The sequence below is a fragment of the Corynebacterium sp. MSK195 genome, assembly GCF_030228885.1.
In the GTDB taxonomy this organism is placed as follows: Bacteria; Actinomycetota; Actinomycetes; order Mycobacteriales; family Mycobacteriaceae; genus Corynebacterium.
The window spans coordinates 1-111,175 of record NZ_JASPGT010000004.1; the positions used below are offsets into that span (position 1 = coordinate 1).

Consider the following 111,175-nt stretch of genomic DNA (forward strand, 5'->3'; position numbering starts at 1 on the left):
GTTTTGGGAAACCAACCCGGCCCAAGAAATAATGGAAATCAAGGCAAATGCCTAGGAACAAAACCCGGGACACTTCATTTTTAAGCGCGCCTGCTCGTACCTGTTCAACTTGGTTGCGGGCGGTGTCTAGCTGCTTAGCGGTGTTGTAGTGCTGAATGCGGTTCAGGTATGCCTTTTGCGCGCCCTCTACGGTGTAGTCACCGCGTTCAGAATTAACGATTTCGCGGGCGTTCGCCAGGTCACCTTGGACACGCTGTAGTTCGGTATGGATAGCAGATAGTGAAGTCTTGGGCATAATGGTTCTTTCCTTGAATTGTTGGGGGTGTGGGGGTTAGCAGGCCGGAATCCCTACGGCCCGCGCCCCCACGTGCGTATGGTGCTCATTTCTTTACCGTCTTCTTTTTCTTGCCCGGCTTCCAGTCCGGTAACAGATGTTCGGGAACGTAGGCGCGGTGGCGGATATGTGCCGCCGGGTGCTCTGTGACAGTGGGAGTGCGATAGTTGGCGGTGCGGCATCGTTTCGTTCCACGAAAGCGTGAACATTCCCGAATAGCGCCTTTGATGATTGTCACCTGCTCATGCAGGATTGCTTCAACCTCTGCAGCTGCGCTTTTACTCGCTGTTTGGTGCATGTCCGCCCACTGCTCTGCAGCTTCTTCCAGCGTGTCGATTAATTCCAGCGTGTCACCAGATTGGAGGAAAATCATGCGGGCATATTGCCGTGGCTTGTAGCTGCCTTTGTTGAAGTACGTTTCCTTGGTCAACGCCAGAAAGCGGGAGTAGACGAAACGTAGGGCGGTTTCAATCTGTACAGGCGTTACAGGGGTCTTAGGTTTAACAGGCGTGCTGTTCTTATTCTCTGCCACTGTTAAGCCCCCAGGGTGTTAAGTTCACGGTTTACCCAGTTGAGCAATTGGGCGGTTTCTTCTTGGTCTTGGTCTTCAACATCTACGCGGGCAATCTTTGCCAGCTGACATACCTTTGATGCGGCGGTAGCTGCTGTTTCGATGCAGTTGCGGCGCTCTACGAAATCGTCCGTCACCTCTGCGCGGTCTAATTCGTCGTGGGCAATATCCACAAACCGGGCCATAAGGTCTACGCGTTCCCGGCGGGCATGAACGGATGCGGTCTTAATAGCGTCCGCGATACCGTCTGTGCTCCATTCAAGGCCTTGGCGTTCCGCGCTTTTGCGTACCTGCCAGCGGGTTACGCCTAAGCGGCGTGCGATACCGGCTTGGGAAGTGCCTTGGCTGTGTAGATGCTTTACGTCTGCATCTATTTTTTCGGCTGCGCCAGGGCGGGACTTTCGGCTCATGGGGACTCCTATTGTTGGGCTGTGTGTAGTTGTTGGGCTAGGTTTTCTACTTCTGTGCGGTGGTATAGGGTGCGGCGGCGGTCGCCGGGGTCTTTGAGTGGTGTTAGGTGTCCGCATCGTGTGCGGTAGCTGATTGCGTCGGTGGTGATGCCTGCGAGGGCTGCGGCTTGGGTTCGGGTTAGGTATTCGCTTTGTTTGCTCACACGGCCATTACACGCAATTACATGCGTTGTTCTTAGGGATGTGGGCTGTTTGGCGTTCTGAAGTTGGTTGGAACATGTTCTTGGCGTTCTTGCTGGTCAGGGCGTTATGTGGTTTGTTCCAGAACAAAGATTGTGTGTTCCTGTGTTCCGGCGTTGATTATTGGTTTGTTCCGGAACACGGTTGGAACACGCTAAAAATAGGGTGTGACCTGTTGGAACACATGGAACATGTTCCTAGGCACTTTGCTGGTGAGATTCTTTAGCTAGGGCTAGGGGAATACCTTTGACACCAAACACATACCGGCTTTTCTTAGTGTTCGTGTTGGGTTTAGTGTTCTTGACTTCAATGTCAGGCGAAACTGAATCTAGCTGTTGGGCAAAGTTCTGTTGATTCATGTTTGAGCGCCCTACAGTTTCACACCAAACTTTGTAGGCGGCATAGACCGCTTTAAGTTCTACGTAGTCGTTGGGGTTGCCAGTAACTCTGTAGGTGGGTTCTTCGTCCAGGAAGTTCGCCACGGGGCTGTTAAGGTCACTCATCATCGATTGAATATCGCCCATTGTGTCCGGCTCCGTGAAGTGGTGCTGGTGTTCCAAACGCTGCAGCCCTGCTAATGCCCAGTTAAAGATGCCAGGTAGTTCCGCCTTTAGCTTCGCTCCTAGCTTTTCGTCTCGTTTTCCCTCTGGTACGGACTTGGTTAGCTTCACGGAGACGAACCGCCTAATCATCGCGCCGGATGCGTCTGGAAATCGGGGGACTTCATTGGATACCAGCATGAAGCGGGTGGGTAGGGTGCCGTTCCAGTAGGACTGGTTCTTTCGGTTAATGGACACTGCATCTTCTCCGATGATGGATAGCAGGCGTTCCACGGTGGTGCCGCTGGTGTGGCTATAGTCGCTACGTGCGTCTTCAATGACGGCTAAGGGTTTGCCGATTAAATCCGATAATCCAAACTCACTGCCTAGTTTCGTTAAGGATGGGGAGACTACGTTTTCTACCCCTACCAGCTGTTGAATAGTGCGGCTTAAAGTTCCTTTACCACCACCCGGTGGCCCTACTAGCACTAGCGCCTTTTGTAGGTCTGTGCGTCCGCTAATGGCGTATCCTGCGAACTCTTGAATTGCTGCACGCCCTGCAGGGTCGTGGGCGAAAGTATCGTCTAGAAACTTTTCAAAGGTTGGGCACGTGGCGGCGGCATCGTAGGAAAAAGGAAGCGACCAAGTATTAAACAGCTCCATGTGGTCGCCCTGCATGAAGTTACCTGTGCGGAAGTTGAGCACACCATTTTGCAGAACGATTAGGTTATTCGGGTTCATGGTGTTGTCTTGCCCAATCCAGAATGGTGCATCCTTTTTGTCTTTGAGCATAAGGGCAATCTTTAGCGGCTCCATGAGATTAGAGACACTGGCTGTTGTGGGCGACCAGGGCTCCGGGCCTTTGGCTTTGGATAGCATGACTTCGCCTAGGCGTGTCCAGATGGGACGTTTGATTTCTAGCTCATTTTCTTCCTGCTCCCAGTGGGTGCCGTTGAACAGCCACCACTGTCCACGCCAGTACACGGTGTTACGATTCCCCTCCGTACTGAATACGTCACCTACCAGCCTTTTCGCCACGTGCATGGCGTTGGAAATTGGCGGGTAGAACTCGGGTTCTTCGGCCATAGTGTTATCGGTCTCCTTGGGTTAGGCGGCGTTTACGGCGTTCATGGGGCGGATGCGCATCCGGGCGGCGCGTACTTGGTCTATGCCCTTTAGAATCGCGTCCAGCTCTTCTAGTGCGCTGTTATCGGCGTTAGCGACTAGACGTTCGCCGTAGGCTTTAACTTCGCGTCGGTAGGCTTCATCGATCACTTGGGATACGAATCGCGGTAGCTGTTCGGGGTGTCCGCGTGCTTCGAGTAGGGCGTTTAGCTCTGCGCGTAGTCCGTTATCCGTGTCTTTAAGCTCCCCAGCTTCAAGAAGTACGGCGTGCAGTTGGATGATTACACTTCCGGGTTCTTGGTGGTTGGCGAACTCTACGGTGTCCAGGGCGTGAAAGATGCGCTGGTGTATCCAGTTAGGGAAGTCTGAAGCCTGTAGGCGGGCCATAGCGGCGTTAGCTTGTGCGGCGGGTGCTGCTATGACTGATGCCAGTACTTCGCGGCTTAGCGTGGCTTCTAGGGCACTCATAGTTACCGCCCCCTGTTTCGGTATGACGTGTGGCCGGGTAGCGGTTCAGAACGTGCAGCGGCTTCTTTGCGGCGTTCGTATTGGCGGCGGCGTTCGGCGTTCTCTGCAAGTTGTTGGGCGCTTGGCTTGTAGCGTTCTTGGGCGGCTTTGAGTGCAGCAATCATTTGGGGCGTTAAGCTGCTCTTACGGGCTTCGGGATTAGGTTCGCTTGGTGTATAATCAACCATTGGATTTCCTTTTGACCCGGTAGTTTTGGTGTGACTACCGGGTCTTTTAATGTGGGTGGACTAGGGGGTTAGCAGGGCTTCGACTTCTGCTCTGCGATAGAGGTTCATGCGGGTATCGCGGGTGGACTTGATGGGATGAAGTAGGCCATCGTTGGCACGCTTTGTAATGGTGTTGGCAGACAGCCCTGTTAGCTCCACCACCTGCGCTTTGGTTAGGTATTCCATTGGTACTTGGGACATGTGTGTATGAATACGCACAGTGTTGCGTTGTCCGACTAAGTTAGGGTGTAGCCAACGGGGGTAAAGTTCTCTACCGCGTAATCCCTAGCGCCCTGCAGCTGGTAAATGAACTCGTTGATTTCTTCCACCGTGAACGGATCTGAATGCGATGGTTCAAACAGTGGGGATACCCAGATTCGAGATTCACCCGTGCGTTTATCCAGGACTGCTTGCACAAAGTAGTTTCCAGATTGGCGGCATTCCTCGATGGGCTGTTCGATGATAGAATCGGTGTTACTCATTACAACTCCTTGGTTGGGGGTTAGTGATGGATGTGTGAACGTGGACTAAAAGCCCCTGTTCGTTGCCCTGTAGATGCGGCTACATCTACGGGGCTTTTTCTTATGGGTTCATGCAGCCATTGCCAGGGGGCCGGTGGAACGTGCCGGATTGGTGGCGGTGGCTCCACCGTCGATAACAAAGAAGCGGCGGTGACCTACAGCGGCGGCTTCACGCTTGATGCTGCGCGGGATAGCGAGGATGGAAGTTACTTGGGGTTCACCGTCGATGAAGTGAATGAAGCCGATAGTCCAGGTGCCGTTCGTGTCCTGCGGGGTGGTGTTGCCGTATGCGTTCCAATCGCGGATGACGTGGGCGGCTTCTTCCTTGGTGAGGTAGCCGGATGGGGTGAGGGTCTTTGCTTGGGGTGTGACAGTTAGGTCAATACGCATTATGTGTGTCCTTGGTTGGGGGGTGGTGTGATTACGCGGCTACCTGTTCGGCAATCCATGCTTCAACGTCTGCACGCATGTAGTGAATGCGTCCTGCGATTCGCACAAAGCGGGGGCCTTTATTCCGGCACCGCCAGGTGGCGAGGGTGGACTCTGTTACACCGATTTGTTCTGCCAGTTCAGTCGGTTTGATGCTGTCGATTAGCTGCATGTCTTGGTGCTCCTGTGCGAGTGAAGATTTTGATTTGAGGTTCAATTTGTTGACCCTCATGGATTGAACTATAGTCGCTTTTGAGTGGTTGTCAATTGAAGCTCACTCGCAAACTGGAAAACTCAACAGCGATCAACAACACTTGAAGCGTGGATCAGTGGGAACTAAGGGACTTTGAAGACAATCCAGACGGCACGTTTACCGTGTTTGCAGCACCTAAAGATGCAGATGCGCTGCCTTATCTATCGGCAGATGTGACCGTCCGATTGAATGACGGAAAGATTGAATTACTAGCCCTCACCCTCCATAAGCAGGGAATGCGCAACAGTGACCTCTACCCCGTTACACCTAAAGAAGTCCGGGAGTTCCCGTTAGTTCAATTGCTTAACCAAGCTGAAATTGCTTTATCCGGCGATTCCCAAAATGGGGCAGATGACGGTCTCGTTAACTACGCGGCGCTTCGCAAAGAATGGCCCAAAGGCGACGTGGACAAAGTATGTAGAGCAGTTGCCGACCTGTATCACCATGCGGCGACAATCAACATTGGCAGGCAAGAAGTCATTGAAGCGGCGTTTGGGGTTTCAAAGGCTACCGCCGGGCGGATGATAGCCAAGGCAAGGGAACTAGGCTACATTCACGTTTCAAGTGCTGTTGGTCGCCCGAAGAAGCAAGGGAAACAACATGGCACGCCGGAAACTAGAAGTTAATGAACTAGGCGAAATTTCCATTAAGGAAGTTGCAAGGAAGAATATCGACGGGCGGGTTCGCACCATCTACCGCGCCCGCGTCCGGGTGGGCTGCATCGACGGCACCATTCGCCAGGTACAGGCAGACGCACCAGGAAAAGCAAACGCCCGTGAAAAAGTAAAGGCCGCTGCACGCTTAAAGGCTTATGGCGTTAAGGCTGAACAAACACATTTCCTCGACATAACTAAAGATTCGACCGTACTGGAACTAGTGGAATTTTCCCTAGATAACCGGGAAATCATTCGGGACTTTTCTAAAGACGTTCGCCAGCAAAAGGGACAGGTCAAAGAACAGACCGTCAAGAAGTATCGGGAAACGTTAAGCACAATCCGTGGCGAACATGGAGACATGAACCTTGGGGCAATTCCCCTCGGCAACGTCACAGGCCTATTGGTCACAGGGTGGTTGGAAAGCGTTTCTAAACGTGTCCCCACTACCGCCCGACTATGCAAGATTGTTCTGTCCAGGGCATTCAACATTGCTATGCGAAAAGGCATTGTGGACTGGAAAGAAAACCCAACCGCCGGAACCGAAATGAACAAAGGTGTTCATCGTGAGCCAAAGGCGTTAACCCCCACGGAAGAAGCAAAAGCGATTGAGCTAGTACGCCGGTGGCAAACACCACGAAAGTTCACAGACCTACGGGGCATTGTGGAATTACTATCAGGCACAGGCCTGCGTCCTAGTGAAGCGTTAGCACTACGTTGGGAAGATATAGACCTATCGGCAACACCCGCCCAGCTCACTGTTAATGGCACGGTGGTGGAACTTGAGGGTGGAAAGAAAAAGGGTAAAGGAATCATCCGCCAGGACGTGACAAAGACAATGCACGGTTGGCGGACAATCTTCCTAAGTGAAGCCACTACAAACATGCTCATGGAACGTTGGATTAATCGTGAGCATGATTATGTGTTCCCCAACCGTGAGGGCGGTCTACTCAATCCCCACAACGTTAACCGCGCTTGGCGTGAAGCCCGTGGGGAAGAATTGCCGGAAGTAAAGTTGAAAGACTTCCGCCCTACCGTGGCAACCAAGATTGAACGGAAGCACGGCGCGAAAGCCGCTCAACGGCACTTGGGGCACGGCTCGACCACAATCACGGAGAATTACTACATTGAAGCCGCCCCGGCGGGTGACTACACGGATGCGCTTTAGAACGGCGCGATTCGCGTAGAAAACCAAAGCGCGGGATAACCGTGGGAAAGTTTGAACCCCCAAGGTTTCCCACGACTAAACCCCCTAACTGTTTGTGCAGCTAGGGGGCTTTTTGTTTGTGCGCCCGGAGGGATTCGAACCCCCAACCTTCTGATCCGTAGTCAGATGCTCTATCCGTTGAGCTACGGGCGCAGACCGTTGGCGAGCAGTGCGTGTGCTCTGCTGTGCAACGAGAATTTACTATACCCACGGTCCGGAAAACTAACAAATCGCCTGTTCACCCGGCGTTCACCTGATGGAAATGGAGGCAATTAGGGGGCGATGAGGGCGGCAACTTCGGCGTCGGAAAGCAGAGCACCCTGAAGCGCCCTGAGGGTGGACCGGTGATCGAAGTCGATACCGATAAGGACAATTTCGGTACCGGGCGTCACGTCATTTGCAGCCCAGAGCGAAGCTGGCACGATTTGAAGGTTAGGCCCAGCCTGCTGCCAAGCGTGGGCGAGTTGAAGATCGGTATCGAGCCAGCAATACCCCTTAGAACGCACCAGGCCGGTACTGGCACGAAGGGCGGCGAGCAGACGATCGCGGTTAAAGGGGCGGTCGGCGCGGAAAACGACGGAGGAAATGCCATATTCCTCGGTTTCGGGCGTGTGCGGCTTAGCCAGCTCCTCGGCGTAGCCATGGTAAGTCGCGGCAGTGGCGGCGTCGTACAGGTGGGCATCGAGGACCAGCCGTGGGTCAATGGCACCATCAGTGACCATTACGACTCGGGCACGGGGGTTCATAGCGCGAACGGTTGCGATGACGCGCTCGGTTTCGGCAGCATCAACCAAATCGGTCTTGGTAACAAGGATGAGGTCAGCAAACTCGACTTGGTCCACGAGTAGGTCTGCCACGGTACGATCATCGCTGGGTGTGGCCTCAATATTCTCAGACGCGAGGCTCTTGCCGCGACGCAGGTAATCAAGAAAGGTGGAAGCATCCACGAGAGAGACCATGGTGTCGATAGGGGCGACGTCGGCAAGCGTGGTGCCGTCCGCAAACTCCCATTCAAAAGTGGCGGCCACGGGCATAGGCTCGGAAATGCCAGTGGACTCGATGACGATCTGATCGAAGCGGCCGGAGCGGGCCAGCTTACCTACGGATTCGATGAGATCCTCGCGCAGGGTGCAGCAGATACAGCCATTGGATAGCTCGACAAAGCGATCCTCACCGCGCTCGAGGTGCCCCTCACCAGCAACGAGGGTGGCATCGATATTGACCTCGGAGAAGTCGTTGACGATGACGGCAAGCTTACGCCCTTCGCGGTTGGCAAGAAGGTGGTTCAAGAGCGTGGTTTTTCCGCTGCCCAAAAATCCGGACAGTACAGTAACGGGTGTAGCCATTCCCTAATGATAACGTTTTTCATTAGGGAATGGCTACGAAGCCCCAACCTTAAATGGACAGGCCGAAGATTGGCACTGCCAGCAAGTACACCGTCAGGGTGATGAGGAAAATGCCGATGATATTGAGGCCAAGGCCACCCTTGATCATCTCGCCGATCTTGACGTAGCCAGAGCCATAGGCAATGGCGTTCGGCGGGGTGGCAACTGGGAGCATGAATGCACAGGTTGCCGCCAGGGCCACCGGGATGGTGAGGAGAAGGACGTTGATATCGCCATCGGCAGTAAGCCCCACGCCCACGGCGACGCCGCCCATAATCGGAATGAACGTGGCTGCCGTCGCGGTATTGGAGGTGATCTCCGTCAGGAAGAGCACCAGCGCAGCCACGGCAGAGACGATGAGGACAACCGGCAGGACGCTAAGCCCCTTGGCCATCTCACCAATCCACAGGGACAGGCCGGAGGCATTAAAGACCGAGGACAGCGACAAGCCGCCGCCGAAGAGCAGGAGGACGTCCCACGGCATTTCATTGGCCGTCTTCCAGTCCAGCAAGCGGATACGGCGCTGGTTGTCCGCGGGCAGGATAAAGAGCAAGATGCCGGCGGCGATGCCCACGATGGCATCGTCATAGTTCTCAAATTCCTTGAGGACCAGCGGCAGGGTAACCCAGGCTGCGGCAGCGAGGACGAAGATGATGCCCGTCATGATCTGGGGGCGGGTCCAGGGGCCGAGTGCCTTAATTTCGTCATTAATGAGCTCGCGCCCGCCTGGAATATCCTTCATTTCCGGCTTGAAAACGGTAATGAGCAGGGCCCAGGCAATCAGCAAGAAGGTCACGGCGAGCGGCACACCAACCGCCATCCACCGACCAAAGCCGAGGGTTACGTCCCAGGTATCGGCCATATATGCATTGAGGAAGGCATTCGGCGGGGTGCCGATGAGCGTACCCAGCGAACCGATGGAAGCGGAGTAGGCAATACCCAGCATCAGCGCCGTGGCAAACTTCTTTTGCTTTTCCCAGCCACCTACGGTTTCCGCGGTCAGCGCGAGCACCGAGGTACCGATAGGCAGCATCACCACTGCCGTAGCGGTATTAGATACCCACATGGACAAAAAGCCGGTGGCCAGCATGAATCCCAAGATCAGGCGCTTGGGCGAGGTGCCGATGATTTTCACCACGTATAGCGCTAGGCGGCGGTGCAGGTTCCAGCGCTGCAGGGCAAGCGCAATCAGGAAGCCACCCATGAACAAGAAAATGGTGGCGGACGCGTATGGGGCACCTACTTCCTTAATCGTGCCCACACCGGCGAGCGGGAAGATGATCAGCGGCAGCAGCGCGGTGGCGGCGAGCGGAATGGCCTCGGTCATCCACCACACGCCCATCAAGATGGTTACTGCGGCGACGGTACGGATGGCACTGAGCGTGTACTCGGCTTCCGGATCTGCACCCGCGGAGCCCTGTACGGTCTCGATCGCATTCGAGGGGAAGATAAAGAAGACTAGTACGGCCAAACCCAAGCCGATGAAAAGGCCGATGAACTGACGGCGCCACTCGCTGCGCGGCGCTCCGGGGGCCTCGTCACCTTCGGTGTGGGCGGTAGATTCGTGAGTATGCGGGGTGGTCATACCGCGCGCTCCTTCACATAGAGGGGATTGTGCTGTGGGTTATGCTCCGTATTTCCCAGTTTATTAGCTAGGCCGAGGCAGCAGACCGAAAGTTATCCAGTTCACTGCGAAGCATGCACTGACCATACAAAACATGTGACGCAGAAACCATATCCCGCCACACGCAAGCACCCCCGCACCCCCATAGAGCACACATCGCACCTGCCCGAAACCGGAAATGTCCCCACCACTTCCCCACCCCCGAACCGCAGGGAGGCGTGCTAGATGCCCAGCACGGTTTTGGCAATCAGGAAGTAGATAATCAGGCCCGTGGCATCGCAGAAGGTAGAGATGAAGGGGTTGGAAAAGACCGCCGGATCGGCGCCGATGGTCTTAGCCACGATGGGCATAAGCCCGCCGACGGTCGCGGAAATGGAACAGATCAAAAACAGCGTCGAGCCGATGACGAGGCCGATGCTTAGGCCATAGACCAGGGTGGCCAGCGCCAGGCCAGCTAGTCCCAGCACGGCGCCGAGTAGCATGCCGACGCGCAGCTCGCGCCACATGACGGCGAGGAGATCGCGCGTGCGGACGTCGCCCAGCGCCAAGGCACGCGTCACCGTGGTAGCCGCCTGGTTGCCGGTATTTCCACCGGTACCGGTCAGCAGCGGAATAAAGAGCGACAGGACCACGGCCTTGGCCAGTGTGTCTTCAAAGGAATCGAGTACCTGCACCGTTAGCAGCGCAGAGACGGCCAGCACGAGCAGCCACACGATGCGCGAACGCACCAGCTTGAGCAACGGAGTGGACAGGTACGGCTGCTGGAGGGCCTCGGTACCGCCGGCGCGAGCAGAGTCCTCGCTATCTTCTTCCTCCACGATGTCGGTAGCGTCATCCCACGTCAGCAGGCCGACAAGGCGGTGCGACTCATCCACAATGGGCAGCGCGAGCATATCCAGTGGCAGGAACCACCGCGCGGTTTCCTCGGCATCAGCACCGGCACGAGCAAAGATGGGATCGTGCATAATATCGGCCATGGTCAAAGCGGCATCGGCGGTAAAGATTTCACGCAGGCTCACCACGCCCACTAGGCGCCGATCTTCGCGCGTGATGGGCACGGTATAGATGGTTTCTAGCTCATTCGCCGTCTCCCGCAGTTTGAATAGCGCGTCCTTAACGCTCATTTCTGGGTGGATGACGGGCACCTCGGGCGACATGCGGCGTCCCACCGAGCCCTTGTCGTAGCCCAGCACCACGCCCGTGACATCGCGCTTGGATTGAGTCAGCGAGCGCAGCAGGCGATCGGCGATTTCCGCGGGAAGCTCGTCCAACAAGGCCACCCGGTCTTCCGGATCGAGCTCATCAAAGAACTCATAGACATCGGAATTGCCCAGCTCATCGATGATATCCGCCTGGTGCTTGGCATCGAGGGCATCAAAGACGGCGATCGATTTTTGGCGCGGCAGCAGGCGCAGGGCCAGCGCCGCGCGGATGGCATTTTGCCGCTCGACGACGGCGATGAGATCCTGCAGCGGCACCCTATCCAAAAGTTCTTGCAGGCGCGGGGCCTTTTGTGGATCGATGGCGTCTTCTTGTTTCAGCCACGCTTCGACGATATCGCTAGCCTGCTCGGTGGTCTCCGCCATCGCGCTGCCCTGCCTTTCTTGCCTCTGGGATTTAGCTCCCTGAGTATTAATTACAGCCCATTTAGACTACGCCATGCTGCAGGGAATGCCGCTAGCCGGCAACCTGCCGGTGACCGGTTACCGCAAGGTGCGGCGTATCCCCGTCCAACGTGAGGTTTCCGGTGAATTCTTGGGTAGCGCAGCAGGCCGGGTCATCGTCAGCATAGGCACGCCAGGTAACGGTGACCGTGTCTTTGGTCCACTGCAGCTGCTGGATATGCCCACGCGCTGGGGGCATTCCCTCGCGCTCCCAATCATCCACCTTGGTGATGTAATTCAGGTCGTTGTCATAGATGAGCAGGTTATCCGGCCATCCCGTGCCGCCCTTATTACAGACGTAGGTAATAACGGCTTCGTCCCTGCCATCACCGTTGATATCCGCGTAGGCGCCCATTGGCGTATCGTCCTGATTCAACTTCAGACCGGCCATCGCATGGGGGTAGCCAGCCTTCAGGCTTTCCGGCAAATTGCCGCCTTCTAGGTTGCCAGCTTGGTTCTCACATAGTGCCGGCACCCACAAACTGTCTAAGGCTTCTACCGGGATGATTTTGTTTTCCCCGCCAGCCTCGGTGTCTTTGCCTTTGCCGGCATCGGCTACGGTTTCTGTGTCATCTGCGGAACCATCAGCGGAGTCTTCCTCGGCTTCGGTCGCGGTATCGGACGCGGCCGCCGCAGAGGAGCTCGGGGCAGTGCCGGTGAAATTCGGCTTATCCGCGGACTCGGTGGAGTCAGTGGAATTGGAACAGCCGCTCAAGGCGGCAGCGGCGGTCGCCGCGACGACGGCAAGAGGGAGAGATAGGGATTTAGGCATAGGCATAATATACAGCGCCACGGCTCCCCGAGCCGGGTGAAAACCTAGAAGAAGAGCCCCCACAGTGCGAAGGCAGCCAGCAGCGACACGAGCCCCGCAGTGCTCGCAAGGATGACCGCGTGGGGAAGGGAACGGTGGGTGGATAAGGCGGCGTCGACAAGCGCGGCACGCTGCCACACCGCCAAGGCCAACGCCACAACACCGGCGGCTAGGAAGACTAGTGGCAAGAAGACGTGCACGCTCACCGCCCGCATTACCCCCAGCACCACCAAGGACAACGCCAAAAGGGTGCGCTGCCACGATAGGCGGGTGCGTTCGGGCTGCAGGCCGGGATCAAATAGTGGGCTAGCCAAGAAACTCGCCCACTACTAGCGCGCCCGCTACCACCATGATCGCCACGACGAGCACCGGGATGGCAAAGCTAAAGGGCAAGGGGCGTTCCTCGCGCATCGCACGTTCGGACTGCTTCCAATGCACCCACGCCACCAGCGGCAGAATAATGGCGACGACCAGCATGAATACCGACACCGCCGAGCGCAATTCGGCCGGCAGGGGAACGTCAAAGGCCTCGAGCGCCACGCCACCAGCAATCAACGCCAGGGAGGTGCGGATCCAAGCCAAGAACGTGCGCTCATTAGCGAGCGTGAAACGCGGATCAGGGTCGGTGCCAACCGCGAACACCGAGCGGGGAAACCTCGAGTCACTCATGGGTACCACTTTATATTCATTCGCCATCCGCGTCGTGATAAGCCCGCGCAACGCACAGCCTTTCCGTAGCCTCAAAGGCGCAGGCCAGCCTCTGAGTAATGGAGCATTCACACCCTATGTACCCACCTGAATCGATGAGGTCAGATGGCGCCGCTAGAGCAAACCCCACGGCCTGCGTGTGGGCGCGAGTGGGTACCAGGCTTTCTGAATTAACCCGCTGTAGCGAGTTATAGTCGGGCCCATGATTGAAGTTGCCGCCGTAGTTTTCCGTAATTCCTTTGGCCATGTCCTCACCGTGCGCAAGAAGTCTTCCACCAAGTTCCAGCTGCCTGGCGGCAAGCTGGAGACCGGCGAAACCCCAGTACAGGCCGCGGCCCGCGAGGTCGCAGAAGAAATCGGCGTTGATGTCCGCCTCCCTGAGCTATCCCTGCTCGGGACCTTCGATGCCCCGGCCGCCAACGAACCCGGCGAAACCGTGCGCGGACGCATTTTTACCTATCCGCGCCCCGTCCTTGCCCGCGCTGCCGCAGAAATTGCCGAGATCGCGTGGGTAGACCCCACCAACCCGGATCGCGAGCTCGCCCACCTCTTGCGTGACAAGGTCTTTCCCGCCCTGCGCTCCTAAAACCCCGACCGGCTCCAAGGCGCTTTCTCGCTTCCTATTGCGCCTTCTGGGAGGACAACTTAGAGTTATTTTCATCAGGATCGATTGATGAAAGGACGTCCCTCCATGCCGCAACCATCCACACCTGGTCCTATCACAACGATTTGTTTCCTCGTCCTCGGAGTTATTAGCTCTGTGATCGCCATTCTCCTGGTGCCCGCCCTCTTCCACGAGGTCACTTCTTTGCGTGCTGCGGCATTTACCGGAAGCTTTATCTTCGGCACCGGCATGCTCGTGCTCTTCCGCCGCTGCGCCGCGTACCAGCGCTAATAGCAGAATTTCAGCCCCTCAACCCGAGCTTTGCGCCGCCACCTGAAATGAGAAAATCCCGAGCTCGCACGCTCGGGATTAGATGGCGGAGATGAGAGGATTCGAACCTCCGGACCCCAGAAGGGTCAACTCCTTAGCAGGGAGCCCCATTCGGCCGCTCTGGCACATCTCCACGGTTCGCAAGGAACCTCGTTTGAGAATACCTGCCTGCCCCGCCGCTGCCAAACTAGCCCCCTGCTTTCACGCCCGCAGCAAAGACGCAGGCCCTAAAGTGGGAGGCATGATTCGCCCAGACCTGAAAGCCATCCCCGCCTACGTCGCCGGTGCGCGCAACGATGACGCGCTCAAGCTCTCCTCTAATGAGGCCGCGCACCCGCCGCTGCCGGAGGCGGCCGCGGCCATGGCGGAGGCCGTGACGAAGGCCAACCGTTACCCGGATATTGCGGCCACCGCGCTGCGCGAGGACCTCGCCGCGCACCTGGGTGTGGAGTATGGACAGGTTGCGGTGGGCACCGGATCGTCCGCGCTGTGCCAACAGCTGGTGGAAATTGCCGCTACCCCTGGTGAAGAGGTCCTCTTCCCGTGGCGCTCCTTCGAGGCCTACCCCATCTTCGCCCAGGTAGTCGGCGCCCACCCCATCCCGGTTCCGCTAGGTGCAGACCAGCGCGTGGATCTGCCGGCCATGGCGGACAAGATTACGGACAAGACCCGGCTTATCTTCGTGTGCAATCCCAATAACCCGTCCGGCACCACAGTGACCAAGGAGGAGTTCGCCGCCTTCATGGATGCCGTTCCTGCCGACGTCCTCGTTGCCCTCGACGAGGCCTATATCGAATACAACCGTGCCACCAACATTCCGTTGGGTACGGAGCTGGTGGGCACCTATCCGAATCTGGTATGCCTGCGCACCTTCTCAAAGGCTTATGGCCTGGCCGGGGTGCGCATCGGTTATGCCTTTGGCCCAGAAAATATTATTGAGGCCCTCAATAAGGTGGCCATCCCCTTCTCCGCCAGCACCGTGGCACAGGTTGGTGCGCGCGCGGCACTGGCGGCGCAGGATTCGCTACGGGAGCGCACCGATGAGGCCGTCGCCCAGCGCGAGCGCCTAGAAGAAGCCTTGCAGGACTGGGGAGTGCCGCATTCCGAGGCAAACCATGTCTGGCTGCCGGCCGCGAATCTGGCCCGCCTTGGTACCCCGCAGGAGGTGGCCGCTCGCCTGGCCGAACACGGCGTGCTCGTGCGCGCGTTTAGCGAAGGCATACGCATTACCGTGACCACCGAGGAAGAAACCGACACCCTGTTGCAGGCGTGGAACGCAACCATAGGAGGCTAAATGCGCTCGCTCATCAACTTCGCCCTGAACGTCTTTGCCATCGCGGTGGCGCTGTGGGCGGTGGTCACCGTCATTCCCGGCATCACCATCACCCCGGCTGAGACTGGCAATTTCATTGCCATCGCCATCGTTTTCATCATTATTAATGCCGTGGTCATGCCGGTTCTGCGCGTCCTCGGCGCGCCGCTGACCTGCCTGACGCTCGGACTTTTCTCCCTCGTCATCAACGGCGCCGCGCTTATCATCGTGGAGTGGGCGCTCAATTCCCTGGACCTGGGAATCGGCCACCTCGTCATCGACTCCTGGGGCGCCGCAATCATCGGCGCCATCGTGCTGTCCATCGTCAGCAGCGTCATCAACTTCTTTACTAGCCCGCTGCGGCAGCGCGATTAGCCTCCCGCAAACGGCGGCAGGACGTCCACCCGGGTAACACCAGCCAGTGGGGAATCCTTGGCGGTGTTCCCGGCGCCGTCGATAAGAAAGCTACAGCGCCCCAAGACCTCTTTCAGGCTCATGCCGGCCTCGGTGGTGCCGGTATGTTCCCTGCCCAGCTGCGCCACCAGAGCACCCAAGGTGGCGGGGGCTTCTACCTGCTCAGAAGCCACGCCCGCAGCGGCACGGGCGGCGGCGAAATAGTGAACGGTCAACATGCCCTCCACTATGCCCCGCACGCCCATGCCCTGTCGAGACCGCGGGTAAACTAGCCGCCATGCGCACACCCGAGACTCACGCGCGCGAGGTCGCCGCGGCCCTGCCCGCACGCCAAACCACCACCGTGCCCCTCACCCAGGCTCAGGATATGGTGCTAGCTGCGGATATCCACGCCGGCTTCCCCTCCCCTCGCTTTGATAACTCCCAGATGGATGGCTACGCCCTCCCGCAGTGTGCGGCCGGGACCTACCCGGTGGGCCCCACCATCGCGGCCGGCACTGAGCCCTCCCAGGTACTCGACGGCCCGCTTGCCGGCGCCTGCCCCATCATGACCGGCGCCAAGGTCCCGGAAGGAACTGCAGCCATCGTGCCCATCGAGCGCTGCGAACCACAAGAATTCCTCTCCCCGGGTGACCGCATTACCGCGCCAGAGGCCTCGCCAGGCCAATTCATCCGCCACACCGGCTCCGACCTGGAAGAAGGCGCCCTCCTCGCCGCCCGCGGCGATAAGCTCACGCCGGTGCGCTTGGCCGCCCTCGCGTCCCAAGGAATCGACGAGGTAGAGGTCTACCGCCCCGCCCGCATCCTTATCTGCACCGGCGGCGCTGAAATCGGTCACGGCAGCGCCGCCATTCCGGATGCCAATGCGCCACTTTTGACGGCAATGGCCGGCCGCGCCGGCATCGACGTCGCGGGCTATATCACTACCGACGATGACCCGCAGTCCCTAGAGCGCGCTTTCGCGGAGGCCATCGCGCAACACCACCCGGATGCCATCATTACCTCAGGCGGAATTTCCGCCGGGAAATTTGAAGTAGTCCGCCAGGTGCTCGATGGCTGGTTCGGCCATGTGGACCAGCAGCCCGGCGGCCCGCAGGGCATCGCCGCATTCGGCGGAACGCCGGTCATCTGCCTGCCCGGAAACCCCATTTCCACCTTGGTAAGTTTCCGCCTCTTTGTCGCCCCTGCGCTCGGTTGGGCTCCGCAGCCTTTCCTCGTCCCCCTTGCCGCGGGCGTCGAGGGCCTCCCGCACAAGGACCAATTTCGCCGCGGGCGCGTCGATTCCCACGCCCATATCCTCGGTGGTGCCAGCTCCCACCTGCTCGCCCAAGCGGCAGACGCCACCCATCTCATCCGCATCCCTGCCGGTCAACGCCTTGAAGAAGGCCAAGAAGTGGAGGTTTACCCACTATGAGCCCACAGCGCACCGCCATCGTCATCGTCGCCTCTACTCGCGCCGCCGCGGGCATCTACGACGATCGCTCCGGCCCCATCGCGGTGGATTTCTTGCGCCGCAAGGGCTTTGACTGTCCCGACGCACGCATCGTCCCCGATGCCGAAATCGCCGCCGCCGTTGCCGCCGCCTTCGCCGAAAAGCCCGCGGTCATCCTGACTTCTGGCGGCACTGGGCTGACACACGATGACCGCACGGTCGAGGCCGTCGCCCCACATATCACCCGCGAGCTGCCCGGCATCGCGGTGGCCTTCTGGCAGAAGGGATTGGAAAGCGTGCCCACCGCGGTGGCCTCTCGCGCCATTGCCGGCGTCAATGACTCCACCTTTGCCATGACGCTTCCCGGTTCTACCGGCGGGGTAAAAGATGGCTGCGCGGTTTTGGAAGAATTGATCGTTCCGATCGTCGATATGTTAGAAGGAAAACATGAGCACTGATCCCTCCTATGTGGCCGAGCAAACCGGCCGCACCATTGGCACGCTGCTGAGTGATCAACCCCTTGAATCCCTCCTTGCCGCTGCCAAGGAAGAGGCCGCCACGGCCGCCATGGGTGCCGTCGTCACCTTTGAGGGCATTGTCCGCGATCACGATGGCGGCCGGCCGAATGTCACCCTTCTTTCCTATAGCGCCCACCCATCCGCGCCAGAGAAGCTACAAGAAGTCGCCGATTCCGTTGCAGCCAACCACCCCGTGCGCCTGTGGGCCGCCCACCGCACGGGGGATCTCAAGATCGGCGACCTCGCCTTTGCCGTAGTAGCGGCCGCCGCGCACCGCGGCGATGCCTTCCGGGCCGCCGAGGAATGCGCCGATCGCGTCAAGGCGGAAGTCCCCATCTGGAAGGAGCAAAGCCACGGCGATGGCTCCACCAATTGGGTGGGCCTGGAATGAGCATCCGCTATGCCCGCCAGGAAGCGCTCTGGGGCGAGGAGGGTCAGCGCAAGCTCAGCGACGCCCACGTAGCGGTCATTGGCGCCGGCGGCCTGGGCTCCCCGGCCCTGCTTTACCTCGCCGGCGCGGGTGTGGGCCGCATTTCGCTTTTCGACGACGACGTAGTCTCCCCCTCCAACCTGCACCGCCAAGTCATCCACACCACCGCCGCCATCGGCACACCGAAGACGGATTCCGCCGCGGCCGCCGTCCGCGCGCTCAATCCAGAGGTGGACATCACCTGCCACGGCCGCCTCGAATCAGCGTCAGCGCTGAAACAATTGCGCGGCTGCGATCTCATCCTCGACGGCACCGATAACTTCGACGCCCGCTACCTCAGCTCCTGGGCCGCCCACGAGCTCGGCATCCCACACGTATGGGCCTCCATCCTCGGCTTCGACGCACAGCTCAGCGTGTTTTGGTCCGGCCACGGCCCCGTCTACGAGGATGTCTTCCCTACAGCTCCCGCACCCGGCGAGGTTCCTTCCTGCTCCCAGGCCGGAGTTCTGGGCCCGGTGGTCGGAGTCGTCGGATCCGCCATGGCCCTCGAAGCCCTCAAACTCATCACCGGCGTAGGCACTCCACTCACCGGCACGCTCGGCTACTTCGATGCCCTTTCCGGTACCTGGGAATACATCCCGCTCCAGTCCACCGGCGCGCAACCAACCCAACCTGCCGACGCCCCCGAAGTCCGCGAGGTTCCCCCGCACGCTCCGCTTATCGACGTCCGTACCTCCCCCGAGCGTGCCCAATCCGCCATCCCCAATTCCACTCACTTTGAGCTCGACCGCATCCTCGCCGGCGAAGATCCCGACATCGAACCAGATGCTGCGGCCGTAATCTACTGCGCCAGTGGCATCCGCTCCGCCCAAGCCGTCGATATCCTCCGCAAACGCGGCTTCCCCCACGTCGTCTCCTTGCGCGGCGGCATCAATTCCTGGCTCGAGCAGCAGTAACCGAATGTCCCTTGACAAGACCGCAGCCTAACGGTCGATTTTGGTTTTATGCTCCTTATTTCGCGCAAAAAGGAACCAGACAAGTGGCCCGAGGAACGGGTAGGCAAATGCCGCCATCACCAGCAATACCTTGACGCCTCCGCTATATCCCGAACGGATGATGGAAATGAGGGAGGCCACCCAAAAGACCAACAGACCAATGACGATGACGGCTCCTAGCCCGCTCCATAGCCAGTCATACGATGCCGGTATCTGCTCCTCGGCCAAGTAGGAAATGTAATTTGTCATAGTCGCCTCAACGTTAACGGTGTTTGAAAGTCCGTACCTCAAGGTAGAAGCTCAATGTAAACGCTGTCTGACCGTGGACTTAATTTTCACTGTCGCCCAGCGAAACCGTCCCACAACGTGAGTAGGCACCCTACCGAATCGGTAGGGTGCCTTAATACTGCACTCCCTCGCTCAGAAGCTATAAGCTTCTATGCTCCTTTAATTTAGAAAGGAAGCTTAGGCAGCTGCGGAGACGGCGGGATTTGAACCCGCGGAGGTATTACCTCGCCGGTTTTCAAGACCGGTGCATTCGGCCGCTCTGCCACGTCTCCACGTTGTATTTCGTAAACGCTCTTCGCGCCTACGAAGCAACTTAGTCAGTGTACTAAATTGATAGCCCGGTTTCCCAAAAAGCCACCTGCAGCACTGAATGTCACCGCAGGATACTCCGAATTTCGTGGCACAGGACACACAAGGTTCGTTAGATTGGGCCCATGACTACAACACACATGAAGGCTATCGTTCAGACCGACCCGCAGGATCGTCGGTCCTTAGAGCTCCGCGAAGTCGATGTCCCGCAGCTGCGCCCCGGCGAAGTGCTCGTCAAGGTGCAGGCAGCCGGCGTTAACCGGGGCGATATCCTGCAGACGATGGGTGCCTATCCGCCGCCACCGGGGGCGTCGGAAATCTTGGGCTTAGAAGCAGCAGGCACCATCGCCGATGCCGGGGATACGAACTGGGAGGTAGGCACCGAGGTGGGCTGCCTGCTTGCCGGTGGTGGCTACGCCGAATACGTTGCGGTTCCGCAGGGCCAGCTGCTTCCCGTGCCCAAGGGGTTGAGCATTGAGGAAACTGCAGCGGTAGTTGAGGTCGGATGCACCGTGTGGTCCAACCTGGGCATTGAGGCGGGCCTTCACGAGGGCCAGCGCGTCCTCATCCATGGCGGGGGTGGCGGCATTGGCACTTTTGCCATTCAGGTAGCCAAGGCGCTCGGCGCAGAGGTGGCGGTTACGGCTGGCTCGCAGGAGAAGTTGGAGCGTTGCCGCGAGCTGGGCGCCGATATTCTCATCAACTATAAGGAGCACGACTTCGTAGAAGAGTTGAAGGGAAGCTGCGATGTCATTTTGGACATCATCGGCGCGAAATATCTGGAAAAGAATATGAAGTGCCTGGCTAAGGACGGCAAGCTCATTATCATTGGCATGCAGGGCGGCACCAAGGCGGAAATCAACTTGGGCGCCATGCTGCCCAAGCGCCTGACCGTCCAGGGCACGACGTTGCGCGCCCGCGACTTAGAAGACAAGGCGCAGATTGTTGCGGGCACGGTAGAAAATGTATGGCCCATGCTGGAAGACGGCCGAGTAAAGCACGCGCTGCATGCTACTTACCCGCTTGCCGACGCCGCCCAAGCCCACACCGCCCTAGACAGCGGCGAGGTCACCGGCACCTTGGTGCTTAACGTTTAGGCCAGCGAGGCTACGACGCGGATGAGATGCTCAACGTCGTGATAGGTGTTGAAGGGGCCGAGCGCAACGGTAACGGCGCCGCCAATTTCTTCCACGCCCATCTCCGTGAGCAACGGGGTCTGCGGGGCAAGCGTGGTAACAAGGCCGTTATCGAAAAGGCGCTTGTACACGGTCTCGGCCGGAACACCCTTTACTGCGAAGGTGAGGCGCGGCAGGCGATCGTCGGAGGCGCCCGCGGCCGCTTCCCCGGTCACGCCAAGAATATGCACGGCGGGCAGGGTGCTCAAGAAGGAATAGAGGTCAGCGCGCAGATCCTCCAAGTAGATGCTGAGCGCATCCATAGAAGTGCGCAGGCGCTTGCGGCGCGAGCCGCTCTCCCCACCGGCGAGGGCGGCAAGATGGTCTACAAGCGGTCCGACACCGCCGGCCAGACCAGAGGAAATGGGCGTTTCCAGCTTGCGGGCGCCCTTGCCGGTATGCACCGGATCGAGGGAGTCGAGGCGGCGGAACATGCGGGTATCGCGGAAGACCAAAGCTGCTAGCTGCGGTCCGCCCAGCAGTCCCAGGTCAAGGCCCAAGATATCGGCGCCGAGATCATCAAAGTTGATGGGGCGGTAGGGGGCGATCGCAGAGACGTCGAGAAGCGTCCAGGCGCGGGAGCGCTCATGGACGGTGTCAATGATCTCGGCGGCCGGGGATACCGTGCCCAAAAGCTCGTGCGCGGCGGAGAAGGCAACGAGTCGCGTGGAGCCATCGACAAGCTCGGCAAATTGGAAACCTGGCAGCTCACCCGTGCCCAAATCTGGCTGGGCCCACCGGGTTTCTGCCTTGACCTCAGAAAACGCCGAGTACAAAGACGGCGGATCCAGTTTGGAGAGCACCACCGAGGAATTGCTGCCCAACAGCGGGCGGGCCGCGTGCGCCAAGGACTGGTACAACACGGGCAAGGACGGGCCAAGCACCACGCGGTCTGCCTTGGATCCGGTCAGATCCGCTACAGCCATGCGTGCGGCGGTGTAATTACCATCGCCTTCCAAACGGCCCGGCGCGGGCGTAGCAGAGTGGGCGCCGCCTGGCCCCTCCTGGGGGGCCACTGCAGTAGACATCCGGAAGGAGCGCGCCACGCCGGAGGCGACGCGCTCAGAGATTTGGGGCACCGCGTGCGCGTTGAGGTAGGTCCAACCATCAGATAGCCCGGTGTATAAACCGCGCACACTGAATACGTCGTAGTGTGCCGAAGCTCCTGCTGGCATTACGGTCCCCTTCTTTATCGCACTAGGCATCGCCACACAGTGGCGGTCGGTTTCCTACTGTATACGCGTTTGTCCCAAGTTTCCCAAATCTGAATTTTCGCTGGATACCGCTGTTTTCGCAGGCTGGCGGCGTGTAGTTCCCGTTTGCCCAGCCCGCGCGCTAGGGTGTTGAGCGTGCAAGATAACAATCAACTGCGCGCTGATATCGCCCGCATGACCTCCCAGCCAGACGGCGAGGCCACCCCAGCGTCCCAGTCCGAGACCCTCAAGGCCGCCTTCGCGGACCTGGTGCAGGGTGCACAGCAGCGCGAGCTGTGGTTCAAACTGGGCATTCAAGATATTAAGCAGCGCTACCGCCGCTCTGTCCTGGGCCCGTTTTGGATCACCATCGCCACCGGCGTGATGGCCCTTGCCTTGGGCCTGTTGTATTCCATGCTCTTCCAGATTCCTGTCGCGGAGTTCCTCCCCCACGTCACCGTGGGCCTTATTATGTGGACCTTCATTTCGGGTTGCATCAAGGAAGGTTCCACCGTCTTCATTGACAACGAGGGCTTGATTAAACAGCTCCCCGCCCCGCTGTCGGTGCACGTTTACCGCTTGGTGTGGCGCCAGACGTTGTTTTTGGGCCATAACCTCATCATCTGGTTACTGCTTATCCTTATCTTCCCGCGCAGCCTAGGCTGGGAGTTCTTCCTCTTCCTCCCCGGCTTGGCCTTGTTGCTGGTCAACGGCGTGTGGGTCACGATGTTCTTTGGCATCATCGCTACCCGCTTCCGTGACGTCGCTCCGCTGCTAGAAGCACTGACCCAGCTGCTGTTCTACGTCACCCCGATTGTGTGGATGACCAATACCTTGAAGGACCAGGGCGGTGCGGTGGCCAGCCGCGCCCGCATCGCGGAAATCAACCCGCTCTACCACTACCTGGAAATCGTCCGTGCGCCCATGATCGGTGAACCGGTGGCCGCCTACCACTGGTGGATCGTCATCGGTTGCACCGTACTCGGCCTGCTCATCGCCGGCTTGGTCATGCGCAAGTGGCGCTTCCGCGTCAGCTACTGGGTTTAAGCCCACGCCCTGCACTTCCTGAGATTCCTGGAAAGGATACAGACTGATGGTCTCGATTGATACGTATAACGCGTGCGTGGACTTTCCCATCTTTGATGCCAAATCCCGCTCGCTAAAGAAGGCCATGCTTTCTTCCGCTGGCGGCGCCATTGGCAAAAACGCCCAGAATACCGTCGTGGTGGAGGCACTAAAGGATATTAACCTGCACCTGCGCGAGGGCGACCGTGTGGGTTTGGTGGGCCATAACGGCGCCGGCAAGTCCACCCTGCTGCGCCTTTTGTCTGGCATTTACGAGCCCACCCGCGGTTCTGCCGATGTACGCGGCCGCGTGGCCCCCGTCTTTGATTTGGGCGTGGGCATGGACCCAGAGGTCTCTGGCTACGACAACATCATTATCCGTGGCCTCTTTTTGGGCCAGTCCATCAAGCAAATGAAGAAAAAGATGGATGAGATTGCGGAGTTTTCTGAACTCGGCGATTATCTCTCCATGCCGCTGCGCACCTATTCCACCGGTATGCGCGTGCGCTTGGCGCTCGGCGTGGTGACGTCCATTGAGCCGGAAATCCTGCTGTTGGATGAGGGCATCGGCGCCGTCGACGCTGCTTTCATGGCCAAGGCCCGTGTACGCCTACAAGAGCTGGTGAAGCGCTCCGGCATCCTGGTCTTTGCCTCCCACTCCAATGACTTCTTGGCGCAGCTGTGTAATACCGCGCTGTGGATCGACCACGGCGAGATCCGCTCGGTGGGCGAGGTTTCCGAGGTCGTCGGGGAATACGAAGGCCCTGAGGTGGGTGAGTACGTGCGCGACCTGCGCGAGCGTTTTGAAAATGAGGACACCAGCGGCAACTAGCTGAGCATACGCAGCAACTGGTCCCCCACACCTTTCACGTCCACCCGCAGCCCTTCCGGCCAGTGATAGTCCGTGGCGCTAAGTCGCGCGCTAACCACCGGCCGGTTAATTTTTTCTGGGCCGGCAGGCTCTTCCTTTTTCTCGGTACTTATGCGGTAGCCCATCTTTTCACTCACCCGGGCTGAGGCAAGGTTGGTCTCTATCCAACTGGTGCGCAGCGAATGCGCATCGAGGTGGGAGAAGGAAAACTCGGCCACCGCTTGGCGGATAAGCGTGCCATAGCCTTGGCTTTGGAAGCGGTGTAATACCCATGATGCGGTTTCCACCTCCCGCGCGGCCGCAAAGTTTTCTGCCACCAAGTCCACCACACCCACCATTTCTTGGGTTTCTACGTCGCGGGCGATGAAATCCAGGGTCCACTTTTGGGGACATAGCTTTGCACGATGCTCCCACCGGTGCTGCGTCATGGCGGCGGGGGTATTCATCTTCTTATCAAAGAGCCAAGGAAAGGCGTGCTCTGGGATATTCGCGCCATAGATATCTGCCGCACCGACTTGGGCCACGCACGCGATGTCTTCATCGCGCATGACGCGCAGGTCGACTCCACGGCCAGTATCATCGCTGGCCCGTATGGTCACCGCAAAAGGCGGCCAGATAATTTCCATACGCTTCACAGTATCCACAAAGCTGCGGTCATATCTACTTTTCGCTTCATCCACGCGGAGTGTTTCTACGCTGGTCCCCTACCCCGGTGGCAAGATGGAACCCATGACTGCCACCCTGACTTCCACCGGTTCCACCGCCGCCGTCATTGTTACCCATCAGCGCGCCGAGCTACTGCGGGCCTCGCTTGAACAGGTAGTCCACCAAACCCACCCCGTGCAGTGGGTAGTCGTGGTGGATAATGGCGCGGAAGATGCGGTGCGCGAACTCGTCGAATCCATGGCGGGTGACCGGGGCGTCTACGTGCCTTCGGAAACCAACCTGGGCGGCGCCGGGGGCTTTGCACTGGGCTTTCTTACCGCTCTTTCTTTGGGCGCCGATGCCGTGTGGTGCGCCGATGATGACGGCCGCCCTGCCGATCACGCGGTACTAGCAGAGCTGTATCGGGTGGCGGAAGCCAACCGCCTACATGAGGTCTCCCCGGCGGTATGCAATATTGACGATCCCGGCCGCCTCGCCTTCCCCCTGCGCCAGGGGCTGGTATGGCGCCGCCGGATGGACGAACTGGAGGGCGATTTCCTGCCCGGCATCGCCTCACTTTTTAACGGCGCGCTGATTTCCGCCGCGGCCATGGAGATCATTGGCGTGCCGGACTACCGGCTGTTTATCCGCGGCGATGAGGTGGAATACCACCGCCGGCTGGTTAATTCCGGTCTCTCCTTCGGCACGGCGCTGACCACCAGCTACCTGCACCCGGACGGATCGGATGAGTTCAAGCCCATCCTGGGCGGCAAGATGCATACCCAGTACCCAGAAGGTGAGTTCAAGCGCTTTTTCACCTACCGCAATCGCGGCTACCTGCTGTGGCAGCGCGGCATGCGCAAGCTACTACCCCAGGAATTTGCCCGCTTTGGCTGGTTCTTCTTGGTCCAGCGCCACGATCCGGCCGGCTTTATCGAATGGCTCAAGCTCCACAACCGCGGGCGCCAAGAAGATTTCCGCCGACCTCACCAGGGCTAGGACGGATCCTGCTTGGCGACGCCCCGGACCCCCGCCTTCCTAAAAATCCAGCGTTGCACCGCAAAATTCACCGCGGTGGCTTTGGCTTGGAAGGTCCAGCGGCGATTGAGCAGATAGGCCGCCCAGGTACCGACGATAAAGCCCACCGCCCGCGCCGCGCCACGTCCGTGAGGAGGCTGCTGCCATCTATTTTTCCTTAAAGATAAAGGCCCTTTGAATGGCAAAATTGGTCACGGTGGCCACGCCTTGGGCGATGACGAAGGCGATGGTGTCTTTCACCGCCCCCTCAAAGCCGAGGGCCATAAGCGGCTCATTGAGCACCCAATACAGAAAGTTTTGGACCGCAAAGGTAGAGGCGTACAAGATGCCCACGGTCGCGGCCGTGCGGCCAGACACCTTGGCCCCAAAGGTCCACCGCGCATTGGCTAGGTAGGCGGCGATGGTGCCAAAGACCCAACCGATGGCCTTGGCGGCGGAACGGTGCAGCCCCAAATAGGTCAATAGCAGCGTGAGACCATAGTCAATGGCGGCGGTAAATACGCCCACGGAAATAAAACGCACCAGCTGGGTGTGCAGCGAGGTGGACGAGGGCTTTACTTCTACGGCGTCGTCAGCGGAATTAGTCACGAGTGAGTAGCCTACCCGCGCAAGAGCGCTCGGTACATGTCCAACCGATCCACCGGCGCGGCGGATTCGGCGCCATAAGCGCCTATCCCGGCCAATTGCTGCAACGACGCCGCACACAGCTCCCGCACGTCGGCGCCGGAGAGCGCCGTGCCATCGTCATTGACCCAGCCGAGCGCATCCATGGTGGTCTCCACGACGGAATCGGTCAGCTCCGCGCCACCCATGCAGGATAGGGCCAGCGCCATGGACCAAAAGGCGTCTTTGCCTTCATGGGTCACCTCGCGCGGCAGGCTGGCGAGCACGCGGGCGGTATGCGGCGTGAGGTCGGTTTCCCTGCCTAGGTCCATCGCTTGCAGCAGCGGGACAAAATCATAGAGTTTGGTGCGCTCAATCAAATTGCGCACGGGGGACGATACCGCGGAAAAGACTTCATCGGTAACTTCCTGCCCGGTCAATTCGCGGTTGACGCTGGTCAGCTCAAAAGGCTGAAAGAGCGATCCGGAGCCACCCACACACAACGCCTCTGGGGTGCCATTATCGCGGGGATAAATCTCGGCTACTACTAGCTCGAAGTCCCACAGTCCCCAGGCGAAGTCGATTTGATCGCCCTCGCGCCACAGGAATTCGGAGGCCTGGCGCTCCGGATCGATGCGCGGGCCACGGGCCTCGGTGTGTTCATAAAAGTGCCAGGGGGATTCCTCCTCCGGCAGGCCAAAGCAGATGCGCAGCACGCGGTGCAGCTCGGTGAAGGTCAGGGCATCGCTAAAACCTATCTGGCGGTGCACCTCGCCATCGGCGCGAATATTCGCGGCTTGGCAAATGATGGTGAGGGGCTCGCGCTTGAGGGATACCACGCCATCGGCGCGTTTGGCCCGCGCCTGTGCGATATCGGTGACCCCTGCGTTCATGAGCCCCACCATACGCAAGTTTTAGGAAGCTAGTTTTGCAATATCCCGTGCTTCTAGCTCACTAATGAGGAACGTCAGCGCCGCACCAATGGCACCCAAGAGGGTCCACGGCCGCTTGGCACCGCGCTTGCGCAGGAACTTCACCATGCGGCGGGAAAGGGCAACGTTCATCCAGCCGCCCAGGATGAGCAGCAGCACCACTGCGGCAAAAATAGCCCACAGCTTGAGGCCTTGATCGGCACTATCCTGCGGCGAGCGCGGCTCATCACCATCCTGCTCAGCGTGCGCGTTGGTGTAGGCCACCAGGGCGCCAAAGCCAAAGAAAGACAAGGTATACGCGGTGATCAAACCGCCCTTGGACGTGATCCAATCCGGATAGGAGGTCGCAATGCCCACGGCGGCAGCCTGGGTGATGCGGCCAGCCAGGGTGTCATCGAGGGCGTAGTTGTCTTGGCGCTGATCGTGCATCTCACGGTTGTTGGTCATAGCGACTACTTTAAGCGGCGGTAAGCTAATGCGCATGTACTCGGAAAAGACAGAGCATATGACGCCGGCGCAACAGGCGGCACAGGATGTGCGCGCGGAGGACGATAAGCGCAACGGCCACTTCGAGGCCACGGAGCATACCGATGTGCCGTTGAGCCCTTTCATGACTCGCCTGATGGCAGAGGAATTGCCCATGCTGGATTCCTCCTCACGGGCTCGCGTCTATGAACTTTTGCGGGAGTATGATGGACCGATTATTGAATCCCAGGAGGAGCTGCCGGAGGAGATCCGCACACTCATGGATCTGTAAACGGGCACATTCGGGCAGTACAAACGTCCGTTTTGTACCGAATATCACTCGGGTCACTCCAACCACCCTCGTGTGAGCTAGGTAGGCTAGAGAAGCGACATAAATCCGTCGAGCAAAGAGTAAGAGATGGAATTACATACCACTGAAAAGTCCCTGCACGGCTGGGGCCGCACCGCCCCGACGACCGCCCACGTTCTCGCCACCGAAGACGTGGACGTCATTAAGAAGGCCGTGGCCCAGGTTGCAGAAGATAACTCGGATAAGCCCGCCCACCTGCGCCGTGGCGTCATCGCCCGCGGTATGGGCCGCTCCTACGGTGACCCCGCCCAAAATGGCGGTGGCCTGGTCATCGACATGCAAAAGCTCAATAAGATCCACTCCATCGACCCGGAGTCCGCTCTGGTGGACGTCGATGGCGGCGTCACCTTGGATCAGCTGATGAAGGCCGCCCTGCCATATGGCCTGTGGGTTCCGGTTCTACCGGGCACCCGCCAGGTCACCATCGGTGGTGCTATCGGCCCGGATATTCACGGCAAGAACCACCACTCCGCCGGTTCCTTTGGTAACCACGTGGTCTCCATGGAGCTGCTCGTGGCCGATGGACGCGTGCTGCACCTGACCCCGGAGGGATCCGAGGATGACCCGAGCGGCGACCTCTTCTGGGCCACCGTCGGCGGCATGGGCCTGACCGGCATCATCCTGCGCGCCACCATCCGCATGACCAAGACGGAAACCGCCTACTTCATCGCGGATACAGACCGCACCGATAACTTGGATGAGACCATCGCCTTCCACTCCGATGGTTCCGAGCACAACTACACCTATTCTTCCGCCTGGTTCGATGTCATTTCACCAGAACCAAAGCTGGGCCGCTCCACCATTTCCCGCGGCTCGCTGGCCACCCTGGCACAGCTGGAAGAGCTCGCCCCGAAGCTGGCCAAGGACCCACTGAAGTTCAATGCGCCGCAGCTGATGACGGTGCCGGATATCTTCCCGTCCTGGACCATGAATAAGCTCTCCCTCTCCGCTGTGGGTCTGGCGTACTACACCATGGGCGCACCGGCGAAGAACCAGGTCAAGAACCTGACGCAGTTCTACCAGCCGCTGGATCTCATCGGCGAGTGGAACCGCGGCTACGGTTCCAAGGGCTTCCTGCAGTACCAGTTCGTGGTACCGACCGAGGCCGTGGAGCCGTTCAAGGAGATCATCCGCGATATGCAGCGCTCCGGCCACTACTCCGCCCTCAACGTGTTCAAACTCTTCGGTGAAGGCAACCGCGCGCCGCTGTCCTACCCGATGCCGGGCTGGAATGTCTGCGTGGACTTCCCCATCCGTCCGGGCCTGGGCAAGTTCCTGGATGACCTGGACCGCCGCGTGATGGAATTCGGCGGCCGCCTCTACCTAGCCAAGGAATCCCGCACCTCCGCGGAGAACTTCCACAAGATGTACCCGGGCATGGAAGGCTGGCTGAAGACCCGCAACGAGATCGACCCGACCGGCGTCTTTGCCTCCGATATGTCCCGCCGCCTCGAGCTGCACTAATCACTGGAAATAACACCTTTAAGGAGATTTACTGACCATGCTTAATGCAGTAGGCCAAGCACAACACATCCTGCTTCTGGGCGGCACCTCTGAGATCGGCCTCGGCGTCGTCTCCGAGTTCCTGCAGCGCGGCCCGGCCAAGGTCACCCTGGCCGCCCGCCCGGAGTCCCCGCGCATCGCCCAGGCCAAGGCTGACCTAGAATCCCGTGGCGCTGACGTAGAGGTCTTGGACTTCGATGCCACCGACTTCGACTCCCACCCAGACGTTATTAATAAAGCCTGGGCCCGCGGCGACGTCGACGTGGCCATCGTCGCCTTCGGCACCCTGGGTGACCAGGAAGAGCTGTGGCAAAACCACGACAAGGCCGTCGCCTCCGCACAGACCAACTACACCGCACCGGTGTCCGTAGGCGTGCTCTTGGGCGAGAAGTTCAAGCACCAGGGCCACGGCACCATCATCGCTATGTCCTCCGTGGCAGGCATGCGCGTGCGCCGGTCCAACTTTGTCTACGGCGCCTCCAAGGCCGGCGTGGACGGCTTCTACATCAACCTGGGCGAGGCCCTGCGCGGCACGGGCGCCAACGTGCTGGTCGTCCGCCCGGGCCAGGTGCGCACCAAGATGTCCGCCGAGGCTGGCGACGCCCCACTGACCGTCAACGTCTCCGACGTTGCCGAGGCCACCGTCAAGGCCGTGCTCGAGGGCAAGCAGTCCATCTTCGTACACCCACTGTTTGAGTACGTGTCTTTGGCATTCAAGTTCATCCCGCAGGCCATCTTCCGCAAGCTGCCGTTCTAAAACGCCGCATCTTTCCGCGCTGGCGCTAGCCGGTCGGCTCGCCTCCGCCCCGCCCCCGCTCTTTCGCCTCGCCGCACACCCCGCGGCGAGGGAAGTGACGGGGGCGGTGGTGTATCAGGAGGACGTCGGCAGGCAAGTACTGTCCTGCCCGCGCCAAATCTGGGTTGTGGGGCTTGGGTATGCGAAACTAATGGGCATGACAAGCACCGCTGTACCCGCCCAGTCAACGCCCGTGAGCGAGGATAACCGCACCGAGGCCTACCGCGCCGATGCGCTGACCCCTCGCGCGACCTTGCTGGGTATTGTGCTGGCCGCCCTGGCCGGTGGCGTGGTAACGCTGCTGGGCTGGTTTGCCTTCAAGACGGTCTCGCTACCGTCCTTTAATACCTCCATGGTCACCCGCGCGTTGACCACGGTGGGTGTGGTGCTCACGCTGGCCCTGGCCGGCGGGCTGTGCGTGTGGTGGCTCTATGACCACTACAAAGATTCCTTTGCCCGGCCGCGCTGGCGGGCCTGGCTGACCTACGCAGTCACCTACCTCTCCCCGGCCCTGTTGACCCTGGCTGCCGTGGGCCTGCCGCTGTCCGCCTCCCGCTTGTGGCTCGATGGCGTGCAGGTGGACCAGGCCTTCCGCACCCAGTTCCTCACCCGTTCGGTGGATGAGATGGGCTATGCGGACATGAACTACCAGGACATGCCGTCCTTTTACCCCATTGGCTGGTTCTGGTTGGGCGGCCGCTTGGGTGCGCTCATGGGAATTCCGGGCTGGGAGGTCTACCAGCCCTGGGCGCTCATCTCCATTGCCGTGGCCGGCTGTATTTTGGTGCCCATCTGGCAGCGCCTGACCAGTTCCCTGCCGGTCGCCACCGCCATCGCCCTGGTGACCACCGCGATTACGCTCACCATCGCAGCCGAGGAGCCCTATTCCGCGGTCATTGCCATGGGGCTGCCCGCCATTGCGGTACTTAGCGCCCGCGCCTTCCGCGGCTCCTGGCTGGCCACCCTGGGAGTAACGCTCTACCTGGGCATTTCCGCTACGTTCTATACCCTTTTCACCGGTGCGGCCGCACTTACCGTAGTCAGCCTCATCGCGCTGTTTACCGCGCTCTATGAACATACGTGGCGCCCCATCCTGCGCCTGGTGATCATGGCGGTAGGCTCCATTGCCATCGCGCTTATCGCCTGGGGGCCCTACCTATGGGCGGTCATGCACTCACCGGCGCCGCTGCAAACCACCGCGCAGCACTACCTGCCGGAGGAAGGCACACAAATTCCAGTGCCTTTCCTGTCTTTCAGCATTGTGGGCTTCCTCTGCCTCATGGGGCTTATTTACATCGTCATCCGCCTCAATGACGTGGAGGTACGCGCGCTGGGCATCTCCCTCCTTGGCACCTACCTGTGGACCGTGGTGTCTATGGTGGCAACCCTGGCCGGTACCACGCTGCTCAGCTTCCGCCTCGAGGTCATCGTGGTGCTCCTCTTTGCCACCGCCGGCATCCTGGCCCTGGCAGAGATTCGTCTACTCGGCGTGCACCGCCTCTACCCGGCGCGTTTCTCCCACACCACCAATAAGCAGATCACCGCGGTCTTTGGCATCATCTTGGCCCTGGCCGGCGTCTTCTATGCGCAGCAGATCCCAGAGGCCAACGAGGACGCCATCGATCACGCCTATAGCGATACCGATGGCTACGGCGAACGCGCGGACCGCTTCACCAGCGATTCCGCCCACTACTACCTAGATATCCACAACTTCATTCAAGACCAGGGCTATACGCCGGATGAAACGGTGGTGCTCACGGATGAGAAGACCTTCATGTCTTATTACCCCTACTGGGGCTTTAACGCCTTTACCAGCCACTACGCCAATCCCTTGGGCGAGTTCAGCACCCGCAACGAGCAGATTGAAACTTGGGCTAATGACTCCTGGGATATGCAGCCGGAGGAGTTCCGCAAGGCCTTGGATTCTGCCGCCTGGCGCGGCCCGGATGTCATGATGTTCCGCGGCGACCTGGAAAATAAGGACGATGGCTTCAAGTTCCACCTGGCAGAGGATATCTATCCCAACCAGCCGAATATTCGCTACCGCGCGGTCTTCTTCAACGCCGACGTTTTTGATGAAGGCTGGAAGTTGCAGCAAACCGGCCCCTTTGTAACAGCCGTTCGCACCAAGTAAGTTCACCCACACTTCCCGCCCGTGGCAGGGTGTGCCCGCGGGCCGAGGGGGTTATCTGACGTAAACTAATCGCCGTGTCAGATAGCCTCACTACGAATACCACCCAAGCGCGACCTGCCGCTGCCGGCTCCCGCTTCACCGCCGCCCCCGCGGGCCTGCGGTGGACCGCAATCATTGCCGGGCTGATTGGTTTCCTGTGTTTTGTAGCGACCCCGCTACTGCCGGTGACCCAAACCCAGTCCTCTTATGATTGGCCGCAGCATGATTCCGTGCAGTCCATCAACGCGCCGCTCATTTCCGTCGCCCCAGAGGACCTGAAGGCCACCATCCCCATCTCCGCAGTCGATGAACTGCGCGAGGGCCAGTCCATGGTCTACGGCACCGTCCCGCCGGAGTCCAAGAAGGCCTCCAACCGCGGCCTTTTCGTCCGCGCGAATGACGAGGGCCTGTCCGTTGTGTCCTTGGATGAGGTGCTGCTTACCCTCAACGCCAAAGAGGTAGCCAAGCTCCCCAAGGACGCCAAAATTGAAATTTCCGCTACGGGCGATGGCACCTCCGTGAGCGTGGGCGATCATGAAAAGACCACCGAGGAGGATCTGCGCCCGCAGGTCACCGGTGTCTATACCGAAATAGACGATAAAGCGGACGTGCAGGCCCTGCTTGACGACGGCCTCAATGTGCACGTCGATATCAACTCCCGCTTCACCTCCTCCCCGACGGTGCTCAAGACCATCGCCATGTGGCTGGGCACCGCTATGATGGTTGTGTCACTGTTCTGCCTATGGCGCATCGACCGCCTCGATGGCCGCCGCTTTGGCTTCATGCCTAAGACGTGGAAGAAGGTGCGCCCGCTCGATGGCGTGGTGGCCGCCGTCTTGGGATTTTGGTATATCTTCGGCGCCAATACCTCCGATGATGGCTTCATCTTCTCCATGAGCCGCGTCTTCGATCACGCGACCTACATGGCCAACTACTACCGCTGGTACGGCGTGCCAGAGGCGCCCTTCGGCGCCCCCTATTATGACCTGGTTGCCGTTCTCTCCCAGATTTCCACCGCCTCGGTCTTCGTGCGCTTGCCCGGCCTGATTTCTGGGCTCATCATCTGGTTTATCCTCTCCCGCGAGATACTCCCGCGCTTTGGCCAGCTTGTCGACGGCCGCCGGGTCGCCCACTGGACCGCGGCGCTTATGTTCTTGGCCTTCTGGCTGCCCTATAACAACGGCACCCGCCCCGAGCCCATCGTGGCGCTTGGCGTGATGTTTACCTGGGCCTCCTTTGAGCGTGCCATTTCCACCCACCGCCTGCTCCCAGCGGCCGTGGGCACCATCGCCGCAACCATCACCTTGGCCGCCGGCCCCACCGGCCTTTTTGCCGTGGGCGTATTCCTCGTCAGCCTGCCGCACCTCTTCCGCACCATGGCCGAGCGCGTGCCTTCCATGGGCGGTGGCGCCCTCGGCTGGCTTTCGCTCATTGCGCCATTCCTGAGCGCTGGCACCGCCATCATGGTCGCCGCCTTTGGTGACCAGACGCTGTCTACCGTGCTGGAATCCACTCGCGTGCGCTCCGAGGTCGGCCCCTCCCTGCCGTGGTACGCCGAGTACGCGCGCTACTCCACCCTTTTCCAGGAATCCGTGGATGGCTCGCTGACCCGCCGCTTCGCGGTCTTCACCATGCTCTTCTGCCTAGTGCTCATCGTGGCGGCCTTTATCAAGGACCGCCGCGTCGTTGGTGCTGCCGTCGGCCCGACCCAGCGCCTGCTCATCATCGTGGCGCTGTCCATGTTCTTCCTCATGTTCACCCCCACCAAGTGGACCCACCACTTTGGCATCTACGCCGGCGTGGCCGGTGTCATCGCCGCCCTCGGTGCTGTGGTGCTCTCTCAGTTTGCGCTGCGTTCGCCGCGCGCTCGCACCTTCGCCATCGCCGCGGTGGTCTTCTTGCTCGCCATCTCCTTCGCCGGCTGGAACGCCTGGTGGTACGTATCCTCCTTTGGCATTCCGTGGTGGGATCGCACGGTGCAGCTCAAGGCCATCGAGGCCAATAAGGTGCTGCTCGCCATCGCCCTTATCATCTTCGCCATCGGCGTGGTGCAGTCCCTGCGCCATAGCTACCGCAAGTCCCAGGCAGAAGAGGCTGGCGCACTCGCTGAGTTTGAAAAGAATGCCGCCGCCAAGGTCTCACGTTCGGCCGGCATCATGTCCGCGCCCATCGCCCTGGCCTGCGCCATCGTGGTAGCCCTTTCTTGTGCTTCCTTTGCCAAGGCCACCGTCTCCCAGGCGGATTCCTACTCCGTGGGCAAGGGCAACCTGGCTTCTCTGCGCGGCAATACCTGCGCGCTGGCGGATCAGACCATGGTGGAGACCAATACCAATGACTCCTTCCTGACCCCGGTGGACGGCGACTTGGGCGATTCCCTGGTGGATGAGGACGAAACCCACACCGGTTTCGATCCGAACTTCATCCCCGAATCCATCGAGCCGGAAAACCAGAACTCCGCCTCCGTGGGTGCCATCGCAGATGGCTCCAGCAATTCCTCCTCCGATAGCGCGGATACTGCCACCTCGGGCGCGGATACCGAATCCGGCGGCGCGAGCGAGTCTTCCGATTCCCAGGAGTCGAAGGATAAGAAGGACAAGAAGTCCAAGGAAACCACCAATACCTCTGAGGGCGGCGTGCGCGGCACCCAGGGCGTCAATGGTTCCACCATGCACCTGCCGTTCAACCTGGACTACACCAAGGTGCCGGTGCTCGGTTCCTATAACGAAGACCAAGACTCCACCTCTGAGGTGACCACTAAGTGGTATAACCTGCCAGAGGCCAAGGACAATACCCCGGTTCTCGCCGTGTCCGCAGCCGGCAATATCTACCACCACGATGTCAACGGGGTGGAGCAAGAAGGCATGGAGCTTCGCCTCGAGTACGGCACCATCGATGACTCCGGCAAGGTCACCAATACCGGCGAGGAAGAACTCTCCGCCGTCGGCGCCACGCCGAAGTGGCGCAACCTGCGCCTGCCGCTGGATAAGCTGCCGCAGGACGCCAACGTGGTGCGCCTGGTAGCCACGGATGATTCCACCGATGAGGAAGATTGGCTGGCCTTTACCCCGCCGCGCGTACCGGAGCTGGATACCATCAATAACCAGTTCTCCAAGGACACCCCGGCGCTGCTGGACTGGGCCGTAGCCCTGCAGTTCCCATGTCAGCGCACCTTCGACCACTTTGCCGGTGTCACGGAAATCCCGGAGTACCGCGTCCTGCCGGATTCCTCGGCGCAGACCTCGCTAACGGACTTCCAGTCCTTCTCCGGTGGTGGCGCCATGTCCACCGCGGAGGCGGTCAACTACTCCTATGAGATCCCGAGCTACCTCAATAATGACTGGGCCCGCGATTGGGGTGCCATTGAAAAGTACGAGCTGCGTACCGATTCACAGGGCAATGCCCCAGTCCCCGCCGAGATCGATTATGAGGACGTTACCCGTTCCGGTCTGTGGAAAGACTCCGAGATGAAGATTCGCCCCGAGGGCGAGGAGTAGTCTCACCTGCGGCAGCGCCTCGGCCCCGCTGCGGGGCGCGCAACCGCCGCACAACCCAATCGCCTAGGAAAAAGATCACAAGCGAGGCGCCAAAGAGCGGCGCGATGATCGAATAGGCCATCACCCCCGCCAGCACGGCGGGGGTAATTTTTAGCTCGGGCAGGCTGCGTCGCGGTTTCTTCCACCACATCCACAGGCCCGCAATGCTCACCACGAGCAGGCCGAGGGCGAGCACCGCCAATGCAACCTGGCTATAGATTCCAAAAAGCGTACCCATGTGCAGCTGGATGAGCCACGAGGTTAGCTGTGCCGCAAGCGGCCAGTCGGCCGAATTGATGCGGTCGATGACCTCCCCGTTCGGAGTAACCGCCACGGCGTCGCTGCGTAACTTGAAGGCCGCACGAGCCTCCCGCACGCCCCACGCATCGCCGGGCTTTTCCGGTGGGGTCATTTCCAGCACTCCGGTCAAACCCTGGCTACGGGCGGTCGATTCTGCAGTTTGGGCTCCGGCGAGTTCTGCGGCACCGTGGTGTCCCGTATGCCCGGCGTGACCCGCGTGCCCGGCGTGGTTGGCATGCTCCCCCGCCCCAGTACTAGCCCCCGCTTCTGCAACGGAGGTCGCCACGGACGGTTCCTTCCAATTAAGTTCCTCCCGCACCTTGCCAATACCTGTGCCCGCCACCAGCGACCATGTCAGGCCGGTAACGGTAAGAAAGAGGAAGCCCGGCAACAACCAGGCACCCACGCGGGCGTGCAGCGCCAGTACCGTGGAGCGCTTCTTCTTATTCCTTTGTTTACGCTTGAGCCACAGGTAGAGACCGAGGATGCTCAGCGCGCCGAGCCACGAGGCCGCAAGTTCGGCATAGAGACGGCCAGGCTCGCCCAACCATAGGGTGCGGTGGCCATTAGAGGCCCACGTACGGAAAGGCAGCGCCCGCGAGCCGCCATATTGTTGTAGTTCGCCAGTGATGTGCAGGTCCACCGGGTCTACAAAGACAGCGTGGGTATAGCTGGAATTGGGGGCGGTGGGGTCGTCGAAAAGCACGCGGGTGGTCTCTTGCGGGTCTTCGGAAGGCTCAACCCGAACCACCGTCCCATCCGGGTGCTGGCGCTGGGCGGCGGCAATCTGTTCATCAAGGCTGCGCGGGCTGCCTTGCGCGGTGGCTGTCACCTCATCGTGGTAAATCCACGGTTCAAAGGTGGGCGCCAAGGCATAGAGAAACCCGCTTAACGCTGCGACAATGAGAAAGGGCGCAATGATTACGCCGGCGAATTTATGCAGGCGCGATAGCGCGCCATGAGTGGATATGGTCATGCGGAACTAGTCGCAATCCTATTGAAACTAGTTCCCTTTTAGCATGGAACCTCCAGGCAATTGTTATTTTTCTAGCTCTCTTGCCAGGAACGCGGCCGCATCCCGCACGCGCTGACGGGCAACCGCCGGGGTAGACACGCGGTGGGTGGAAACATAATCGCGCGCCACGGCGCTGGGCACAGAAACACGCGCAGCAATCTCATCCTCGGTCGCGGTCTGGACGAAAATATCCGGGCAGAGCTTAGAAAGGTCCGCCGGGATTGCATAGCCGGCACGGAGATCCTTAGGCAGATTTGCCAGGGCACCGAAGTCGGGGAAGGTGAGTAGGAGGGCGTCGGCAGGCGCCAGCGCCGCCAGCGCCCCGCCGGAGGAATAACCCCAGGTAGTAACGCTAGAAGCACCCTGCACGCGGGCATAGTCGATGGCTTGCTGCACGGCAGTGACCATCTCCGCCACGGTGTGCTCGGGGGCAAGCGGATAATCCACGTCAATGATGGTGGTGCCGGATAGCTGCGCGGCAGCGGCTACCTCGGGGCGCCACTGCATCTCCAGCGCTTGGCCATCGCCGCGCCACCAGCCGCCCGAATGCAGCGACACCGCCCACCGGCTGGTGGGGGTGCTGGGCCGGAAAATGGCACCCACCTCGGATTCTTCTACGCTAATGTCCTCCGTGTACGCAGTACCTGGCAGCGCATGATCCACCGCAGTACCGAGCACCATCATTGCCGCGTGGGTGATTCGGTCCGGCAAGAGCGCGCAATATTGGTCCGCCTCAGGGGAGCCGCCCCCGGCCCACGGCGGGCGAAAATCCGGGGTGTCATAGTGGGCATCGATATAGGCAACAAGCTGCTCGAGCTGTTCCTTCTCCTCCATCTGGCGGTCTTGGCCGCCGATGTGCCATTCCTGGCCGGGCTCCAGCGGGCGGTGCGGGTCCTGGTTAGCATCTGCGTTAGTCATGCCACCGAGCCTACGCGCACCGCCTACCGGCTAAAAGGGCTACCAGATGGTGACGCGGTCCTCTGGCGCAATGTACATGGCGGAATCCTCCGCTACGTCAAAGGCCTCGTAGAACTCCGCGATATTGGCAGCGATAAGGTTGCAGCGGAACTCCGCCGGCGAGTGCGGATCAATGGCCAGGTACTGGGTGGCCATCTCCGGGCGGATGGCGGTGCGCCACACGCGGGCCCAGGATAGGAAGAAGCGCTGCAGGCCGGTGTAGGTGTGCTCGGCCAACTCCGGCTCGGCGCCGTCTACCTCGAACTTCTCCTCCTTGCCCTGCAGGTCAATGCCCTTATCGGCGCAGTAGTTCTTGAAAGCCACCACGGCGATGCCCAGACCGCCGAGGTCACCGATATTCTCGCCCAGGGTGAAGCTGCCGTTGACACCGGTGGAGTCGATGCCAGCCTCCTTGAGCACCGTCGGTACCTGACCATTGAACTGCTCCACCAGCTTGGCGGTGAGCTTGTCAAAGGCCGTGCGGTCCTCCTCGGACCACCAGGAGTTCAGGTTGCCCTGGCCATCAAATTGCGAGCCCTGGTCATCAAAGCCATGTCCGATCTCATGGCCGATGACGGCACCGATGGCGCCGAAGTTTTCTGCGGCATCGGCCTCCGGGTTATAAAACGGCGGGCGCAGGATGGCGGCCGGGAAGGTGATGTCATTGACCACCGGGTTATAGAAGGCATTGACCGTCTGCGGGGTGGTCACCCATTCATCGCGGTCGGCCGGCTTGCCAATCTTGGCCAGCTCAAAGTCATGGGAGAACGCGGAGCCGGCGCGGGCATTAGCCAGCAGGTCCGCGCCCTTGCCAGAGACCTCGAGCCCGGAGTAATCGCGCCAGGAATCCGGGAAGCCAATCTTGGCCTTGAACTGGGAAAGCTTTTCCAGCGCGCGCTCGCGGGTGGCCGGCGTCATCCACTCCAGCTGGGAAATGCGCTCACGGTAGGCGGCGATGAGGTAGTCCACCAGCTCATCCATCTCGCGCTTGGAAGAGGCCGGGAAGTGCTTATCCACGAATACCTGGCCAATCTCTTCGCCCACGAGGGACTCGGCTAAGCCCACGGCGCGCTTCCAGCGGTCGCGCTGCTGGGTAGCGCCGGAGAGCTTGGTGCCATAGAACTCGAAGTTCTTCGCGCCTACTTCCTCCGGCAACATGGCCGCGCGGGAGCGCAGGATGTGCCAGGTGGCCCACAGCTGCCAATCGGCCATGCGAGCGGTGGTAAAGAGGCTCTCGAAGTGCTCGAGGTAGGACGGCATCATATTGACCACGCGGTGCTCTGGCAGGTTGCCGCCAGAGAGCAAAGCGCGGGTCATGGTGGGCAGCTCGCTAAATTCGCAGGGGTTATAGGTCTTGACCGCATCGCGGGTGGAGACCACGTCCCAATGGCCAGCGGCCAGCTCCTTTTCCAAGCTGACGATGCGTTGGGCGGCTACCTCGGCGCCCAGGCCAAAGAGGCGGGCTGGGTCGAGGAATTCCAGCATCTCGGCCACGTGCTTTTCATAAGCGCTCAGCGTTTCCGCGTGGGCTTCCTCGCGGTAATAAGCTTCATCCGGCAGGCCCAGGCCGGATTGAATGACATAAGCAATGGCGTCCTCGGAACCGGAGTCCTTGGACACCCAGAAGGTCACCGGGGAGCCAACGCCGGTGCGCTCAAGCTCACCCAGGCGCTGCGCCAGTTCTTCCGGGTCGGCCGCGCTCAGGCGGTCCAGATCCGCGTCCAATGGAGCCATGCCGGCCGCGTTGACTCCCTCGGTATCCATAAAGGAGGCATAGAGCTTGCCCGGGCGGCCGGTGTCCTGGTCCACGATCTCGTGCACGAGTTCCTCCGCCTCATCGCGCAGCGCGTGGAAGGTGCCATCCACGCCGCGATCATCGGGAATGACGTGGCTTTCCAGCCAGGGTCCATTGACTAGTTGATAAAGATCTTTCATGCTTGCCACTCTAGGTCAAAGCAGCAAGATAAGGTGTGGGCTATGGAATTTTATCGCTTTCCTCCAGCGCATCCGCGGCGCCTTTTCCTCGCCGTTATTGCGTTCGTGGCGGTGGTTCTCGCTCTGCCCACAATTGTGCAGGCGGCGCTGGCGGATTCCTCCGCGGACGTCGAGCAAGTCACCCTGACCGAGCCCAGCCAGGACTGGGAGATTGACGTTCCCGATCTCTACTGCGAGCGAGATTATGAATCCCTCGCCAGCATCGGCTGGATCTGCGGCGATGTCAGCGTGCAGGCCACCCTCACCGAGGATGCCAAGGACGATGCCACCACCTTGCGCCGCATGGTCCGCGCCCTCGCCATGGCTTCCCTGCCGGCCGACGCCCCCACCTTTGACGGCACGAATGGAGCGCTCCTGCTTGCCGACGCCCCCTCCTCCACCGCTGCCCTCTCCCTCGACGGCACCGGCGAGGATGAAAACAAGGATTGGGTGGTCACCGTGACCGGAAAGGGCGATCAGGCCCGGGCCACCACCTCGCGCATCTGGCATGCCTTCGGCCAAGAGGAATTACCCGCCGATGCTGATGCAGAATTCGCTGACTTCTCCGGGGAGTTGATGTACTAGATGTCCAAGCTCTTTCGCACCACGCTGTGGATCCTCTCCGGTGTTGGCCTCATTGCATTCTTGGTCCAGACGTTGAGCACATTCTTAATCTCTCCCCTGATGGGCCTGCTCAGCCTGCTCATCGCCGCCGTGCTCGCAGCGCTGGTCATCTACCTGCTGCAACGCAGCCCCATGTGGGCACGCCCGGCGCGCCTGTGGGCCCTACTGGCTTTCCTTTGGGGCGGCGGTGTGGCCGTAGCCTTAGCGCTTATCAGCTCCGGTCCTGTCATGCAGCTCGCCATCGGCACCGGCTGGGTCGATGCCATGATGTCCTGGAGCGGCGCCTACCCAGAGGAAATTTCTAAGGCCACCGGCGTTATCTTCGTGCTCATGTCCTTCCGCCAACTCAACCGCCCGTGGCATGGCTGGATGGTGGGCGCAGTGGTGGGCCTGGGCTTCGAGGCCTGCGAAAACATCCTCTACGGCGCCATGGGTGCCACCATGCATCCCGATAGCGATATCCAGGGCTTATTTGAGATGTGGGGCCTGCGGCTCATCGCCGGCCCTGGCCTGCACGTCTTGCTCACCGCGCTGGCCGGCTGGGGCATCGGCTGGGCGCTCTATGCCGCGGCCAAGCCGCTGTGGTGGCGCATCGGTGTCTTTCTCGGCTGCCTCGCCGCCGCGTTCCTCCTCCACTTTTGCTGGAACTACCTGCACGATTCCGAGGTCGCCGCCATCATCCAGGCCGTCACGGTAGCGCTTATCCTCTACCCGCTGAGCATATGGCTGGTGCTGCGCGGCAATAAGCTCGCCAGGTCCGATGAGAGCTATAGCCACAGCACTGCCGACGACGCCCTCGCCTACATCCGCTAAATCTCGCCGCCTTCATACAAAACAAGCACGTTTCGCCCTTTTCATGCTCCGTGAGAGACGAAACGTGCTTGTTTTGTCAGTGCTATGCCCCGGCTTCTACGAGCAGGACTCCCCCGACAATGAGCACCACGCCGAGGGATTTCAGCCAGGTAAATGGCTCCTTGAATAGGAGGTAGGAGGCAATGGCGGTCAGGGCAACACCGGTGGCTGCCCAGATGCCGTAGGCCACACCCAGATCCATGCCGGCCTTGAGCACAAGCGCCAAGAAGCCGTAGGCAGAGACATAGCACAGGGCAACGAGCGCCACCCAGAAGCGGCGGCCGGTTACCGCGGACATGCGCAGGCACAGCGTGCCTGTGACCTCAATGGCGGTGGCGAGGAAAAGGAGGAACCAGATCATTGCGGCGCCACCTCCACGGTGCGGTCGTGGTCCTTGTCCGACTTAGCGCCCATTTCTACGCAGAAAACGCCGCCCATGATGAGCGCAATGCCGGTGAATTTTACTGCGCCAAGCGGCTCGCCAAATAGCGCGGCGGAAAGTAGAGCAGTGGAAATGACTCCACCAGATGCCCAGAGACCGTAGGCCACGCCCACGTTGACGCCTTCTTGCATCACGCGGTGCAGCAGCACGAAGGCAAGGATGAAGCAAAAAGCGGCCACGCCGTAGATCCAGAAATGGTCCACGGCGTACTTCAGCGCGACGGTGCCCACGACCTCGCTGGCAATCGCGAGAAAAAGAATGACCCAGGCCCTCACTCCATCAACTCCTGTAATTCGCGGGCGTCGATTCCGTGCTCGTGCATTTTAACGCGGCCGTTGGCGTGCGCGATGGCCTCGCGATCCCAGAACTCCGCGGCGCGGGCGGGATCGTGGGAGGCGCCATCGGCGCGGACAACGCGCCACCAAGCGGTATTGGCACCGCCGCCGTGGCGTTTTAACACGGTACCGACGTTGCGCGCACCGCAGTCGGCCACCTTGGCCACCTCACCATAGGAGGTGACGTTGCCGGGCGGAATCACGGCAACGACCGCCAATACACGTTTGACCAGTGGCGATTCACTCATCGCAATTATTGCGGGTCGAGGCCCAGCACATCATCCGACTCGGTGGGCTCTTCTTCGGGGGCGTCTTCGACCTCGGTGAGGGTGATGGTTGCACCGGTGGAATCGGCCAAAAGGCACATGCGGCCGAAGGGCGAATCCCACGGTTCGCGGATGACCTCGCCGCCTAGTTCCACGGCCTTCTTCGCAGCGGCGTCGATATCGCGCACGCCCAGGTAGGTCTGCCAGAAGCTCGGGACCTGCGCCGGGAACTGCCCCTCGGCGTTCCACAGGCCGGCAAACGGCGCACCGTCTTCTTCCGCGGTAGCGTAGATAAAGTTCTCATCCTCGGACTGCATGGCGCGGATTTCCCAGTTGAATAGCTCGCCATAAAAATCCATTGCGCGCTGGAAGCCCGAGGTTGTGGTGAGCTCGTGCCAGACCGGGGTGCCGGGCTCGCCGGCGGCCACGAAGTGCTCCGGGCCGGCCGGTTGGATGAGGCCAAACATGCCCCCGGCGGCGTCGACAAGCAGGGCCATGTGCCCCAGCTGCACCTGCTGCGGCTCCACAAGGATGCGCCCGCCGAGGTTCTGCGCGCGCTGGCAATCGCCCGCGATGTCCTTGGACAGGAAGTAGGTCACCCACGTATCCGGCATGGGGGCCTCCTCCGGCTGCGGGATCAGCCCAGCGATGGGCAGGCCCTGCAGGCGCGCCATCTGGTACGGATTATCTTCGCCGGACTCGGCGGAAATTTCCCAGCCCAGCACCTGCTCGTAAAAGTGTGCGGACTTGCGCGGGTCCGAGGTGGTCAGGTCGATCCAGTAGGGCATGCCCACTTCAGCTTCGAATGCTGGCATCTACATATTCCTCCACTTTTCTGGATCAAAGTCATCGTCGGCCGTGGCCTCATCGAAGTAATCATCGTCATCGTCCGGCTCGCCCACGCGCGCGCAGGCGTCCTCGATGCACACTTCATCGCCTGGGTGGAGCATGGCGCCCCGGCGCGTCTCGGGCTCGCCATTGACCGTAACTACGCCTTCTGCGATGAGCTCTTTAGCTTCGCCACCGGTAGCCACCAAGCTGGCCAGCTTGATGAACTGGCCCAATTTGATGGAGTCGCCATTGATAGGAATGTCTAGCATGCCGCCCAGCTTACCCAGCCCGCGCGCGGCTATGGCTACGGGTGGGCGATATGGAAGAAGTCCAGCACCGTATCGGTGGTCCACTCCGCTTTCACCAAACCGGAATGGTCCGTAGCCCCGCCGTTCCACGTGTGCGTGCCACCGTGGATGGTGTACTGCTCGGTGCGCGCATCACATACCCGCCAGGTAAAGTGCTCCACCGCTTCTTTCCGACGCCTCTTTGGAAACGGATTGCAGCCATTCTCCCTGGCAATCCCGCGCAGCGATTGCTTCACCGAGCGGTAGTGCGCGCCGTGCTGGTGCCCGCCATCGTAATTCATGAGCACATCCTCGGTGCCGTGAATATCCAGGTAATCGGTGGGTTCGCTGGCGCAGTCTTTTTCCACGCGGTCATACTTGGCCGCCGAAACCGTGGCCACCGCGTCGAATAGACCCGGCCGCTTGCACGTCACCGCGCGGGCAAATCCGCCGCCATTGGAAAAGCCCACGCCATAGGTGGTGTCCGTGGCGGGATAGTGGCGGCGAACGAAATCAATCGTGTCATCGACGTATTTAAGGTCATCCTCCAAGCTGGTTACCGCATACGGTGCCGGCGCCCACGCCTTCCCCGCGCCTTGGACGAAGACGGTGATGGCATCGCCCTGGGAGAGGTCGGTGCCTTTGAACATATTGCCGGCGTCCATCTCATAGCCGTGCATCGCCACGACCACGGGCAAGCGGTGGCGCTTATCCGCATTAAACGGCACGTGCACCACAAAACTGCGATGATTTTGCAGGTTAATTATCTGGTACTGGCCATTGGCCGTTGTGCCTTGGTCCGGCAGCGTGGTGATATAGCCATCGGCCGCGCCTTGCGACTCATTTGGCACGCTGCCCGGCTGCGGCAGTTCTTCCTCGCACCCTGCCATTAGCCCGGCGGCCGCGCATAACCCAGCGCATAGGGCCAGTGCTTTCTTGCCTACCTTAATCACGGGCGCGCAGCTTCACCGCAGTGCCGGTCGCTGTAACCATCAACATGTCATTCGAGGTGCCCATGGGCGAATAATCAAAGGCGATGCCCACCACACCATCGGCCCCGAGCTCCTGCCCGCGGCGCCACAATTCATCGAGCGCTGCCTCGCGTGCCTTGATGGCCTCGCTCTCGTACCCGGCGGAGCGCCCACCGGTGATATTGCGGATGGATGCCCCGAAATCCTTCAGCATATTAATACCGATGACGGTTTCCCCGGCGATGATGCGGATATAGTCCGTAATCTCATAGCCATCAACGGTATTGGTAGTGGTAAAAATCATGGCCCCAGATTACATGGCTATAAGACCACGCACTCCCTCGAAAAGGATGATGACACCCAGCAGCAGGAAGACCACGCCGCTGACAATATCCACCCAGGCGGAGTTCTTAGCCATCCACTTTGAGACCGCACGGGTACTTAAAGCCACGCCGACAAAAAGCACGAGGCTTTCCAGAATCAATACGGCACCCACCATGAGATTGGCGCCGATGCCCATGCCGGGATCAATGAAATTGGCAAAGATGGCGCCAAAGAAGATGACCACCTTGGGGTTCGAAAGATCGCAGATAAATCCCATGCGATAGGCAGTGCCCGCCTTGATGATGCCGTCCGGTGTAAACCCGCGCGGCTGCGGGGCGCGGGTTTCGGTGCCCACGACGGTTGCGGGCGCGCGGCGCTCCTTGATGCCACCGGTAATGGCGGTATAGGCCATCCACAGCAGGTAACAGCCACCGAGAACTTGCAGCGCCACGAGGATCCCAGGGTGCGCAGAAATCAGCGCGGACAGCCCCGCCAAGGAGGCCACGGTCCAAATGGTAAGGCCGGTGGTACTACCCAGCGCCGCCCATACGGCTGCGCGCGTAGAGCGCGCACCTAAGCGAATGATTTGCACTACGTCTGGGCCCGGCGAGGCCATCGCCGCGAACCACACGCCCATCAGGGTCACGAGGGCGCTAATAGCCACCTAACACCTCCATACTCGCATGCCATTGGATCAACGCATGCCACTATAAGGACGCTCTCACCTGCAGCGAAACAGGTAAGTCCTGTGATTTAGGTAGCTCCTATATCAACTCTTTTATAGAAATCCGCCACCTGCACTAACCAAAGAGCTCGATGATGCCCTCCACCGCCATAACGAGTCCCAGCACCGCAAAGATAAGACCCGAAACGATATCGATGGCCGCGGAATGATGCGCAATCCAACGCGATGCCGCGCGCACAATGAAAGCGATGGTAGAAAACCACGTCAAGGACATCGCCAAGAGGATCACCGCCACCGCAACGGTCCACGTGGGCGACATATCGGGGCGAATAAACTGCGCGAAAACCGCACCAAAGAATACCAGCGCTTTCGGATTGGACAGGTTGGTAACCACCCCGAGCTTATAGGCGAGCCAGCCAGTCAAGTCATTAATGCTGCCGGCCGCGATGGCCTGTTCCGTGTAATTCTCGGTGTCCGCCACCACGGTAGGTACGCGGCGGACTTAAAACCGGAACGAATCGAAGACACGCTCATATGGACAAAAGCCCGCCAATGAGTTGCAGCGCACCCAACACACTAGGCCGTGCAGTGATCACCGCGGAGCGCCAGCCAAGGATGCTGTCACCCAAAACTCTGTGCCGCTGCACACCCCAACGCACACATCAACCCGGCGCGGGGGCCTGACCCCCGGAAAGTAGACACGTCGGGGGTTAGCTATGCTGCTTGAGTCAGTGTAGCTGATGTGAGTGCTTCGAAGTCATCGGGGGCTAAGAGGCTGCACCAGGAGTGCCGTCTGCGCGTGTTGTAGCGCATGCACCATCGAAAGACTTCTTGGCGGCAGATGACGGGATTGTCAAAGACTTTCTGAAGCGTCCTGGGTTTAGTTCCGCTTCTTTTACGGCCCTGTGTTGATGGGCTGGGTGAGATAGTACTCGGTTTCTACTTCTTGTGGGGTGGCGTAGTCCAATGCTTCGTGAAGCCGCTTGGTGTTCCACCAATGCACCCACCGCAAGGTGGCCAGTTCGACTTCTCCGACCGACGTCCACGGGCCTTGGGCATGAATCAGTTCCGCCTTGTAGAGACCATTGACTGTCTCAGCTAGAGCATTGTCATAAGAATCGCCGACTGTCCCCACACTCGGGCGTATTCCTGCTTCCGCGAGAGCGGTGGAATACTTCAGTGACACGTACTGGCTGCCCCGATCACTGTGGTGAATCAGCTGGTTTCCATGGATTCTCCCTGCAGTCGTTAACGCATGCTCCAAGGCCTCCATGGGCAGCGCATCGGTACGCATCGTTGAGCGTGTAGCAACACCAACAATCTTTCGACTGTAGACATCCACGACAAACGCGGTGTAGGCGAATCCTGACAGGGTGCGAACGTAAGTAATGTCGGCAACCCACAACCTTCCTGGTGCTTGTGCTCGAAAGTTTCGCTGCACTAGGTCTGGGCGATGATCCGGTTTCTTCGGGCTAGTCGTTGTCACGGGGGTTCGTCCACGTCTGCGGCCGGAAACACCAGCTAGCTTCATCAGTCGTGCAGTCTTGTCGCGGCCGATATGAAAGCCTTCACGGTTCATCGCGTGCCACATTTTGCGGATGCCGTAAACCGAGAAATTCTGCGCATGCACACGTTGTATCTCTGGGATGAGAAGGCTATCGCTTAAGGCTCTTGCGCTGGGAACACGTGTAGTGGCTTTGCGGTAGCCGCGTGAAGTGATGAATCCACGATCTGCTTGTTTGAGGACTCGGCAGATGGCCTCGACCCCAAACTGATCCTTATACGCGTCGATGTAAGAGATCATTTGGTCGTGGGTCGGTCGAGTTCCGCTGCGAAAAAAGCCGAAGCAGTCTTAAGAATCCCGTTTGCTCGCTTCAGCTCACGGTTTTCGCGGCGCAAACGCTTGAGTTCTTCTTCCATTGTTTCGCCGCCAGACGCGTCAGAGTCATCACGTGCTGAAGCGCTGTCACGGTACCAAGCCCGCAACGTGTGGTGAGATACTCCAAGCAGCTCACCGACCTCCGTGTAGGCGCGTTGCAGTGAGCAGGACTCCAAGCGGACCATTTCGATGATCTGATGGACCGCCTTCTCCTTGAACTCGACGGAATACTTTCTAGGCATAGTTCAATCCTTCCTTAGCTGAGGTAGGAACTAAACCCAGGACGCTTCAATGTTCTGAAGAGCAAACTTTTTCATTGCATCTTCGCTACACTTATCCACTCACTAGTTTGGGAGGAAGCTCATGTGGTTCGATGGCTATCATCGGCAATTTGGAAGACGCCTGGAAGAGTTTCAAGCGGTTGCGATTCCTGAGACGCTCGCGGAGCTATCGCCGGTGCAGGTAGAACAAGTCACCCAGGGGTCCAAAGAATTTCCGTTCGACGCGGTGCTAGGCGTCTTAAACTCCAAGCACAGCTACGAAGACAAGGTTTCCCGAATACTGGCTATCAGCGGTACATGGATGAATGCTGCTTCCGGTAGGCAGTGGGCTCTAGGCCCATTGAGCAGCACAGCATACTCCGAACGGGTAGGCATAGGCGTTAGATGGGGTGAGATTGCATTCTCACCACTATTGAATGTCGCAGAGAACCTTATTGATGCTTACCCGACTTGGCCAGGCGTGCTCAGGGAATTCGCTGAGAACCAAGAGTTTAACCGTGATTATTTTTCGCAGCGGCTTAAGGAGATTTAGCGGTGGCTGACTTTTCTTCTGAAAGACCGCTAGTTGCTTCTGGATTTAGGGTCTTTTTCGGTATCGGCACTGCGCTGCCGGGCTCTTTGCTCTTGTCTATTTCGTGTGAAGGTGGCAGTGAGGGCTGGTGGGATGCTGCGACTGGTGCGGTCTTGATTCTGCTCGCAGTGATTCTTCTCGGTTGGGCTGCATTGAGGAATGGGGTGCGTCGTCAAGCGCTGTGGGGCCTGCTATTTGTTGTCTACGGTATTTTAGGCGCGCTGCTTGTTCCTGGTGGTAGCATCCGTTTCGTAACGGTGTGCGTCTGGGTTAATCTGATGAATTTCGTTTGGGTAACGCTGCGGCAGCCCGTCAGGATCTAAATTCCGGCTTTTCGTTTGCGGGTTGTAGAATAGGGCCGGTATTTCTGTGCTAGTTCCAACCAAGAAAGGGTAGGGCTGAATGTCGGAGCGCAATCACAATGGGCGCGGCGGACGTGACCGCAAGCCACGCAATAACAAGGGCCGTGATTTTAAGGGCGATTCCCGGAAGAAGAAGTCTTTTTCGCCGCAGCGCTCCGGTTACCGTGAGGAACGCATTAACCGTCGCATGAGTGACCCAGACATCCCGGCAGAGGTAGATGTCAACGACCTGGACCCGATGGTGCTGCAGGACCTGAAGTCGCTATCGAAGGAGAATTCCGAGGCCGTCGCTAAGCATATGATCATGGCTGCGACCTGGATGGAGGATGATCCTAAGCTGGCCCTGCGCCACGCACGCGCTGCCAAGGATCGTGCAGGCCGAGTTGCTATCGCCCGTGAAGTCAACGGAATCGCTGCGTATCGCGCCGGCGAGTGGAAGGAAGCACTCGCTGAGCTGCGTGCCGCGCGCCGCATTTCCGGTGGCCCCGGGATGCTTGCAGTCATGGCTGATTGCGAGCGCGGTTTGGGCCGCCCGGAAAAGGCGCTCGAGCTAGGCCGTGCGGAGGAAGCATCAGAACTTGATGAAGAGTCCACGATTGAGCTGGCAATTGTTTTGGCCGGCGCCCGTCTAGACATGGGTCAAGCTGAGTCCGCGGTTGTCACCATTCAGCGCGCACATCCTGACCGCGATGCCCGCGGGGTAAGCGCATGCCGTCTCGCTTATGCCTACGGTAATGCTCTGCTTGAAGCAGGTCGGAAGGACGAGGCTCGGGACTGGTTTGAGCACGCAGTTTCTATTGATGAAGGCGACTGGACTGATGCTGCCGAGCGCCTAGAGGAGTGCAAGTAGTGACGGTCCTCAGCAAGCACGATGCTCTTCTCCTTGATCTCGATGGCACCGTGTGGGAAGGCGGCCGTCCACTCTCAAACGTAGTGGACGTCATCAACACCTGCGGAGTGCCGGCAGTGTATGTGACCAACAATGCTTCGCGCAGCCCGCAGGCAGTGGCGAAGATGCTCGCGGACATCGGGCTCACTGCGGGTACAGAACAGATCGTTACCTCTGCGCAAGCGGTTCTCCAACTAGCAGCAGAAGAGGTCCCAGCTGGGGCGAAGCTCCTTATCATCGGTGCCGATTCCCTCCGTGACTTGGCCCGAGAGATGGGCTTCAAGGTAGTCTCCAGCGCCGATGACAAGCCTGCTGCTGTAGTGCAAGGCTTTGATCGCTCGGTTGGCTGGGAACACTTGACTGAAGGTGCCTTGGCCATTCGCCAGGGAGCCAAGTTCTTTGCTTCGAATCTCGATACCTCTCTGCCAATTGAGAGAGGCCTTGCTGTGGGTAATGGTTCTCTGGTTGCCGCCATCCAGTCAGCCACCGGGGTAGAGCCGGTATCTGCTGGCAAGCCTGAGCCGGCCATGTTTACTTTTGCGGCAAAGCAAATCGGCGCGAAAAAGCCACTTGCTGTGGGCGACCGCCTGGATACTGATATTGCAGGTGGTAACTCTGCTGCAATGGATACCTTCCATGTGCTCACCGGCGTTTCTGGTGAGTTGGAGCTGATTGAGGCTCCTGTGGAGGCACGCCCTAACTTTATTGGCGCAGGAATGCACGAGTTGGCCCTTCCTGTCTCCGTCGCTCGTCCCGGAGCACAGGGTGGATTTACGGCGCGGTGCGATGGCCATGACCTTCTGCTCGAGGGCGGAGACGAAAAGTCTACCTCCGTGCAGGCATTGCGCACCGTGTTGGAAGTTGCATGGGCCATGCCGTCGCCGCCGCGCTATATTCAGCCGCGTAGCGAGCGTGCGGAAAAGGTTGTTGCGCAATGGCGGTAAAGCCGCACGACTTTCGAGCAGTCAAGGAGCCAGCAGAGATCGATGCGGAAGTAGCAGAGATCCTTGGAGAAGACGCAGCGGATTTGGCCGCTGAAGTAGATCAGCTTGATCGCGCTCACAATGTGTTGCGCGATGCATTGCAGGAGAATTGATGCCCCCACAACGTCGTAGGTTAGATGCGGAGCTGGTGCGCCGAAAGATTGCGCGGTCACGTGAGCAGGCGCGGGAGATGATTAAGTCCGGCCGTGTCACAGTTGGTGGCTTCAAGGCGCAGAAGCCGGCGTCGATTGTAGAGCCCGAGGTTTCCATCAAGGTAGAGGAAGCCGAAGAAGATAAGTGGGCTTCACGTGGCGCTCACAAGCTTTTGGGCGCCTTGGCGGCGTTTGACGTCGACATGAACGGCCGTATCCTCGATGCCGGCGCTTCTACCGGTGGCTTTACGGACGTGTGCTTAGAACACGGTGCGCAGGAAGTGCTGTCTGTCGACGTGGGCTATGGGCAGCTGCTCTGGCGCCTGCAAAACGATGATCGCGTAACCGTTTTGGACCGCACCAATATCCGGAACTTGACGCTGGAGCTTACCGACGGCCCCTGCGACGGCATGGTAGGCGACTTGTCCTTCATTTCCCTCCGCTTGGTATTGCCGGCCATTGTGGATTGTCTGAAAGACGGTGCTTGGTTGTTGCCTATGGTTAAGCCCCAATTTGAAGTGGGCAAGGAGCGCCTCGGAAGCGGTGGCGTGGTTCGTTCTCCGGAGTTACGCAAAGAAGTAACCAAGGAAGTCGCTGAATTTGCGTTGTCGCTGGGGCTTAGTATGCATGGGGCTGTTGCATCACCGCTGCCTGGGCCAAGCGGCAATGTGGAGTACTTCCTGTGGCTGAAGAAGGACGGTCAGCCCACAGATCTGGCTAAAGTGGAAGAAATGATTGACCGCGCAGTCGAGGAAGGCCCGCAATGACACGTGAGATCCTGTTGGTACCTCATGCCAACCGCCAGCAGAACCTGGAGGCGACGTCGCGTGCAGCGGAGCTTTTGCAAGATGCGGGCATTACTGTTCGAGTGTGCGCGGACGAAAAGGTACTGCCGGGATTAAAGCATGTACCTCACACTGAAGATGCGGCCGCAGGGTGCGAATTGGTATTGGTTTTAGGCGGCGATGGAACCTTCCTCCGTGCCGCCGACATGGCGCGAGCCGTAGATATTCCAGTGCTGGGCATCAACCTAGGCCACGTGGGATTTCTGGCCGAGTGGGAGGTTGAATCCCTCGACCAGGCCTTGGTGCGGGTCATTGAAAAGCGCTACCGCATTGAAGACCGCCTCACCATTGATGTGTCCATCTTTGATGAGGAGGGAACCCTTCTTAGCCGCAGCTGGGCTTTGAACGAGGCTTCGGTAGAAAACCAAAACCGCTCCGGCGTCCTGGATGCAATCTTGGAAGTTGACCGCCGGCCGGTGTCGTCCTTCGGCTGCGATGGCGTGCTTATTTCCACGCCTACCGGATCCACCGCCTATGCATTTTCCGCAGGTGGTCCTGTGTTGTGGCCCTCTCTGGATGCAATTTTGGTGGTACCTAATAATGCGCATGCGCTGTTTACCAAGCCATTGGTTGTATCGCCCAATTCTTTAGTGGCTGTCGAATCGACGATGCGCACGACTCCAGCCACCGTGATACTAGATGGCTTCCGCGAATTTGCGATGCCACCAGGGGCACGAGTGGAAGTAGTGCGAGGCGAGCGTCCGGTGCGGTGGGTACGCTTGGATGACCAACCTTTTACTGACCGTTTAGTCTCGAAGCTGCGCCTGCCCGTGGAAGGGTGGCGCGGGCCGAAGGAGAAATAGTGCTCGTCGATATTTCCATCAATGATCTGGGCGTTATTAGCCAGAGCTCCGCGGAACTATCCGCGGGCCTTACCGTGCTTACCGGTGAAACCGGTGCGGGTAAGACCATGGTGGTTACTGGTTTAAGGCTCTTAGCAGGTGGTCGCGCGGATGCCTCCCGGGTGCGCGATGGCGCGAAAAAGGCTGCAGTGGAGGGACATTTTTCCTCTGCAAAGGACTCGATCCGTGAGCTGGTAGATTCGGTAGGCGGAGAGCCCGACGAAAATGGCGAGTATATTGTTTCACGCACAGTCTCTGCCGCGGGAAGATCGCGGGCCTATTTAGGCGGCCGGGCGGTACCGGCTGCAACTCTGGGCGAGTTCGCGCGCGAGCTTATAACGGTCCACGGACAAAATGATCAGCTGCGTCTGCTCGCGCCCGAGGAACAACTGGGTGCGGTAGATCGTGCGGACCCGGAATTGGCGCGTGTGCGGGAGCGCTATACCGAGGCCTTCAAAGAGTGGCGCAGCCTCGCCAAAGACTATAAGAGGCGCACGGAGCAGCGCCGCGAATTGGCGCAGGAAGTCGACCGCCTGCAATTCGCCGTCGATGAGATCGATGGTATTGCCCCAGAACCTGGCGAGGATGAGGAACTGGTGCAGCTGGTTCGCAAGCTGCAAGATGTTGACGGGTTGCGGGAGTCCGCGGAAATCGCGTTGGCTTCCATCGATGGTACCGAGGAACTGGAAGAGGCCGCCTCGGCACTGCTAGGCCGAGCGGTTTCTGCCTTGGCGGGATCCACCGATAAGGAACTAGCGGCCTTGGGCGAACGGCTCAGCGAGATCTCGACGCAGTTGGGCGATATCTCCGGTGAGCTCGGTGGGTATCTAGCCGGACTGCCGGCGGATCCACACCTATTGGAAAAGTCCCTCCAGCGGCAGCAGGAATTGCGCACGTTGACTAGGAAATACGCAGGGGATATTGATGGAGTCGTAGCTTGGCGCAATGAGGCAGCGGCAAAACTGGAGTCCATGGATACCTCCACAGAAGCCCTGGAGGAGCTGAAAAAGCAGGTCAAAGACGCTGAATCGGTGATGATTGAGCGGGCAGGGGAGCTGACAAGGGGGCGTCGGAAAGCGGCGAAAGCTTTGGGGGAGCAGGTAACGCAGGAGCTCCACGGCTTGGCCATGCCAAATTCGACCTTGACGGTCGAGCTTACGCAGGCGAAATTTTCTAAGTCCGGCACAGACGCAGCCGAGCTGCAGTTGAACGGTAAGCCGATCGCCTCTGCTGCCTCGGGCGGCGAACTCTCCCGTGTCATGCTGGCCTTGGAGGTCGTGCTGGCAGACGAAGACGGCGCCACCTTAGTCTTCGATGAGGTAGATGCCGGCGTGGGCGGGCGCGCAGCGGTAGAGATCGGCCGCCGCCTGGCGCGCTTGGCGGTGCATAACCAAGTGATTGTGGTAACGCACCTGCCACAGGTCGCAGCGTACGCGGATGCGCACCTGCATGTATCGAAGGAGAAATTTACCTCTGGCGTGGCCGAGCTATCACAGGAGGAACGCGTGGAGGAGTTGGCCCGCATGCTGGCGGGGTTGGACGATACCGAGACCGGCCGAGCGCACGCGCAGGAGCTTTTTGACCGCGCACAGGAAGAAGCTTCCGCGCGCCTCGCCCACTTGAAAACATAATCACGCCACAATAGGGTCCATGGCTCTGTTTTCCCGTAACCCCGAGCAGCCTGGTGCACTGCGCGACTGCACTCCAGGCGCTAAAGGGATGAAAAAGTTTAGTGAAGGCGATGTCGCCGTAATTGATGCGGCCAATATCTCTCGCCACGAGGCTCAAACTCTCGTAGACCTTAAGCCCTCCGCCGTCATTAATGTGGCGGAATTTTCTACCGGCACTGTCCCAAATTATGGCCCGCACATGTTGCTTGACGCCGATATTACCCTCCTTGAAGGCGTGGGGCAGTCCTTTGTTTCCGAGTTCAAAGAGGGCAAAAAGGCGCGCATCGGGGAGGACGGCACCGTCTTTAGCGGCGATAAGGCGCTCGGCACCGGCCGCGTGGTAACTCGTGAGCGAGCAGAAAAGAACTTCACCGCGGCGCAGGGCGCGCTGATTGACCACATGGAATCCTTCTTTGGCAATTCCATCGATTTTATTAACTCGGAGGGCCCGCTGCTTATCGACGGCCTCGGTGTCCCCGCCTCCGGCTCCGAAATCGCCGGCCGCAAGGTTGTCCTCTTTTCGCCTACCGATAGGCACCGTGAACAGCTCAAGCAGCTGCGCAACTTCATTCGCGAGTATGAGCCGCTGCTGATCGCAGTGGGCACGGCGGCAGATTCGTTGCTGGCCCAAGGGTATAAGCCAGATTTCATTATTGGGGATCCCAATGGCGTGAGCGATGAAGCTCTGCGTTGCGGTGCCCGCGTAATCGTTCCTGCGGACCCGGAAGGCGAGGTAGAAGGCCTCGACCGCATCCAGGACCTCGGCATCGGTGCGATGACTTTCCCCGCAGCAACACACTCAGGTACCGACCTAGGCCTGCTTTTTGCTGATTATCACGGCGCGGATCTCATCGTTCAGGCAGGCGGTGGGGTAGACCTCGATGATATCTTTGCTGACCGCACCAACCCCTCGGCCGTGCTGTCCCGCCTCAAGGCCGGTACCAAGGTGGTTGACGCTGATGCGGTAATCAATCTCTACAGTGCGCCTTCCTCCAACCTCGGCTGGCTGTGGGCAGTGCTGGGAATCCTCGTTGCCATTGCGGCGGTCATCCTCATCGTCGGCTTTGGCGGCAGCCAGGACTTTGCTAGCAACCTTAGCGAAACCTGGTCTAGTCTCTTTGGGGGCGCATAAGGCATGGCAAAGACTGAGCTTGTAGCAGGCTTGGGCTTCGGCGCCGCGGTAGGCGTAGCCTTGGGCGCCCTAGTGATTGCGCCGAACTTGACCACCAGCATGGCGGACGACGATCCGATTCGCGAGGAGCACCGCAAGGTGGTCCAAGACAATAAGATTCTGCAGACCCAGAATGAGGCTAGCGACAAGCTCGTGGCAGATTCTGGTGCGGAAATGGTTGACGGGACATTGTCGCAGCGCCCAGTGCTCATTGTGACCACCGATGACGCCAATGGCGGAGACGTGGACGCGATTCGGAAGCTCTTGGAGTCTTCCGATGCCACGGAGGCCGGCGAGATTAAGCTGACCAAGGACTTCTTGCGCCCCGAAACTAAGGACAAGCTGCTTCCCATCTTGAAAGATACTGCGCCCAAGAAGGCAGATATCAAGGACTTGGATTCTGCAGGAGCCCTCAGCGGTGAGGTCCTGGGTACTGCGCTGTCTATGGATCCTGAGAGCACGAAGCCTTTGGCCTCGGTAGACGAGCGTGCAGACGTGCTCCAGAAGCTGCGCGACGAGGGCTTTATTGATTACGAGGACGGCACCATCGTGCCTGCCCAAGCCATCATCGTGGTCTCTGGAAATGGCCTGCGAGGTTACCCGTCCAGCGCGCTGGCTGAATTTGCCACCGGGTTGGATGATGTCAATGGGTCCGTGGTGTTGAGCGGGCGCACCAAGCAGACCCAGGATGATAAGGCACTAGCCCAAGTGCGTGATCAGGACGCGGAGCTGTCTACGGTCGATAGCACCGAACGGGCAGTGGAGCGCATTGCGGTCATTCTGGCCACCCAGGAACAACTTGATGGTGGCCAGGGCGACTATGGTGCCACCGAAACTGCTGACTCCGCCTTGCCGGGAAAGGAATAGCCCATGGCGCATGATTTTAAGGTGCTTGATTCGCAGCTGCTTGTCGAAGCCCCCATTCTCGCCCTCCGCCGCGACGAGGTAGTCATGCCCGGTGGCGTTTCTGCCTCCCGGGAAGTAGTCGAGCACCTAGGTGCTGTGGCCGTCGTGGCAGTGGACTCAGACGAGCGTATTGCGATGGTGTATCAGTACCGCCACAGCGTGGGAAAGCGCCTGTGGGAACTGCCAGCGGGATTGCTCGACGTACGCGGTGAGGATGAGCTGACCGGCGCCCAGCGTGAGTTGCAGGAGGAGGCCGGCCTAAGCGCGCAGACGTGGTCCGTGCTGACGGACCTTGTGACCTCTCCGGGTTTCTGCGAGGAAGCAGTCCGAGTATTCCTCGCCTCGGGGCTTTCCGACGTCCCCCGGATGGAGGCTACCGGGGATGAAGAGGCCGATATGGAAGTCGCCTGGGTGGGCCTCGACGAGGCCGTCGACAAGGTACTGCGCGGTGACATCGTCAATTCCATCGCCTGCAGCGGTATCTTGGCGGCCTACGCGGTGCTGCGCGGCGGCAAGCAGACCCGCAGCGTGGAGGAGCCGTTCGACCTTCGACCTACCTCAATGAGCTCCCGCCGCACGGGCGCGGACCTAAAGCAGCTGTGAGTGCGCTCGAAAACATAGCGCAGACGTGGCTTAATCATCTAGTAGTCGAGCGCGGCGTTTCTGCCAATACGTTGAGCAACTATCGCCGCGATGTCCGCCGCTACCTTGCCTGGCTGAGGGATAACGGGGTAGAGGATCTGCAGTCGGTGACGCGACCGATGGTGGAGGCTTATCTCAAAGACCTGCGCTCACACATGGCGGTGTCCTCAGCCAACCGAGCGCTCATCGTTGCTCGCGGACTGCATAAATTTGCCGTGTCAGAAGGCGTAGTGGACGTCGATGTCGCGGTTGAGGTAACCCCTCCGTCAACTGGGCAGCATTTGCCTGAGACACTATCGGTTGACGAGGTCACCGCCCTCATTGAAGCGACCCCTACTGAGACCCCAGTAGATGTGCGCGACCGTGCCCTGCTGGAGATGCTCTATGGCACCGGCGCGCGAATCTCAGAAATTATCTCCCTTACCGTTGATGACGTCTCCTCCGTGCAGGAGGTAATACGCCTTCGGGGCAAGGGAGACAAAGAGCGGGTTGTGCCCGTGGGCTCGCATGCCCGCCAGGCTCTCGATGCCTACTTGGTGCGAGCTCGTCCAGCGCTGAGCAAAGGTAAGACGCCGGCGCTGTTTCTCAATACCCGCGGTGGGGCTTTATCGCGGCAAAGTGCATGGACTGTGTTGAAGACGGCAGCGCAGCGGGCGCAAGTGGGGAAGTCCATTTCTCCGCATACCTTGCGGCATTCTTTTGCGACGCACCTGCTTGAAGGCGGCGCTGATGTGCGCACCGTGCAAGAATTGCTGGGACATTCCTCGGTGACGACAACGCAAATATATACTCACGTCACTGCCGATTCCTTGCGCGAGGTTTGGCGCACTGCTCATCCTCGTGCTTAAGAAAGGACCACTATGTTTTCAACTCGTATAGCTGGTGCGGTGCTATCTTCCGCATTGCTTTTCCCAGCGGTGGCACACGCGCAGCTGCCGCCGGAAGTAGAAGCTGCTATTGCTGCTCCCATTTCGGTTCCTGCCGGTCAGACCACGACTGTAAGCTTGCCCGTGCCGGCCGAAGCTAGCTACTCCGGCGACGGGTGGAATGTATCTGCCTCTGGTACCTCCGCTACCATCACCGCCCCAGCTGAAGGCGGCCAAGTCTCGGTTCCTGTTTCTGCCCAAGGTATGAATGCGACCCTGACGCTGGTAGCCGATGGGTCGGTCGCTCAGGAAGACATTCAGGAAGAAATTGACGGCGCGGAAGGTGGCCCGAACCCAGCGCCAGCGCCGGATCCGGGCTCTGATAAGCCGGCTCAAGGTGGCAAGGCGCCAGCCGGAAAAGATGCCGAGGGTGGAGCTGACAAGCCCGCGCCGTCGAAAGAAAATAGCAACTTGCCGGTTATTCCAGGTAAAAAGCCGGAGCGTAAGCCTGCCGGGGAAGCCAATCTTGAAGGTGCGGAATACGTCAACCTTGAATCCAAAATCGAAGGCAATACTATTACCGCGAAGATGGGCCTCAAGCAGGCCTATGACCTTTACCAGCAGTTCAAGGACACGCAAGAAAACGACGTCACGCTGCGCTACCTTGATGGCGAGGGCAATATCATCCAAGGCGTAGAGCGTGACGTGGATGCCTCTTCTCGAACCCTCACGCTGACCTATCCGGAAGGCGAAGCGCCTGATAATCCCTTTATTATGCAGTTGCTGCGCAATGACGGTTCTGGGGCCGCACTCATCGTCACCCTACAGGACCCCAACTATCAATCCGTCGCGGAAAACCTCGATGAGCGCCAGCAAAAGGAACCCAAAGAAGAAGACGGCGGCTCATATCTAGGGTGGATTATAGGAGGGGCAGCCGCAGCGGTGCTCATCGCACTCATAGCTCTAGTGGCAATCCTCAAACGCCGTTCTAGTCAACGCTAAACGCTTGATATAAACTAAGTCTCGGTACTTTTGGACTGTAGCGGGTACGCTTTAATGACAACGTTGTAATCAACCCTAAGCCAAGTGTCATGGTCCGGAACTTGGCGTCAAGGAAGCAGGTGTGACTGTGAGCGAAGAGGGTCTCTTTTCTGCCTCTGACGTAGAGGTGGGGCTGACCGGTCGTCCTATCCGTGAGCTACCGGAACCCGCACCCTTGGAGAAGCATGGGCCGGCCACCATTATTTCGATGTGTAACCAAAAGGGTGGCGTCGGTAAAACCACCTCTACCATCAATATGGGCGCCTGCTTGGCGGAGTATGGCCGTAAAGTCCTCTTGGTTGACCTTGACCCCCAGGGAGCGCTGTCGGCAGGCCTTGGTCTCACGCATGATGATATCGAGGACACCATTTATGACGTGATGCTCGATAGTCACACCTCTATTCATTCCGCTATCCAGCACACCGGTGTACCGGGCTTGGATCTGGTGCCGGCAAATATCGACCTTTCCGCCGCAGAAATTCAGATGGTCAATGAAGTCGGTCGCGAGCACACCCTTGCCCGGGCTCTGCGTCCGGTGCGCCGCGATTATGATTTCATCATTATTGATTGCCAGCCTTCCTTGGGCTTGCTTACCGTCAACGCCCTTGCTTGCTCACAGGGTGTGATCATCCCTATGGAGTGTGAGTTCTTCTCCCTGCGCGGTTTGGCGCTGTTGACCGATACCGTGGAAAAGGTTTCTGATCGCATTAACTTTGACCTCGAGGTCATGGGAATCCTAGTGACCATGTTTGACCGCCGGACCAAGCACGCCCGGGAAGTTATGTCCCGAGTGGTGGATTACTTCGGCGATAAGGTCTTTGACACCGTCATTACCCGGACCGTTCGATTCCCAGAGACTTCGGTAGCCGGCGAGCCGATTACTACCTGGGCACCAAACTCCCCGGCCACACAGCAGTACCGGAACTTGGCCAAAGAGGTCATCGAGCGCTCGACCGTTTAAGGTATCGTGACCCAGCCGGAGATTACGGGCTTTCGCATTGCACTGCGGAATTTTGAAGGCCCATTTGACCTGCTATTGCAGCTCATTCAGTCCAAGAAGATGGACGTGACTGACGTTGCGCTGTCAGAAGTGACGGACGAATTCGTGGCGTATACACGCCAGCTGGGAGAGTCCGCTGATCTGGATGAGACCACTGATTTTTTGCTAGTGGCAGCTACGCTCTTGGATTTGAAGGCGGCGCGGCTACTGCCGCGCGGTGACGTCGACGATATTGAAGACTTAGAACTGCTGGAGTCGCGCGACCTCCTTTTTGCCCGTCTGTTGCAGTACAAGGCTTATAAGCAAGCAGCGGACCAATTCGCCGTGTGGCAGCGCGAGGCGCAGCGCAGCTATCCGCGCGCGGTTTCCATCGAGGAGAAGTTTGCTGAACTTTTGCCTCCAGTTTCGCTCGGCCATACGCCGGCCAGCTTTGCCGAGTTAGCTGCGGGCGTGTTCCGTCCCAAGCCACCGGAGGAGGTGGCAACCGGTCACGTGCACGCCGTAGCAGTATCGGTACCAGAGCAGGCCGGCAAGATCTTGGAAACACTCAAGCTACTCGGCGCAGGTCAATGGACCAGCTTCGGTGCGCTAACCCGCGACTGTACGGTTTCTATGCAGGTAGTGGGGCGTTTCTTGGCCCTGTTGGAGTTGTACAAAGCCAAGGCGGTCGACGCGCAACAAGAAGAAGCGCTGGGTCAGCTGGACCTCTCGTGGACAGGCCTGGATGTTGACCCAGCGGTAGTTGCCGCAGCGAACTGGGACTAAGGGCGCTGCTGGATGAATTCCAGCGTCTCGGGGGAGAGCTCGCGGTCGGAGTAGACGCGTACATCAGGTTCCTCGGGGTGGTCCTCGGTGCCTATGCGGCGCCCTTCCCATACCTGTTGGAGCCCTTGCTTTTCGATGACTCGGATGGCCGCCGGGTGATTTGTGGTTACGCGGGCCGTGATCGGTGAGTCAGGGTCCACTTGACGGATGCATTTAACTGCTGCCGTGGTGATCTCTGTGGCAAAACCTGCACCCCAATGGGCGGGGCGCAGGCGGTATTTGATGTCCCAGAAGTTTGCCTCGTCGACGAAGATGGCACCACCGACGCCGACGAATTCCGAAGGGTTGTGGCGCATATACGCGGCCCAAGGCCCGAAGTGGTGGGCGTCCCACGACTCGGAGGATGCTTGTGCGAGTGCACGCGTGGTGCGGATGTCAGCAAAACGCCCATTGGGACGGTGGTTCCAGATACGTCCGTCGCTGTAGACCTTGTGGGTCTCTTCGGTATTAGCGGCGGACAGCGGGATGAGGATGAGTCTGTCAGTGCGAGTAATAGTTTCCATGACAGTATGTTAGCCGAGTCACAGTAGGGAGCGAAAGTGATTTGGAGAATTTTCAGCGACTTTTTCTTCTCCAGTAAACTCGGGCGCTATGGATCTTCCCCTCATCTCGCAGTTGCGTTCCCGTCTTGAGTCCATATTGCTCGTGCTCGACTCTCCAGCCTCTGTGGAGTCATTGGCGCGTGCGCTGGGGGCGGAAACGGACGTCGTTAGTGATTGCTTGCGTTCTATTCAGCGCGAGTTGGATAGTCGCGGTTCCGGTATTGACCTGCGCGAGACCCAAGAGGGGTGGCGCTTTTATACGCGCACCGAAAATGCCGGTGCGGTAGAAGAATTTCTCTTGGATGGTGCCCAAACCAAGCTCTCCCGCGCTGCTCTGGAGACTTTGGCGGTAGTGGCTTATCGCCAGCCCGTTACTCGCCAGCAGGTGGCGGCGGTTCGTGGCGTCAACGTTGATGGCGTGATGCGTACCCTTAACCTGCGCGGATTGGTCCGGGAGTTGCCGCAGGATGATTTTGAGGGCGCCGCGCACCGGTACGAGACGACAGAATTGTTCCTCGAGTTATTGGGGATCGATTCTTTGGAGCGCCTGCCAGACTTGGCACCGCTGTTGCCTGACGTAGAGGCGATCGACGAAGAGTACTAGCGTGGGGTAGGATTGCCCAGGTAATTTCATATCTTCGAGAGAAAAGGACACGTACGTGACTCCTCCCGCTCGCCGTGACGGCACACCGGATAAGAAGCAGCGAGACAGTGACATCATTGTCTCCAATGCCAAGCCGGCCCGTCACCAGCATGTGTCAAAGAAAAAGCAGAAGGCTACCGCAGAATCCGTAGCCCGCGAATTGGGCGCCGATTGGCTGGTCGATGAAGACAAGCCCAAGGGAGAGCGCCTCCAAAAGGTTCTCGCCAAGGCGGGCGTCGCTTCCCGCCGCCACGCAGAAATCCTCATCGATGCCGGCCGAGTTGAGGTCAACGGCAAGATCATCGTCAAGCAAGGCGTCAAGGTAAACCCCTCCGTTGACGTCATCCGAGTAGACGGCGTGCGCGTCAACGTCAATGAGGAGCACGAATACTTTGTGCTCAATAAGCCGCGCGGAATGCAGTCCACCATGTCTGATGACCTAGGGCGCCCGTGTGTGGGTGACGTGGTGTCAGAAAGGGTCGCAGCTGGCCAGCGCCTCTTTCACGTTGGCCGCCTCGACGCCGATACGGAAGGCCTGCTCATCCTCACCAATGATGGCGAGTTGGCCAACCGCTTGATGCACCCTAAGTACGAGGTAACCAAGACCTACCTCGCGACAGTATTGGGCGAGGCAGATAGGAAGCTTGTGCGCCAACTCAAGGCAGGTATCGAGCTGGAGGACGGACTGGCAAAGGCCGACTTTGCACAGGTAGTAGATACCAACCAGGGGTATTCTCTGGTGCGTCTTGAGCTGCATGAAGGCCGCAAGCATATCGTGCGCCGCATGTTGAAGGAAGCGGGCTTCCCCGTGCAGCGCCTGGTGCGCACCAAGCTACATACGGTTCAGCTGGGTGATATGAAGCCTGGCGGTCTGCGTGCCCTTAATTCCAGCGAGCTGACTAGCCTATACAAGGCGGTGGAGATGTAATGATTTCTAATATGCCGAATGAGGGTCTCATCCTCGCCGTGGATGGCCCATCTGGAACTGGAAAGTCGACCACGTGCCGCGCTTTGGCCAAGCAATTGGACGCGAAGTATGTCGATACCGGTGCTATGTATCGTGTGGCAACTCTTGCCGTGTTGCGCAATGGCATCGACCCTGCTGATACCGCCGCGGTTATTGCGGCTACGGCTAATCTGCCCTTGGGGGTATCCGATGACCCGGACTCCACCGAGGTTCTCCTCGGCGGTGAGGACGTCTCGCGCGTCATTCGAGAAGACGAAGTCACCCGTAACGTTTCCGCCGTATCTGCCATTCCGGAGGTGCGCGAGAATCTGGTTGCGCTGCAGCGCAAGCTTGCCCGCGAGGCTCACCGCGCGATTGTAGAAGGCCGCGACATTGGCACTGTGGTGCTTGCCGACGCCCCCGCAAAGGCATTCATGACTGCCTCTGCCGAGGTCCGCGCTCAGCGCCGCCAAGCCCAGAATGAAAAGGCGGGCATCGCTTCGGATTACGAGACGGTACTTGCGGATGTCCAGCGCCGGGACGCTGCGGATTCTTCCCGCAAGACCTCACCACTGCGCCCAGCGGAAGACGCAACCCTAGTCGATACTTCCAATATGAGCCCAGAGGATGTTCTGCAAGCTCTAATTAACGTGGTAAAGGAGTCTGTCAATGACTAATCACGATCCCCAGGAAGAGTCGGAGACTCAGTTTCATTACCCAGCCGGTAAGTTCGATGATGAGGTGGTAGAAGCCTCTCCTGGTTGGGCCGCCGATGATTTCAATACCGAGGAATTCGACTATGACTTCGATGACTCGGAATTTGGTGAGGCCGATTATGGCGACGATGCGCACGCAGAAGAGCCTCTGAGTGAAGAGGAGTGGGAAGAACTCTCCCGCGCCTTCGGCGTGGAGTCCGATGATCACACCGAGGAAGCATTGTGCACGGTGGCCGTAGTCGGGCGCCCAAATGTAGGTAAGTCCTCCTTGGTTAACCGTTTCCTTGGCCGCCGCGAAGCGGTGGTAGAGGACCACCCAGGCGTTACTCGTGACCGAATTTCCTACGTTGCGGACTGGAACGGTCAGCGCTTTTTGGTACAGGACACCGGCGGCTGGGATCCCAACGTGAAGGGGATCCATGCCGCGATTGCCCGCCAGGCAGAAGTCGCCATGGAAACTGCCGATGTCATCGTTATGGTGGTGGACACCAAGGTGGGCATCACGGAGACGGATGAGGTCATGGCCCGCCGCCTGCAGAAATCGCCTGTGCCAGTGATTTTGGTATCGAATAAGTTCGATTCCGATAATCAGTACGCGGATATGGCGGAATTTTATGCCTTGGGCTTGGGCGATCCGTGGCCCGTATCCGCCCAACATGGCCGCGGTGGTGCGGACGTGCTCGATGAGATTTTGCGGGTCTTCCCTGAAGAGCCTCGGCAGACCGCGATTACCTCTGGACCTCGCCGCGTCGCATTGGTGGGCAAGCCTAACGTCGGCAAGTCCTCGCTGCTGAATAAGCTCACCAGCGAGGAGCGTTCCGTGGTCGACAACGTCGCGGGAACCACCGTGGATCCGGTGGACTCGCTAGTGCAATTGGATGAGCAGCTGTGGAAGTTCATTGATACCGCAGGCCTGCGCAAGAAGGTAAAGAATGCGCAGGGGCATGAGTACTATGCGTCCTTGCGCACCCGCGGCGTAATCGATGCTGCTGAGGTCTGCATCATGCTTATCGACGCCTCTGAGGAGATCTCCGAGCAGGACCAGCGCGTGCTCAATATGGTGCTCGAGGCGGGTAAGGCACTGGTGATTGCATTTAATAAGTGGGACCTCATGGATGAGGATCGCCGCTATTACCTGGACCGCGAGATTGATCAGCAGCTGAGCCACTTGCCGTGGGTTACGCGTGTGAATATCTCTGCGGAAACGGGCCGCGCGCTGCAGAAGCTGGAGCCGGCCATGATTGAGGCACTGGAAAGTTGGGATCAGCGTGTGTCCACGGGCCAGCTGAATAACTGGCTGCGTGAGGCTATCGCGGCTAACCCGCCGCCGATGAAGAATAACCGCCTGCCGCGCGTATTGTTCGCCACGCAGGCCTCGACTCAGCCGCCGACCATCGTCTTGTTTACGACGGGCTTCTTGGATGCGGCGTATCGCCGCTACCTTGAGCGCAAGTTCCGCGAGCGGTTTGGCTTCCACGGAACGCCTATCCGAATCGCAGTGCGAGTGAGGGAGAGGCGCGGAAAGAAGCGCTAGCAGTATGCCCGTTACGCTGGGATTATAGCATCCAGGCGAGCGATTTTTACACCGGACACGGTGTGAGAATTCGCTCGCCTTTCCGTTTATGTCCGGTTATGTGGGGCCGGATAGGATATAACCAGTTAATCATTCTCTCGTGATGGAAGGCTCAGCATGCTAGCCAGCGTAATTGCGCCAGATTCAATTCTGGCCATCGTGCTCCAGGTCATCATCATCCTCAGCGCCCTGCTATTGGGCACTCGTTATGGTGGCATCGGATTAGGACTTATTTCCGGCATCGGTTTGATGCTCATGGTTTTTGTCTTCGGCCTCGCCCCGGGCGAGCCGCCGGTATCCGTGATGCTGACCATCATTGCGGTCATCGGCTGCGCCGCCACCTTGCAACAGGCGCGCGGTCTAGAAGTGATGATGCAATTTGCCGAGAAGTTTCTCCGCGCCCACCCAGAGCGCATCACCATCCTCGCGCCGCTGACCACTTGGTTCCTGACGGTACTGTGCGGTACGGGTCACGTCGTGTACACGATGTTTCCGATCATCGAGGATATTGCCCTGAAGAAGGGCATCCGCCCAGAGCGCCCCATGGCTGTGGCATCGACGTCGGCTCAGATGGGTATTACGGCCTCGCCAGTGTCTGTGGCCACCGTATCCCTAGCGTCCATCATCGCGGAAAACGCCGGCGCTATCGATCACGCCTATTCTATTCCGCAGATTCTCATGGTGGCTATGCCCGCCTCGCTTGCCGGTGTCATTCTTGCCTCGCTGTGGTCGCTGCGCCGAGGAAAGGACTTGGATGAGGACCCGGCATTCCAGGAGCGCATGAAGGACCCGGAGTTTGCAGAAAGCATTCACCAGTCCACCGGGTCGCTCATGGATGAGGAATTTTCGCCAGAAGCAAAGCGTGCGGTGGTTATCTTCCTCGTGGCTATCGCCAGCGTGGTGGCACTCGGTGCGTTCGAATTCCTGCGCCCGCTCGTCCCAGGCGATGATGGGGAGTTGAGCCCGCTTTCGATGAACCTGGTTATCCAAATGGTCATGCTTGTTGCCGGCGCAATCATCCTGCTCAGCTGCAAGCCAGACCCGAAGAAAATCGCTTCCACGCCAGTGTTTAAGGCCGGTATGACCGCAGTATTTTCGGTCTTTGGTGTGGCATGGATGGCAGATACCTTCTTCCAAGCCCATATCGATGCCCTGGAGTCCAACCTCGGGTCCGTGGTGGAGGCCGCCCCGTGGGCCTACGCGGTGGTATTGGTCATCGTGTCCAAACTGGTTAACTCCCAGGCCGCCGCCCTGGTTGCCATCGCTCCGATCGGCCTGCAGCTGGGAATTGACCCCGCCATTATCGTTGGTTTCTATGGCGCAGCATATGGCTACTTCATCTTGCCAACCTACCCTTCGGACCTGGCCTGCATCGGCTTCGACCGCACGGGCACCACCCACATTGGCAAGTTCGTCATCAACCACTCCTTCCTTGTCCCTGGCGCCATCTCGGTGTTCACCTCCTGCGTAGTGGGCTCGCTATTGGCGCAGGTCCTGCTCTAATCCGAATTCCGTACCAGCACGAAGGCATCTGTGCGGTACGGGATGCGTAGTTTTTGCCCCGGCTTAAACTCCATGTGCTCGTAGAGGTACCAATCCAGGTTGTGGGTCATGCGTTCATGGATGGCCTCGCCATTGCGTAGCCAATAGGATCGGGTGTGCATCAGCTGGTGAAGCTGCTCCGGGGTTAGTTCGTTCTCCCAGGTCAAGCGCAGCTCGTGGTCTAAAGACCACGGCTCCGTGTAGTTCGGATAAAAGCCTGGTTTATGTACATCCCCGGAGTGCATGATGCGAGAAAGCCGCAGGACCCAGGGGTCCGCGTTGACATCAAGCGTGTTCCACACCAGGAGAATCTTCCCGCCCGGCGCGAGGACGCGGTCAAGCTCTGCGCAGGCGGCTGGCACGTCGACCCAGTGCCAGGTTTGGGCGAGGCAGGCGGCGTCTAGGGAGGCGTCGGCAAGCGCGGTGTTTTCGGCCGTAGCACGAAGGACTGGCAGGCGGAGGTGGGCTGCGAGAATTCCAGCCATATCGCCGGAAGGCTCCAGAGCCAAAACCCGAGGATTGGGTAGGGACTCGGTGAGTTTTCCAGTACCGGCACCAATATCGGCAACGGTATGGGCGTCAGCGATAAGGGCAGAAACCTCGTCCGGATAGCCGGGGCGCACATCGTGATAGGTGCTCGCGCCGCGGCGGAAGGCCTGGGCGGAAGCGGTGCGTTGCGCGGCATCGCGGAAGCCGGGGCCTTGTCTAGTGGAGGCCTTGCGGTAGCTAGGGAAGTGGCTGGGATCGGGGCGGCGAGTCGTCATAGCCCATCTAACCTACCCCGAATTAGAATGGCTGCCTATGAGGACACTTCCTGCACCATCAGATCCCAGGTGGCTGCTAAAGACTGTCTTTTCTCGTCCATCCCTCACTGTGCCGGCCGCACTCTGCATGGCTGTATCTTTTCTGCTTAACGGATCGACTCCAGTGATCGTGGGACATGCCATTGATCAAGCTGTGTCGAAAGGATCCGTTGAGCGATTAGGCATGTGGCTGGTGGTATTGGGGGCAGCTTTTGGTCTTAATGCCATAGCCGCATGGTTCGGACGCGGCCTTAACGCGCGAGCCATGCTAGTAATTGGGCACGATGTTCGCATGGCCATCACGGATAGGATTCAGGATCCGCGGGGCATCGCAGGCGAGCCTCGCAGCGCCGGCGAGCTGCTTTCCATCGCCTCCACAGACGCACGGCGCGTGCAGAATGCGGTGATGATGACGGTTTTCCCCGTCGCTGAGATCACCGCCATTGTGTATGTGGCGATCATGGCTAGCCGTATTAACCTGCCTTTAGGCATTGCCATTTTGTGTGGCGGGCCGTTAATGGTGTGGGGCTCAGTGCGCGCGGCAAAGCCTCTGCGTACGCGTTCCGGAATCCGCCAAGCGGCGTTGGCGAAGGCCAGCTCCATGGCCACCGATGTGGTCCAAGGCCTGCGGATCCTTAAGGGCCTGGGTGCTGTAGCCACAGTGAGTAGGCGTTATTCCGCGGTGTCGGGTGCCGCCTATGCGCGAACGGTAGAAGCCAATGGTGCCCAAGCCCGACTTAATGCGGCTACGGAGATTTTGGGCTCGGTATATGTCATTGCAGTGGGTATTGGTGCAGGAATGATGGCTATGCGCTCCATGATTAGCGTAGGTGAACTCATTACGGTCATCGGCCTTACGCAGTTCATTATCACGCCGATGACGATGCTGGGCCGCAACATCGCCTCGCGGTGGGCGGCCGCACAGGCAAGCGCTGAGCGCATTATCGCCGTCCTCGCCGCTCCCGGGGTGGAGAAGAGTGAACCGCAGGTTCCGGCCCTCGCCCCTGGGATCAACGTGGTGCCCGAGCCTGTTCCAGAGGATCTCGTCTTCTTGCCGCGCGAGCGATTCCTGGTTGTTCCACACGAAACCATGCTTTTTGAGGGGACCGTGGGGGACAATATTCATCCGGATAGCGCGAGTGCACAACGAGCCCTCTTCGTGGCTGCAGGGGAAGATATCCCGGGCGGGTTGGACCGTGAGGTGGGAGAAGGCGGCCGAAATCTCTCCGGCGGACAGCAACAGCGCGTGGCGCTTGCACGAGCCATTGCGGCGGACGCGGAGATCCTAGTTTTAGCCGATCCCACAACCGCCGTGGACTCGGTGACCGAGCAGGAAATTGCCCAGCGGGTGGCGCATCACCGCGGGCCTAAGCCCACGCTTGTCTTCACCACTTCGCCGGCGTGGGCAGCAGTGGGGGCGCAGCTATGATGCGGTTTCCTACGGCCTCCTGGCCCCAAGTGCGTAAGGAAGTGGGCCGCCAGCTTTCCGACTTCCCCGGTGCCCGCCCCCAAGCCGCAGCGGCCTTGGCCTTGCTTACCGCAGGCGCCGGCAGCAATGTAGCGATCCCCATCCTGTTGGGAAAGATCGTTGACGCTGTCATTGATCAAGGCGCCATTGTGCCCATCGGTATCTCGCTGGTACTGTTGGCCGCGGTCTCGGCACTGTTTTCCGCTGCGGGGTTCTATGTCCTTTCGCGCCTGAGCGAAAAAGTGATCTCCGCTTTGCGGGAAGATATGGTCTCTACCGCTCTTCGCCTGCCTACTCACCGGGTGGAGGAAGCCGGCACTGGGGATTTGGTCTCTCGCTCTACCGATGATGTAGCAGAACTATCGGCTGCCGTAACCGAGACCGTCCCCGTGCTTACGAAATCTGCCTTCGCCATCGCAACCACTGGGGTGGCACTAGTCAGCCTCAATTGGCAATACCTACTGGTAGTAGGTGCAGTTACGCCGTTATATTTCATTGCTGCGCGCCAGTACCTGCAGCGCGCTCCGCAGCGCTATACCGACGAACGCGCTGCCATGGCGGAACGGGCACGCAGGCTCCTAGAGGCAATTCGAGGGCGAGAGACTGTGCGCGCCTTTGGCATGGAAAACCAGATGCATGCCGGTATTGAACGTGCCTCCGCACAGGTGGTGGACAAAGGCTACGCCGCGCGAAGGACAATGATGGTCCTACAGCTATGGATGACGGGCATCGAGTTAATAATGCTGGCCTGCGGGTTGCTCGTCAGCTTTTGGGTGGTGCAGGCTGGGGCGCTCACCGTTGGCGCAGTCACCGCGGCGATGCTCCTTCTCATTCGCTTGCGGGGTCCGCTCATGGGATTGATGCGAGTAATCGATACCATTCAATCCGGCTATTCCTCCCTGTCTCGGATAGTTGGGGTGGTTATGGATCCGCCACGGGCGGTGCCAGACTTTGGCGCCCCGTCTCCACGTGGAGTTGCCGAATTAAAAGAAGTGAGCTTCAGCTACGAAGACGGCGGCTGGGCCGTGAGGGACATAAACCTTAAGTTTCCCGCTGGGCACACCATAGCTTTAGTGGGAGCCTCTGGTGCAGGAAAGACCACGGTCGCTGCTCTTTTGGCCGGACTGCGAGTCCCGGCTACCGGAACAGTCTTGGTGGACGGAGTAGAGGTATCGGCCCTTTCTGATTCCGAAAGGGTGGCGCGTTTAGCGATGATTTCCCAAGAGGTTCACGTATTCTCAGGAACCCTGCGCGAAGATTTGTCCTTGGCCGCCCCGCAAGCTTCAGACGCACAAATGGAAGATGCACTACAGCGCGTCGGCGCACAGTGGTATTCGCAGTTAGAGGAGGGCCTAGATACAGTCATTGGCGCTCGGGGAATCCACCTTGACCCAGTAGCAGCGCAGCAGCTTGCGCTGGCGCGAATATTGCTTTTAGATCCCCAGATCGTCATCATGGATGAGGCCACCGCAGAGGCCGGATCGGTGGGGGCGGAAGCTCTGGAAGAAGCCGCGACAGAGGTCACCCGTGGGCGAACAGCACTGGTAGTGGCGCACCGACTAGACCAAGCCGCACGAGCCGATAGCATCGCCGTAATGGACAACGGGCGGGTGGTGGAGCAAGGCAGTCACCACGAACTGTTAGATTATGGTGGCCGCTATAAGCAACTATGGACCGCATGGCAGAAGGGACGACAAAGATGAACGCGAGGTCGCTACGGGCCCTGGTTGGTGCGGTAGCAGTGAGTTTCCTTGCGGTTGCCGGCGCATCATGTTCGGCCGATTCGCCCGACTCCGCGCCCCCAGCAGTCCCAACTGAGACGAAAAACCTAGGGATTCCAACCTCTGCACCGCTAAGCGGACCCGAGCCAGGAAGCTATACCACCGTTAATCTGCCATCGGGGCGCTCCTTTATCCTTAGCTTGCCCAAGGACTACATGGGGGATAAAAAGTGGCCCATCGTCCTGGCTTTTCCAGGCTGGGGACAATCTGCCGAGAATCTCCGCGGCTATTCCCGCCTCGACGCCGCTGATGCCATCACTGTTTTCGCAGAAGGTAAAAAGAAAGCTTGGAGCCCTGCTCCTTATGCCAAGACGTCAACAACAGAAGATAAAAAATTTGTTCGCGACATCATTGATGCCGTTCGAGCAACGTATCGGGTAGATGACTCCCGGATTTTTGCTACCGGCATGTCGAACGGCGGCGGGTTTGCCGCCTACCTGGCCTGCCAGATGCCCGATGTTTTTAAGTCCGTGGCTACCGTTTCCGCTGCCTACTACAAAGATATTCTTAAAGACTGTGCTCATTCCCCCGTGGGTCGATTGGATATTCACGGCACCGTGGACCCCGTGGTGGGTTACTACGGTGGAACGCGCCATAAGACCAAGTACTATTCCGTGGAATCGGTGCTGGAACAGGACCGTAAGCGCAATGGTTGCTCTACCAAGGTCGATACGACCCGCCTAGTCAACAATGCACTCGATATGAAGTGGAGCGGCTGTACCGCACCGCTGGAACACATCCGTATCGCCGGAGGCTCACACGTATGGCCTGGTGGTACAGCGGACGCGCACAATGAGGTAGGCAAATTCTTCGCTACCGACCGCGTCCTAGACTTCTTCGGCATTCCCGGTCGCCCGTCCGGTACCGCACAGACTTAGTCCTGGCGATAGACCTGAAAGGATGCGCCTGGGACCTTGCGCACCCTTTCAATGCAAATATCTGCCACGGTAGAAAAGCCCGCGCGATGAGCAGCGCTACGCGGGGAGGTTGGCTCTGGAATTTGCACAAGGTGAAAAGACCGAGTGCCCCCATAGTCGTTATTGAGTTCAACTACCGCCTGTGCAGTGGTGCCGGAGCCCGCAAAAAAGTCAAGGACGCGCGCATCCTTTCCACCCGCAATGGAAATGAGGTGCTTAATCAAGCGCACCGGTTTGGGAAACTCGAAAACGCCCTCTATCCCCATGACGTCTTCAGCATCACGCCTGCCAGTGCGGGTCACCCCAAAGCGCTCGCCGTCCAAGATGGAGCGTGGGCGCGCTCCCACCTTCTGATAGTTCTTGGTATAAACAAACCCTCGGCGGAAGACGAGCTCATCGAAGCGCTGTTCAACCTTTTCCCGGCCCCAGCGCCAACGGGCGACTTTTTCTTTTCCCACCGGCTGGTCCGGCCAGTATTCCTTGCCGTCGGGGCCGGAGATAGGGAAGTCGAGGGAGGGAAGGTACCCGAGGGTCTTAGAGTCCAAACGCACCAAGGAGTACTTCCCCTTGTCATCCTCATGGTTGTATTTGGTGGAAGTATGGCCCTGGAGATCGACATTGAAACCGGGATTTTCAGGAGTCCGAGCGTAGCTCAGAATATATTCGTGCTCTACCACCGCGTACTTAGAATCATTCTTGCCGGTGCCGGCTTTTTTCCAAATCAATTGGCCGGCAAAGCACTCCTCTCCAAAAACTTCATCGAGTACCTTGCGGGTATTGGCTACTTCGTCCTCTCCAATGGATACGAAAATAAAACCATTTGTTGACAATACTTGCCGGGCCAAGATGAGCCGGGGAAGCATCATAGATAACCATTGCGAGTGCCACTCTGCATAGCTCCCCGAGCGCATCTGCCGGCGCAAACGGTAATTGTCGCGGTAGACAAAGTCTTTGCCGGTGTTATAGGGAGGGTCTATGTAAATGACGTCAAAGAGCTCTCCACGGCTGGCAAGTTCCTGAAGTACTGGAAGATTATCTGCGGCAATAATCGCGTTGTCCGCACCGACAGCTGTACTGAGTGCAGAATCACGCGTGAAATGGCGTGGCAGAGGGGTGCTAGCTGCTGCTCGAGCTGCCTCCTTGCCCGGCCATACTAAGCCAAAGAATTCCATGCCCGTCTCCGGAGTAGATGGTCGCGCTGGGTTAGTGGAAGCCATGGTGCAGTGCCTTCGTCGGAGAATCGTCGATACCGTCTAACGCTATCATTTGCAAGACTTAGGAAAATTGGCCTTTGGCTAAAATACTTCACTGCTTTTCTTTAAGCATAGCTAGGGCCGGGCTAAAGCAGCAGGCCCTATTGGGTGCTCGTTAGGCTGCGGGGGTGTCCGCATACCCCTGAGGGCAACTTGGATATGGAGTAGTAAAACTTATTTGGTCTAGTGACCTAAAGAACTTTTCGGTGGCATGTTGGCTCAAGTGTCGGTACGTTGGGGTGTGTTGCCGGACACGGCAGCTTTTAGATAAAGCTAGAACTAGAAGAAAGGATAACCACATGGGTATCTTCGATAAGGCAAAGGACGCACTGAACTCCGACAAGGGCGAAGAGCTCAGCGACAAGGGCCTGGACAAGGCAGCTGATGTAGCTAAGGGCAAGCTCGGCGAGGACAAGGCTGACCAGATCGACAAGGCTCGTGACGCAGCTGACGGCAAGATCGGCAACGAGTAAATAGCTTCGCCCGCTTATAGGGCGAATGGCTACCTTCTATTTTGGCCCCGAGCCCGCAAGGGCTGGGGCCAAAGCTATATAAAGACCAGCGACATAAAGCTGGCAAAGGTCTATATAGGCGCTCCCACCTTTTCGTGGGTGACTCAACTTATAAAGTGAACGTATCCCAAGCAATTTTGCATGAAATCGCTAGGATTATATTTGTGAACAATCTTGAAGGCACCGTTTCCCATGCGGGCTCCACTAAGCAGCGCTTGCTGGAACAAAGTGCCCGTATCCTGGCTAAGGGCGGGCGCGACGCTTTAAAGGTTTGTGCTGTGGCGGAGCAGATCGCTGTTCCAGTCGATGAAGCTAAGTCTTTCTTTGAAGATGACCACGACCTTTACATTCAGACCAGCCGGTTCTTGGATGAGCGTCTCCGAGTAGCGGCCTACGATGCACTCGATAAATTGCCGGATGACGCGACCGCGATTCAGAAACTTCGCGAGTCTGCCAAGGTCTACTTCAACTTGGCTGTTGATAACCCCACTTACTTCGCCGCCTATAACAACTGTGAGACGGCAACGAGCTTTCCCAACTTTGAGGACGGCATCGAAGAGGCGAAAAGCTTTGATGCCTTCCCGCCCACCTTCCGCTGGATTCTTGAACACATGCGGGAAGCCGCCATTGCAGCACGCGGCGATTTTGATCACCGCTTGGTAGTGCTCCAAGCCCTTACTTTCCTGTCTGAGTTGCAGGGTATTACTCACTTGGCCACGTTCGGCATTATGCGTCATCTCTCGCCCACGGCGAAGAAGCAGACCTTCAATGCTTGCATTGAGACTTTATTTTCTGGGTTGGAAGATAGCTTGCGTGACGGGGAGATTGCGCCCTTTGAACCGCTAGCACTCGTTGGCGATCCAGCGGAACCGATTACTACAGCAGCAAAGGACATGCCAAAGTCTACGGCTGAGGAAAAGCGTGCAGCCATCTTCCGTGGTGCGGCCGAAGAGATTGTCTATAACGGTCTGCCTAGCTTGCATCTCGGCTCAGCTGCTGCCCGAGCAGGCGTAGATTTGGCAGACGCAGAGCATCTTTTCGATGGTAATTCTCACCTGCTGCGTTCTTTGGAAGAGTCTTTGGATGAAGCCAATACGCTAGCGATCATGCGCCAGAACCAGGCCGTGCCAGAAGGATCCCACGGGCTGGATTATATTAAGGCAACCGGATTCGGATATTTGGAGTATGCGCTGGAAGACCCCGTCGGCTTCGTCGCCCTTATCGAGGTATCAAGCCGCTCGATTGTCCCCGTCTCTTTCGATGAACCCGGCGATACTGAACAGCCATTTGATATGGGTAAGGCCTTTACCTACATCATGAATCTGGTGCGCGATGCCATTTCCGAGTCGAATGGGCCACGATCTCCATGGATTCTCTTTACCCAGATTGCGGCGCTGTGGGCCTCCATCCACGGCCTCTCGCAGTTGAGTACTGTAGGAGCCCTGCGCTATCACTCGGCTGATTTCTACTTCAACCTAGCTTCCAAGGTGATGGACGTAGTCATTCAGGGCATGGTCAATGTTCTTGAGCTAAAGCAGCCAGAATAGGAAGCCAAGCAAAAGGGGCCGCGCAGTGGGCTTCCTTTTTCTATATCCATCCCTGGGCATGTGCAGTAGTTGCTGCTTCAAAGCGGTTCCCAGTTCCTGTCTTGGCGATGAGCGATGAGACAATATTGCGCACTGTGCCAGTGCTCAGGTGAAGATGCCCGGCAATCTGGCGGGTGTCGCTTCCCTCCAAGACATGACATGCGATCTCCTTTTCGCGTGCGGTTAGTGGATTGTCGGGCGTGAAAATAGTTTCTTGGGCCAGTGCAGGGTCGATGACCTTTAGACCGGCGTGCACTCGCCTTATGGCTTCGGCAAGTTGTTCGGGTGGGGTGTCCTTGACTACGAAGCCAGCTACGCCTGTTTCCAAAGCACGTTTGACGTAGCCACTGCGCCCAAAGGTCGTGACAATCAGGCTGCGGCAACCCGTGCCCTCAAGTTCAGCGGCCGCATCAAGACCGTTCTTACCGGGCATTTCAATATCAAGTAGCGCAACGTCGACGCCATGCTTGGCGACGAGCCCCGCAACCTCCGCGCCCGTTGCACACTCAGCCACAACGCTGATATCTGGCTCTGTCTCCAAGAGGGCAACTAGCGCCCCACGCACCAATGATTGGTCCTCAGCAATGAGAACTCGGATGGGATCAGTCATTGCCTGAGCCTCCGGCGGTAGTAAGAGGAAGAAAGTCCGTATCGCCATTCATAGTAACCAAGGCCAGAGTACAGCCCTTGCGGCGCGCAAAAAGCAGCTGTCCCCCAGCATCTGTTATACGTTTGCGCAAACCGACAATCCCACCGTGGGCACGAGAAAGACTTTCGTCAGCGTCAAACCCGCAGCCATCGTCTACCACTTGGAGTTGGTGGTCTGTCACCTGAACCCAACAGTGCGCTGCGCCTGAGTGCCGGACCACGTTTGTGGTTAGCTCACGCAGGGCCCAGGAAAATTCGGCGTCGTAAAGCCCAGCGCTTTTGGCCGCAGAGGGCAAGTACGACTCAATGCCGGCAGTGTCGAGAGCCCTGTAAGTCGCGTGGATTTCCCCTTCAAAAGTGGGCATGCGCATCCGGGTTACTGTGGAGCGGACTTCCGCCAAGCCTCTCCGAGAAAGCATGCTCACCTCCTGGAGCTCCTGCTGCGCCCGTTGCGGATCCGAATCTATTAGACGCCGGGCAAGCTCTGATTTGAGGTTGATAACGGTTAAAGAGTGGCCCAAGAGATCGTGAACATCGGTAGCGATATCCTCGCGTTGGCGTGCCAAGTCCAATTCATGCTTCAATTCAGCGCGGCTATCTTCGCGCTGGGAAAATGTACCTAGCAGCACTAGTAGTATTGGCCAGACGAAGAGGACTATCAGGGCCCAGCCGGTGCTTTCAGGAGCGAAGAACCACGTGGTGGTGGCGAGCACGGTCCCCATTAGCAGGGTAAGCGCTAATGCTCGGCGTAGAGAAAGGTTAAAGCCGATCAGCGCCGCAAGGTAGGGCACAAACGTGACGGCTATTATCCCGAAGAAACAAATTGATATCGCTGCGATGGCCGCGAGTGACACCCAGTAGAGCCCGATCCGCTGTCCTAACCGCCATCCGCGTGGGTAGTAGCCCACAGCGCCAAAAGAAAAGAAGTAGACGGCACTAAACGCTAAAGCGCACGCAGATGCCCCAATTCGTTCAGCGAGCGTCGTTCCCGGCGCGGCAAAGGTCATCACCAACCCGGGAATGAGGAAGACCAACCATACGCTGGCGAAAAGAGCGCTATTAAGGCTAAAACCGCGCCACGGATCGCGAAAGGGGCCCATTAGCGGCGCGCCTTGTCGCGGGAGCGCAGCACCAGGCAAGCGGCGAGAAAGATGGTCGTCCATACCGCGAAGTTTAACCATGCGGCCCACATGGGGTGCGACACGGTGCCTTCCTCCCCGCTAAGAAACTGCATGCCTTCTGCAAGGGGCCACTGGGCGAGCACAACCGGGCCAAAGAGGGGAGTGAAGCGGCCCAATTCCATCAGCGGCTCAGTAAGTGGAGTGAATACATTGGCGGCAAAGAGGAAGAGGACAACGGAGGTCGAGGCGATTGCGACAGAATTGTCGGTGGGCAAAGCCATGGCCCACACCAAGCCATAAAAGCCAAAGGGAATGGAAACTAGGACGCAAGCGATGAAGGCTAAAATCCACTGGGGTGGTTGCATCGAGGCTTGTGTCACGGCGCCGGTGATAAATACCGCGGTGATGGGGAGCAGTGCCTGAAAGCCGATTGATATGAGGTTTGCCCACAGAAGCTGTCGTGGGTGCAGGGGAGTGAGGGCTAATTGACGCGCCCACCCAGTCTTCGCATCTGTTACGGCGGAGCCAGCGGCAGATACGGAGCCTGCCACGCCGCCGTAAAGGGCCATGCTGATCATCTCTAAGGCGGCGAAGTTTCCTCCTTTAAAGGGGGCATCACCAAAATCCATCATGGTGCCAAAGAGGAGGTAAAAAAATACCGGCAAGATGGTGCTGAAAAAGAGGGGAGTAAGGTTGCGACGAAGGCGCAGCAGGTTGTGAGTGGCAAACCGGAGAGTGCGCGCACTGGTCGTTGCAGCTTGTGTGGTCATGGCATGTTCCTTTCGCGAAGTAGCCAACGGAGCGACGGGCTAGGACTGGGACGCTGTCAAAGCAAGAAATGCGTCCTCTAAGGAGTGTTTGCGAATAGTCAGGTCATGGGCCGTGGTGTGATTGAGAAGGTAATTCGCAAGTACATCGGAGTCACGGGTGGTCATCCGGGCGTGAGTGCCAGACAAGGAAATCTCGGCGACGGTGGGTAGCTCTTTCGCATTTAAAGGTGTGCCGTCGAACTTTGCCTCGACTATGCGCTTGCCTGACTGTTCGCGCAGTTCTGTGGCCTGAGCATCTGCGCACAGCTTTCCTTCATGCAGGAGGATTATCCTTGCTGCAAAATTGTCTGCCTCTTCGAGGTAGTGCGTAGCGAAGACAATGGTGCGTCCCTGTTCTGCTTGTCTGTGCATGGTGGACCAGAACTCGTGGCGCGCTTGAGCATCCATGCCAGCTGTAGGCTCATCGAGCAATAAAATGTGGGGATTGCCTAAAAGAGCGAGGGCGAATCGCACGCGTTGTTGCTCGCCACCAGAGCATTTTCCTACTGGGCGGTGCAGGATCCGGTCTAGGTCTGCTTGTTTGGCAACTTCTCCGATGGGAAGGGGATGGGGAAAGGTAGAGGAAATCATCTTTAGGGTGTCCAAGACTGTGAGCTCGGGTAGCAGGCCACCGGTTTGCAGCACGGCGCCAATCTGTGCCGCGCGGATCGCGGTGTGCGGTGTGTGTCCAAGCACGGAAACGCTGCCGGAGGTGGGGGTGGTAAGCCCGAGGATGAGGTCAAAAAGGGTGGTTTTGCCTGCTCCATTGGTGCCTAATAGGCCTACGATCTCGCCTTGGGCGATGCTGAAGGAAATTTCGCTGAGCGCATGGACGGGATGGGAGGATCTCGTGGCGAAGGTTTTACTGACTCCGGATACGTCTATAGCCAGCGGTTGTGCGGTTGATGGATCTGTAGTTCTCATACCTGGAAAGTATCCGTAGCCAGCAAAAATGATGAATAGGATCTGTCAGCACATTTTCATGACAAGTGTCATGACGCGGTAAGGTAGGAAAGTGCTTACTACTCTCGCAGCGGCTACTGGACTATTCGTGGCCACCAACATCGATGACATTGTGGTGTTGTCCCTCTTCTTCGCCCGTGGTGCTGGTCGCAAGGGCACGACGCCGGCGATTCTGGTAGGTCAGTATGTGGGATTTCTCGGCATACTAGCGGCCTCGGCCATTGTCGGATTGGGCTTAAATGCCGTATTACCTGAGGAATTGATTCGCTACTTTGGTCTCATTCCATTGCTTCTAGGCCTATGGGCAGCGTGGCAAGCATTCCGGGGTGAGGATGACGATGAGGATGCTTCGGGTAAGAGGCTGAGCACACTTGCGGTAGCCGGGGTGACCTTTGCCAACGGTGGCGACAATATCGGCGTCTATGTACCAGTGTTTACCACCTCTACGCCGGCTGAGGTTGCGACTTATTGCGTGGTCTTCGTAATCCTCGTGGCGCCCTTAGTGTGGGCAGCGCGGTTTGTGGCAACGCGGCCGGGCATTGCAGAAGCACTGGAAAAGTGGGAAAGCGTGCTGTTTCCCACGGTCCTCATTCTGCTGGGAATTGCGATCTTGCTTGCAGTGTAAACGCGGAATAGAAAAAGCCGGCACCTTCACGGTGCCGGCTGAATATTTGTCGGGCTAACAGGATTTGAACCTGCGACCCCTACACCCCCAGTGTAGTGCGCTACCAAACTGCGCCATAGCCCGCCGTCGAACTGTGCGACTTGTCTAGATTACATCAGTAGGATTCTACTGTGAAATTTGGGGTGTAACCTGCGCTAAAACTCGCCGCTGGAGTACACCCAAGCGCCGCCGACGCGGCGAAACGAGGAACGTTCGCGTTGTGAGCCAACGGCCGCGCCTTTATAAAAGGCCTCAAACTCCACTACGCCGGAATTATCGAGCAATCCGCCTGCTTGGGTGTCCAGGATATCGAGGCGATAAAACCGGACGGGAGAATCAGCCAAGTCGAGTGTTGCAGGGCGAGTATCGGGATCCCACGTACGGAGGAGATAGGCTTCGTCGCCAGTAACAAAGGCGCTAAAGCGCGAGCGCATGAGCGCCTCCGCGGTGGGGGCGTTGGTGCCGGCATGGTACTTGCCACAGCACTCGCCGTAGGTCAGGCCGGTGCCGCACGGGCAGCGGCGCGAGGGATCAAAGGCTGCCATTAGTGCGCGTCCACGTCCACGATGGTGACGTTGCCGAGCATGCGCTCAACATCGGTGTCCTTCGCGGCAGAGCGCAGGGCGGACTTTTCTTCCGCTGACAGTTTTCCGGCAAGCTCGATGCGGCGTTCGAAGCTAGCGGGGCCGGTTTGGGTGATGCTCACGTGGACGTCGTCAAGCGCAAGCCTCTTGCCGGCATCCTTGATTGCTTGGGTGGCGGTCGTAGCCAGCGCGGACATAACAAGGCCCTCTGCGGTAAAGCCCTTACCCTTGCCGCCATTCTTCTTCGTGCGGTCGGCACTGAGGTTGTGGTCATTATGGCGGACGACCACGCCGAATTTGGTGCCGGTGGCCGGCTGCGCAACGGCGGCGTCGGGTCCTACTTCCTCCGGGCGGTAATCAGGAACGATAAACTGCTCGGCCCACGCACCGATGAGATCCGCAGCGCGGGCTGCCGTGCCCTGCTTGGTGAGCAGGTGATCGGTCTTGTCCAGGGAAACCAAGGATTTGGGGTAGCGCGTGAGCAGGAAGATATTTTGCGCATTGTCTATGCCCACCGTCTGGTCAATGGGTGAGTGCAACACCATCAACGGCTTGCGGAGCTTGGGCAGGTACTCCTCAGGGTTGGTATCGGCCAAGTCCTCGAGGAACTTGCGGGAAATGATAAGGCCGCGGCCACCGAGGATTACTTCCACCTCTCCGTTGGCGTCGACCTCGCCAATTTTGTCCGCATAGTGAAGCACGGAGTGGGCAGGATCAAAGGGCGCGCCAATGGTGGCTACCGCCTTAAGTGATTTCATGGTGGTGGCCGCCTTCAATGCAGCGGCGCCACCGAGCGAGTGGCCCATGAGCAATTGTGGAGCAGAGTAGTTCTCCGTCAGCCAGGCGGCAGCGGCATGGATATCATCAACATTTTGGCTAAAGGTAGTATCGCCAAATTCTCCGGCGGACTGGCCAAGACCGGGAAAATCGAAACGTAAAGTGGCGATGCCGAACTCGGTGAGCTGCTTCGCGGTGCGGGCAGCACCGGGAGTGTGGCGCGAGCCGGCGAAGCAATGGGCAAAGATGGCATAGGCGATCGGGGGAGAATCCGGGAAGTCGATGGTTCCGGCCATCTCGGTTCCCCGGCTCGAAGGCAGCTTAACATTGACGGATTGCATGAGAACTACAATAACGGGCCTCTTACCCGCAAGCCATACCAGGTTGACTACAGTCGATAGGAGCAATCCAAATAAGGAGGATGAGGTATGGGCGCGTTCGATTGGTTCTGGAAAGCAATGGGCTCGCAAAGCGAGCGTAACGATAAGAAATCCAAGGCCATCGTGGGTTCAGCCGATGAAGCGGCTCGGGCATTGGGCCAGCAGGACGACGCAGCTGTAGCCCAAGCTGCACGCGATGCCGTTGCAGGCGGCGAGATTGCGGATAAGGCGCAGTTCCTCGCGGCCCTAGCAGTAGCGTGCGAGCGCACCCTAGGGATGCATCCCTTCAATGTGCAGTCCCAAGCCGTACTGCGCCTGCTTACCGGAGACGTCATCCAAATGGCCACCGGCGAAGGCAAAACTTTGGTGGGTGCCATGGCGGCTACGGGTTTCGCGTTGACTGGCAAACGCGTCCACGTTGTCACCGTCAATAACTATCTTGCCGCCCGCGACGCCGAATGGATGCGTCCTGTCGTGGAGTTCTTTGGATTGAGCGTTGCCTCGGTTACGGAGGGCATGACACCGGATGAGCGACGCGCTGCGTACGCGCAGGATATTATCTACGCACCGGTCAACGAACTGGGCTTTGATCTGCTCCGTGATAACCAAATTACTGATCGCTCCCACACGGTGCAGGCCGCCGGCGACGTTGCCCTCGTAGACGAGGCCGACTCTGTCCTAGTGGATGAGGCCCTTGTGCCCCTGGTGCTGGCCGGAAATCGGCCAGGTGAGGCCCCCACCGGGCACATCACCAATGTGGTTTCCCGTTTGCGCGAGAAGCTGGATTACTCCATCTCTGAGGACGGCCGCACCGTTCAACTGACGGAGACTGGTGCCCGCCGCGTGGAGCAGGAATTGGGCATTGATTCGCTCTATTCGGAGGAAAACATCGGCACCATCTTGGTGAAGGTTAACCTCGCCCTGCATGCAAAGGCCCTGCTTATCCGGGACATCCACTACATCGTGGTGGATGGCAAGCTGCAGCTTATCGACGCCTCCCGGGGCCGCGTCGCAGACCTACAACGCTGGCCCGACGGGCTCCAAGCGGCAGTAGAAGCCAAAGAAGGCCTCGAGGTTTCCGAAGGTGGGCGCATCCTCGACACCATCACGCTGCAAGAACTTATGCGACGTTACCCACTTGTGTGCGGCATGACGGGTACCGCGGTGGAAGCGACCGATCAGCTGCGGCAGTTCTATGATCTTCATGTATCCGTGATTGACCGCAATAAGCCGCTGCAGCGCTTTGATGAGCAAGACCGCATTTTTGCGACCGTCGATGATAAATCTGCCGCCATCGTGGAGGAAATAGCCACCATTCACGCCACGGGGCAACCCATCCTTGTGGGCACGCAGGATGTAGCCGAGTCGGAAGATCTGGCGGATGCTCTCCGCGAGCGGGGCATTGAAGTCAATGTACTCAACGCCAAAAATGATGAGCAGGAGGCACAGATCGTCGCCGAGGCCGGCGATATTGGACGCGTCACCGTCTCTACTCAGATGGCCGGGCGCGGCACCGATATTAAGCTGGGCGGTGCTAACGAAGCTGACCATGATGCAGTAGCGGAGTTAGGTGGCTTGGCGGTTATCGGTACCTCCCGCCACCGCACCGCCCGCTTGGATAACCAGTTGCGCGGCCGTGCGGGTCGGCAAGGCGATCCGGGCCTATCCCTATTCTTCGTCTCCCTCGAAGATGATGTGGTCCAGCAAGGCGGCGACGGCGAGACTGTGCGTGCTCAACCGGCAGAAGATGGGCGCATTGAATCCAAGCGAGTAAGTGATTTCGTGGCACACTGCCAGCGCGTGACCGAGGGCCAACTACTCGAAATTCATGCCCAGACCTGGAAGTATAACCAGCTCCTAGCTGATCAGCGCATCATTATTGATGAGCGCCGAGCCAAGCTGTTGGATACTGATCAAGCGTGGCAGGAACTATCCCAACGTGCTCCGGAGCGTGCAGCAGAGCTATCGGAGGTTCCAGAGGAAGCCCGCATCAAGGCCGCGCGCGAAATCATGCTGTATCACTTGGACTTGGCCTGGGCCGACCACCTAGAGCTCATGGACGATGTGCGCGAGTCGATCCATCTGCGCGCCATCGCACGGGAGACGCCAATCGACGAGTACCACCGCATTGCGGTGAGGGAGTTTAAGGACTTGGCTCAGAGGGCCGTAGACAAGTCTGTGGAGACTTTCCATACAGTGCTTATCGACGCCGCCGGGGCACACCTCGATGACGCCGGCCTCGCTCGTCCGAGTGCTACATGGACCTACATGGTGTCCGATAACCCCCTTGCGGGCAAGGGAAATTCCGTGCTGAGCGGCATCGGAAACATTTTCCGGTGAAATAATTCCCCGCGAAGGGGTCACGGATTCAAATGAGTCGCTAGTATTGTTATAAGTAACTCGTAACTAATCCCCGGAGGTAACAATGAGCGAGAACACCGGAACCCCGGAACCACAGGTAGAGACCACATCTGTATTCCGCGCAGACCTGCTCAAGGAGATGGAAAACGGCGCGAATGGCAATGATGCTACCGTTGCCGGCACCGACAATCTGGCGGAAGGTCAAGCCCTCCTCGTGGTAAAGCGTGGCCCGAACGCAGGTGCCCGCTTCTTGTTGGATCAGGCGACTACTACCGCCGGCCGCCACCCTGAGGCAGACATCTTCCTCGATGACGTTACGGTGTCCCGCCGCCACGCGGAGTTTCGCAAGAATGATGACGGCAACTTTGAGGTAGTTGATGTGGGATCCCTGAACGGAACCTACGTTAACCGCGAGCCCCGCAACACCCAGGTGCTCGAGGTGGGAGACGAAATCCAGATTGGCAAGTTCCGCTTGGTTTTCATCGCTAACCAGAGCTAATTTTTTACGTAGACTAGCCGCGCTTCCTTACTAGGAGGGGCGGTGTAGTCTACTTATGGCACGATAAGAACTTTCAGTACCCCTAAGAGATAGACACAGTGAGCGCAGCAGATTCTTCGGCAGCAGCAGTACGCCGCACCAGCCCTAAAGCTAAGAAGCCAAAGACCATGTCCATTGGCGTGGTTTTGGAAACGCTGAATCAGCAATTCCCAGATGTCACGGTGTCTAAGATTCGCTTCCTCGAATCTGAGGGGCTCATTAGTCCACAGCGCACGGCCTCTGGCTATCGCCGCTTCACCCAAGAAGACGTGGACAGACTGCGGTATATTCTCACCACTCAGCGCGATAACTATACGCCGCTGAAGGTTATCCGCGAGCAGCTAGAAGCCATGGATTCCGGCCAGGTGACCGCCATTGTTTCTGCGGGAAATGCAGAAACCCTACTCTCGCCGCAGCAGTTTAGGGCCCCTGCGGTCACGCGCCTGACTGATGTAGAGGTAGCTACCCAAGCTAGTGCCAGTGAAGATGATGTAGCTTCCTTGGTTAAATATGGCCTCATCCGCCCGGATGCCGCAGGCTTTTTCAATACCGACGACGTAGCCATTGTCTCTGCCGCGGTGGCCCTCAAAGCTTTTGGTTTTGGCGCCCGTGAACTCAAGTCCCTGCGTAATAACGCCCGCCGGCAGGCTGATTTGATTTCCCAGGCGGCAGCTCCCGTGGCACACTCAAACTCTGATACCGCGCATCAGAAGGCAGAGGAAATCTCCCAGCAAATGACCGCTCTAGTGGTCTCCTTGCACGCAACTCTGGTGAAGTCGGATCTGCGCGACGAATACCACTCCTAATACACACGTAATCCCGCGTTTGTGGGAGAGTGGTATTTATGAGTGATGTATCCCTAGAGTTTCACGGTATCCACCAGGTAGGCCCCGAAGACGATGTGTGCGCTGTGCTGCGCTGGCCGGAAGAGAACCGGTTGATCCCCGTGTGGATCTCCCCGATTGAAGGCATGCAACTAGCTGCCGCTTTAGACGGCCACCAGCCTAATCGTCCCACCTCGCACGATCTTATCTGCGAGGTACTAGAGGGTGCTGGCGGGGTAGAGGCCATTGAAATTGCCAACTACCACCAGGGAACGTTCATGGTAGATATTAAGGCTCCGAACGGAGAGGTTTATGACTCTCGGTTGAGCGACGCACTTGCCGTATCCGAATATTTCCACGTCCCCATTTCAGCCGAGGCGGATCTCCTTGCCCAGGTTTCCGTATATGCCAGTGATGCAGACGTGAAAGAGTACTTCGACCTGGAAATTTCCACCCACGCCGCAGGCGATAATCTACCAGCCAGCGAAAACAATGATTCCTCGACCTCGGCGTCGGGAAATGCCCAGGCAGATGCGGACTTTGAAGCCATGATGAGGTCTTTGGGTATGGAGGAAAAGGATTTCCTATCGGGGGATGACGACGAAAAAAGTTAATGACACGCGTGTGACTAATGGTGACAATGGGGTTGAAGAAGTCTAAAGTTGTACTTGACAGTTGAGCAAGCAGCGCTTGACGGGCGTATGCGCTTGGCTTTTAATTGATCTTTAGAACTTCCAACAAACCCCATTGGAGTAATTACGTGAGCATTAACGAGGACTCCCAGTCCGAATCCACCTACGTACAGGAATCGCTTTTTGACGTCGGACCTGACGAAGAGGTGGGCTACCGCGTTCCCATCGCTTGCCAGGTAGCCGGTATCACCTACCGCCAGCTGGACTATTGGGCACGCACCAACCTGGTCAACCCTTCCATCCGCACGGCGCGCGGCTCCGGCTCCCAGCGCCTGTACTCCTTCAAGGATGTACTGGTGCTCAAGATTGTGAAGCGCCTCCTGGATACCGGCATCTCTCTGCAAAATATCCGATTGGCAGTTGAGTCCCTGCGGGATCGTGGTGTGAATGACCTAGCAGAGCTCACCCTCGTATCCGACGGCACTACCGTTTATGAGTGCCGTTCCAACGATGAGGTCATTGACTTGCTCGCCGGCGGCCAAGGCGTCTTCGGCATTGCAGTTCCGGGCATCTTGAAGGAGCTGTCCGGCACCATTTCTTCCTTCCCTTCGGAGCGCATCGAAGACTTCGCCGAAGACAATGTAGTCGGCCTCGACGAGTTGGCCGCTCGTCGCAAGCGCAAGAGCTCCTAGGCTCGTCCACACAGAATCCACCCTCCTTCCCAGCTCACGGGGAAGCAGGGTGGATTTTTGATCTCTATCGCAATGAGTGCACCATCCAAGACAGCCTATTCCGCGCTGTGTGGCCTCGCGGGATCGAAGTCCAGCCCAGGCTTAGTACCCGAGCCGACTCTGTGTTTATATCTGGTGCAGTGCCCCTAGTTCCGCGGTGTAGGAGAGCACTAGTCACAATAGGCTGACAAGAAAGGCACCGAACGAGGCGTCGTTCGGTGCCATAGGCAAGGAAGAGTTGCGTATTAGACCCCTGCGGCCTGATTAATTGCTCCAGAGACCGTCGCCTCATCGGCTGAGTCAACAGAGGTGAAGCTATCAGCTGCGGACTTCAGTGCGGCATCGACATTGCCTTCACCGACATGAACGACGCTGAGGGAAACGTCCCTGGAGGCGGCGTCTTCAAGAGCGGACGTGAATTGCGCATCATCCATGTCCTGCTCGGTACCAGTAGTTACCACGACCACGCGTGCCTTGTCGCCAGTTCCTGCGGCTTGATCGGCGGCATTGGCGATAGCTGCTACAACGGCGCTGCGTGTTTGTGGAACACCGCCAGTTCCAAAGCCACCGAGCGTTCCGGATACAGCGTTGCCATCACCAAAGCCTAGGTTTTGGCGGAAGCCAACCGTTGCGGTCTCAGAGATAGGCGAGGAGTAGTTCCACAACGAGACTGCCCCGCCGTCAGCGGCTAGGTCAGAAGCAGTGGTGCCCAAGGCTTCGGATACAGGGCCGTACATCGGCGCCATGGCCGAAGATGTATCCAGAAGCAGGAGCGTATTTGCCGCCATCGTCACATCGGCCTTGGGAGCTGCTGCGGAACTCGTCGCTGGAGCGGAGCTCTTCGGGGAAGAACTCTTGGGGGCAGCGGAGGTGGAAGCACTGGAAGCAGCTGTCGTACTGGTCTCCGGTGCGTCTTCGGTGCTGCTTTCCACTGCGGCGGGTGCGGCGGAGTCTTCGCCGTCGTGATTGCCTGCGCCGCGCAAAAGGAAGACCACCAAGGCAATTATGGCCAGTAGCGCGATAATAGCCACCGCAATAACCCATCCCGCTACTGCGAAGCTATTTTTCCCGTTTGAATGCCGTGCCATGTGGTGTCTTCCTCCCAAACAAACTGCCGTTGTTAGTGGCTCATTCTAGCGGGGCAAGTGCTTGATCTATCACAGCGACAAGCCGGTCTCGCAGTGGTTTAGCTGTGAGCGCCAGCGTTCTTTGCCTCGAGACGTACTCGGCCTTGCCCTCAGGGGTCTCGATGGGTACCACGCCAAGTCCCCAATCACGGCAGTCATAAGGAGATGCCTCCATGTCAAGGATGCGCGCTTCAATCGCCAAATCCAGACATTCAAGGAAAAGTTCGCCTGGTACGAGTGGTCCCAGCTTCCAGGCCCACTTATATAGATCCATCGTGACGTGTACGCAGCCTGCCTGGTCATTGTTGGGCTGATCTTCACGATGCAGGACAGTGAGGTTAAGAGGCCGAGCGGGAGGGGTAAAGAACCGGAAAGCATCATAGTGAGAACACTTAATTGAGTGCTCATCGACAACCCGGTTGGTGCCGTCCGCACCGAGCCGCAAGGGCAGCGAATGACGCGGGGAATCCGTGTGGTAGACCATTGCCCATTCATGCAGACCGAAGCAGTCAAAGTGGACCGGATTGGTAGCGGAACGCCGAAGCAGATTGGAGATATAGCGAACCGAGTCACCTCGACGCTCTAGAAAGCTGGCGAGGTCGACGGTGATGCCTTCTGAGGTGGCGTGGTAATCCCGCCATTCAGCGTGCGGAGGAGTGCCTGCTAGCGCAGTTCCTACACCCGGGTGCCAGCGCTTTAGGTGAGAGGGACGTACGGGGTAGTACTCAAAGAGAAAATCGAAAACAGGGTGGTAGCTGCCAGGATGCCGGAAGCGCTCCAAGCGGTCTGTGGCTTGCTTTTCGTGTTCATGCTGTTGAGCACTCCAGTCCTCAGGGCTCAAGATGCGCATGAGCGTTCACCTCCTTGACTTAACGGCGTCGGCGGCGGGCGACTTTGCCGCCCGAGCGGCGGCGTTGAGAGTTGGACTTCTTGACAGATTTCGCCGGTTTCTGGGGCGCGCCCTGCCCGGGTGGGGGAAGGGCAGGGCCATTGGGCTTGCGAGCGCCCGTAATCTCCTTAAGGATCGGTGCGCCAGCAGGATTGTCACGGTGAGAAATATCGTGCTCCGTAGCCGTGACCCCGGCTTTCTTAATGAGAGCGGCTACTTCTTTGCGTTGTTCATCCATGACCAAAGTGATCACGGTACCCGCAGCACCACCGCGTGCCGTGCGGCCGGCGCGATGGAGATAGGCTTTGTGCTCTGCGGGCGGATCGACGTGAACGACGAGTGAAACGTCCGCAATATCGATACCGCGGGCGGCAATATCGGTGGCGACCAACACTGGAATGCTGCCATCGGCGAAGCCTTCGATTGCGCGGGTACGCGCGCCTTGGCCTTTATCGCCATGCAATGGATAAGCGTTGATGCCGGAGCGACGCAATTTCTTGACCTGCCTGTCCACGCCGTGCTTGGTACGCATGAACATGATGGTTTTGCCTTGGCGGGCAGCGATGCGCAGCACCACCTCGTTGCGGGCGGGACGCTCGCCGACGAAAAAGAGGTGATGGGACATGGAATCCACTGCAGCTTGCACCGGGGCTGTGGAGTGGACCACCGGGTCATGGAGGAATTGCTCCACCAGCTTATTGACTTCGCCGTCAAGCGTCGCCGAAAACAGCAAGCGCTGGCCTTGCGCCGGAGTTCGGCGCAGAAGCTTGCGTACCTGGGGCAAAAAGCCCATATCGGCCATCTGATCGGCTTCATCTAGTGCAGTAATCTGGACCGCATCCAAATGCAGCTTGCCCTGGTCAATGAGATCCTGGGCACGGCCAGGGGTAGCAACAAGAACATCAACGGGGCGGGCGAGGGAGCGGATATGGTGATTAATATTTACCCCGCCCACGACAGCGAGCACTCTTAAGCCCAGCGTTGCCGCAGGTTCATCAAGGCGCTGGTGAATTTGAGTAGCCAACTCGCGGGTGGGGGCGAGGATGAGCGCACGGGGATGAGCAGGCTTCGATGCACCTGTTCCGGCAAGGCGGGCGAGCATGGGCAGGCCAAAGGTATAGGTCTTCCCCGACCCGGTAGGGCCGCGGCCGAGTACGTCTTTGCCTGCGAGGGCGTCGGGAATCGCGGCTTTTTGAATAGGAAACGGTTCGGTAATGCCTTGGTTGCGCAGAACGTGCACCAGGCGCTGGGGAAGGCCGAGATCGGCAAAAGTAGTCATCGCTTTCCCATCCTATCGGCAGCGTGTCGGATCGCCGCATTCAACGGGAAAGACCTGCTCGGAAACGTGATTGGGGCCCCGAAGGGCCCCTGAACACGTCACTGCGAATCTAGTCAGTTTGGGTCAGGCTGCGGTCACCGGACCACTCAATGTGGAAGGTGCCCGGCTTGTCGGTGCGCTTGAAGGTGTGGGCGCCGAAGAAATCGCGCTGGCCCTGAATGAGAGCGGCCGGCAGGCGCTCGGCACGCAGGCTGTCGTAGTAGGAGAGGGACGACGCAAATACCGGTGCTGGAAGTCCCAGCTGGGTAGCGGCGACGACCACGCGGCGCCAAGGGTCGATGAGGTCTTCCAGCTCGCCCTTGAAGTAGGGGTCGAGAATGAGGGCGGGCAGGTCCGCATTATTGTCATAGGCTGCGCGGATGCGATCCAGGAACTTGGCGCGGATGATGCAGCCGCCGCGCCAGATGGTTGCTAGATCGCGCGGGTCAACGTCCCAACCGAATTCTTCGGAACCTGCCTTAATCTCGTCAAAGCCCTGGGAGTAGGCAATGAGCTTGGCGGCATAGAGTGCGCGGCGGACATCCTCGATGAACTCAGTCTTGTCCACATCGAGCGCCTTGATGGTGCCGGCGGGAAGCTGGCCTTCTTGTGCGGCGCTGCGCTGCGCGGTGGAGGAGGACAGCGCGCGGGCGAAGACGGATTCGGCAATACCGGTAATCGGAACGCCGAGCTCCAATCCATTGATGGCAGTCCAGCGGCCGGTTCCCTTCTGGCCGGCGGCGTCCACGATGACGTCGACAAGCGGGGCGCCAGTCTCCGGATCCTTTTGGGCCAGAACCTCGGCGGTAATTTCAATGAGGTAGGAATCAAGGTCGCCGGAGTTCCATTCGCGGAATACCTCTGCGATTTCGGCCGGCTCCATGCCTGCGCCATAGCGCAGCAGCTGATAAGCCTCTCCGATGACCTGCATATCGGCGTACTCGATGCCATTGTGGACCATCTTGACAAAGTGGCCGGCGCCGTCGGGACCAATGTGGGTGACACACGGGGTGCCGTCCACATTCGCAGCGATGGACTCAAGAATCGGGCCGAGGGTGTCCCACGACTCCTTGGGGCCGCCGGGCATGATGGAGGGGCCATTGAGCGCGCCCTCCTCGCCGCCGGAGATTCCGGCGCCGACGAAATGCTTGCCGCGGGCGGCTACGTCCTTCTCGCGGCGAATGGTGTCAGTGAACAAGGCATTTCCGCCGTCGATGATGATATCGCCATCATCCATGGCCTCGGCCAGCTGATCGATGACCGCATCGGTGGCCTTGCCAGCCTTGACCATGATGATTGCCTTGCGTGGGCGCTCCAAAGAAGCCACAAAGTCCTCGATGGATTCCGAAGGCACGAAGTTGCCTTCTTCACCGTGGGCCTCAATGAGTGCATGAGTCTTTTCAGGGCTGCGGTTATACACCGCTACGGTATTGCCGTTGCGGGCAAAGTTGCGGGCCAAATTAGAACCCATGACCGCCAATCCCACGACGCCAATCTGAGCAAGTTCATTCTTATCAGTCATGCTGCCTATCCTACGTCACTAGGATGCGAGGCTGGCATCAATGGCTAGGCTGGTGGACTATGTCGGATACGCAGAAACTCAATGACTTGCTCCACCTCGCGCACACGCGAGTGCTCAATGCAGAAGAACTGGAGTCTCTCAATGCCTTAAACGGCGGCCTTGCGGCATTGCTAGGACTGCAGTTCACCTACGTGGGCCCGCGCGAGGCCCGGGCGACACTGCAGGTGCTGCCGGAGCATCACCAGCCCTGGGGAGTAGCCAACGGCGGGTTGTATTGCTCTATCGCAGAAACCGTGGCCTCCATTGCCAGCGTGGCGGCTGCCGACGCCCCCGCGGTCGGCGTCAATAACTCCAGCGACTTTATTCGATCCACAGGTGAGGGCGAGTTAGAAGCCGTGGCTACGCCAGTGCAGCTAGGCGGCCGCACCCATGTGTGGAGCGTCGAGATGCGGCAAGGCCGCGAGCTTATCGCCCGCACCACCTTGCGCACAATGATTCTGCGCTAGTTCACCCGAGCGGCGGTAAAAGACATGCCGTGGGCGGAAAGCCGCTGCAGATAAGGCTTTCCAAGTCCGGTGGCCGGGGTGAGTACGCCGCCTGCGCGGTTAGTACCGGAGCGCGAATCAAGCAAGCAGAGCGCAGCCTGGCTCAGCATCATGGCGGTGACTTCATAGCCTGGGTCGCCTTGTGCTGACACAGTTGCTCGCCAGCGTTCGCCATCTTCGGTAATGCCGTGGTGGCTGACTTGGAAATGCGCACCGCGAGGTCCGGGTGTGGGCAGAACCTTTTCCACCAGCGGGCGCAGGCGCGACTGAGTGCCATCAAAAAGTATCTTGGTGGCGAGCGCCAGCCCATAGGCGCGTGCGCGACCGAGAAGACCGGTGCCAGCCCACCATGCTTCCTTGTAAAACAGGCGTGTGCCCCACGCGCGCCCCAGCAGAGCGTTAGAGCGGCGCACCACGCGGGTATTGAACATGGACATGAAAAAGGGGCCTACCCAGCCCACGCCGTCGAGCTCTTTAATTTCGAAGTCCTTCTGGAGGCCGTCTAAGCGTGGCCCGGCCTTGGGATCCGGGTCCAGTGAGTAAGGATTGTGCAGGTTGCGGGCTACCTCTTTATCCGCGTGCGCAGCATGCGAGACCTGCAGGGAAGACTCGATGGTGCCCGGAGAGATTCCGCCTTTGAGCTTGTCGACGACCATCTGTACTCGTGCAAACGGCTTTCCTGCCGCCTGGTAGAGATTGAGCATGCCAATATCTGAGGGCACGGAATCAAAGCCGCAGGAGTGAACGATGCGCGCACCCGTGGATTGGGCGGTGGCGTGGTGGGAATCGATGCTGCGGCGAATAAAGGGAACCTCACCGCAGAGGTCAACATAGTCCACGCCATGGCGCGCGCAGGCGGCAACGACGTGGCCGCCATACAGGCTGTAGGGGCCGACCACGGTGATGAGCACCTTGGTACCTTCCACCATGCGCTCCACAGCGGCGGCATCATCGGCGGCGGCGATGGCGATGTCCCAGTGCGGATTGAGTTCATCGCGCAGCGTGGCTAGCACCGGTCGGTTCCGGCCGGCCAGAGTCACAGAGGGCGCGTTAATCGAGGCAAGGTAGCGCGCCACCAATTGGCCGACCAGCCCGGTAGCGCCATAAACAGTGATATCGCTCATAGCGCACCAGCGTACCGGAGGGATTAGAGCCAGTGGTTCTTTCGGAACCAAGCCCACAGGCCCACAACGACCAAGATCATGATGATAATCGCCATGGGGTATCCCAGCGCCCAGTGTAGCTCCGGCATAATGTCGAAGTTCATGCCGTAGATACCCGCCACCAGGGTAGGCGCGGCCCACATGCCTACGACCGCGGAAATGGTGCGCATATCCGAGTTCTGTTGCATCGTTACCTTGGCTACCGAGGCGTCGATAAGCGAGGTAAGGCGCTCATCGAAGCTGGATACTTGGTCCTTGACCACGAGCTCATGGTCGTTGACATCGCGCAGGTAGGAGCGCAGTTGCTTTGAAATTAGATCCTTGTGGTCAGAGACCATGGATTTCAGTGCCACCGAAAGTGGGTCAATGGCATGCTTCATCTCCAGCACCTCACGCTTGAACATGTAGATGCGGTCTACATCAAACTTGAGGTTCGGGGTAAAGATTTCTTCTTCCAGCTCATCGACCTCGATACTGATAAGGCGGGAAATCTCCGAGTAGCGGTCCACCATCATATCCAGGATCTTCCAGGCCATGGCCACTGGGCCGAGCTCCACCAGGTCCTGCTCATCTTCCACCGTATATGCCAGGTTGGGTAGCTTTGCCCCGTGGCGGACGGTGATGATGAAGTTGGAGCCCATAATCATCTGGATCTCGCCGGTAGAAATGATCTGGCGCTTATCCGTGACCTCGTCATGATCGCGGTAGTTCACCGAACGCGCGACCACGAAGAGCTGATCATCGTAGCGTTCGAGCTTAGGGCGTTGATGGGCCATAACGGCGTCTTCTACGATGAGTTCGTGGATGCCAAACTGGGAGGCCACTTTGGTCATCTGGGACTCGTAGGGCTCATGCAGGCCCACCCAAATAAATCCGCGGCCGTATTCCTCAATGGCTTCCAGAGCGGAGCTGGTGGAATACTCCCCGGGAAGCGCCTCGCCATCCACAAAGACGCGGCAATGTTCGATGGCGCGCTCCGGTGGTACCAGCAGGGAAGTGGGCTTACTAGGAGGCTCGGGTTTCTTGCGGCCCCTAAAGGGTGAAGGTACGGATGGCATCTTTTCAGCCTCCTTTGCGCGGTAGTGCGGATATTTTCCCAATGGGCAGGCGGCGATTTTACGCAGCGGGTAAATCTTACACCGAAGCCGGGTAATATAATCGAATCTATGCCTACGTGGAAAGAAGTAACCGAAGCTAATCCCGAGCACTCCCATAACTTTGCTCGCAAATGGAAGGTGCTGGCTGCACAGGGTAAAGACATCAATGGCGAGGCCCGGCTTATCGACGCCATGGTGGAGCGCAACTCCACCATCCTCGATGCCGGCTGTGGCACCGGCCGCGTCGGCGGCGAGCTGCTTCGCCGTGGCCATAGCGTTGTAGGCGTCGACGTAGACCCCATTCTCATCGAGCACGCTGAGCACGATTTCCCAGAGGGGCAATGGTTCGTGGGAGACCTGTGCGAGGAAGAGGTGCCAGAAGGTCCCTTTGATATCGCCGTGTCTGCCGGCAATGTCATGGGCTTTCTAGCAAAGGAAGGCCGCGAGCCCGCTCTGCGCAATATCTATAATTCTCTCAAGCCCGGTGGTCGCCTCGTCACCGGCTTCGGCGAGGGCCGTGGCTGGGAATTTTCTGATTTCCTCGACATGGCGCAGAAGGTGGGCTACCGAGTCGACTTCACTTTCTCCTCGTGGGACATGAAGCTCTTCTCGGAGCATTCCACCTTCTTAGTAGCCGTTCTTTCGCGCCCTGGGTCGGACTTGCTGGCCTAAAAGCGCCTATCGGCTTGGTCGAAGAAGTCGACCTCATGGTGGCTGGCGGTGATATAGGCGCGCTCGGCCCGGAGGCGGGTGCACTCATCCGCCCCGGCGAGGGCTTGTTCGACGATGTCGAGGCTCGCGCGAACCCCGTTAAGGAAGTCCTCGCCGCCGTACATGGAAAGCCACGAGTGATAGGGGTGCTCAGGGGAATCAAATTCAGCAAGGTGGAGGCCTACCTCTGCATACAGCCAATAGCAGGGCAGTACCGCCGCAGCACCTACCACGTAATCATCCGTATGCGTCGAGCGGATGAGGAAATCCGTATAGGCGCTAGTAACCCGGGAGGCTGCGGTCGTGATATCGCTCTCGAGCCAGCCCCGGTGCAGCTCGGCCTCCACCGCCAAGCAATCATGCGCTCCCTCAGCCCAGTGCAGTTGCTGTGCCGCTTCCGGGGCTTGGCTGGCGAGGCGAGCCAATGCCTTGGAATAAGCATTCAGATACTGGGCATCTTGGTCGAGGTAGAAGCCAAAGGCATCCTTTTCCAACGCTCCCGTGCCCAAGGCCCGAATAAAGGGCAGTGCCTTGATAGCCTCCCAGTGATCCCCGGCTAGGTTCCACAGGCGTTGCGTGTGTGGGCCGACTGCGGGAACGCGGGGCTGGTCGACGCTTTCCGGTTCTACCAGCTTGCCGGATAAGTACGGCTGGGGCAGGGTAGAGGCCGCCTGCATGAGACGCTGCGAGCGGTGCAGATGGTCCACGGGTCCGTGTCCCTTGCCCACGTGAAGCGCATCCGCATTAGCAATCGCCTCGTGCAGCCATTGGGTGGACCACGCCAGAGCTGCCGCGGGGCTATCGCCGGCTCCCAGGCGGGTGGCTAGGGCAGAAGAAAGGGAACAGCCAGTTCCGTGCGTATTCTTCGTGTCCACTCGGCTTGCGGCAACGCGGTGTACCAACCCATCCGCATTGACCACCGCATTGTCGGCGATGTCGGCATGAAGGTGCCCGCCCTTGACGACGACCGCGGTATTAGCAGCCTTTGCCCACTCCTTTGCCGTGGCAATCGCCTCTTCTAGGTCGCTCGCCTCGTCCGTCTGGGTAAGGACTGCCAATTCCTTCAAGTTCGGGGTGATGAGATCCACCTGGGAGCAGAGATCGCGCACGGCCTGTTCTGCTTCCTTCTCCAGCAGGCGATCTCCGCTGGTAGCAACCATTACCGGATCAAGTACCACGGGGACATCGTCCGGCAGGCGCCGCAGGAAGTCTGCGACCTTGGCGGTAATGGCGGCGTCGGCAAGCATGCCAATCTTTACCGCATCAATCTCCACATCGTCGATGACGGAGTCTAGCTGCTCCTGCAGAAAGTCCACCGGTGGTATGTGGACGCTGCGAACACCCTGAGTGTTTTGAGCCACCAACGCCGTCACGACGCTCATACCGTAGCCGCCTGCGGCAGAGATGGATTTCAAATCGGCTTGAATGCCGGCTCCGCCGGTGGGATCAGTACCGGCAATGGACAGTACTCGGGGATAGATCCCTTTAGCCATGGAAAGCCTCCTTAAGGTGGGCGGCGGCTGTTGCGGGGTCATCGGCCGCCATGATGTCGCTGACTACGCAAATTCCTGCAAACTCGCTGCCCGCCAGTTCGTGCGCATTATGGGTCTTGATTCCGCCGATGGCGACGGACGCGATGCCACGCTCACGTGCGGCGCGAGCGAGTGCTGCGGCCGCAACCGTACCCATGCCGGCTGGGGCGTTTTTCTTCGTTGCAGTCGAATGCACGGGCCCGATGCCGATGACATCTGGGCGCGCATCGTCCGCAATAGCAGCAAGCTCCTCGTGACTGCCGATGGATAAGCCAATAAGCTGTCCCTCACCCAGCTTCTCCCGGGCCTCGCGAAAAGCCATATCATCCTGCCCAATGTGCAGGTGGCAGCCGAGTTTTGCGGCCACCTCTACGCGGTCATTGATGAATAGCGGGACATCGCCCAGTACGCCAAGCAATTCGCGTGCGGTGCGCTCGATCTGTTCATCGCTAGCTTCCTTGTCCCGGAGCTGGACAACGGTAACACCGCCGCGTACAGCTTCCTGCACGATGGAAACCACGTTGTCTCGCCCGCCAGCCAGATCTGGATCGGTGACCAGGTAGAGCGTCCAGTCAATAGACACTTAAACCTCCTCTAGGTCAGTGAGCTTGACCAGGCCCTCGATATCCGCGGTCGGAACATCGTAGAGCGCATCCAGCCAAGCAACGGCAAAGGAGCCGGGGGCGTGGTGCTTTTCGGCGGCCACGCTACCTGCTGCGCCAACGTGCGCGTGGGCGGCGATGATCGCTTCGAAAGGATCCTCCCACGCGGCCAGATATGCGGCGCAGATAGCACCGAGGGAACAGCCAGTACCGATGACGTTTTGGAGCATCGGGTGCCCTGATTCGAGGTAGACGGCACGCGTTGTATCGCCGACATGGACGATAAGATCCCGCGGGCCGGAAATAGCCACGACGGCGCCGGTATCCCGGGAAAGTGCTACTGCCGAGTCCAAGGCGGCTTCCACGCCATCGGTAGATTCGACGCCACGGCCGCCTTCCCCGGTACCTGCGAGGGCGATGATTTCTGATGCGTTGCCACGAATTGCGCCCGGGCCAAGTGGCAGCACTTCGCGCATGAATTCGGTGCGTTGGCTCAGGCCGCCGGCACCTACCGGATCGAGTACCCAAGGGGTTTGCGCGGACCTCGCCCCAGCGATGGCCTCGCGCATGCCGCCGTATTGCTCGGAGCTGGGCGTGCCGCAATTGATGAGTACGCCGCTGGCTACCTGCGCGAATTCGCGCGATTCCTCCGGCGTATCGACCATCGCCGGGCTAGCCCCGATGGCCAGCAGGGCATTGGCGGTGACGTTACTGACGACCTTATTGGTCAAACATTGAATAAGCGGCGTGGACTCGCGCACAGCGTCGTGTGCGCGCAGAAAAGCATAATCCACAACTATCCCTTCGCTAGTTCTAACTGAGTGCAGGTTCGATGGGTATTTCTCAGCCGCACCATGTGCGGCACCCCATGTTGCGTGTCTTAGCCTAACAAAGGTCACGGAAACTATGTGAGAAAATCGGCGTTCGGTCGCCCCAGTAGTGGAATCGCTGGCGCTAGCAACGGGTAGCCCGGGAAGATAAAAATCGCCGCCCAGAGCCTGCTTTGCAGCAGGTGGGGCGGCGATGCGAGCGAGGAGGTATTACTTCTCGTTCTTGTTAATGATATTGCGTGCGATGCGCTGCTGGGTGGTGATCTCCAGATTGCCGCGATCGCGGGAGAGGATATTGGTTGCCCAGTTAACCAGCACGGCCAAGCGGCTACGCAGACCAATAACGTAGGTCAGGTGCAGGCCAAGCCATGCTACCCAACCGGCAAAGCCACCGAACTCGGTCTTGCCCAGCTTAACGACGGCGTTGAAGCGCTTGACGATGGCCATGGAGCCCTTGTCAAAGTAGTCGAAGGCTTCCTTCTCATTAGCGGTAGATTCCTCGTCCACCTTGGCCTGAATGAGCTTAGCGACGTGCGCGCCGCCCTGGATTGCAACCTGTGCCAGACCCGGCAGGCGGTTGAGGGAGATCATGTCACCGACCATGTAGACGTTATTGTGCTCGCCCACGGTCAGGTCCTCGTTCACGGAGACGCGACCTGCGCGGTCTGCCTCGACGCCAGCCTGCTCTGCAACCATCTTGCCCAGTGGGGAAGCGGCCACACCAGCAGACCAGATCTTGGTAGCACCCGTCAGAGTGGTCTCCTCCTCGGTCTTCATGTCCTTGTAGGTGACGGTGTCCGCGGTTACATCGGTCACCATAGCGTTCAGGTGCACCTGTACGCCTTCCTTTTCCAAGGTGCGCTGAGCCTTGCGGCCTAGGCGCTTACCAAATGGCGGCAGTACCTGTGGGGCGCCATCGAGCAGGTAAATCTTGGCAGAGGTGGTGCCGTAGTTGGAGTAGACATCGTTGAGGGTACGGTTTGCCAATTCGGCAATCTGGCCGGTGAGCTCAACGCCGGTTGGGCCAGCACCAACGATGATGAAGGTGAGCAGGCGCTCGCGCTCTGCGGGGTCGTCGGTAAGCTCAGCCTTTTCAAACGCCGAGATGATGCGAGAGCGCAGCTCCAAAGCATCGTCCAAGGTCTTCATGCCTGGGGCGAATTCAGCGAAGTGGTCGTTGCCAAAGTAGGACTGACCGGAACCTGCGGCGACAACCAGGGAGTCATAAGCATAGGTGCGGGAGAACTCGTCCTGCTCGGCGGTCACCGTCTGATCCGCCAGATTGATATCAGTTACCTCAGCGTTGACGAAGTGGACGTTGTCCTGATCGCGCAGCAGCTGGCGGGTGGAAGGGGCAACCTCACCGGCAGAAATCATGCCGGTTGCTACCTGGTACAGCATCGGCTGGAACAGGTGGTGGTTCTTCTTATCGATGAGGGTGATTTCCACATCGGCGTTCTTCAGCTTCTGAACGGTGTTGAGACCACCGAAGCCGGCGCCAACCACGACGACGTGGTGGCGGCCACCGTTGGGGCGATAAGGGGTATCAGTCATGGATTTAATGCTACCTTCCTTAAGAAAGCTAATGTTTAGTACCCATACAGTCTAAACACTTCAAACAGAACGCGCATACTTAATGACTGATAAACTTCCGCCGCTGCGTTGCAGATTCCGCGGGAAGAACCGGCGCGGCTGTGCGGAGCGCCTAAACCGGGGTGCGCACAAAGCTGACTAAGGTTGTTCCGGATAGTGACTTCCTCCGCCCACCAAGGAGCGCACCTGGCATTATGTCTTTTACCCGCCCTGAGCATTTGAGCTCTATCGATGCAGAATCCTGGCCCAATGTGGCTACGGTTCCCGCACCTCGTTGGCCTGGAATGAAAGCCCGCCGGGCAGAGGCTGAATTTGCCAAGGCCTGCGATGATGCCGGACTAGAACTAGACCTCGAAGCCGAAGGCGGACCAGATCTCAAGGTGGGGCATGATGCCTTGTTTGAGCGCATTGCCGCTAGCGGTTGGCTGGGATTTGCGGAAAGTTATATGGCAGGAGAGTGGACCGTTACCTCTTCCTCGCAGCTAGTAAAGGTGCTCGGCCGCCTATTGGGAGTGGGTTACCTTCCCAAAGCCAAGATGCTAGGTGCTGGTAAGTCGGAGCCAGGGGAGCTGCCGCTGGAATTGGTTCGGCTTTATGCCGGCGATGGATTAAGCCATGTAGGTGGGATATTTTCCAGTGGTGTACCGACCACCATTAGGGAAACGGTGGAAAGCTATAGCCCCAAGGCCGGCCGCAAGGAACCGAAGAGCCACTTCGTCGATGTCACGACGCTGAGTGAGCCCACAAGTGTGGACAGGGATGATCTGGGAGATGCACAGCGCCGCGCAGCGGATTGGCTGCTAGACGCTACCCGTACCGGCGCCGGAACCCACCTGTTGGTGTACCCGGCTGCCGGAATGCAGCCCGCGATGCGGGCGACTAAGCGGCGCGCTACAGTGGACGTTTTGACAAGTGATGTGGACCAAATGAGCCACATGCGCGAGGCCCTCGTATTCGAGGGAGCAGACGATTCCATCCATGTCGAGCGCATTCCCGGCGTCGTCCCGAACCCCAAGCAGTGGCACGGGCACTATGACGCCATCGTCACCGTAGAAAAGGTAGAACAACTCAGCGCTAGTGAGCGCAAGGAGTACATCCGCGCAGTCGACCGCTTCTTGACACCTAATGGCCGGGCAGGAATCCAGTCCATCGTGGCGACCGAGTCGATGACTGAGGCCGGTAGGGCCTCGCTTCAGGCTTTGCGAGCCTATGTGTGGCCAGGGTTGGACTATCCGCTCACCACCGAGATGCACCAGCTAGTAGATAAGAACTCCAACCTGCGCATCGTGTCCGAAACACACGTGGGCACCCATTACCTGGAGTCCCTGCGTCAGCAGCGATCCTTTTTTGATGGACACCTACGGGAGGCAGCGGCCGCTGGATTCGACCCAGTCTTCCGCCGCTTGTGGACCTTCCAATTTGCCCTCCGCGAGGCCCTTATGACGCTCGGGATGATTGACTCGGTGCAATTTGGGTTGGCCCACCGCAACCGCGGGGGCCGGCGTTAGGCCGGCGGCAGTTCGTCGAAGTTCTTCATCAGATCCGCGCTGGGCACAAAGAAATTGGTGCCTGTAAGCGCGGTGGAAAAGTCCAAGATGCGGTCGTAGTTTCCCTCCGGCTTGCCAATGAACATATTGCGCAGGCGCTCCATGACGTTTTCTGGGTCCTTGGCATAGCCGATGAAGTAAGTGCCCATCTCACCCGCAGCGAAAGAGCCAAAGACCATGTTCTCGCGGTAAATATCTTCCTCAAGGTCATTGAGGGCTACGTGAGAATTAGTGGGCTTGGTATCGTCATCCAACTCGATATCGTCGGCCTTGGTGCGGCCGATGACCTTTTCTTGCTCCTCGGTGCTCAGCTCGTTCCACTTGGCTAGGTCGTGGATATATTTTTGGACGGTGACATAGGAGCCACGGGGGTAATCGGCGTCGTCGCCAAGGAGCACGGTATCTAAAGCCTCTTCGGCGAGGGGATTGGCGGTGCCATCCACAAAGCCCAGCAAGTCGCGCTGGTCTAAGTACTTGAAACCTTGGGTCTCATCGATAACCCTGGCGGCATCGCCCAGCCGATCCAATACCTGGCGGGCCATCTCATGGCACAGGTCATAGTTATTTGCACGGAAGTGGAGAAGAATATCGCCTGGCGTGGCCGGGGCCTTATGCGCGGCGTCAATTGCCTCAAATTCCTTCAGGCGTTCGGGCATAGGTGCACTGGTCAAACGTGGCCACATGGAGGCACCAATGCCGACTACGGTATAAAGTTCGCCTTCGTTATAGCGGAAATTGACGGACTTAAACAGTCCGGCAAACCCCGTGAGCATATCGCGGGTGGCTTGCTCACCGCCGTCCTTGATCTCAAGGACAAGAAAGAGAGCTGCGCGGGAAGGCTTATCTACTACGTGCTGAATTGTCATGGTGCCAATTTTACGCACTCGTCTGCCTTTCAGGACGCCAGCGGGGTGGGATTGCCCCTTGGTGGAGGCCATCTCAGGACCGCGACAGCAAGCCATGTACGACGATAGAGCAACGAGAGGGAACCGCACTCATCTTTAAAATGACATAATGTACATTATCGGACATTTACAGATATCCGAAGGCCACCGTGTGTCGCTCCCATATGCGCCCGAGTGCTAACTCATCTTTCCAGCCCATCTATTGGGCCCCGGTTCAGCTTCCTTCAATTTCCGCGCGATGTTACGGCGCTTTGCTTGGCGACGCCCCGCGGTCTCCGCCGCGCCATGCACCGGCCGCCAGACTCAGGCCCAGGTATGGATTCCGGCTGTAGCTCATTAGGGCTCGGGTTTACGACAGCGGGCCCCATCAGTCTTTCGGGACTTCTTCATTCAGCGGCCAACCGTTATTGGCGGCGTATCGCTCGGCGACCGAAAAGCTGATATCGGGCAAAAATATGCTCTTCTAGTGGGGTCAACTACACCACTATATAACGTCACATTGACGTTATTCGGGGAAGTTCCCTCAACGCCGTGAAGGTCTCATTAGCGATTCCGGTAAGCGCTCCACAGCTGCCAGATAGTCAACAGCGCCAAAAGAATCGAGATGGCCACAATGACCCACATCTGTTGAACGGCTACGAAAATGGTAAACCCGATGACGACGACGAGGCGCAGCCACATAAACGGGATAATCTGACGGGAATTCACAGGCTAGGCCCTCGCTAGTTCTTCTCGAAGGAAATGCGGAGATTTACTTCGCCCTTTTCCTCGACCTTCGCGGCGAGCATCTCCGGGGTCTCTACGCCGTAATCAAGGCGATCAACTGGCACGGTGCCGCCGATAACGATCTGGTCTCCATCGCGAAGGACGTCAAACTCTTGAGTGATCTCGTGCGTCTTATTCTTGATCGTCAGATCGCCGGTGAGCTCAACCTTGCCAATGGTGCCGTCATCCGGGACGTCGGCAAGCGAGGCCGGCTTAGTCAGCTCAAAAGAAGACTCCGGGAAAAGCTGGGTCTCAAAGAGCTTGGACTTCATGTTCTGGTCGCGGACCTTCTTATCCGTGGTCAGCTCGTCCATATCAACGGTGACCGTGGCTGTTTTCAGGGTGGAATCAGAAATATCCGCCTGGCCGGTTACCTCCGTGGTGGATCCCGATGTGGTGGTCCTTTCCGCAGGTAGAACCTCATTAAAGGTAAAACCAACCGAGGTATGATTATTAGCACGGCCCTTGGCTACCTCCCAGGTGCCATCGAGCTCCGTTGATGCGGCCTTTACGCCGTCGGCAGAAACTGGTTCGGTCTTTACTCCGGCGCCCTTGAGGAGCGAATACACCATCGGGCCAATGGCCACGGCGGTGAGCAACACAATCAGCACCACAAAGATGGTGATGACGAGCTTGCGGTTATAAAAAAGCTTTTTCATCTTCTATCGAAGTCCTTCTAGACGTCGCGCCAGGGCAACAAGCTCTTCGCACAAACCGGCAAGTTCCTGCGCACTAGCGCCTTCCTCCGCGGCGGTGTTGATATCTTCTGCGGAACAACGTAGTTCAAAAAGTCCGTCGCGCAAACTCTCTGCCTTTTCTGGAGTAAGGATCACGGCATTGGCGGGAATCCCCGTGCCACTGACGTTATTTCTTTGCTCATAAGCCCGCTGCTTACAGGAGGCGCTGCAAAACTTTCGTGGCCGCCCCCTACCGCCTTGGTCAATGTCCTTCCCACACCATTGGCAGGAACCGACGTTGCGTTCACGACTAGCTGTACGGATCACCCGATACACTTTAGTCCATTTTAGGCGGGCTGGGAACAAAGACGCGTGGGGGTTCGTTATAATTAGTAGCTCTTAGGCGAAGTTTTGCTTCGCACTCAATCAGGGATCTCTTTGAAAAGGATGATGTTGCATGGCAGATCGCGTACTCCGTGGCAGCCGTATGGGCGCAGTCAGCTACGAAACCGACCGCGACCACGACCTCGCACCGCGCCAGATGGTGAAGTACCGCACCGAAGACGGCGAGATTTACGAGGTGCCTTTCGCGGATGATGCTGAAATCCCTGAAGAATGGATGTGCAAGAACGGCAAGCTGGGCCACCTGGTAGAAGGTGAAGGCGTTGAGTCTAAGCCCGCTAAGCCACCACGCACCCACTGGGATATGCTGCGTGAGCGCCGCTCCATTGAGGAGCTCGATGAGCTGCTTGAAGAGCGCATTAACCACCTGCGCTCCCGCCGCCGTTCCGCAGCCCGCCTCCTGAAGGAACAGCAGGAGCAGCAGCAAAAGAACTCTTAAAGTTCTGCGGCAGCAAAAGGCCCGTACCTCCCTACTCTAACTAAGGGACGGTACGGGCCTTATGCGTTGCGGTTGCGCCTACTTCTTGAGCTGCGCAATCTGGTGCTTTGCCAGATGCCCGATCTCGCTGGCGAAGTCAGAGACCCAGCCGGCGCCCTTACGGGCCTGAACGCCTAGATCGTGAATGGAGCCGTCCTTGACTTCACGGTTGACCAACTGGGACACGGCGCCACCAAAGTCCTGCAGCTGCTCAGCGCGATGAGCAACGCCCCACTTGGTGACCTCGAGCAAGGAATCCTTCACGAAGGAACCATCAAGCTTAGATTCGCCATATTCGCGCTCGGTAAAGGTAATGGGAACCTCGCGGACGTCAAAGCCAGCCTTGACAGCACGGAAAGCCAAATCCACCTGGAAAATGTAGCCGGCCTTGGACAGCTCATCAAAGTCGATGGACTCGAGCAGCTCGCGGCGGAACGCACGGTAACCGGCGGTCATATCGGAAAGCCCAGCGCCCAGCGCTACGGAGATGTAGATATTGCCCAAGCGGGAGAGGTACTCACGAGAAGCCGGCCAGTTGACGGTCTCGCCACCTGGGATATAGCGGGAGCCGATAACCAGGTCCGCGCCCTTGTCCACCTCTTCCAGCAGCAGGTGAAGCTGTTCCGGGGCATGGGAGCCGTCTGCATCCATCTCACACAGCACCTGGTAGTCGCGCTCCAATCCCCACTCAAAGCCGGCGATATAAGCGCCTAGCAGGCCGCCTTTGCCCTCGCGGTGGAGAACGTGGATGTGGTCATCCTGTGCTGCGAACTCATCGGCCTTGTCACCAGTTCCATCGGGAGAGTTATCGTCCACGATGAGGATATGGACCTCTGGGACCGCCTCACGGACGCGTCCAGTAATGAGAGGAAGATTTTCGATCTCGTTATAGGTCGGGATGATGACCAAGGTCGAGGATTCAAGCGTGCTCACAGTGTTTATGCTCCTACGTATGTATCTGTGCCGGAGCGGCGCGGGGTGCGTCGCAGGCGGTTTGTGCGCAAAGCTACCAGTGCGCAGACTGTTCCAATAATAACCATGAGCCATTGCAGGGGCGAACCAAACCTCACAGAAAAGGTCTCGCCGCTACGCAAGGGCAACTGCTCTACCAACGCATCCGGCGTGAAAATCTCCGTGGACTGGCTAACGTGTCCATCTGGGTGAACAATGGCGGATACTCCGGAAGTCGCCGCCACCACCACAGCTCGGTCCGTCTCCATGGCACGCAATCGGCTCATGGCCAATTGTTGGTAGGTCATCTCGGAGTAGCCAAATGTTGCATTGTTGGTAGGAGTCGTCAGCAGTTGCGCGCCATTTTTCACCGACTCCCTAAAGGCGTTATCGAAGGAGACTTCGTAGCACGTTGCCACGCCAACCGGCACGCCCGCCATGGAGACAACGCCTGGGCCGTTACCGGGCTTAAAATCGCCGGCGAGGTCCACATAGTCAGAAAACTTGGCAAAGAAATCCCGCATGGGCATGGTTTCACCGAAGGGCTGCAGGTACTTCTTATAGTGATGGTCTCCCACCGTATGTCCGGGAGCAAAGACCTGCATTGTGTTGCGGGCTCCCACCTCATCCCGCGTAGCGGTGCCAACCAAAACAGGTGCATCTATCGCATCGACGGCACCACTGATCGCCGAGGCTGCCTTTCCGTCACGGAATGGGTTGATATCGGAGGAGTTTTCGGGCCAGATGACTAGGTCGATGTCCTTGTCGCGCGATGCCAGCTTCTTTGTTTCGGCCACGTGGTTGTTGAGGACCGCCTGGCGTTGCCCGGCAAAGTCTAGGCCCATGCGAGGTACGTTTCCTTGGATTGCGGCAACCTTTGCTTCTCCGACAGTCAAATCGTCTCGGTTGATGCCTAAGCCTGCCACCGTCGCGCTTGCAAGGGGAAGGATAGCTGCTAGGAGTGCGGCGCTCTTGGCCTTCCATCCGCGTTGAATCAGGAGCGCAGCGAGACCGCAGCCGCACAAAACTGTGGCTGCGGTAATGAGCGAGGTTCCACCCCACGGCGCCAGGTTGGCTAGCGGTCCGTCGACTTGTCCCCAAGCCAATTTCACCCAAGAGAAACCGCCGAAAGGTACCGAAGAACGCAGCACCTCCACCGCGAGGTAGAAGAACGGGAAGGCAATAAAACCGTATTTCCACCGCGCTACCGCCGCGCCGCCAAGGCCCAGCACAATGGCGTATACCGAAAGCCATACGGCTAAAGCGATGTATGGCCCGCTGCCCACCAATTCGCCGATCCATGGCAGTGTTAGCAGGTACAGCACGAGCGAATGCGCGACTGCAAGAAGCGCGCCTACACGGGCGGAAACGTGCCTAGTTCCCCACGGCAGCAAGCTCGCGTACAGCAAGCCCACGCCCACAATGGCAGCCCACCACCAGCCACGGGGCTCGATGGCGGCATACGTGAGCAGACCAGAAAGACCCGCCACTACGAGGCGGGCAAGAGTCAGCATCACTAGCTCTTTCCGCCCTTGGACTCGCCACCGGAGGGGCCGAAGTCATCTGGATCCAGGTTCTCACTCCAGCGGCGGATCTCCTCCTCATCCAACACCTCATGCGGGCCAACATCTTGCGTGCTGGGGTGCCCACTTTGGGTTGCTTGGCCACGTCCAAAGGAGCCAAAGTCGCCATAAGAGTCGTGCTGCTGCGCCATTGGGGTGGCCTCGTAGATTTTAACGCCCATGTTTTCGATCTTGCGGTACAAAGAGGCCGCCATCAACGTGCGGAAGACGGCGCGGGTCGGCGCGAAGATAAAGAGGGCTCCGAGGATCGTCGTCAAGAAGCCCGGCAAAGAAAGCAACATGCCGCCTACCAAGGTAAGGCCCACATTGCTGGCGGTCTTGCCCACATTGCCGCCGCGCACGACGTATGTACCGTCTCCAGTGCGTTCGACCTGCTTTCCCATCAGACGGCGCACTTCAATGCCAGCGATGGACATTCCGAAGAACATGGTGACAAAGAGCGCGATAAGCGCCCAGCCAACACCGATCCATTGAGAAACGGCCCAGAAGGTCAGGGTCTCTGCGACCATGTAGAGAGCAAAATACATAAACGGCATGGCCTCAGTCTAACGAGGCAGACTGATAAAGTGCTGGCAACACTCATGCGCGAAGCTGCAGCCGTGGCAGGTTAGACTAGTGCGCATGTTTACTCCTGCGCTTTTTGAAGACCCCCAGTACGGCACGTGCATCCGCATCCACGTTGCCGGTGGCAGCACCCACGCCCAGGATTGGGTTACTTTGGCGCAGTGCGCCAGTGCTGTTGCGGATGGGTATGTCTACATCGACCGGTTTTCCGCAATCGAGCTGCGCAGTATTAAGGATGCGGAGGCACTCAATCAGCAGCTCCAGCAGTTGCAGTTGCGCGCCACGGCGATGCCGGTGCTGGCTTCGCCTTTGTCAGCGGAGGCCAAGCAAACGGCCCAGGACATCGCGGCCGAGCTGGAAGCGACGGAAGGCGGTCCCGGACTGGCCGTTATCGCCCACGACGACGTACCGACCGGCGCGGCCGCAGTCAGCCTTAGCATCGACGGGGACGGAGCCCTGCGCCTTGAGTGTTCCCCGCTTGGCGACGCCCCCTCTGCCCCACTGACTCCACAGGCTGCTGCCCAGCACTATGAGGCGGTGCTCCAAGGCACCGAATCCCTAGTGCATAATGCCTCCGCCCTGGCAGAACCAGGCCCCATTGGCTGGTTGGATGATCATTTGCCTGCGGGCGTTGTCGATCTGGGCGCGGGCGTGCACCGCGGCGCCATCCCTGCTGAGTTTGCGCAGCTCATAGGCCAGTTAGAGGTAGACATCACCGTCACCCCGTGGGGCGGATTAGTCTTTCACAATATTGCCGAGGGTGATGCCGAAGTGGTGCTGCGCGTACTCGCCCCACGCGGTTTTATCTTCGACATCAACTCTCCCCTGCTACGCGCAGAGTAACGAGAGCGCAGAGTTTAGCGCGGCATATGCCGCCAGAGTGGGCGCGGTACAAGCCGCATGACCCACGCTAGGCCCTGCAGAGCCCGAGGAATCCACACGGTGCGCGAACGCGGCTTACCGCGCCGTGCATCGCGGTCAATGCAGCCGACTACTGCCTCGGCCACATCTGCCGGACGCACGGAAAGTGGCGCCGGCTTCATTCCTTCCGTCATGCTGCCGATGACAAAGCCAGGGCGCGCAGTAATAAGGCCTACCTGGCTGCCATGCAGCTTGTCCGCCAGCCCCTGACAAAAGGCATCAAGACCAGCCTTGGTAGATCCGTACACGTAGTTTGCCCGGCGGGCCCGCCAGCCTGCTATCGAGGAAAAGGCGACGATATGGCCGCGGTGCATACGCTGGGAAACGAGTGTAAGCAGTGAAATCTGCGCGGCATAATCGATCGTGGCGATGTCGACCGCGTGGGAAGCATCGCGTTCTGCCCGCTGCTGATCGCCCAGGATCCCAAAGGCGACGACAGCAAGCTCAAGGGAGCCTGCCAGCTCTATGGCGCGCTCAACCACACCGGCATGGGACGGAAAATCTGCGGCGTCGAAATCAAGCAGATGAATGCTGCGCGCACCCGCCGCCCGGAGCCGGCCTTCCACGCCTTCCATACCGTGGGTGCCACGAGCGGCGAGCACTATATCGTGGCCTGGGGCTACTCTCCTAGCGATTTCTCCGCCAATATCGCTGCGGCCGCCCAGAATCAGTACGCCAGCCATTAACGGACGTCACGCGGAGCTTGGTTGAGGGACTCGTATCCGTCATTGGTCAGCACCACGATGTCTTCCAAGCGCATGCCCCACTTGCCTTCCAAGTAGATACCCGGCTCAATGGAAAATGCCATGCCTTCTTCCAAGGCGAGATCGTTGCCTTCCATAATGAAAGGCTCCTCGTGCGTGGACAGGCCGATGCCATGTCCGGTGCGGTGGACAAAGTAGTCGCCCCAACCGGCTGCCGAGATCGCCTGGCGGGCAATGGCATCGATGTCTGCGGCAGTGCTGCCGGGGTGGGATGCTGCGCGGGCGGCAGCTTGGGCGTCGGCAAGCACGCCATAGGCATCCTGGAAATCCTGCGGGGCCTTGGAAATATCCCCGCCCACTACGTAGGTGCGGGTGCAATCGGAGTGGTAGCCGGAAGGCAAAGTGCCTCCGATATCGACGACGACTGGCTCGCCCTCAGCCAGCCGGCGATCCGAAAAGCTATGGTGCGGGTTGGCACCATTCGGGCCCGAGCCGACGATGACGAAATCGATAACGGAATGCTCCTGCAGAATGAGCTTTTCCAGTTCGTGGGCCACCTCGGCCTCGGTGCGACCGGCCTGCAAAAGCTGCGGTACCTGCGCGTGGACCGCGTCAATGGCATGGCCGGCCTTGCGCAGCTCAGCAATCTCAGCCTCGTCTTTGCGGGTAAAGAGTTCGGCCAGTGCGTAAGTGGCCAGTTCAAAGCTGGCGTGTGGAAGCAGATCTTGGAAACGCAGCACGTGGTCTGCAGTCAGCGACTGCCCCAGTGCTACCTTGCCTAGTCCGTCGCCTGCGCCACGCAGTGCAAGCTCATAAGGATTTTCTCCGTCATTCCAGCCACGCAACTCTACATCTAGCTCACCTACTGGAGCAGCCTTGATATCGGTGATATCGGTATTAGGCGCGGCGATCCATGCATTGCCCTGCTGCGGCACGACCAAGACCGTCAAGCGTTCGTGGGAAGAAACCCAGGAGCCGGTGAGGTAGGCAAAGTCTGGTCCCGTACCAATGAGGAGCAGATCGATGCCCTTGTCTGCAGCCGCCTTTTGGGCGGCGTGCAGACGCTGGGCGTAGACATCAGCGGAAAAAGTCTGAGTATCAGTCATACCCAAGAGTCTACTCGTCCGCGCCGCGGATTTTAGGCGCCTATGGCTACGACACCGCGCTGAATTGCGTCGATGGCCCGGCGGGCGTTGCGCTGAATTTCGCCGTCGTACCCCGTCTTAGCCACCTGTTGGAGCAGGTCAATAACTTGGCGGCACCAGCGGACAAAATCACCGGGGGTGAGCTCGGCGCCGGCTTCATTTGCCGCAGCCATGCAGTAGCCCAAAGGCGCCCCAGCCGCCCATTGGTGTACGGCCAAAGCGAATCCGGCCTCTGGTTCACGGGTGGGCGGCAGCCGGTGGCGCTGCTCATCAGCGGTAAGTTCGGTGTACACGCGCCACGTGGCATTCATAGCGTCAGCCATGCGCTCGGTGGCTGCTTCCGGTTGCCCACTGGTGGCCTTGCGGTTTTCGAAACAGCACAGGGAGGCAACGCCGGCCAGCTCTGCAGGATCGAGTTCATCCCAAATTCCGCGCTTGAGGCATTGAGCCACGAGCAAATCGGATTCGCTGTGAATTTTGGCAAGGCGCTCGCCTTCCTCCGTGATCACCGGCGTGCGATCGGCACCGGCCCCGGTGAACTCGACGTAGTCCATCTCTGCGAGGAGGTCCACAATGCGCTCGAAGGTGCGACCCAATGTATCCGTAGCTTTATTGACCTTGGACTGCAGCTTGTCCCGATCACGCTCGCGCCGTGCCAGCTTTTGTGCCAGGCCCGCTAGCTGTTCGCGGTCAGTAGCCGGCCACTCGTGAGCTGGATGAGCACGCAGTGCGTCGCGCAACTGACCCACCCGCTTATTTGGCCGAGCGCGGGTGTGCGACTTCATGCGCTTGGGCCGGTCGAAGTGTTCGCGGTGCAAGACATCTTGCACATATCGGGTATTGCGGCGCGGATTCTTGCGCACCGGCTTGGGGATCTTGATGCTACCGACTTGGATCGGTGGGTTATTGATTCCGGTTGCATCGATACGTCCCGACCACCCGGACTCAGTGGTAATCCACGGGCGGGGATCCGCGGTTTGGTTAGCGGGAGTAACAACCGCGGCGAGAATTGGACGCTTCTTGCCGGGCATGGCAATAACATCGCCCAGCTGCAGGCGCCCCAGTACCGCGATAACCTCTTGGTTTCGTTGATTGGCACTATCGATTTTTGATTGCTTTTCCTCCGCTGTGAGCTCGCGGCGCAGGCGGACATAGTCCATGAGAACCTCGGCGGGATCTTCCCCGTCTTTAGCAGGTGGTGCAAGCGACGCCACGGCATCATCGAGCTGGTTGCGCAGCTCGCGCACGCGATGTTCCGCGCGTTCAATCTCGCGAGTTTCCTCCACGACGGAGCCATCGG

General features: G+C 58.9%; 123 protein-coding genes and 4 tRNA genes (1 of these 127 cut by a window edge). 57 read left to right on the top strand and 70 right to left on the bottom strand.

Annotation, left to right across the window (positions count from 1 at the left end; translation table 11 throughout):
* From QP909_RS05060 to QP909_RS05105, 10 genes are all read right to left on the bottom strand, one after another.
* Positions 1-295: hypothetical protein (locus QP909_RS05060; RefSeq protein ID WP_284766389.1), on the bottom strand; the 295-nt coding region annotated here is incomplete at its 3' end.
* An 85-nt stretch (positions 296-380) separates the two neighbouring features.
* Positions 381-866 carry a hypothetical protein gene (locus QP909_RS05065; RefSeq protein ID WP_284766390.1) on the bottom strand — a complete coding sequence of 162 codons (486 nt, stop codon included), beginning with the start codon at positions 864-866 and terminating at the stop codon, positions 381-383.
* Between the two features lie 2 nt (positions 867-868).
* The gene (locus QP909_RS05070; RefSeq protein WP_284766391.1) at positions 869-1,315 is read right to left on the bottom strand and encodes a hypothetical protein; all 447 of its coding nucleotides are present in this window, start codon (positions 1,313-1,315) and stop codon (positions 869-871) included.
* Positions 1,316-1,752: 437 nt separating this feature from the next.
* Positions 1,753-3,180 (bottom strand): DNA primase family protein, encoded by a 1,428-nt coding sequence (locus QP909_RS05075; protein WP_284766392.1) that lies wholly within the window; start codon positions 3,178-3,180, stop codon positions 1,753-1,755.
* A 21-nt stretch (positions 3,181-3,201) separates the two neighbouring features.
* Positions 3,202-3,687 (bottom strand): hypothetical protein, encoded by a 486-nt coding sequence (locus tag QP909_RS05080; protein WP_284766393.1) that lies wholly within the window; start codon positions 3,685-3,687, stop codon positions 3,202-3,204.
* 2 nt (positions 3,688-3,689) lie between these two features.
* Positions 3,690-3,914 carry a hypothetical protein gene (locus QP909_RS05085; protein ID WP_284766394.1) on the bottom strand — a complete coding sequence of 75 codons (225 nt, stop codon included), beginning with the start codon at positions 3,912-3,914 and terminating at the stop codon, positions 3,690-3,692.
* A 60-nt stretch (positions 3,915-3,974) separates the two neighbouring features.
* The gene (locus tag QP909_RS05090) at positions 3,975-4,154 is read right to left on the bottom strand and encodes a helix-turn-helix transcriptional regulator (protein ID WP_284766395.1); all 180 of its coding nucleotides are present in this window, start codon (positions 4,152-4,154) and stop codon (positions 3,975-3,977) included.
* Positions 4,155-4,189: 35 nt separating this feature from the next.
* Positions 4,190-4,435 carry a hypothetical protein gene (locus tag QP909_RS05095; protein WP_284766396.1) on the bottom strand — a complete coding sequence of 82 codons (246 nt, stop codon included), beginning with the start codon at positions 4,433-4,435 and terminating at the stop codon, positions 4,190-4,192.
* 108 nt (positions 4,436-4,543) lie between these two features.
* Positions 4,544-4,864 (bottom strand): hypothetical protein, encoded by a 321-nt coding sequence (locus QP909_RS05100; RefSeq protein ID WP_284766397.1) that lies wholly within the window; start codon positions 4,862-4,864, stop codon positions 4,544-4,546.
* Positions 4,865-4,895: 31 nt separating this feature from the next.
* A complete protein-coding gene (locus QP909_RS05105; protein WP_284766398.1) occupies positions 4,896-5,135 on the bottom strand; it encodes a helix-turn-helix transcriptional regulator in 240 nt (79 codons plus the stop codon).
* A gap of 89 nt (positions 5,136-5,224) precedes the next feature.
* Here QP909_RS05105 and QP909_RS05110 point away from each other — a divergent pair, with 89 nt between their 5' ends.
* Together QP909_RS05110 and QP909_RS05115 are read left to right on the top strand one after the other, a co-directional pair.
* Positions 5,225-5,782 carry a hypothetical protein gene (locus QP909_RS05110; RefSeq protein ID WP_284766399.1) on the top strand — a complete coding sequence of 186 codons (558 nt, stop codon included), beginning with the start codon at positions 5,225-5,227 and terminating at the stop codon, positions 5,780-5,782.
* On the top strand, positions 5,757-6,977 hold the full coding sequence (locus QP909_RS05115) for a tyrosine-type recombinase/integrase (protein WP_284766400.1): 1,221 nt from the start codon (positions 5,757-5,759) through the stop codon (positions 6,975-6,977). The genes QP909_RS05110 and QP909_RS05115 overlap by 26 nt, the downstream gene beginning before the upstream one ends.
* Positions 6,978-7,096: 119 nt before the next feature.
* Here QP909_RS05115 and QP909_RS05120 read toward each other — a convergent pair.
* The 7 genes from QP909_RS05120 to QP909_RS05150 all read right to left on the bottom strand — a co-directional run bounded on the left by QP909_RS05120 (position 7,097) and on the right by QP909_RS05150 (position 13,169).
* A tRNA-Arg gene (locus QP909_RS05120) sits at positions 7,097-7,169 on the bottom strand.
* A 119-nt stretch (positions 7,170-7,288) separates the two neighbouring features.
* Positions 7,289-8,362 carry a GTP-binding protein gene (locus tag QP909_RS05125; protein WP_284766401.1) on the bottom strand — a complete coding sequence of 358 codons (1,074 nt, stop codon included), beginning with the start codon at positions 8,360-8,362 and terminating at the stop codon, positions 7,289-7,291.
* A 49-nt stretch (positions 8,363-8,411) separates the two neighbouring features.
* Entirely contained in the window at positions 8,412-9,986 is a 1,575-nt protein-coding gene (locus tag QP909_RS05130; RefSeq protein WP_284766402.1) for an SLC13 family permease, read from the bottom strand.
* Between the two features lie 260 nt (positions 9,987-10,246).
* Positions 10,247-11,611: a magnesium transporter gene (gene mgtE / locus QP909_RS05135; RefSeq protein ID WP_284766403.1), complete on the bottom strand. Its 1,365-nt coding sequence runs from the start codon at positions 11,609-11,611 to the stop codon at positions 10,247-10,249.
* Between the two features lie 91 nt (positions 11,612-11,702).
* Positions 11,703-12,461, bottom strand: coding sequence for a hypothetical protein (locus QP909_RS05140; RefSeq protein ID WP_284766404.1), 759 nt, complete (start codon positions 12,459-12,461; stop codon positions 11,703-11,705).
* Between the two features lie 44 nt (positions 12,462-12,505).
* Positions 12,506-12,814, bottom strand: coding sequence for a DUF202 domain-containing protein (locus QP909_RS05145; RefSeq protein ID WP_239194011.1), 309 nt, complete (start codon positions 12,812-12,814; stop codon positions 12,506-12,508).
* Positions 12,807-13,169 (bottom strand): YidH family protein, encoded by a 363-nt coding sequence (locus QP909_RS05150; RefSeq protein ID WP_204610495.1) that lies wholly within the window; start codon positions 13,167-13,169, stop codon positions 12,807-12,809. Before QP909_RS05150 ends, QP909_RS05145 begins: the two co-directional genes overlap by 8 nt.
* A 241-nt stretch (positions 13,170-13,410) precedes the next feature.
* On the opposite strand from QP909_RS05150, the gene QP909_RS05155 reads away from it, so the two are divergent.
* Together QP909_RS05155 and QP909_RS05160 are read left to right on the top strand one after the other, a co-directional pair.
* Positions 13,411-13,794 (top strand): NUDIX hydrolase, encoded by a 384-nt coding sequence (locus QP909_RS05155; RefSeq protein WP_269953798.1) that lies wholly within the window; start codon positions 13,411-13,413, stop codon positions 13,792-13,794.
* A 174-nt stretch (positions 13,795-13,968) separates the two neighbouring features.
* Positions 13,969-14,103 carry a hypothetical protein gene (locus QP909_RS05160; RefSeq protein WP_284766405.1) on the top strand — a complete coding sequence of 45 codons (135 nt, stop codon included), beginning with the start codon at positions 13,969-13,971 and terminating at the stop codon, positions 14,101-14,103.
* An 83-nt stretch (positions 14,104-14,186) separates the two neighbouring features.
* On the opposite strand, the gene QP909_RS05165 is transcribed toward QP909_RS05160, so the two are convergent.
* Positions 14,187-14,275, bottom strand: a tRNA-Ser gene (locus QP909_RS05165).
* 108 nt (positions 14,276-14,383) lie between these two features.
* Here QP909_RS05165 and hisC point away from each other — a divergent pair.
* Together hisC and QP909_RS05175 are read left to right on the top strand one after the other, a co-directional pair.
* On the top strand, positions 14,384-15,436 hold the full coding sequence (gene hisC, locus QP909_RS05170; protein WP_284766406.1) for a histidinol-phosphate transaminase: 1,053 nt from the start codon (positions 14,384-14,386) through the stop codon (positions 15,434-15,436).
* A complete protein-coding gene (locus tag QP909_RS05175) occupies positions 15,437-15,829 on the top strand; it encodes a phage holin family protein (RefSeq protein WP_239279081.1) in 393 nt (130 codons plus the stop codon). It begins immediately after the preceding gene.
* Here QP909_RS05175 and QP909_RS05180 read toward each other — a convergent pair.
* Positions 15,826-16,086, bottom strand: coding sequence for a MoaD/ThiS family protein (locus tag QP909_RS05180; RefSeq protein WP_284766407.1), 261 nt, complete (start codon positions 16,084-16,086; stop codon positions 15,826-15,828). The two genes, QP909_RS05175 and QP909_RS05180, sit on opposite strands and share 4 nt — an antisense overlap.
* A gap of 59 nt (positions 16,087-16,145) precedes the next feature.
* On the opposite strand from QP909_RS05180, the gene QP909_RS05185 reads away from it, so the two are divergent.
* From QP909_RS05185 to QP909_RS05200, 4 genes are read left to right on the top strand one after another with little or no spacing between them, the layout of a single operon-like run.
* Positions 16,146-17,282, top strand: a complete 1,137-nt coding sequence (locus tag QP909_RS05185) for a molybdopterin molybdotransferase MoeA (protein WP_284766408.1) — start codon at positions 16,146-16,148, stop codon at positions 17,280-17,282.
* Positions 17,279-17,758: a MogA/MoaB family molybdenum cofactor biosynthesis protein gene (locus tag QP909_RS05190; RefSeq protein ID WP_049377333.1), complete on the top strand. Its 480-nt coding sequence runs from the start codon at positions 17,279-17,281 to the stop codon at positions 17,756-17,758. The genes QP909_RS05185 and QP909_RS05190 overlap by 4 nt, the downstream gene beginning before the upstream one ends.
* Positions 17,748-18,209 carry a molybdenum cofactor biosynthesis protein MoaE gene (locus QP909_RS05195; RefSeq protein ID WP_284766410.1) on the top strand — a complete coding sequence of 154 codons (462 nt, stop codon included), beginning with the start codon at positions 17,748-17,750 and terminating at the stop codon, positions 18,207-18,209. Before QP909_RS05190 ends, QP909_RS05195 begins: the two co-directional genes overlap by 11 nt.
* Complete coding sequence (locus QP909_RS05200; RefSeq protein ID WP_284766411.1) at positions 18,206-19,204, top strand: ThiF family adenylyltransferase; 999 nt, start codon at positions 18,206-18,208, stop codon at positions 19,202-19,204. Before QP909_RS05195 ends, QP909_RS05200 begins: the two co-directional genes overlap by 4 nt.
* A gap of 27 nt (positions 19,205-19,231) precedes the next feature.
* Here the strand turns inward: QP909_RS05200 and QP909_RS05205 are convergent, their stop codons facing one another.
* Together QP909_RS05205 and QP909_RS05210 are read right to left on the bottom strand one after the other, a co-directional pair.
* The gene (locus QP909_RS05205; protein ID WP_284766412.1) at positions 19,232-19,492 is read right to left on the bottom strand and encodes a hypothetical protein; all 261 of its coding nucleotides are present in this window, start codon (positions 19,490-19,492) and stop codon (positions 19,232-19,234) included.
* A 227-nt stretch (positions 19,493-19,719) separates the two neighbouring features.
* Positions 19,720-19,803 (bottom strand) — tRNA-Ser (locus QP909_RS05210).
* 177 nt (positions 19,804-19,980) lie between these two features.
* Between QP909_RS05210 and QP909_RS05215 the strand changes: the two genes are divergently transcribed.
* The gene (locus QP909_RS05215) at positions 19,981-20,937 is read left to right on the top strand and encodes an NAD(P)H-quinone oxidoreductase (RefSeq protein WP_284766583.1); all 957 of its coding nucleotides are present in this window, start codon (positions 19,981-19,983) and stop codon (positions 20,935-20,937) included.
* Here the strand turns inward: QP909_RS05215 and QP909_RS05220 are convergent.
* Positions 20,934-22,190: an aminotransferase class V-fold PLP-dependent enzyme gene (locus QP909_RS05220; protein ID WP_284766413.1), complete on the bottom strand. Its 1,257-nt coding sequence runs from the start codon at positions 22,188-22,190 to the stop codon at positions 20,934-20,936. The two genes, QP909_RS05215 and QP909_RS05220, sit on opposite strands and share 4 nt — an antisense overlap.
* A gap of 213 nt (positions 22,191-22,403) precedes the next feature.
* Between QP909_RS05220 and wzm the strand changes: the two genes are divergently transcribed.
* Positions 22,404-23,255, top strand: coding sequence for a galactan export ABC transporter permease subunit Wzm/RfbD (gene wzm, locus QP909_RS05225; protein WP_269953837.1), 852 nt, complete (start codon positions 22,404-22,406; stop codon positions 23,253-23,255).
* Positions 23,256-23,301: 46 nt separating this feature from the next.
* A complete protein-coding gene (wzt, locus tag QP909_RS05230) occupies positions 23,302-24,105 on the top strand; it encodes a galactan export ABC transporter ATP-binding subunit Wzt/RfbE (protein ID WP_005323203.1) in 804 nt (267 codons plus the stop codon).
* Here wzt and QP909_RS05235 read toward each other — a convergent pair.
* Complete coding sequence (locus QP909_RS05235) at positions 24,102-24,824, bottom strand: GNAT family N-acetyltransferase (protein WP_284766414.1); 723 nt, start codon at positions 24,822-24,824, stop codon at positions 24,102-24,104. The two genes, wzt and QP909_RS05235, sit on opposite strands and share 4 nt — an antisense overlap.
* A gap of 40 nt (positions 24,825-24,864) precedes the next feature.
* On the opposite strand from QP909_RS05235, the gene glfT1 reads away from it, so the two are divergent.
* Positions 24,865-25,788 (top strand): galactofuranosyltransferase GlfT1, encoded by a 924-nt coding sequence (gene glfT1, locus QP909_RS05240; RefSeq protein WP_284766415.1) that lies wholly within the window; start codon positions 24,865-24,867, stop codon positions 25,786-25,788.
* Here glfT1 and QP909_RS05245 read toward each other — a convergent pair.
* The 4 genes from QP909_RS05245 to QP909_RS05260 are packed head-to-tail and all read right to left on the bottom strand — an operon-like array spanning position 25,785 to position 27,809.
* On the bottom strand, positions 25,785-25,934 hold the full coding sequence (locus QP909_RS05245) for a hypothetical protein (RefSeq protein ID WP_284766416.1): 150 nt from the start codon (positions 25,932-25,934) through the stop codon (positions 25,785-25,787). The two genes, glfT1 and QP909_RS05245, sit on opposite strands and share 4 nt — an antisense overlap.
* 40 nt (positions 25,935-25,974) lie before the next feature.
* Entirely contained in the window at positions 25,975-26,415 is a 441-nt protein-coding gene (locus tag QP909_RS05250) for a GtrA family protein (RefSeq protein WP_005323207.1), read from the bottom strand.
* Positions 26,416-26,426: 11 nt separating this feature from the next.
* Complete coding sequence (locus tag QP909_RS05255) at positions 26,427-27,335, bottom strand: plasmid pRiA4b ORF-3 family protein (protein WP_284766584.1); 909 nt, start codon at positions 27,333-27,335, stop codon at positions 26,427-26,429.
* 9 nt (positions 27,336-27,344) lie between these two features.
* Positions 27,345-27,809, bottom strand: coding sequence for a hypothetical protein (locus QP909_RS05260; protein ID WP_284766417.1), 465 nt, complete (start codon positions 27,807-27,809; stop codon positions 27,345-27,347).
* A gap of 34 nt (positions 27,810-27,843) precedes the next feature.
* On the opposite strand from QP909_RS05260, the gene QP909_RS05265 reads away from it, so the two are divergent.
* The 5 genes from QP909_RS05265 (at position 27,844) to QP909_RS05285 (ending at position 36,163) form a co-directional block, all read left to right on the top strand.
* Positions 27,844-28,119 carry a hypothetical protein gene (locus QP909_RS05265; protein WP_198492349.1) on the top strand — a complete coding sequence of 92 codons (276 nt, stop codon included), beginning with the start codon at positions 27,844-27,846 and terminating at the stop codon, positions 28,117-28,119.
* A gap of 126 nt (positions 28,120-28,245) precedes the next feature.
* Positions 28,246-29,661: a decaprenylphosphoryl-beta-D-ribose oxidase gene (gene dprE1 / locus QP909_RS05270; protein WP_239279094.1), complete on the top strand. Its 1,416-nt coding sequence runs from the start codon at positions 28,246-28,248 to the stop codon at positions 29,659-29,661.
* A 37-nt stretch (positions 29,662-29,698) separates the two neighbouring features.
* Entirely contained in the window at positions 29,699-30,457 is a 759-nt protein-coding gene (gene dprE2, locus QP909_RS05275; RefSeq protein ID WP_005329756.1) for a decaprenylphospho-beta-D-erythro-pentofuranosid-2-ulose 2-reductase, read from the top strand.
* A gap of 196 nt (positions 30,458-30,653) precedes the next feature.
* Complete coding sequence (locus QP909_RS05280) at positions 30,654-32,630, top strand: galactan 5-O-arabinofuranosyltransferase (protein WP_284766418.1); 1,977 nt, start codon at positions 30,654-30,656, stop codon at positions 32,628-32,630.
* Between the two features lie 74 nt (positions 32,631-32,704).
* Positions 32,705-36,163, top strand: a complete 3,459-nt coding sequence (locus tag QP909_RS05285; RefSeq protein ID WP_284766419.1) for an arabinosyltransferase domain-containing protein — start codon at positions 32,705-32,707, stop codon at positions 36,161-36,163.
* Here QP909_RS05285 and QP909_RS05290 read toward each other — a convergent pair.
* The 3 genes from QP909_RS05290 to QP909_RS05300 form a co-directional block, all read right to left on the bottom strand.
* Positions 36,102-37,478, bottom strand: a complete 1,377-nt coding sequence (locus QP909_RS05290) for a PepSY-associated TM helix domain-containing protein (RefSeq protein WP_284766420.1) — start codon at positions 37,476-37,478, stop codon at positions 36,102-36,104. The genes QP909_RS05285 and QP909_RS05290 overlap by 62 nt on opposite strands.
* A 63-nt stretch (positions 37,479-37,541) precedes the next feature.
* On the bottom strand, positions 37,542-38,435 hold the full coding sequence (locus QP909_RS05295; RefSeq protein WP_284766421.1) for an alpha/beta hydrolase: 894 nt from the start codon (positions 38,433-38,435) through the stop codon (positions 37,542-37,544).
* 39 nt (positions 38,436-38,474) lie between these two features.
* Positions 38,475-40,409, bottom strand: coding sequence for a M13 family metallopeptidase (locus tag QP909_RS05300; protein ID WP_284766422.1), 1,935 nt, complete (start codon positions 40,407-40,409; stop codon positions 38,475-38,477).
* A gap of 42 nt (positions 40,410-40,451) precedes the next feature.
* Between QP909_RS05300 and QP909_RS05305 the strand changes: the two genes are divergently transcribed.
* A complete protein-coding gene (locus QP909_RS05305) occupies positions 40,452-41,033 on the top strand; it encodes a hypothetical protein (protein ID WP_049377077.1) in 582 nt (193 codons plus the stop codon).
* Positions 41,034-41,885, top strand: a complete 852-nt coding sequence (locus tag QP909_RS05310; protein ID WP_284766423.1) for a PrsW family intramembrane metalloprotease — start codon at positions 41,034-41,036, stop codon at positions 41,883-41,885. It begins immediately after the preceding gene.
* 82 nt (positions 41,886-41,967) lie between these two features.
* On the opposite strand, the gene QP909_RS05315 is transcribed toward QP909_RS05310, so the two are convergent.
* The 10 genes from QP909_RS05315 to QP909_RS05365 all read right to left on the bottom strand — a co-directional run bounded on the left by QP909_RS05315 (position 41,968) and on the right by QP909_RS05365 (position 48,186).
* Positions 41,968-42,285 carry a DMT family transporter gene (locus QP909_RS05315; RefSeq protein ID WP_005323220.1) on the bottom strand — a complete coding sequence of 106 codons (318 nt, stop codon included), beginning with the start codon at positions 42,283-42,285 and terminating at the stop codon, positions 41,968-41,970.
* The gene (locus tag QP909_RS05320) at positions 42,282-42,641 is read right to left on the bottom strand and encodes a DMT family transporter (protein ID WP_284766424.1); all 360 of its coding nucleotides are present in this window, start codon (positions 42,639-42,641) and stop codon (positions 42,282-42,284) included. The genes QP909_RS05315 and QP909_RS05320 overlap by 4 nt, the downstream gene beginning before the upstream one ends.
* Positions 42,638-42,949 carry an MGMT family protein gene (locus tag QP909_RS05325; RefSeq protein WP_049377080.1) on the bottom strand — a complete coding sequence of 104 codons (312 nt, stop codon included), beginning with the start codon at positions 42,947-42,949 and terminating at the stop codon, positions 42,638-42,640. Before QP909_RS05325 ends, QP909_RS05320 begins: the two co-directional genes overlap by 4 nt.
* A 5-nt stretch (positions 42,950-42,954) precedes the next feature.
* Complete coding sequence (locus QP909_RS05330; RefSeq protein ID WP_049377081.1) at positions 42,955-43,782, bottom strand: VOC family protein; 828 nt, start codon at positions 43,780-43,782, stop codon at positions 42,955-42,957.
* A complete protein-coding gene (locus QP909_RS05335) occupies positions 43,783-44,067 on the bottom strand; it encodes an RNA-binding S4 domain-containing protein (protein WP_005323225.1) in 285 nt (94 codons plus the stop codon).
* A gap of 35 nt (positions 44,068-44,102) precedes the next feature.
* Positions 44,103-45,038, bottom strand: a complete 936-nt coding sequence (locus tag QP909_RS05340; protein WP_284766425.1) for a CE1 family esterase — start codon at positions 45,036-45,038, stop codon at positions 44,103-44,105.
* Positions 45,031-45,360, bottom strand: a complete 330-nt coding sequence (locus QP909_RS05345) for a YbjQ family protein (protein WP_049358954.1) — start codon at positions 45,358-45,360, stop codon at positions 45,031-45,033. Before QP909_RS05345 ends, QP909_RS05340 begins: the two co-directional genes overlap by 8 nt.
* Before the next feature lie 9 nt (positions 45,361-45,369).
* Positions 45,370-46,044 carry a LysE family translocator gene (locus QP909_RS05350; RefSeq protein WP_005323229.1) on the bottom strand — a complete coding sequence of 225 codons (675 nt, stop codon included), beginning with the start codon at positions 46,042-46,044 and terminating at the stop codon, positions 45,370-45,372.
* Between the two features lie 136 nt (positions 46,045-46,180).
* Positions 46,181-46,549, bottom strand: coding sequence for a LysE family translocator (locus tag QP909_RS05355; RefSeq protein WP_284766426.1), 369 nt, complete (start codon positions 46,547-46,549; stop codon positions 46,181-46,183).
* Positions 46,550-46,960: 411 nt separating this feature from the next.
* A protein-coding gene (locus tag QP909_RS05365; protein WP_284766427.1) for an IS3 family transposase occupies positions 46,961-48,186 on the bottom strand; the annotation gives its coding sequence in 2 pieces (ribosomal slippage) (positions 46,961-47,907 and positions 47,907-48,186; 1,227 coding nt in all).
* A 121-nt stretch (positions 48,187-48,307) separates the two neighbouring features.
* Between QP909_RS05365 and QP909_RS05370 the strand changes: the two genes are divergently transcribed.
* The 15 genes from QP909_RS05370 (at position 48,308) to QP909_RS05440 (ending at position 60,930) form a co-directional block, all read left to right on the top strand.
* Positions 48,308-48,757 carry a hypothetical protein gene (locus QP909_RS05370; protein WP_284766428.1) on the top strand — a complete coding sequence of 150 codons (450 nt, stop codon included), beginning with the start codon at positions 48,308-48,310 and terminating at the stop codon, positions 48,755-48,757.
* 2 nt (positions 48,758-48,759) lie between these two features.
* Positions 48,760-49,119 (top strand): hypothetical protein, encoded by a 360-nt coding sequence (locus tag QP909_RS05375; protein ID WP_284766429.1) that lies wholly within the window; start codon positions 48,760-48,762, stop codon positions 49,117-49,119.
* 79 nt (positions 49,120-49,198) lie between these two features.
* Positions 49,199-50,008: a tetratricopeptide repeat protein gene (locus tag QP909_RS05380; RefSeq protein WP_284766430.1), complete on the top strand. Its 810-nt coding sequence runs from the start codon at positions 49,199-49,201 to the stop codon at positions 50,006-50,008.
* On the top strand, positions 50,008-50,991 hold the full coding sequence (locus QP909_RS05385; RefSeq protein WP_005329477.1) for an HAD-IIA family hydrolase: 984 nt from the start codon (positions 50,008-50,010) through the stop codon (positions 50,989-50,991). The genes QP909_RS05380 and QP909_RS05385 overlap by 1 nt, the downstream gene beginning before the upstream one ends.
* Positions 50,982-51,143: a hypothetical protein gene (locus QP909_RS05390; protein ID WP_005324658.1), complete on the top strand. Its 162-nt coding sequence runs from the start codon at positions 50,982-50,984 to the stop codon at positions 51,141-51,143. Before QP909_RS05385 ends, QP909_RS05390 begins: the two co-directional genes overlap by 10 nt.
* Entirely contained in the window at positions 51,143-51,949 is an 807-nt protein-coding gene (locus QP909_RS05395) for a TlyA family RNA methyltransferase (protein WP_239282549.1), read from the top strand. The genes QP909_RS05390 and QP909_RS05395 overlap by 1 nt, the downstream gene beginning before the upstream one ends.
* Positions 51,946-52,830: an NAD kinase gene (locus QP909_RS05400; protein ID WP_284766431.1), complete on the top strand. Its 885-nt coding sequence runs from the start codon at positions 51,946-51,948 to the stop codon at positions 52,828-52,830. The genes QP909_RS05395 and QP909_RS05400 overlap by 4 nt, the downstream gene beginning before the upstream one ends.
* Positions 52,830-54,500: a DNA repair protein RecN gene (gene recN, locus QP909_RS05405; RefSeq protein ID WP_284766432.1), complete on the top strand. Its 1,671-nt coding sequence runs from the start codon at positions 52,830-52,832 to the stop codon at positions 54,498-54,500. The genes QP909_RS05400 and recN overlap by 1 nt, the downstream gene beginning before the upstream one ends.
* Positions 54,501-54,519: 19 nt before the next feature.
* Positions 54,520-55,671 (top strand): putative cytokinetic ring protein SteA, encoded by a 1,152-nt coding sequence (gene steA / locus QP909_RS05410; RefSeq protein ID WP_284766433.1) that lies wholly within the window; start codon positions 54,520-54,522, stop codon positions 55,669-55,671.
* A gap of 3 nt (positions 55,672-55,674) precedes the next feature.
* Complete coding sequence (locus QP909_RS05415) at positions 55,675-56,577, top strand: copper transporter (protein ID WP_284766434.1); 903 nt, start codon at positions 55,675-55,677, stop codon at positions 56,575-56,577.
* A gap of 3 nt (positions 56,578-56,580) precedes the next feature.
* On the top strand, positions 56,581-57,219 hold the full coding sequence (locus QP909_RS05420; RefSeq protein WP_284766435.1) for an NUDIX domain-containing protein: 639 nt from the start codon (positions 56,581-56,583) through the stop codon (positions 57,217-57,219).
* Positions 57,216-58,106 (top strand): site-specific tyrosine recombinase XerD, encoded by an 891-nt coding sequence (gene xerD / locus QP909_RS05425; RefSeq protein ID WP_284766436.1) that lies wholly within the window; start codon positions 57,216-57,218, stop codon positions 58,104-58,106. Before QP909_RS05420 ends, xerD begins: the two co-directional genes overlap by 4 nt.
* A 12-nt stretch (positions 58,107-58,118) precedes the next feature.
* A complete protein-coding gene (locus tag QP909_RS05430; protein WP_284766437.1) occupies positions 58,119-59,126 on the top strand; it encodes a hypothetical protein in 1,008 nt (335 codons plus the stop codon).
* A 127-nt stretch (positions 59,127-59,253) separates the two neighbouring features.
* Complete coding sequence (locus tag QP909_RS05435) at positions 59,254-60,126, top strand: ParA family protein (RefSeq protein WP_239278878.1); 873 nt, start codon at positions 59,254-59,256, stop codon at positions 60,124-60,126.
* 6 nt (positions 60,127-60,132) lie between these two features.
* Positions 60,133-60,930 carry a segregation and condensation protein A gene (locus tag QP909_RS05440; RefSeq protein WP_005324675.1) on the top strand — a complete coding sequence of 266 codons (798 nt, stop codon included), beginning with the start codon at positions 60,133-60,135 and terminating at the stop codon, positions 60,928-60,930.
* On the opposite strand, the gene QP909_RS05445 is transcribed toward QP909_RS05440, so the two are convergent.
* Entirely contained in the window at positions 60,927-61,493 is a 567-nt protein-coding gene (locus QP909_RS05445; protein WP_284766438.1) for a GNAT family N-acetyltransferase, read from the bottom strand. The genes QP909_RS05440 and QP909_RS05445 overlap by 4 nt on opposite strands.
* Before the next feature lie 88 nt (positions 61,494-61,581).
* Between QP909_RS05445 and scpB the strand changes: the two genes are divergently transcribed.
* The 5 genes from scpB to QP909_RS05470 all read left to right on the top strand — a co-directional run bounded on the left by scpB (position 61,582) and on the right by QP909_RS05470 (position 66,913).
* Entirely contained in the window at positions 61,582-62,136 is a 555-nt protein-coding gene (gene scpB / locus QP909_RS05450) for an SMC-Scp complex subunit ScpB (protein WP_284766439.1), read from the top strand.
* Between the two features lie 55 nt (positions 62,137-62,191).
* A complete protein-coding gene (locus QP909_RS05455; RefSeq protein WP_284766440.1) occupies positions 62,192-63,103 on the top strand; it encodes a pseudouridine synthase in 912 nt (303 codons plus the stop codon).
* Positions 63,103-63,798, top strand: a complete 696-nt coding sequence (gene cmk, locus QP909_RS05460; protein ID WP_284766441.1) for a (d)CMP kinase — start codon at positions 63,103-63,105, stop codon at positions 63,796-63,798. Before QP909_RS05455 ends, cmk begins: the two co-directional genes overlap by 1 nt.
* Complete coding sequence (gene der / locus QP909_RS05465; RefSeq protein ID WP_049378105.1) at positions 63,791-65,371, top strand: ribosome biogenesis GTPase Der; 1,581 nt, start codon at positions 63,791-63,793, stop codon at positions 65,369-65,371. Before cmk ends, der begins: the two co-directional genes overlap by 8 nt.
* Positions 65,372-65,527: 156 nt before the next feature.
* Positions 65,528-66,913, top strand: coding sequence for an anaerobic C4-dicarboxylate transporter (locus tag QP909_RS05470; RefSeq protein ID WP_284766442.1), 1,386 nt, complete (start codon positions 65,528-65,530; stop codon positions 66,911-66,913).
* Here QP909_RS05470 and QP909_RS05475 read toward each other — a convergent pair.
* Entirely contained in the window at positions 66,910-67,716 is an 807-nt protein-coding gene (locus QP909_RS05475; protein WP_284766443.1) for a class I SAM-dependent methyltransferase, read from the bottom strand. The two genes, QP909_RS05470 and QP909_RS05475, sit on opposite strands and share 4 nt — an antisense overlap.
* A gap of 127 nt (positions 67,717-67,843) precedes the next feature.
* Between QP909_RS05475 and QP909_RS05480 the strand changes: the two genes are divergently transcribed.
* From QP909_RS05480 to QP909_RS05490, 3 genes are all read left to right on the top strand, one after another.
* On the top strand, positions 67,844-69,184 hold the full coding sequence (locus QP909_RS05480; protein ID WP_350309217.1) for an ABC transporter transmembrane domain-containing protein: 1,341 nt from the start codon (positions 67,844-67,846) through the stop codon (positions 69,182-69,184).
* Positions 69,184-70,926: an ABC transporter ATP-binding protein gene (locus QP909_RS05485; protein ID WP_284766585.1), complete on the top strand. Its 1,743-nt coding sequence runs from the start codon at positions 69,184-69,186 to the stop codon at positions 70,924-70,926. The genes QP909_RS05480 and QP909_RS05485 overlap by 1 nt, the downstream gene beginning before the upstream one ends.
* Before the next feature lie 131 nt (positions 70,927-71,057).
* Positions 71,058-71,882 (top strand): CE1 family esterase, encoded by an 825-nt coding sequence (locus QP909_RS05490; protein WP_502868611.1) that lies wholly within the window; start codon positions 71,058-71,060, stop codon positions 71,880-71,882.
* Here the strand turns inward: QP909_RS05490 and QP909_RS05495 are convergent.
* Positions 71,879-73,138, bottom strand: coding sequence for a site-specific DNA-methyltransferase (locus QP909_RS05495; RefSeq protein WP_284766445.1), 1,260 nt, complete (start codon positions 73,136-73,138; stop codon positions 71,879-71,881). The genes QP909_RS05490 and QP909_RS05495 overlap by 4 nt on opposite strands.
* A gap of 335 nt (positions 73,139-73,473) precedes the next feature.
* On the opposite strand from QP909_RS05495, the gene QP909_RS05500 reads away from it, so the two are divergent.
* Both QP909_RS05500 and QP909_RS05505 read left to right on the top strand, forming a co-directional pair.
* On the top strand, positions 73,474-73,647 hold the full coding sequence (locus tag QP909_RS05500; protein WP_284766446.1) for an antitoxin: 174 nt from the start codon (positions 73,474-73,476) through the stop codon (positions 73,645-73,647).
* Between the two features lie 203 nt (positions 73,648-73,850).
* Positions 73,851-75,233, top strand: a complete 1,383-nt coding sequence (locus QP909_RS05505; RefSeq protein ID WP_284766447.1) for a TetR/AcrR family transcriptional regulator — start codon at positions 73,851-73,853, stop codon at positions 75,231-75,233.
* 40 nt (positions 75,234-75,273) lie between these two features.
* Here the strand turns inward: QP909_RS05505 and QP909_RS05510 are convergent, their stop codons facing one another.
* The 4 genes from QP909_RS05510 to QP909_RS05525 are packed head-to-tail and all read right to left on the bottom strand — an operon-like array spanning position 75,274 to position 78,774.
* Positions 75,274-75,882: a response regulator transcription factor gene (locus QP909_RS05510; protein WP_284766448.1), complete on the bottom strand. Its 609-nt coding sequence runs from the start codon at positions 75,880-75,882 to the stop codon at positions 75,274-75,276.
* Positions 75,875-77,020, bottom strand: coding sequence for a sensor histidine kinase (locus tag QP909_RS05515; protein ID WP_284766449.1), 1,146 nt, complete (start codon positions 77,018-77,020; stop codon positions 75,875-75,877). Before QP909_RS05515 ends, QP909_RS05510 begins: the two co-directional genes overlap by 8 nt.
* Positions 77,020-77,811, bottom strand: coding sequence for an ABC transporter permease (locus QP909_RS05520; RefSeq protein ID WP_284766450.1), 792 nt, complete (start codon positions 77,809-77,811; stop codon positions 77,020-77,022). Before QP909_RS05520 ends, QP909_RS05515 begins: the two co-directional genes overlap by 1 nt.
* Before the next feature lie 39 nt (positions 77,812-77,850).
* The gene (locus QP909_RS05525; protein WP_284766451.1) at positions 77,851-78,774 is read right to left on the bottom strand and encodes an ABC transporter ATP-binding protein; all 924 of its coding nucleotides are present in this window, start codon (positions 78,772-78,774) and stop codon (positions 77,851-77,853) included.
* Between the two features lie 91 nt (positions 78,775-78,865).
* Between QP909_RS05525 and QP909_RS05530 the strand changes: the two genes are divergently transcribed.
* On the top strand, positions 78,866-79,438 hold the full coding sequence (locus QP909_RS05530; protein WP_284766452.1) for a cadmium resistance transporter: 573 nt from the start codon (positions 78,866-78,868) through the stop codon (positions 79,436-79,438).
* A 49-nt stretch (positions 79,439-79,487) separates the two neighbouring features.
* Here the strand turns inward: QP909_RS05530 and QP909_RS05535 are convergent.
* From QP909_RS05535 to QP909_RS05545, 3 genes are all read right to left on the bottom strand, one after another.
* A tRNA-Pro gene (locus QP909_RS05535) sits at positions 79,488-79,561 on the bottom strand.
* 71 nt (positions 79,562-79,632) lie between these two features.
* On the bottom strand, positions 79,633-80,022 hold the full coding sequence (locus QP909_RS05540) for a YchJ family protein (RefSeq protein ID WP_284766453.1): 390 nt from the start codon (positions 80,020-80,022) through the stop codon (positions 79,633-79,635).
* Positions 80,022-81,179, bottom strand: coding sequence for an alpha/beta hydrolase family protein (locus QP909_RS05545; RefSeq protein WP_284766454.1), 1,158 nt, complete (start codon positions 81,177-81,179; stop codon positions 80,022-80,024). Before QP909_RS05545 ends, QP909_RS05540 begins: the two co-directional genes overlap by 1 nt.
* Before the next feature lie 87 nt (positions 81,180-81,266).
* Between QP909_RS05545 and secA2 the strand changes: the two genes are divergently transcribed.
* From secA2 to QP909_RS05570, 5 genes are all read left to right on the top strand, one after another.
* Positions 81,267-83,558 (top strand): accessory Sec system translocase SecA2, encoded by a 2,292-nt coding sequence (gene secA2 / locus QP909_RS05550; RefSeq protein WP_284766455.1) that lies wholly within the window; start codon positions 81,267-81,269, stop codon positions 83,556-83,558.
* A gap of 85 nt (positions 83,559-83,643) precedes the next feature.
* The gene (odhI, locus tag QP909_RS05555) at positions 83,644-84,078 is read left to right on the top strand and encodes an oxoglutarate dehydrogenase inhibitor Odhl (protein WP_284766457.1); all 435 of its coding nucleotides are present in this window, start codon (positions 83,644-83,646) and stop codon (positions 84,076-84,078) included.
* Positions 84,079-84,176: 98 nt separating this feature from the next.
* Positions 84,177-84,923 (top strand): transcriptional regulator FtsR, encoded by a 747-nt coding sequence (gene ftsR, locus QP909_RS05560; protein ID WP_284766458.1) that lies wholly within the window; start codon positions 84,177-84,179, stop codon positions 84,921-84,923.
* Between the two features lie 38 nt (positions 84,924-84,961).
* Entirely contained in the window at positions 84,962-85,555 is a 594-nt protein-coding gene (locus QP909_RS05565) for a bifunctional nuclease family protein (RefSeq protein WP_284766459.1), read from the top strand.
* 146 nt (positions 85,556-85,701) lie between these two features.
* On the top strand, positions 85,702-86,265 hold the full coding sequence (locus QP909_RS05570; RefSeq protein WP_204609122.1) for a MerR family transcriptional regulator: 564 nt from the start codon (positions 85,702-85,704) through the stop codon (positions 86,263-86,265).
* Positions 86,266-86,549: 284 nt separating this feature from the next.
* Here the strand turns inward: QP909_RS05570 and QP909_RS05575 are convergent, their stop codons facing one another.
* The 4 genes from QP909_RS05575 to gnd form a co-directional block, all read right to left on the bottom strand.
* Positions 86,550-87,392 (bottom strand): hypothetical protein, encoded by an 843-nt coding sequence (locus QP909_RS05575; protein ID WP_284766460.1) that lies wholly within the window; start codon positions 87,390-87,392, stop codon positions 86,550-86,552.
* A gap of 40 nt (positions 87,393-87,432) precedes the next feature.
* Positions 87,433-88,281 carry a 3-methyladenine DNA glycosylase gene (locus QP909_RS05580; RefSeq protein WP_284766461.1) on the bottom strand — a complete coding sequence of 283 codons (849 nt, stop codon included), beginning with the start codon at positions 88,279-88,281 and terminating at the stop codon, positions 87,433-87,435.
* Between the two features lie 19 nt (positions 88,282-88,300).
* Positions 88,301-89,599 (bottom strand): DEAD/DEAH box helicase, encoded by a 1,299-nt coding sequence (locus tag QP909_RS05585; protein WP_284766462.1) that lies wholly within the window; start codon positions 89,597-89,599, stop codon positions 88,301-88,303.
* Positions 89,600-89,708: 109 nt separating this feature from the next.
* A complete protein-coding gene (gnd, locus tag QP909_RS05590) occupies positions 89,709-91,160 on the bottom strand; it encodes an NADP-dependent phosphogluconate dehydrogenase (protein WP_284766463.1) in 1,452 nt (483 codons plus the stop codon).
* Between the two features lie 59 nt (positions 91,161-91,219).
* Here gnd and QP909_RS05595 point away from each other — a divergent pair, with 59 nt between their 5' ends.
* Positions 91,220-91,666, top strand: a complete 447-nt coding sequence (locus QP909_RS05595; protein WP_239278834.1) for a PaaI family thioesterase — start codon at positions 91,220-91,222, stop codon at positions 91,664-91,666.
* Here the strand turns inward: QP909_RS05595 and QP909_RS05600 are convergent.
* Entirely contained in the window at positions 91,663-92,829 is a 1,167-nt protein-coding gene (locus tag QP909_RS05600) for a saccharopine dehydrogenase family protein (RefSeq protein WP_284766464.1), read from the bottom strand. The genes QP909_RS05595 and QP909_RS05600 overlap by 4 nt on opposite strands.
* A gap of 23 nt (positions 92,830-92,852) precedes the next feature.
* Positions 92,853-93,926, bottom strand: a complete 1,074-nt coding sequence (locus tag QP909_RS05605; protein WP_239278831.1) for a magnesium and cobalt transport protein CorA — start codon at positions 93,924-93,926, stop codon at positions 92,853-92,855.
* Between the two features lie 108 nt (positions 93,927-94,034).
* Here QP909_RS05605 and QP909_RS05610 point away from each other — a divergent pair, with 108 nt between their 5' ends.
* Positions 94,035-94,637, top strand: a complete 603-nt coding sequence (locus QP909_RS05610) for a class I SAM-dependent methyltransferase (protein ID WP_284766465.1) — start codon at positions 94,035-94,037, stop codon at positions 94,635-94,637.
* Here QP909_RS05610 and QP909_RS05615 read toward each other — a convergent pair.
* The 4 genes from QP909_RS05615 to QP909_RS05630 form a co-directional block, all read right to left on the bottom strand.
* Positions 94,634-96,169 (bottom strand): bifunctional hydroxymethylpyrimidine kinase/phosphomethylpyrimidine kinase, encoded by a 1,536-nt coding sequence (locus QP909_RS05615; protein WP_284766466.1) that lies wholly within the window; start codon positions 96,167-96,169, stop codon positions 94,634-94,636. The genes QP909_RS05610 and QP909_RS05615 overlap by 4 nt on opposite strands.
* The gene (thiE, locus tag QP909_RS05620; RefSeq protein WP_239278828.1) at positions 96,162-96,791 is read right to left on the bottom strand and encodes a thiamine phosphate synthase; all 630 of its coding nucleotides are present in this window, start codon (positions 96,789-96,791) and stop codon (positions 96,162-96,164) included. Before thiE ends, QP909_RS05615 begins: the two co-directional genes overlap by 8 nt.
* Positions 96,792-97,604 (bottom strand): hydroxyethylthiazole kinase, encoded by an 813-nt coding sequence (gene thiM / locus QP909_RS05625; protein ID WP_284766467.1) that lies wholly within the window; start codon positions 97,602-97,604, stop codon positions 96,792-96,794.
* A 246-nt stretch (positions 97,605-97,850) separates the two neighbouring features.
* Complete coding sequence (locus QP909_RS05630) at positions 97,851-99,194, bottom strand: NAD(P)/FAD-dependent oxidoreductase (protein WP_005324756.1); 1,344 nt, start codon at positions 99,192-99,194, stop codon at positions 97,851-97,853.
* 233 nt (positions 99,195-99,427) lie between these two features.
* On the opposite strand from QP909_RS05630, the gene QP909_RS05635 reads away from it, so the two are divergent.
* Positions 99,428-100,741 (top strand): class I SAM-dependent methyltransferase, encoded by a 1,314-nt coding sequence (locus tag QP909_RS05635; protein WP_284766468.1) that lies wholly within the window; start codon positions 99,428-99,430, stop codon positions 100,739-100,741.
* Here QP909_RS05635 and QP909_RS05640 read toward each other — a convergent pair.
* The 4 genes from QP909_RS05640 to QP909_RS05655 form a co-directional block, all read right to left on the bottom strand.
* Entirely contained in the window at positions 100,738-101,646 is a 909-nt protein-coding gene (locus QP909_RS05640) for a Dyp-type peroxidase (RefSeq protein ID WP_284766469.1), read from the bottom strand. The two genes, QP909_RS05635 and QP909_RS05640, sit on opposite strands and share 4 nt — an antisense overlap.
* A 582-nt stretch (positions 101,647-102,228) precedes the next feature.
* Positions 102,229-102,393, bottom strand: a complete 165-nt coding sequence (locus tag QP909_RS05645; RefSeq protein ID WP_284766470.1) for a hypothetical protein — start codon at positions 102,391-102,393, stop codon at positions 102,229-102,231.
* A 14-nt stretch (positions 102,394-102,407) separates the two neighbouring features.
* A complete protein-coding gene (locus QP909_RS05650) occupies positions 102,408-103,109 on the bottom strand; it encodes a YceI family protein (RefSeq protein ID WP_284766471.1) in 702 nt (233 codons plus the stop codon).
* Between the two features lie 3 nt (positions 103,110-103,112).
* Positions 103,113-103,454: a hypothetical protein gene (locus QP909_RS05655; RefSeq protein WP_034655353.1), complete on the bottom strand. Its 342-nt coding sequence runs from the start codon at positions 103,452-103,454 to the stop codon at positions 103,113-103,115.
* A gap of 130 nt (positions 103,455-103,584) precedes the next feature.
* Between QP909_RS05655 and QP909_RS05660 the strand changes: the two genes are divergently transcribed.
* Positions 103,585-103,968 (top strand): RNA polymerase-binding protein RbpA, encoded by a 384-nt coding sequence (locus tag QP909_RS05660; RefSeq protein ID WP_023021567.1) that lies wholly within the window; start codon positions 103,585-103,587, stop codon positions 103,966-103,968.
* Between the two features lie 78 nt (positions 103,969-104,046).
* Here QP909_RS05660 and QP909_RS05665 read toward each other — a convergent pair whose 3' ends face one another.
* Genes QP909_RS05665 through QP909_RS05675 form a run of 3 tightly spaced genes read right to left on the bottom strand, consistent with a single transcriptional unit; the run spans position 104,047 to position 107,077 of the window.
* Positions 104,047-104,940, bottom strand: a complete 894-nt coding sequence (locus QP909_RS05665) for a polyprenol monophosphomannose synthase (RefSeq protein WP_225746958.1) — start codon at positions 104,938-104,940, stop codon at positions 104,047-104,049.
* Between the two features lie 5 nt (positions 104,941-104,945).
* The gene (gene lnt / locus QP909_RS05670; RefSeq protein WP_502868603.1) at positions 104,946-106,472 is read right to left on the bottom strand and encodes an apolipoprotein N-acyltransferase; all 1,527 of its coding nucleotides are present in this window, start codon (positions 106,470-106,472) and stop codon (positions 104,946-104,948) included.
* Positions 106,473-106,474: 2 nt separating this feature from the next.
* The gene (locus tag QP909_RS05675; RefSeq protein WP_284766473.1) at positions 106,475-107,077 is read right to left on the bottom strand and encodes an FxsA family protein; all 603 of its coding nucleotides are present in this window, start codon (positions 107,075-107,077) and stop codon (positions 106,475-106,477) included.
* 85 nt (positions 107,078-107,162) lie between these two features.
* Here QP909_RS05675 and QP909_RS05680 point away from each other — a divergent pair, with 85 nt between their 5' ends.
* Positions 107,163-107,948 carry a precorrin-3B synthase gene (locus tag QP909_RS05680; protein WP_284766474.1) on the top strand — a complete coding sequence of 262 codons (786 nt, stop codon included), beginning with the start codon at positions 107,163-107,165 and terminating at the stop codon, positions 107,946-107,948.
* 14 nt (positions 107,949-107,962) lie between these two features.
* On the opposite strand, the gene QP909_RS05685 is transcribed toward QP909_RS05680, so the two are convergent.
* The 3 genes in view from QP909_RS05685 to QP909_RS05695 are tightly spaced (at most 32 nt apart) and all read right to left on the bottom strand, a layout consistent with a single transcriptional unit that may run on beyond the window.
* Positions 107,963-108,709, bottom strand: a complete 747-nt coding sequence (locus tag QP909_RS05685) for an SDR family oxidoreductase (protein ID WP_239278818.1) — start codon at positions 108,707-108,709, stop codon at positions 107,963-107,965.
* Complete coding sequence (locus QP909_RS05690; protein ID WP_284766475.1) at positions 108,709-109,836, bottom strand: M24 family metallopeptidase; 1,128 nt, start codon at positions 109,834-109,836, stop codon at positions 108,709-108,711. The genes QP909_RS05685 and QP909_RS05690 overlap by 1 nt, the downstream gene beginning before the upstream one ends.
* Positions 109,837-109,868: 32 nt before the next feature.
* On the bottom strand, positions 109,869-111,175 hold the final stretch of the coding sequence (locus QP909_RS05695) for a DEAD/DEAH box helicase (protein ID WP_284766476.1). Its footprint extends 1,510 nt past the window's final position; 1,307 of the gene's 2,817 nt are visible here — the last part of the coding sequence; the start codon falls outside the window, past its right edge; its stop codon occupies positions 109,869-109,871.

Excerpts from the sequence above, each read along its gene's own strand:
- QP909_RS05595 (WP_239278834.1), top strand. The coding sequence starts at position 91,220 with ATGTCGGATACGCAGAAACTCAATGACTTGCTCCACCTCGCGCACACG.
- QP909_RS05540 (WP_284766453.1), bottom strand. The coding sequence starts at position 80,022 with ATGGCAGCCTTTGATCCCTCGCGCCGCTGCCCGTGCGGCACCGGCCTG.
- QP909_RS05090 (WP_284766395.1), bottom strand. The coding sequence starts at position 4,154 with ATGTCCCAAGTACCAATGGAATACCTAACCAAAGCGCAGGTGGTGGAG.
- QP909_RS05495 (WP_284766445.1), bottom strand. The coding sequence starts at position 73,138 with ATGGCTTCCACTAACCCAGCGCGACCATCTACTCCGGAGACGGGCATG.
- gnd (WP_284766463.1), bottom strand. The coding sequence starts at position 91,160 with ATGACTGATAAGAATGAACTTGCTCAGATTGGCGTCGTGGGATTGGCG.
- QP909_RS05335 (WP_005323225.1), bottom strand. The coding sequence starts at position 44,067 with ATGCTAGACATTCCTATCAATGGCGACTCCATCAAATTGGGCCAGTTC.
- QP909_RS05255 (WP_284766584.1), bottom strand. The coding sequence starts at position 27,335 with ATGGTGGGGCTCATGAACGCAGGGGTCACCGATATCGCACAGGCGCGG.
- QP909_RS05305 (WP_049377077.1), top strand. The coding sequence starts at position 40,452 with ATGGAATTTTATCGCTTTCCTCCAGCGCATCCGCGGCGCCTTTTCCTC.
- scpB (WP_284766439.1), top strand. The coding sequence starts at position 61,582 with ATGGATCTTCCCCTCATCTCGCAGTTGCGTTCCCGTCTTGAGTCCATA.
- QP909_RS05690 (WP_284766475.1), bottom strand. The coding sequence starts at position 109,836 with ATGACTGATACTCAGACTTTTTCCGCTGATGTCTACGCCCAGCGTCTG.
- QP909_RS05265 (WP_198492349.1), top strand. The coding sequence starts at position 27,844 with ATGTACTCGGAAAAGACAGAGCATATGACGCCGGCGCAACAGGCGGCA.
- QP909_RS05525 (WP_284766451.1), bottom strand. The coding sequence starts at position 78,774 with ATGAGAACTACAGATCCATCAACCGCACAACCGCTGGCTATAGACGTA.
- QP909_RS05070 (WP_284766391.1), bottom strand. The coding sequence starts at position 1,315 with ATGAGCCGAAAGTCCCGCCCTGGCGCAGCCGAAAAAATAGATGCAGAC.
- QP909_RS05635 (WP_284766468.1), top strand. The coding sequence starts at position 99,428 with ATGTCTTTTACCCGCCCTGAGCATTTGAGCTCTATCGATGCAGAATCC.
- QP909_RS05445 (WP_284766438.1), bottom strand. The coding sequence starts at position 61,493 with ATGGAAACTATTACTCGCACTGACAGACTCATCCTCATCCCGCTGTCC.
- QP909_RS05515 (WP_284766449.1), bottom strand. The coding sequence starts at position 77,020 with ATGGGCCCCTTTCGCGATCCGTGGCGCGGTTTTAGCCTTAATAGCGCT.
- QP909_RS05415 (WP_284766434.1), top strand. The coding sequence starts at position 55,675 with ATGGCAAAGACTGAGCTTGTAGCAGGCTTGGGCTTCGGCGCCGCGGTA.
- steA (WP_284766433.1), top strand. The coding sequence starts at position 54,520 with ATGGCTCTGTTTTCCCGTAACCCCGAGCAGCCTGGTGCACTGCGCGAC.
- QP909_RS05315 (WP_005323220.1), bottom strand. The coding sequence starts at position 42,285 with ATGATCTGGTTCCTCCTTTTCCTCGCCACCGCCATTGAGGTCACAGGC.
- QP909_RS05430 (WP_284766437.1), top strand. The coding sequence starts at position 58,119 with ATGTTTTCAACTCGTATAGCTGGTGCGGTGCTATCTTCCGCATTGCTT.
- QP909_RS05280 (WP_284766418.1), top strand. The coding sequence starts at position 30,654 with ATGACAAGCACCGCTGTACCCGCCCAGTCAACGCCCGTGAGCGAGGAT.
- lnt (WP_502868603.1), bottom strand. The coding sequence starts at position 106,472 with ATGCTGACTCTTGCCCGCCTCGTAGTGGCGGGTCTTTCTGGTCTGCTC.
- QP909_RS05080 (WP_284766393.1), bottom strand. The coding sequence starts at position 3,687 with ATGAGTGCCCTAGAAGCCACGCTAAGCCGCGAAGTACTGGCATCAGTC.
- cmk (WP_284766441.1), top strand. The coding sequence starts at position 63,103 with ATGATTTCTAATATGCCGAATGAGGGTCTCATCCTCGCCGTGGATGGC.
- QP909_RS05650 (WP_284766471.1), bottom strand. The coding sequence starts at position 103,109 with ATGAAAAAGCTTTTTTATAACCGCAAGCTCGTCATCACCATCTTTGTG.
- dprE2 (WP_005329756.1), top strand. The coding sequence starts at position 29,699 with ATGCTTAATGCAGTAGGCCAAGCACAACACATCCTGCTTCTGGGCGGC.
- QP909_RS05220 (WP_284766413.1), bottom strand. The coding sequence starts at position 22,190 with ATGCCAGCAGGAGCTTCGGCACACTACGACGTATTCAGTGTGCGCGGT.
- QP909_RS05290 (WP_284766420.1), bottom strand. The coding sequence starts at position 37,478 with ATGACCATATCCACTCATGGCGCGCTATCGCGCCTGCATAAATTCGCC.
- QP909_RS05585 (WP_284766462.1), bottom strand. The coding sequence starts at position 89,599 with ATGACTACTTTTGCCGATCTCGGCCTTCCCCAGCGCCTGGTGCACGTT.
- QP909_RS05330 (WP_049377081.1), bottom strand. The coding sequence starts at position 43,782 with ATGCCAGCATTCGAAGCTGAAGTGGGCATGCCCTACTGGATCGACCTG.
- secA2 (WP_284766455.1), top strand. The coding sequence starts at position 81,267 with ATGGGCGCGTTCGATTGGTTCTGGAAAGCAATGGGCTCGCAAAGCGAG.
- QP909_RS05260 (WP_284766417.1), bottom strand. The coding sequence starts at position 27,809 with ATGACCAACAACCGTGAGATGCACGATCAGCGCCAAGACAACTACGCC.
- QP909_RS05500 (WP_284766446.1), top strand. The coding sequence starts at position 73,474 with ATGGGTATCTTCGATAAGGCAAAGGACGCACTGAACTCCGACAAGGGC.
- QP909_RS05150 (WP_204610495.1), bottom strand. The coding sequence starts at position 13,169 with ATGAGTGACTCGAGGTTTCCCCGCTCGGTGTTCGCGGTTGGCACCGAC.
- QP909_RS05510 (WP_284766448.1), bottom strand. The coding sequence starts at position 75,882 with ATGACTGATCCCATCCGAGTTCTCATTGCTGAGGACCAATCATTGGTG.
- QP909_RS05095 (WP_284766396.1), bottom strand. The coding sequence starts at position 4,435 with ATGAGTAACACCGATTCTATCATCGAACAGCCCATCGAGGAATGCCGC.
- QP909_RS05185 (WP_284766408.1), top strand. The coding sequence starts at position 16,146 with ATGCGCACACCCGAGACTCACGCGCGCGAGGTCGCCGCGGCCCTGCCC.
- QP909_RS05630 (WP_005324756.1), bottom strand. The coding sequence starts at position 99,194 with ATGACTGATACCCCTTATCGCCCCAACGGTGGCCGCCACCACGTCGTC.
- QP909_RS05310 (WP_284766423.1), top strand. The coding sequence starts at position 41,034 with ATGTCCAAGCTCTTTCGCACCACGCTGTGGATCCTCTCCGGTGTTGGC.
- QP909_RS05565 (WP_284766459.1), top strand. The coding sequence starts at position 84,962 with ATGAGTGATGTATCCCTAGAGTTTCACGGTATCCACCAGGTAGGCCCC.
- QP909_RS05575 (WP_284766460.1), bottom strand. The coding sequence starts at position 87,392 with ATGGCACGGCATTCAAACGGGAAAAATAGCTTCGCAGTAGCGGGATGG.
- QP909_RS05295 (WP_284766421.1), bottom strand. The coding sequence starts at position 38,435 with ATGACTAACGCAGATGCTAACCAGGACCCGCACCGCCCGCTGGAGCCC.
- hisC (WP_284766406.1), top strand. The coding sequence starts at position 14,384 with ATGATTCGCCCAGACCTGAAAGCCATCCCCGCCTACGTCGCCGGTGCG.
- QP909_RS05640 (WP_284766469.1), bottom strand. The coding sequence starts at position 101,646 with ATGACAATTCAGCACGTAGTAGATAAGCCTTCCCGCGCAGCTCTCTTT.
- QP909_RS05675 (WP_284766473.1), bottom strand. The coding sequence starts at position 107,077 with ATGCCGTTTATGTATTTTGCTCTCTACATGGTCGCAGAGACCCTGACC.
- QP909_RS05075 (WP_284766392.1), bottom strand. The coding sequence starts at position 3,180 with ATGGCCGAAGAACCCGAGTTCTACCCGCCAATTTCCAACGCCATGCAC.
- QP909_RS05470 (WP_284766442.1), top strand. The coding sequence starts at position 65,528 with ATGCTAGCCAGCGTAATTGCGCCAGATTCAATTCTGGCCATCGTGCTC.
- QP909_RS05190 (WP_049377333.1), top strand. The coding sequence starts at position 17,279 with ATGAGCCCACAGCGCACCGCCATCGTCATCGTCGCCTCTACTCGCGCC.
- QP909_RS05520 (WP_284766450.1), bottom strand. The coding sequence starts at position 77,811 with ATGACCACACAAGCTGCAACGACCAGTGCGCGCACTCTCCGGTTTGCC.
- QP909_RS05130 (WP_284766402.1), bottom strand. The coding sequence starts at position 9,986 with ATGACCACCCCGCATACTCACGAATCTACCGCCCACACCGAAGGTGAC.
- wzt (WP_005323203.1), top strand. The coding sequence starts at position 23,302 with ATGGTCTCGATTGATACGTATAACGCGTGCGTGGACTTTCCCATCTTT.
- QP909_RS05395 (WP_239282549.1), top strand. The coding sequence starts at position 51,143 with ATGCCCCCACAACGTCGTAGGTTAGATGCGGAGCTGGTGCGCCGAAAG.
- QP909_RS05370 (WP_284766428.1), top strand. The coding sequence starts at position 48,308 with ATGTGGTTCGATGGCTATCATCGGCAATTTGGAAGACGCCTGGAAGAG.
- QP909_RS05125 (WP_284766401.1), bottom strand. The coding sequence starts at position 8,362 with ATGGCTACACCCGTTACTGTACTGTCCGGATTTTTGGGCAGCGGAAAA.
- QP909_RS05345 (WP_049358954.1), bottom strand. The coding sequence starts at position 45,360 with ATGATTTTTACCACTACCAATACCGTTGATGGCTATGAGATTACGGAC.
- wzm (WP_269953837.1), top strand. The coding sequence starts at position 22,404 with ATGACCTCCCAGCCAGACGGCGAGGCCACCCCAGCGTCCCAGTCCGAG.
- mgtE (WP_284766403.1), bottom strand. The coding sequence starts at position 11,611 with ATGGCGGAGACCACCGAGCAGGCTAGCGATATCGTCGAAGCGTGGCTG.
- QP909_RS05400 (WP_284766431.1), top strand. The coding sequence starts at position 51,946 with ATGACACGTGAGATCCTGTTGGTACCTCATGCCAACCGCCAGCAGAAC.
- QP909_RS05660 (WP_023021567.1), top strand. The coding sequence starts at position 103,585 with ATGGCAGATCGCGTACTCCGTGGCAGCCGTATGGGCGCAGTCAGCTAC.
- odhI (WP_284766457.1), top strand. The coding sequence starts at position 83,644 with ATGAGCGAGAACACCGGAACCCCGGAACCACAGGTAGAGACCACATCT.
- QP909_RS05615 (WP_284766466.1), bottom strand. The coding sequence starts at position 96,169 with ATGGCTAAAGGGATCTATCCCCGAGTACTGTCCATTGCCGGTACTGAT.
- QP909_RS05155 (WP_269953798.1), top strand. The coding sequence starts at position 13,411 with ATGATTGAAGTTGCCGCCGTAGTTTTCCGTAATTCCTTTGGCCATGTC.
- QP909_RS05325 (WP_049377080.1), bottom strand. The coding sequence starts at position 42,949 with ATGAGTGAATCGCCACTGGTCAAACGTGTATTGGCGGTCGTTGCCGTG.
- QP909_RS05580 (WP_284766461.1), bottom strand. The coding sequence starts at position 88,281 with ATGCGCATCTTGAGCCCTGAGGACTGGAGTGCTCAACAGCATGAACAC.
- QP909_RS05420 (WP_284766435.1), top strand. The coding sequence starts at position 56,581 with ATGGCGCATGATTTTAAGGTGCTTGATTCGCAGCTGCTTGTCGAAGCC.
- QP909_RS05200 (WP_284766411.1), top strand. The coding sequence starts at position 18,206 with ATGAGCATCCGCTATGCCCGCCAGGAAGCGCTCTGGGGCGAGGAGGGT.
- QP909_RS05115 (WP_284766400.1), top strand. The coding sequence starts at position 5,757 with ATGGCACGCCGGAAACTAGAAGTTAATGAACTAGGCGAAATTTCCATT.
- QP909_RS05100 (WP_284766397.1), bottom strand. The coding sequence starts at position 4,864 with ATGCGTATTGACCTAACTGTCACACCCCAAGCAAAGACCCTCACCCCA.
- QP909_RS05485 (WP_284766585.1), top strand. The coding sequence starts at position 69,184 with ATGCGGTTTCCTACGGCCTCCTGGCCCCAAGTGCGTAAGGAAGTGGGC.
- QP909_RS05105 (WP_284766398.1), bottom strand. The coding sequence starts at position 5,135 with ATGAGGGTCAACAAATTGAACCTCAAATCAAAATCTTCACTCGCACAG.
- QP909_RS05085 (WP_284766394.1), bottom strand. The coding sequence starts at position 3,914 with ATGGTTGATTATACACCAAGCGAACCTAATCCCGAAGCCCGTAAGAGC.
- QP909_RS05195 (WP_284766410.1), top strand. The coding sequence starts at position 17,748 with ATGAGCACTGATCCCTCCTATGTGGCCGAGCAAACCGGCCGCACCATT.
- QP909_RS05180 (WP_284766407.1), bottom strand. The coding sequence starts at position 16,086 with ATGTTGACCGTTCACTATTTCGCCGCCGCCCGTGCCGCTGCGGGCGTG.
- QP909_RS05480 (WP_350309217.1), top strand. The coding sequence starts at position 67,844 with ATGGCTGTATCTTTTCTGCTTAACGGATCGACTCCAGTGATCGTGGGA.
- QP909_RS05390 (WP_005324658.1), top strand. The coding sequence starts at position 50,982 with ATGGCGGTAAAGCCGCACGACTTTCGAGCAGTCAAGGAGCCAGCAGAG.
- QP909_RS05600 (WP_284766464.1), bottom strand. The coding sequence starts at position 92,829 with ATGAGCGATATCACTGTTTATGGCGCTACCGGGCTGGTCGGCCAATTG.
- der (WP_049378105.1), top strand. The coding sequence starts at position 63,791 with ATGACTAATCACGATCCCCAGGAAGAGTCGGAGACTCAGTTTCATTAC.
- glfT1 (WP_284766415.1), top strand. The coding sequence starts at position 24,865 with ATGGAACCCATGACTGCCACCCTGACTTCCACCGGTTCCACCGCCGCC.
- QP909_RS05610 (WP_284766465.1), top strand. The coding sequence starts at position 94,035 with ATGCCTACGTGGAAAGAAGTAACCGAAGCTAATCCCGAGCACTCCCAT.
- QP909_RS05685 (WP_239278818.1), bottom strand. The coding sequence starts at position 108,709 with ATGGCTGGCGTACTGATTCTGGGCGGCCGCAGCGATATTGGCGGAGAA.
- QP909_RS05475 (WP_284766443.1), bottom strand. The coding sequence starts at position 67,716 with ATGACGACTCGCCGCCCCGATCCCAGCCACTTCCCTAGCTACCGCAAG.
- QP909_RS05205 (WP_284766412.1), bottom strand. The coding sequence starts at position 19,492 with ATGACAAATTACATTTCCTACTTGGCCGAGGAGCAGATACCGGCATCG.
- QP909_RS05215 (WP_284766583.1), top strand. The coding sequence starts at position 19,981 with ATGAAGGCTATCGTTCAGACCGACCCGCAGGATCGTCGGTCCTTAGAG.
- QP909_RS05140 (WP_284766404.1), bottom strand. The coding sequence starts at position 12,461 with ATGCCTAAATCCCTATCTCTCCCTCTTGCCGTCGTCGCGGCGACCGCC.
- QP909_RS05175 (WP_239279081.1), top strand. The coding sequence starts at position 15,437 with ATGCGCTCGCTCATCAACTTCGCCCTGAACGTCTTTGCCATCGCGGTG.
- QP909_RS05380 (WP_284766430.1), top strand. The coding sequence starts at position 49,199 with ATGTCGGAGCGCAATCACAATGGGCGCGGCGGACGTGACCGCAAGCCA.
- QP909_RS05680 (WP_284766474.1), top strand. The coding sequence starts at position 107,163 with ATGTTTACTCCTGCGCTTTTTGAAGACCCCCAGTACGGCACGTGCATC.
- QP909_RS05545 (WP_284766454.1), bottom strand. The coding sequence starts at position 81,179 with ATGCAATCCGTCAATGTTAAGCTGCCTTCGAGCCGGGGAACCGAGATG.
- dprE1 (WP_239279094.1), top strand. The coding sequence starts at position 28,246 with ATGGAATTACATACCACTGAAAAGTCCCTGCACGGCTGGGGCCGCACC.
- QP909_RS05605 (WP_239278831.1), bottom strand. The coding sequence starts at position 93,926 with ATGCCATCCGTACCTTCACCCTTTAGGGGCCGCAAGAAACCCGAGCCT.
- QP909_RS05300 (WP_284766422.1), bottom strand. The coding sequence starts at position 40,409 with ATGAAAGATCTTTATCAACTAGTCAATGGACCCTGGCTGGAAAGCCAC.